The following is a 115,343-nucleotide window of genomic DNA, read 5'->3' as shown; positions in this document are numbered from 1 at the left end:
TACCGACTCGCCTCGGTCACCAAGCTCCTCAGCGCCTATGCCACCCTCGTCGCGGTCGAGGAGGGCGCCCTCGCCCTCGACCAGCCCGCGGGCCCGCCCGGGGCGACGGTCGCCCATCTGCTCGCCCACACGGCCGGGTACGACTTCTCGACGTCGACGCTCCGCGCGGAGCCCGGGGAGCGGCGCCTCTACTCGAACACCGGATTCGAGGTGCTCGCGGACCTGCTCGAATCGGAGACCGGCATCGGCTTCGATGCGTACGCGCACGAGGCGGTCTTCGCCCCGCTCGGGATGACGTCCACCACGATCGGCGGTTCCGCCGCCGCGGGCGGGGCGTCCTCGTGCACCGATCTGGCCCGGTTCGCGGCGGAGCTGCAGCGGCCGAGGTTGCTGGCCCCCGCGACGCTCGCCGCAGCGACCGGTGTGGCCTTCCCGGGCCTGCGGGGCGTCCTCCCCGGCTTCGGTCTGCAGCGCGAGAACGACTGGGGCCTGGGTCCGGAGATCCGCGGCACGAAGAGCCCGCACTGGACCGGCGCGCGCAACTCCCCCGAGACCTTCGGCCACTTCGGCCAGTCCGGCACCTTCCTCTGGGTCGACCCGCGGGCGGGCGCAGCGCTCGTCGCCCTCACCGACCGGCCGTTCGGTGAGTGGGCGGCAGAGGCCTGGCCACCCTTCAGCGACGCGGTCCTCGGAGCCCTCGCGGAACGCTGAGTCCCACGCCGGACACGGAAGAGGGCGGATGCCGTGCGGCATCCGCCCTCTTCGTCGCTGCTCGTCGGTCAGGAGACGAGCTCCGCGGGTGCGGCGGTGGTCGTGAGCGAGATCACGCCGTAGTCCCAGCCCTTGCGGCGGTAGACGACGCTCGGCTGGTCGGTGCGGGCGTCGATGAAGAGGAAGAAGTCGTGACCGACGAGTTCCATCCGGTCCACGGCGTCCTCGACGGTCATCCACTCGGGGTCGAACCGCTTGGTGCGGATGACCACGGGGGTGTAGTCCTCCTCGTCCTCGGCGCCGGTCATGATGGGCACCTCGCCGGTCGCGACGGCGCGGATGACGTCGACGGACGCGGGCTGCACGTCGATGCCCTGCAGCGTGCCGGTGCCCTTCTCGAGCTTGGCGCCGCGCGGGTGGTTGCGTGCGTCGACGCGCTTCTCCTTCGCGCGGCGGATCTGTTCGGCGAGCTTGGTGATCGCGAGATCGAGGGCGGCGAACTTGTCGCCGTCCACAGCCTCGGCGCGGACGACGGGTCCCTTGCCGGTGAGGGTGACCTCGACGGTCTCGTCCTCGCGGCCCCCGTTGTGGTAGGTGCGATGCGTCACCTTGATGTCGAGCCGCTGGGCTCGAGGGGCAAGGTGCTCGATGCGGGCGGACTTCTCCTCGACGACTGTGCGGAAACGATCGCTGACGCTCACGCCCACACCGACGATGTTGATCTCCATCCCTGACCTCCTTGTTCCGGTCCACCCGGTCAAGGGCGGACCTCGGTTCGCCTTGTGTCCCCCCACCGTAGTGCCGGTCCCCGCTCGTGTCACGACCCGATCACGATGAATCCCCTGAGCCCGCCCGCCGGGGCGTGGCCGCGACCGTGACGGCGCCGACCACCGGGATCCCGGCCGCACGGAGGGCACGCGCCGCCTCCTCGAGGGTCGCTCCCGTGGTCACGACGTCGTCGACGAGGACGACGCGCATATCCCCCAGGAGACGATGCGCCCGAGGACGGACGGCGAGCGCGCCGGCGAGGTTCGCGGCGCGCTGCTCCTTCGCGAGAGAACGCTGATCGGCGGTGCGCCGCGCGACACGCAGGAGCCGGTGCGGCCGCCATCCCGCGCGCCGACAGAGCAGCTCGACGGGCGCGTACCCGCGGCGGCGGAGCGATGCCGGGCTCGCCGGCACCGGGACGGGGACGGCGTCGACATCGAGGGGCCACGCCGCCGCCAGCGCAGCGGCCAGCGGCCGGGCCAGCGAGGTGCGCCCGCCCTCCTTGAACGAACGGATGACGCGGGCCGGCACCCCCTCGAAGACGAGACCGCTCCGGACCTCGAGACCGCTCGGCAGGCGGCGGACGATCGGCGTCGGGCTCAACAGGCGCCGGCACGCGCCGCAGAGGTCGCGATCCGGATCGTCGCATCCGGCGCAGGCGACCGGGAAGACGACGGCGAGCGCGTCGGCGACGGCGCGGCGCACGGCGACGACGGGAGCGGCGGGAGGCGGCATCCGCTCAGCCTGCCGCTCCGGCACGCCCGCCCACCCGCGGGCGGCGCAGAACGAGGAGGTCCTCCCCACCGCGGCGGGTGGGGAGGAGGACTCACCCGGGGAGACCCTGCTGGACGGCGAGGGCCGACACGTCGGAGGCGATCACCTGCCAGGAGCCGCGCTGCACGTAGAGGCTGCCGTCGGAGGTCAGCAGCCGAGCGCTGCCGCTCTGGTTGCCGGCGGCGATCGCGAGGACGTCATCGGGCGCGCGCACTTCCGTGCCCTGCCCGCCGATCGTCTGCTCGCGGACGACGCGCTGATCGCCGTCGACGAAGACGAGGGCGATCGTCGCGCCGTCGACCCACGCGAGGTCGACACCGCGACCGGCGAGGTTCGCCACGAGCAGCGGCTGGCCGAGCGACACCGGCGCCCCGTTCTCATCCCGGACGATGCCGGCCACCCAGACGGCCGACCGGCCTCCGCTGCGCACGAGCGCGGCGATCCGGGCACCGTCGCGGGAGACCCGCATCGCGCTCACCTCGCTTGCGCCCACCCAGCCGGACGGGATGGTCTGCGCGGTGCCGTCGGGACCGTACGCGACGACCTCCTCGGGCTGGTCCCGGGGCACCGTCCAGATGTAGCCCTCGGTGTCGATCGACGGCTTCGTCATGCCCGGGCGGGTGTCGAGCTCGGTGTACTCGCCGTTCGCGGGCACGCGGAGGATCGCGCCGGAGCCCGTCCGGACCGCCGCCGTCCGGCGTGCGGCATCCGTCTCGACGGCCCGGGCGTCGAGACTCTGCAACGCCTCCCCGAAGCCGGCGACCTCGTCGAGGTCGTTGCCCGAGAGGAACCCGAACCTGCCGTCCTGGAGGACGAGCGGGCGCGCGTCGACCGCGGTCGAGCGGGTCGGGACGGCGGTCACGTCCAACGGTTCGTCCCCGACGAGCAGCTGCACGTCGAGGATGCCGGCGCCCGCCAGGCTCGCGCCGAGCTGGGTCTTCATGCGCGCGATCGTCTCGCGGCCGAGGTCGCGGATCGCCGGGTCGAACGAGATGCGCGCAACCCCCGCCTCGACGGGCACCGACGGCTGCGCGAGACCCACCTCGCCCGTGAACGCAGTGCGCACGGACTCGGCCAGCCACGGGCTCGGCGTGCCCGATACGAGCGCGGCGGTGATCCGCGTGGCGGGGTTGGTCGACGGGAACCAACGGACGTCGGGGATCACCGTGTCCCACCCCCGGTCGAAGTAGGCGAGATCGTAGCTCTGGAAGACCGAGGCGAAGCGGTTGGCGTCGAGGACGATGCCGTCGGGTGCCTGGGAGATGCGCCACTGCCCGTCCTCCTGGGCGAGGGAGAAGGCGAACGGGATGCGGCCCTGCTCGGCCGGCTCGTACGATCCGGTGGCGTCGACGTTGGCGACCGGGTCGACCGTGAAGACGATCTCGTTCTCGGCGGGCGAGGAGATCGAGCTCTCCCCCGGACGATAGACGGTGACGTTCGCCTGCGGCTGCCACTGCTGACGGAACTGGGTCGTGAGGAACTCCTGCGCGACCTCCCAGTTGCCGCGGGGGCCGGAACCGGCCGCGATGAACCCCTCGACGATCTGCTGCGGCGTGGCATCCTTCACCGGACCGTCCGGCACGAACGCGAAGTCGGGCGGACCCTCGACCTCGTCGATCGCCTTGCCGACGTGGACGGGACCCCCGAGGGGCAGCCCGGCGCAGGCCGAGAGGACGAGGGCGACGACCACCAGGACGGCGGCACCGAGCGGACGACGGACGGTCACGGGTTCTCCTCCCGGGGCGGCAGGGAGATGGGCTGGGTGAGGCCGAGGTCGCCGAGGGCGGCGTCGTCCCGGGGATCGAGTTCGATGGGCGACGGGCCCGAGAGGTGCTCTCCCGCCTGCCGCGGCAGGGTGAGGACGAAATGGCTGCCGCCGCCCAGCTCGGACCAGACCTCGAGCGTGCCGCCGTGCAGTCGCGCGTCGCCGAGGGCGATCGAGAGTCCGAGACCCGTCCCGCCGATCGTGCGTCGACGCGACGGGTCGGCGCGCCAGAACCGGTCGAAGACCCGCTCGGCGTCGGCCTCGCTCATCCCGAGACCGAAGTCGCGGACGCCGAGGGCCACGGCGCGCTGGTCGCTGTCGACGGTCACGATGATCGGCCGGCCCTCGCCGTGCTCGATCGCGTTGCCGAGGAGGTTCCGGACGATACGGCGGATGCGGCGCGGGTCCATGTCGACGGGCGAGTAGCCTCCGGGGGCGACCAGTCGCACGTCGCTGCCGTGCTGCTCGGCGAGCTGCGCCATCGACTCGATGACGTCCTCCGCCAGGTGTGCGAGGCTCGTCGGTTCGAGTTCGAGCTGCACCGAGCCGGCGTCGTAGCGGCTGATCTCCAGGAGGTCGGCGAGGAGCACCTCGAACCGCTGCACCTGCGCGTGCAGGAGCTCTGCGGCACGCGCGGTCGACGCGTCGAACTCGTCGCGCTGATCGTTGATCATGTCGGCCGCGAGTCGGATGGTCGTCAGGGGCGTCCGCAGTTCGTGCGAGACGTCCGACACGAACCGCTGCTGGACGAGCGAGAGCTCGGCGAGCTCCTTGATCTGCCCCTCGATGCTGTCGGCCATCGCGTTGAACGACCGACCCAGGGTCGCGAACTCGTCCTCGCCGCGCACCGGCAGTCGGACGCCCAGGTCCCCCGCCGCGAGCTTCGCGCTCGTCTCGGCGGCCTGGGCGATCGGGACGGTCACCGAACGCAGCACGAAGAGCGAGATCCCGCCGATGAGGACGAGCAGGGCGACACCGACGACCCACAGCGTCACCTGGACGAACTGCAGGGTCTGCGCCTCGGACCCGAGGTCGTAGGCGAAGTACACCTCGTAGGCGCCCGCTTCGGGCAGCACCAGCTGCTGACCGACGATGATCCCGGGCGTCTCGCCCCCGTCGGCCTCGGGCAGCCCGATCGACTGCCACCACTGGCGGTCGCCGGTGAGGCGGACGCTCTCGCGCAGCTCCGGGGAGATCATCGACTCCTCGAGACCGCCGGCCTCGAAGTTCTGCGGTGCGATCGCCGACGGCTCGTCGTCGATGCGGAAGACCGCGAGCATCGTCGTCCCGGCCTGGCGCGACAGGATCTCGCGCCGGACCTCGTCCATCAGCACCTGCAGGGCGACCTCGTCGCTGTCGACGACCGCCGCGTCGAACGTGCTCTGCGCCGCCTGCGTCGCGCGCTGCGCGGCATCCTGCACCTGTTCGGCGCGCGACTCGTAGAGGTCGGTGAGGATCGCGAGCGACATCCAGACGAGCGCGACGAGGATCGTCAGCGCCGTGAGGGTGAGGGTCACCGACAGGGTGCGGAAGCGCAGCGAGCGGCGCCAGGCGTACTGCACGCGGCGCTGCCAGGACCGCCAGTCGCGCCACGGCGGGACCACGGTGTGCGTGCCGGTGCGGGCGGTCACCGACACGGCGGGGTGCTCCCGGTGGTCACACCGCGGCGCCGGCGCGGTAGCCCACGCCGCGCACGGTGGTCACGATCTGCGGGTTGTCGGGGTCGCGCTCGACCTTCGCCCGCAGGCGCTGGACGTGCACGTTCACGAGGCGCGTGTCGGCCTTGTAGTGATAACCCCAGACCTGCTCGAGCAGCATCTCGCGGGTGAAGACCTGCTGCGGCTTTGACGCGAGCGCGACGAGGAGCTCGAACTCGAGCGGCGTGAGGGCGATGGGCGATTCCCCGCGGCGCACCTCGTGGGCCGCGACGTCGACGGTGAGGTCCCCGATGCGCAGACTCTCGGAGCGCGCCTCGGCCGTGGGGCGCAGCCGCGTCTTGATCCGCGCGACGAGCTCCTTCGGGTTGAAGGGCTTGACGATGTAGTCGTCGGCGCCGGATTCGAGCCCACGGACGACGTCGGCGGTGTCGGTGCGGGCCGTCAGCATGATGATCGGGACGCCGGACTCGGCGCGCACCCGCGTGCACACCTCGATCCCGTCCATCCCCGGCAGCATGAGGTCGAGGAGGATCAGATCCGGACGCTCGTCCCGCCACGCGTCGACCGCGGCGCCGCCGTCGGCGCAGAAGGCGACGTCGAAGCCTTCGGTGCGCAGCACGATGCCGATCATCTCTGCGAGAGCGGTGTCGTCGTCGACAACCAGGATGCGCGATGTCATAGGGCCGATGTCGTCCTTCGGGGTCAGCGGATGCCGGTGCTCCGCCCACGGGTGAGTCCACAGTAACCGAACCGTGACCTGCCCGGCGGGACGACGCACGGCCCGCCCCCGGAGGGACGGGCCGTGCGGGTGACTGGCGGAGGTCAGGCGTGGAGGTCGAACCGGTCGAGCTCGGTGACCTTCGTCCACGCGGCGACGAAATCGCGGACGAACTTCTCCGCGGCGTCGTCCGAGGCGTAGACCTCGGCGAGCGCGCGCAGTTCGGAGTTCGCGCTGAAGACGAGGTCGACGCGGGTGCCGACACCGATCTCGGAACCGTCCGCGGCCGTGCCGCGGAACGCGTGCGATCCGGGGTCGAGCGGCTTCCACGTGGCGCCGAGGTCGAGCAGGTTCACGAACACGTCGTTCGTGAGGACGCCGGGCCGGTCGGTGAATACGCCGTGCGACGAGCCGTCCCAGTTCGCCCCCAGGGCGCGGAGGCCGCCGACGAGGACGGTCGTCTCGGGCGCGCTCAGGGTCAGCAGGTTCGCCTTGTCGATGAGGTGGTGCTCGGCGGGCAGGAACGCGTTCGGTCCGTAGTAGTTGCGGAACCCGTCGGCCGCCGGCTCGAGGTAGCCGAACGACAGTTCGTCGGTCTGCTCCTGCGACGCGTCGGTGCGACCGGGGTGGAACGGCACGGTGACCTCGACCCCGGCATCCTTCGCGGCCCTCTCGACGCCGGCGTTGCCCGCCAGCACGATGAGGTCGGCGAGCGAGACCTTCGTGCCGTCCGTCCGCTCGGCGTCGAAGGCGGCCTTGACGCCCTCGAGGGCGGCGAGGACCGTCTGCAGCTGGGCGGGGTTGTTGACCTCCCAGTCCTTCTGCGGAGCGAGACGGATGCGGGCACCGTTCACGCCGCCGCGCTTGTCGCTGCCGCGGAAGGTGGATGCCGCGGCCCACGTCGTCGAGACGAGCTGCGACACCGTCAGGCCGGTCGCGAGGATGCGCTGCTTGAGGTCGGCCGCGGCGGCCTCGTCGACCAGCGGGTGGTCCACCGAGGGCACGGGGTCCTGCCAGATGAGCTCCTCCTGCGGCACCTCGGGTCCGAGGTAGCGGGCCACGGGGCCCATGTCGCGGTGGGTCAGCTTGAACCAGGCGCGGGCGAACGCGTCGCCGAACGCGACCGGGTCGTCCTTGAAGCGGCGCGAGATCGCGTCGTACACCGGATCGGTACGCAGCGCCAGGTCGCTCGTGAGCATGCGGGGCTCGCGGCGGCCGTCGGAGTGCGCGAGCGGGACCATGTCGGCGCCGGCACCGTTCTTCGGGCGCCACTGGTGACCGCCGCCGGGGCTGCGCATGAGCTCCCACTCGTAGGCGTAGAGGATATGGAAGAACTCGTTGTCCCACCGGGTCGGGTGGTAGGTCCACGTGACCTCGAGGCCCGACGTGATGGTGTCGTCGCCCTTCCCGGTGCCGTGGTTGTTCTTCCAGCCGAGGCCCTGCTGCTCGATGCCGGCGGCCTCGGGGTTCGCCTCGACGTTCGTGTCGGGCGCGGCGCCGTGGGTCTTGCCGAAGGTGTGACCACCGGCGATGAGCGCGACGGTCTCCTCGTCGTCCATCCCCATCCGCCCGAAGGTCTCACGGATGTCGCGGGCCGACTTCAGCGGGTCGGGCTCGCCGTTCGGGCCCTCGGGGTTGACGTAGATGAGACCCATCTGGACCGCCGCGAGCGGCTTCTCGAGGTTGCGGTCGCCGCTGTAGCGCTCGTCGGCGAGCCACGTCGTCTCGGGTCCCCAGTACACGTCGTCGTCCGGCTCCCACACGTCGGGGCGGCCGCCGCCGAAGCCGAACGTCTCGAAGCCCATGGTCTCGAGCGCGACGTTGCCGGCGAGGATCATGAGGTCGCCCCACGACAGCGACTGGCCGTACTTCTTCTTGACGGGCCAGAGGAGTCGGCGGGCCTTGTCGAGGTTCACGTTGTCGGGCCAGCTGTTCAGCGGCGCGAAACGCTGCTGGCCGGTGCCGCCGCCGCCGCGACCGTCGGTCGCGCGGTAGGTGCCGGCGGAGTGCCACGCCATGCGGATCATGAGCGGTCCGTAGTTGCCGAAGTCGGCGGGCCACCAGTCCTGCGAGGTGGTGAGCACCTCGGCGATGTCCGCCTTCACGGCGGCCAGGTCGAGGCTCTCGAACGCGGCCTTGTAGTCGAAGTCCTCGCCGACGGGGTTGCCGACGGCGGGGTTCTTCTTGAGGATGCGGAGGTTCAGCTGGTTCGGCCACCAGACCTGGTTCGCAGAACCCACGGTCGGGTGCGGCTGCGCGCCGTGGTTCTCGCGGTCGGCACCGGGCGCGCCGTGGAAGACGGGGCATCCGTCGGCCTCGTTGGAACGCGGACGGTCCTCGCCGTCGGCGCGCTCGTCGACGGGCGTGTCGATGGGGGTGACGGCCTGGTCGACGTCGGTGGCCTCGGCGCCGAGGGGTTCGGCCTGGGGGTCACGGTCGCTCATGGTGATCCTTCCGTTCGGGGTGTGGGAGAGGGGATGGTCAGGCGGCGGTCTCGGCGGCGCAGTCGGCGCAGAGACCCCAGTAGGTGACTTCGGCGGACGCGATGCGGAACCCGCGGTCGTCGGAGGGGTGCAGGCACGGAGCTGCGCCGACGGCGCAGTCCACGTCCTCCACGCGCCCGCATGACGTGCAGACGAGGTGGTGGTGGTTGTCGTCGACCCGGAGCTCGAAGAGCATCGGCTGCCCGGCCGGCTCGATGCGGCGGACGAGGGCCGCATCCGCGAAGTCGTGCAACGCGTTGTAGACCGACTGCCGGCTCGCCTTGGGGAGCTCGTCCGCCACGGCGGCGTAGAGCGCCTCCGCGCTGGCGTGCGGGTGGGCGGCGAGCGCGGCGAAGACGGCACGACGCGACTCCGTCACCCGCAGACCGGCGTCGCGGAGCGCGATGTCGGGGTTCGGGGCGGAATCGGTCATGCCCTCAGCTTAGTTCTTTTTTGATCAGATCAAAAGAGAACGGGGTCGGGCGTGTCGCGTGGTCAGTACCGGTAGTGATCGAGCTTGTAGGGTCCGTCGACGGGCACCCCGATATAGGCGGCCTGCTCGTCGGTGAGCTGCGTCAGCTGCACGCCCAGGGCCGGCAGGTGCAGCCGCGCCACCTTCTCGTCGAGCGCCTTCGGCAGGACGTAGACCCCCGTCGGGTACTCGTCGAGCTTCGTGTACAGCTCGATCTGGGCGAGCACCTGGTTGGTGAACGACGCGCTCATGACGAAAGACGGGTGCCCGGTCGCGTTGCCGAGGTTCAGCAGACGCCCCTCGGACAGGACCAGGATGCTGCGCCCGGTCGGCAGCCGGTACTCGTGCACCTGCGGCTTGATCTCGATCTTCTCGACACCGGGCAGCGACTCGAGCGCGGCCATGTCGATCTCGTCGTCGAAGTGACCGACGTTGCCGACGATGGCGAGGTGCTTGAGGGAAAGCAGGTGGTCGACGGTCACCACGCGGGTGTTGCCCGTCCCCGTGATGACGATGTCGACCTGGTCGGCGACGTCCTCGAGCCGGGCGACCTGGTAGCCGTCCATCGCGGCCTGCAGGGCGCAGATCGGGTCGACCTCGCTCACGATGACGCGCGCGCCCTGGCCGCGCAGCGCCTCGGCGGCCCCCTTGCCGACGTCGCCGTACCCGACGACGAACGCGACCTTGCCGCCAATCAGGACGTCGGTGGCCCGGTTGATGCCGTCGGGGAGCGAGTGACGGATGCCGTACTTGTTGTCGAACTTCGACTTCGTGACGGAGTCGTTGACGTTGATGCCGGGGAACAGGAGCTTGCCGGCGGCGTGGAGCTCGTAGAGGCGGTGCACGCCGGTCGTCGTCTCCTCCGTCACGCCGAGGAGACCGGCCGCGATGCGCGTGAAGCGCTGCGGGTCGCGTGCGAGCGAGCGCCGGAGCGTCTCGAGCACGATGCGGTACTCGGCGGAGTCGGTGGGGCCCGCCTCGGGCACGGCGCCCGCGGCTTCGAACTCGGCGCCCTTGTGGACGAGGAGCGTCGCGTCACCCCCGTCGTCGAGGATGAGGTTGGGGCCATCGAAGCCTTCCTCCGACCAGTCGAAGATGCGGTCGGCGAGCTCCCAGTACTGCTCGAGCGTTTCGCCCTTGAAGGCGAACACCGGCACCCCCGCGGGCTCGGCGACGGTGCCGGAGGGTCCCACGACGACGGCGGCGGCGGCCTCGTCCTGCGTCGAGAAGATGTTGCAGCTGGCCCAGCGGACCTGGGCGCCGAGGGCGACGAGGGTCTCGATGAGCACCGCGGTCTGGACGGTCATGTGCAGCGAACCGGCGATGCGCGCGCCGGCGAGGGGCTGCGAAGGACCGTACTCCTCACGCAGCGCCATGAGACCCGGCATCTCGTTCTCGGCGAGGCGGATCTGGTGACGGCCGGCATCGGCGAGCGAGAGGTCGGCGACGACGTGTTCGATGGTCTTCACGGGAGTGGGCACGCGCCCATTCTCCCACGCGGGCTCAGACGCGGAGGGTCTCGTGACGCACGACGACCCAGCCCTTAGGCACCGACATCCGAGTGGTGTGGATGGCGCACAGGTCGTGCGCATGCGGGTCGTTCCCGGCGCCGAGCGGACCGAGGACGGCCATCTGGTCGCCGTAGTCGTAGGTCAGGGTCGTCACGGCCTCGCGGGCGCAGCCCACCTTGGAGCAGAGTCTGTCGAGCATCGCGTCCACGCTATCCGGCGCCTCCCCCGCCACCGGGATGCCGCGCCGGGTTCAGCGGACGCCGCGCGCCGTCAGGGCGTCGCCCAGGTCGTCCGCGTGGCGCAGCGCCAGGACGAGGAACGGGACGACGAACACCCGGATGCCGCGGGCGCCGCGCGCGTGCTGCGCGCTGCGCACCTCGCGCGCGAGACGGGCCAGGGTGGGGACCGTCCCGAGCGCGACGACGAGCAGGAGGGCCGTGCGGGCGGCATCCACCCCCACGCGGTGCAGCGGTCGCAGCGCCCGCTCGACGACGTCGAGGAGGACCGCGACCGGCGTCGTCAGCGACAGCAGGCCCGCGAGGGCGACCGCGGCGACGATGCGGACCGTGCCGACGGCGGCGGCCTCGACACCCAGGAAGAAGCACGGGATGCCGAAAGCCACGAGGACGAGCCAGCGGAGCGCCCAGACCTGCCGCGCGAGCTCCCGCACCCCGACGCCCGGCACGGCGTAACACGCGACGCACAGCACGGGCGCCGCCACCGCGGCCGGCCAGACGGGAGGCAGCAGCGAGACGGCGAGGACGAGGATGAGCAGGAGCACGGTCTTGCGTCCGGCGGGCATCCGGTGCCACGGACCGTCGCCGGGGCGGTACAGCGTCAGCACCGCCACCTCGCGGTGTGCGCGGCGATCACGTCCGGCGCCTCCCCCACCTGGGCGATCCGTCCGTCGTCGACCCGCACCGCGACGTCGCATCGCGCGGCGAGCTCGAGGTCGTGCGTCACGACGACGAGACGGTGGCCGGTGTCGGCGAGCAGGTGACCCGCGACGAGGTGGGCGTTGCGACCGTCGAGGAACGCGGTCGGCTCGTCCGCCACGACGAGATCCGGCGTCCGCACGAACGCGCCGCACAGGGCGAGGAGCTGCTTCTGCCCGCCCGACAGCTCGAACGCGGGCCGGTCCGCGAGCGGGGTGAGCCCGAAACGCTCCAGCGCGGCGGCGACGCGGGCGTCGCGCTCCGCCCGCGGCAGGCGGTCCGCACGCAACGAGAAGGCGACGTCCTCGGCCACCGTCGGCATGATGATCTGGGCGTCGGGATTGCTGAAGACGACCGCCACGCGACGTCGGAGGGCCGCGGCATCCCTCACCGCGTCGAGCCCCAGCACCTCGACGCGGCCCCTCGTCGGACGGACGAGCCCGCCGATCAGCCGCGCGAGGGTCGACTTGCCGGACCCGTTGTCGCCGACGATCGCGACGGTCCGCGCATCCACGGCGAGGTCGATCCCCCGCAGAACGTCGGTGTCGGCCAGCCGCACCGACACGTCGGCGAGGCGGAGCGCGCTCGTCACCGGACCGGCGCCGCCTCACGCGGGGCGGCCGCGCGCGACGCCCACGTCCGTCGGAACGCGCGCGGATAGCCGCGCACGAGCGCGCCGACGACGACCGTCGCGATGACGGCCTTCGCGAGGTCGCCCGGGACGAACGCGAGGTTCGCGAGGAGGGCCTGGTCCACTCCGATGCGCATGACGAGGCTCTGGATCGGGATGCCGCACGCGTAGACCACGACCACGCCGCCGATCACGACGCCTGCGAGGGTCCGCCACCACACCGGCCGCCGGCCGCCCAGGTGCACGATGAGGCCGATCACGACGGCCCCGACGAGCCAGCCGATCAAGTACCCCGCGGTGGGGCCGACGAACACGCCCGCTCCGCCGCGGCCGCCCGCGAGCAGCGGCAGGCCGACGGCGACGAGCACGAGCAGCGTGCCGACCGAGACGGCGCCCACGACCGGTCCCAGGACGGCGCCGGCGAGCATGACGCCGAGGGTCTGCGCCGTGATCGGCACGCCGCCGAAGACGGAGAACGACCCGGGCAGCCCCAGGATCGCGATGACACCGGCGAAGACGGCGGCGCGGGCCAGGTCGGTCGTGTCGAGCCGCGGGGTGCGGGCGGGGTGGTCGTGGGTCATCTCATCCTCCTGAACAGCGTTCACGTGAACACCGTTCAGGTAGAGTAACGGCATGTCTCCGCGCGATCCAAACCCCCGCGGCGCCCGGCGGTCGAAGGACGACGTCGTCGACGCGGCCCTCGTCCTGCTCGACCGCGTCGGCCTGCCCGACCTGTCGATGCGCCGCCTCGGCGAGGAGCTCGGGGTGCAGCCCAGCGCGCTCTACTGGCACGTCGCGAGCAAGCAGGAACTGCTGGCGGCGGTGAGCGCCCGCATCCTCGCCCCGGTCGCGCTCCGGGACGGCGACCCCGACGATCTTGAGCGGGCCGCGGTCACGCTCGGGCGCCGCCTGCACGACCGCCTGCTCGCGCACCGCGACGGCGCGGAGGTCGTCTCGAGCTCGCTCGCCCTGGGACTGGTCGCCTCCCCGGTGCACGACGCCCTCCGCGCGATCGACCACTCCCCCGCGGCGGACGTCGTCGCCGACGCGGTCACCCACTACGTCGTGGGCGTCACCTTCCACGAGCAGCAGCGGCGAGCGGCGGATGCCTGGGGCACCGCGGCATCCACCGTCGCCCTCTCACCGGAGTCGGCCGCCGCACCGGCACCGGACGCCTTCGAGGCCGCGCTCGCGCTGATCGCCCGCGGCATCGCCCCCTGGCGCACGGACATCGGGCGAGCGCCCGACGCGGCGGCACCGGGCGCCTAGGATGGCGTCATGCGCTGCAAGGGGGACTCGTGAGGCGTCGCGCCCGTACGACCGCACGCCCCGACCGCCACGGCCGGCACGGACGCCTCGACCGCAGCCCGGTCGTCCGGCCGCCGCTGCCGGCCATCGAGACGCGCGCCGAGAAGTTCGACCTGACCGTCACGACGGCCGTCGAGTTCCTGCGCAGCGCCTGGCCCGAACTGCGTGAGGTCCGCTTCGACATCGGATGGATGCCGGACGCCGCCGACGACGACGGCATCCCGCGCTGGGCGGTGCAGTCCGAGCAGAAGCGGATCGTGCTGTTCCGTCTGCCCATCGAGCGCCTCGCGCGGCTGCACCGCAACGACGAGCTGCACCGGCGCATGATGATCGAGAGCTGCGTGTTCCGCGCGGCCGCGGAGTACCTCGACCGCGATCCCTGGGACCTCGGCCCCGACCGCTTCCGGTTCTGACCCGCGGTCCCCTCAGCGGGGCCTGACCTCGACGGGTGCGGCCGCCGCGTCGGCCGGCACGACCGCATAGCCCGCGATCGCGTCGGAGGCGGTGTAGGTCACGCTCGCCCGCAGCGTCCCGCCGGCAGGATCCAGGCGGTAGAGCTCCCCGGCGGCGAGGTCGACGGACACCGACCCGCCGGCGGGTACGCGGACCTCGCGCGGCTCGCCCGCCCCGGCGCCGTCCGCGAGCACCGCGGCGACCTCCTGCGGGCCCGGGTTCACGAGCGCGAGCTGCGGACGGGGGCCGTCCGCGACCGCGACCAGTGTGGGGACGCGGACGTCGTCGGCGGTGCCGTACCACGCGAAGTCCGACCCGGCATCCGCTCCCGTGGAGGTGTGCGCGGCGGCGACGACGGGAGCACCCGCCTGCACCTCGACGCGGTACCGCCCCTCGGGAAGCGTCTCGAGGTCGACCTCGATCGGTACCCCCGCGGTGAGGGCGAGGTCGGGGAACGATGCCGCCGTCATCGACCCGCCCACGGGAATGACGGTGATGGATGCCGTCGTGTCGTCGGACGGCGCCAGCAGACGGATCGTCGTGTCGGTGGGTTCGTCGCCGCCGCCCACCGCCGAGAACGCCGGGATCGTCTGCTGCATGCGCGGCAGTCCGGTGGTGCCGCCCTGGTCGACGCCGACGGGGACGAGCGTCCGGGTGAGCGTCGACTGGAGGGCGGCCTGCACCGGCGCCTGGCTCGCGGAGACGAGGACGACGGGGCTCGCCTCGTTCAGGGCGAGCGCCGCGAGGGGGACGATCCGCTGCTCCCCCGCGGGAACGAGGATGTTCGTGCCGGCCTCCGGGGCGGTGCGCCCCTCGGCGCCGAACACCGTGAGGTCGACCCGCGACGCGACGTCGCCGGGGTTGGCGATCACCACCAGGTCGGCGGCGCCGGTGAGACCGCTGCCGGCGGCGAGCCAGGTCTCCATGGCGGGCGGGGCGCACGTCGACGCGGCGAAGCCGGCGAGGTCGTCGGCGGCGACCCGGGCGGACTGCGCGGCGGCCAGGTCCGCGCGGACGCGGTCGACGGGCTCGGCGGAGAACGACGGGATCGGGTCGGCGCCCTCGATCGCCGAGGCGATCTCGCCGGGGACCGGTTCGGGCGACCCGGCGGCCGTGCCCGACACGATCCTCGCGCCCGCGGCGACCTTCAGGGCACCCGGGTCCTCGACGTCTCGCCCGACCGCGACGAGCGGACCGTCGCAGGAGAGGACGGAGGTCGCGGGCTCGGGTCGTGTCGTGATCGACAGCGTCGAGCGCTCGACGCCCTGCCACGGCGTCGTGATGACGAGGAACGCGCCGGCCACGACGGCGAGGCTCACGATCGCCCCGACCCCGCGGCGGACGGTCCGCGCCGCGATCACAGCCGGACCCCTTCGCCGATGATGCGCGGATGCCGGCGCCCGGCGCGCAGGCTGGCGCGGGTCGGGACGGCGAGCAGGAGCGCGACCACGATGACACCGAGCTGCAGGAGGGCGACGCGGATCGAATGCGGGCCCGAGGCGTCGTCCACGGTGCGCTCGGCGATCGTCCCGTCGACGCTCCACAGCGCCCCGCGCGCCGTCTCGCCGACGCTGACGAGGTCGGCTCGCTGATTGAGCAGGTTCTGCGCGCCGAGGCGGGCCGCGCGGGCGACGTCGCTCTCGCCCGGCGCCTCCTCGAGCAGCACGTACGCGATGCCGTGCCGGGCGAGGTCCACCACGACGTCACCCGTCGCGGTCGAGACCAGGTCGGCGGTCACGTGGGCGAGCTCGCGGTCACCGGCGGTGAGCGCGGGACGCGTGGACTGGACGGTCGTCTGACCGCCAAGGGTCTCGCTCGCCCCCCAGACGACGGCGGCCGAGTAGGCGGCATCCGCCTGCACCGTGAGGACCAGGGTCGCGGTCTGCTCGCCGTCGCGCTCCCCTTCGCTGCCCGCCGTCTGCACATACGCGGGGAGCGTGCTGGCGGGCCCGTCCGTGAGGGCCGCGTCGCCGCGGATCACCGCGGTCAGGGCCGGGACGGCGCCGATGGCGAGGAACGCGATGACGAGGGATGCCGCCACCGGCACGAGCGCGTCGACGCGGCGGAACCCGTCGAGCCCGGCGACGGCGGCGAGGAGCAGTCCCGCCCACGCGAGCGAGAGCGCGCTCCCTGGCCAGATCGCGACCGGTCCGGAGCTGCCGGCCGTCAGCGCGATGCCGGACGCCAGGACCGCGGTCGCGACGCCGAGGCCCGCCGCCACGAGCGCGAGCGAGGCGGGAAGAAGCCGGCCGAGGGCCGGGCCGAGCAGCGCCAGCACGAGCACGGGTGCGGTGAAGGCCGCGACCCACCATGCCCGGCCGTCCTCGCCGAGGAACTGCAGCCAGCCGGCGCCGTCGGTCGACGGGTAGCCGAAGGCGAAGAGGATCTTCGGCAGCAATCCGTCGGGGTTGCCGGCGACGGCAAGCGGGCGCCCGGGGTCGGCGAACACGGCCAACGGGTCGCCGATCGTCAGGTGGTACCAGACGAGGGGGAGGAAGACGGCGATAGAGGGGATCACGAGCCAGATGATGCGGCCTGCCCCGCGGCCCCGCCGCACGACGATCGCGAGGATGAGGGCGACGAGCCACAGCACACCGAGCGCGGGGGCGAGGGACGGCGCGCACGCGACGACGATGACGAGGAGGATCGAGGCGAGACCCGCGATGCTCCAGGAACGACGCGCCGCGGTCGCCGTGTAGACGAGCCACGGCAGCGCGAGATGGAGGATGACGGCCGCCGGCCGCCCCTCGATGAGCGCGACGAGGAAGGTCGGGGCGACCGCCCACGCGAACGCGGCCGTGCAGCGCAGCACCGAGCGCTCGGTCACGCGCGTGGCCGCAAACCAGCCGCCGAGGGCGGCCAGAGGCAGCGCGAGCACCCACAGGATCACGAGAGCGCGTGACGGCGCGAGCGGGGAGAGGGAGCCGATGAGCGCGACGACCGCGGCGAACGGATCAGCGGGCCCGACGGTGTCCCACCCGAGCGCCCGCGGCCCGTAGGCGGCGTCGGTCCAGAGCGCGACGACGCCGCTCCGCAGCGGCGCGAGCCCGCCGCCCCCGAGGACCGGCCAGGCCAGCAGAGCACTGAAGGAGAGGAGCGACGTGGCCAGGGCGCCCAGGACGACCCACGCCCCACCGCCGCTGAAGAACCGGAGCTCCTCGCGCGGCGCGGTGGCGGCATCCGCTTCGTCTTCGAGGCGTTCGCGCAGGTCCCGTCGACCGATGCGCAGCTGCGCGAGGGACAGCCACGACGTCGTGCGGGTCCGGCGGATCGTGCGGCGCGCCCGGATGACGGACGCGAGTCCGACCAGGACCGAGACGGATGCCGCCCACTCCGGACCGATCCTGCCCGGGTTCTTCGCGACGAGATGACCGAGGGTGCGCCACAGGGCCAGGGGCAGGAGCGACAGCCAGTGCAGGGGGACGACCGGGGCGGGGGCGTAGACGAGCCGGCGGTGCAGCTGCGCTTTGCGCACCGCGTAGAGCCGCCGGCCGCGCGCGCCCGCGGAGCGCCCCGTAGGCGTACCGGCCACACCGTCTCCCGCGACGGCGACGATCGCGGTCGGTGCGAGAGCGACGCGCCCGCCGGCCAATCGGGCGCGGATGCCGAGGTCGAGACCTTCGTCCGCGCCGGCAAGCCCCGGGTCGACGCCACCGAGCGCCTGCCACACCTGGGCCCGGACGAGGACGCCCCGGATGTCGGAGCCGAGGACGTCCTCGCCGGCGTCGTGCTGACCCTGGTCGAGTTCGCCGTCGGCGAGTCCGACGGTGCGGCCCGTCCGCGTCAGGGTGACGCCGAGCGAGACGATGCGGGTCGGATCGTCCCAGGAGACGAGCTTGGGTGCCGCGAGGGCGACGGACGGAGCGGTCTCGAGGGCACCGGCCAGCCGGGCGAGGGCATCGGGGGCGGGGGCGGTGTCCTGCGCGAGCAGCCACACCGCGTCGCCCGAGATGCGACGGCCGGCCAGTCGCAGCGCCTCCGCGAAGCCGGTGTTCCGGCCCGCGACGATCACCGCCTCCGCACCGGACTCGGAGGCGAGGCGGGTGAGGGTCTCGTCGGGTCCGCAGAGGACCACGGTGAGCACGTCGGCTCGCCGCGTCTGGGCGGCGAGCGCGCGCAGCGTGCGGCTCAGATGGAGATCCGTGGGGCCTCGTCCGTGGGGGCGGACGACGAGGATCGCGTGTACTCGGGCGGGCATGACCAGGTCAGCCTAGGTCGCGACCCGCCCGACTCGGGGAGCACGGACGGGGTGGCGCGGATCGTGTCAGGACGCGCGACGCTTGAGCTTGCGGCGCTCACGCTCGCTCAGTCCGCCCCAGATGCCGAAGCGCTCGTCGTTCTGGAGCGCGTACTCGAGGCATTCGCCGCGGACGTCGCACGACGTGCAGATTCGCTTGGCATCACGCGTCGAGCCACCCTTCTCGGGGAAGAACGCCTCGGGGTCGGTCTGTGCGCAGAGCGCATCGGCCTGCCACGCGAGCGCGGTGTCCTCGTCGGTCTCGACACGCCGGCGGACACCGGGCACCCCGAGGTTCACCGGGTCGACGAACCAATTCTCGGGAACGCCGGAACGGTAACCCGTCATCTTGCTCTCCCACCTGTAGACACTCGCCGCAGTGCGGCCGATGCCTAATTACACCCGTGTGATTCGCTCCGGTCAAGTCGCAAATCGTAAACCCTCAACCGGTGATTGAATCTTCTTGACGCTCCCGGCGTGTCGCCGCGTCAGGCGGGTCGGCCGGGCTGAGCCAGGTAGGCGACCCCGTCGCCGGACAGGGCGATCGACGTCTCGTCCTGGGCGTAGGCCGCCGTCCCCGGCGTGAGCGTCACCTCGCGCTCCGCGGTCCCGACGGTGACCTCCCCCGACACGACCAGGACGATCGCGGGACCACTGAGCGGCGCCTGCACCGGCGCGCCGGCGAGGACGTGACGCGTGAGCAGGAAGTCGGGGACGCCGGCGTCGAACACCTCGCCCTCACCCTCCGACACGGGTGTCAGCAGCGGCGCGGGTCCCGGTTCGGTGTCGACGATCCGCAGGAGCTCCGGGACGTCGATGTGCTTCGGGGTGAGACCGCCCCGCAGGACGTTGTCACTCGCGGCCATCAACTCGACGCCGAGACCGTCCTGGTAGGCGTGCAGCACACCCGCCGGAGCGAAGACGGCCTCCCCCGGGCGCAGGACGACGAGATTCATGAGGAGCGCGACGACGATGCCCGCGTCCCCGGGGAAGTCGCGAACGATCGCGCGGAGGACGTCGAGCTCCTGCGCGAAGCCGGGCACGGCCGCATCCGCCACGGCATCCGACACGTCGCGGACGACGTCCTCGGCGCGTCCGGTCAGCACCTCCTCGATCACCCCGCGCAGCGCGGCGGACGCGTCGGGCGCCGTCAGGGCGGAGCGGAGACGGTCGACCCCGGCGGCATCGCCCAGTCCGTCGAGGAGTCGGAGGGTGTCCGCGACGGGACGGAGACCGACGAGCGCGCGGAACGGATCGCTCAGCGCCACGATGACCTCGGGCTTGTGGTTGTCGTCGCGGTAGATGCGGTCGCCGGCGTCGCGCGGCACCCCGGCGGCCTCCTCGGCGGCGAAGCCCGCCTTCGCCTGTGCGAGGTCGGGGTGGGCCTGGATCGACAGCGACGACGAGGCGGCGAGGATCTTCAGGAGGAAAGGCAGCGGCGGCTCTCCGGCCGCCGCGCGCGCCTCGGGCAGGGACCGCCCGTCACCGAGGCGGGCGGGGCTGCCGGGGTGGTCACCGAACCACACCTCGGCCTCGGGGCCGCCGGTCGGCACCCGCCCCTGCAGGTCGGCGATCGCGGACGGGGATCCCCAGGCGTAGTCGCGGGGCTCGTTCGAGAGGGTCTCCAGCACGCGATCAGCCTAGGGCGTGCGGAGGAACGACCAGGCCCGCGCGATACCCTTCTGTCACCATGGCCGTCCATTCCTCGCACCCGGTCTCGGCGCCGCCGGCCGCCCCGCCGCGCGAACGGACGAGCCACATCCTCCTGCGGGGCTGGTGCATCCTCCTGCTCGTCATCACTTTGTCGGGGACGGCCCTCCCCCTCACCTTCGGCATCGAGGTCGCCGCGAGCATCGGCATCGTGAGCTTCCTCGTCTCTGTCGTGCTGTGGGTGACGATCCGCCCGCGCGTGCAGTGGCCCCGGCTGCCCTGGTACGCTCTCGCCTACCTCGCCTTCGCCGTCCTCTCCCTCCTCTGGTCGCACTGGCCGGACGCGACCCTCGCCACCGTCGCCCTCCTCATCGTGACGACGGTCGGCGCCCTGTTCGTGGGCGCCGTGCTCACCTGGCGCGAGATCGTGCGAGCCCTGGCATCCGCTCTGAAATGGATGCTGGCACTGTCGATCCTCTTCGAGCTCTGGGTCAGCCTCGTCTGGAACGGGCCGATCCTGCCGCACTTCGTCCGCCCCGACGGGCCCGTCGACGATCCGATCGTGCTGTGGTCGCGCGACAACCTGCTCGACGGCGGGCGGATCCAGGGTGTCTTCGGAAACGCCAACGCGCTCGCCTACGTCGCACTCCTCGCGATCGTCGTCTTCGCCATCCGGATCGCCTCGCGTGCGCCTCGGCGCCCGGTCCTGGGACTGTGGATCCTCCTCGCCCTGTACCTCTTCGTCCGGGCGGGGTCCGCGACCGCGACCGTGTCGGCCGTCGCCGTCGTCGTGGTGCTCATCACCGTGCTGGTGATGCGCACGACGACCCGGGCCGGCGAGCGCACCCGCTACTACCTCGTCTACGCGATCGTCGCCGTGGGCGGGCTGCTCGCGGTCTGGGCGCTGCGAGACCGCGTCTTCTCGGCGCTCGGGCGTTCGAGCGACCTCACCGGCCGCGAGTCGATCTGGGAGAAGGTCCTCGAGCGGGCGGTCGAGCACCCCGTGATCGGCTGGGGCTTCTCCACGCCCTGGATCCCGACCGAGCCGGCCTTCGACCGCTGGATCGTGGACCACGGTCAGACCGTCATGCAGGCGCACAACATGTGGGTGGACGTCTTCCTGCAGCTCGGCGCCGTCGGCGTCGTCCTCATCGCCGCCGCGTACGTCGCGTTCGTCTGGCGGTCGTGGTTCTTCGCCGTCGACCGCCCCCGGTGGGACCTCGTGGCGGACCGGCCGTACACCGCGGTGACGCTGCTCCCGACCCTCACGGGCGCGATCCTCCTCGTGCAGGGCCTCGCCGAGTCGACGCCGCTGCTGAACTGGGGATGGTTCCTGCTCATCCTCTTCGCGTTCAAGATCAAGCAGGCGCCGCTGGTCGGCCGCGGACCGTCCGAGGAGCGCCTCATCGGCGAACAGGGCGACAGGCCGACCGAGCGATGAGGACCGGCCTCGTCCGCGTCCTCGACGTCCTCCGCTCGAGCGAGTTCGCAGCCGCCTATACCAGCGCGACGATCGGCGCCCTGTTCGCCACGCACGCGCTCCGTCAGCTCATGGGTGACGCCGGGTTGGGGGCCGTCACGACGACCCTGTGCGTCATCGGCGCGGGAATGCTCGTCGCCCGCCGACGCGAGCTTCGTGTCGTCGAGATCATGCCGACGACGCTGGGCCTTCTCCTGATCTGGTTGCTCGCCTCGTTCTTCTGGGGACCGTCCGCATCGCAGACGTTCGCCGGCTGGCTGCAACTCGCCGTCCCGACCTTCCTCGCCGTCGTCGTCGCTCAACTGCGCGACACGCTGCAGACCGTCCGATCGACCGGGGACGTGCTCCGCTTCCTGCTCGCCGTATCGCTCGGGCTCGAGATCCTCAGCGGCATCCTCCTCGACGGACCGATCCGCTTTCTGGGCATCGGCGGCAACCTCGCCCTCGGCGGACCCATCCAAGGTATCTTCGGCACACGCACCGTGTTGGGCGTCGTCACGATGATCGCGCTCATCACCTTCCTCGTCGAGTGGCGGACCCGGTCGGTCGCACCGAGGATCTCCCTCTTCTCCGTGGTCCTCGCCGCCGTCCTCGCCGTCTTCACGGACTCCCCCATCGTCCTGGTGATGGCCGTCGTCACCGTGCTCTCGACGCTCATCCTCGCGCTCCTGCGGCGGGCGCCCGCGCGGGCACGGCCCGCCCTTCAGCGGGTGATCGGCGGAGCTGTCGTCCTCGGGCTCGTCCTCACCTACGTCTTCCGTCGCCCGCTCGTCTACTGGCTCAACGCGGAGCCGGACTTCCTCGTGCGATCGCGATTGTGGAACGCGGCAATCGACCTCTCCGAGAGCCGGCCGGTGCAGGGATGGGGATGGGTCGGCACGTGGCCCGACTATCTCTCGCCGTACTCCTACATCCGGCTGATCACAGGGCGCGACCATGGGTCCGCCCTCAACGCCTGGGTGGACATGCTCCTGCAGGCGGGCGGCGTCGGCGTCGCCCTCCTCGCCCTGCTGGCCGGCTTCGCACTCGCCCGCTCGTGGATGAGCGCGACCGAGCGACGCTCCACGGTCTACACCTGGACGCCGCTCGTGCTCATCATCCTCCTGGCCGACTCGGTCGTCACGAGCGCGTTGCTCGGCGGCTTCGGCTGGTTTCTTCTCGTCGTGTGCAGCGTCAGCGCGTCGAAGGTGCGCGGGTGGCGTCGGGACCTGTCCGAGCGCGTCGGGGGCTGAGGCGGGTTTCGGCGGCCCATCCGCGACATGCAAAGATAGTTGCCTATGGACAGGCCGATCTCATCCTTCGTGCCCGTACGCATCAAGCGCGTCGCGGTAAGGGCGAGGCAATCGCAGCAGGCCGCAGCCGCGGCATCCGTCCGTCGCGTCGTATGCCCCGATGGTCGCGCTCTGCAGATCATCGTTGACGTCCGACGTCCGCGAGTCCGTCCCGTCGTGCATGTCGCCCACCCCAGCATCGGCGATGTCACGCCGGTCGACTCCCACGGCACCACGCACCGCTTCCACATCCCGTTGCAGGAGGTCCTCGAGGATGCGACCTGGTCGCAGCTCGAGATAGGGGTCCGCCTCAATCGCAAGGATGTACGTGTTCCGCGGCCTGCGTCCTCCGCCGTCGGAGACGGCCCTGCGCGGAGCGACGGGCGGGACTGGGCCGCTGTCGAGGTCTCCGGGGGACGGGCCCGCCTCGTGCGCAGGAAACCCGCACCCGGGCCCATCGCCTTCGACGCTACCAGCACGGTCAGGGGCGTCTCCTTCTCGGTACCGGCGGACGTCATCGAGGTCATCCTCCGGGCCGCTGAGGGCGGGCACGAGGTCGCCGTCCCCGTCATTGATGGGGTAGCCGAACCGACGCTGGACGTGCTTCATCGTCGCGGCGAGGAGACAACGGTGGTCTGGCGCGTCCTCGCGCGCACAGGAGACGACGACCTCCCCGTTCGCGCGCCCGATGAGGACGTCTCGTCGCTCCAGAAGGCCTACAACTTCCCTATGCTCATCGCCCGCGATCCAGCCGACGGTCTCCTGTACTTCGCGAAACCCTACTTCGACAATCCCACCAAGGAATTCCGGGTTCGCACCGGCATCCGTGAGGAGACGCAACCCGCATGAGGATCGTGTACCTCCTCACGACGGCTGACGCGAGCGCCGGAACAGAGAACGCCGTCCTGACTCAGGCCAACGCCCTCGCCCCGTTCGCGGACGTCGAAGTCCTGTCAGTACATCGGACGGCTCGCCGTCCCCACTTCGCAGTCAGCCCACGGGTGCGTCTGCGTTACATCGCAGATCGTCCCGAGACCGCCACCCCCTCGAGGGTCATCCCCAAGTCATGGGACGATCAGTTCGACGCCGCCACGGATGACGCCGTCGCCGCCGCGCTGCAGCGCATCCGCGCAGACATCGTCGTGACGACGACGCCGGCTCTCGCGTACCTCGCGGCGCGCTATGTCCGGTCCGATGTCAAACTGGTCCACCAGGAGCACCGCGTCAGCTGGGCGCGCGGTGCCGGCTGGGAGCCCCTGCGCCTCGCGGCGCCACGACTAGACGCGATCGTCGCACTGACAGAGGTGAACGCGGCGTGGCTCAATGAGAAGCTCGCCGGGATCGCGACGCACGTCGCCGTCATCCCCAACGGCATGGATGTCGCCGGATCGCCCGTCAGCTCCCTCGATCAGCGCCTCATCGTCAGCGCGGGACGCATGGTGCCGGCCAAGCAGTTCGAACACGTCATCGAGGCATTCCATCGGGCGTCTGAGAACGTGCCGGATTGGCAGCTACGGATCTACGGCGACGGGCCGAGTCGAGTCAGGCTGCAGACGGTGATCCGCCGACTCGGGCTCGAAGCGCGCGTGTCCCTCCCGGGCGTCGTCCCCGACCTACCGACGCAGCTCGCCAAGGCGTCGGTGTTCGCTTTGGCGTCTCGCTCCGAGGCGCTCCCATTGGTCTTGCTGGAGGCGCAGGCTGCGGGCGTGCCGCTGGTCAGCTATGACACGCAGACCGGTCCCCGAGAGATCATCGAGGCAACGGGCGGCGGCATCCTCGTCCCACGCGGGAGCCGGAACGGCCTCGCTGCGGCCATGCAGACCCTGATGGCCGACGACGAGCTGCGCCGCCGCTACGGCGCGACGGCCCGCCAGGGCGTCCGTCAGTTCGATCTCGAGGAGGTCACCAAGAGATGGCGCAGCTTCTACGCCTCACTGTCCTCTCGGTCCCTCGAACCGACGACTCTCTCCGCGACTGACGACACAGAGCAGGACGGGGAGACCATGCCGGTCGCCCTTCCGCATCGCATCGAGGACAACCTGCTCCCTGAACTCACACGGCGCAACATCGCGTGGCGTCGCGTCCCGACCCGAGGCGCGGCGTGGAAAGTCGTGACGTCCCACTCGTCGGTCGACGACCTGCTCGCCGCTGTACGCGCGCAAGGGGAAGACCGAGCCTGGATCGTGGCGCGCATCGGAGGGCAGGCGGTGACCGACCCCTGGCCCGAGGCGGCGGAGGCGCCTCTCTTGGCGCGTCACGCCGACGAGCTCGTTCTGCAGCGGGAGGACGGCGCTCCGCTGGGTGTCGTGCAGATGTGGCACCGCAACGACGAGGGTCTCTATGAACGGCCGGCGCCCGACCGCGGGCCGGCCTGGGTTGACGAGGAGAGCTGGGAGGCGTGGACGCGTTCTGGAGCCGCTACGGTCTCGGGCGCACCCTACTGGGATGAGGTCACGTTCCCCATCGACCTTGTCTACACGTGGGTGGACGGTGATGATCCGGCCTGGCGGGCCAGACGTGCCCCTTTCATCGAGGACCGCTCAGATCAGTCCTCCGACGCGGTGCGCGACGCCCGGTTCCGCAACCGGAACGAGCTCTACTACTCCATCTCCTCCGTGAAGCGATACATGCCCTGGGTCAATCGCATTTACGTCGTGACGGACCGCCAGGTACCCGCCCGTGTGATGGCAGATTTCACCGACGTCATCATCGTGGACCACAGCGAGATCTTCCCCGACCCCTCCGTCCTGCCCGTCTTCAATTCGCATGCGATCGAAGCCACTCTGCACCGGATCCCGGGCCTTTCGGAGCATTACATCTACTTCAACGACGACATCCTCGTCGCACGCCCGCTCACGCCGGACCAGTTCTTCCTGAGCAACGGCGTCGCCAAATTCTTCCCGCACGGGGTGGAGATCAACTACGGCGGACACGACGACAAGCCCCACCTCCAGGCGGGGGCGAACAACCGCGCATTGTTGCTTCGGGATTTCGGGGTGGAGATCGTCCGAGGGATGATGCATACGCCGCACCCCCAGCGACGAAGCGTCGCCGAGGATCTCGAGCGCTCCTACCCGGAGGAATTCGCGCGCACACGCGCGAGCCGTTTCCGCAGCCCTACCGACATCTCCGTCGCGTCCTCCTTGGTGCCGTACTACGGCTACCTGACTGGTCGGCACATCCCGGGCTCGATCGGCTACCGCTATGCATCCCTGCGCGCGGACGCGCTCTCGAGCCGCTTGCAGCACATCCTCAACGACCCCCGGGTCGCCGTGGTGGCCCTGGCGGAGCCGATGAACGAAGACCGTCGCCATCGGGACGAGGATGCGATCCTGCTGAGCTTTTTGGAAGAACTCGTCCACCGCGGCAATCCGGCGCCGGCGGTGTCCCTGGCGACGACCACGCTCGAGGAGATCCCCGCGACCGCGGCGGTGGCTTCGCCGGCCGTGCCGGAGGTCGACATCCTGGAGGCACGAGAAGCCTCTACGAACGACGCGGTGTGAGGGGATGCCGCAGCGGAGCCGCCCGAGGTATCGGGTCAGCCGCGGCTGAGTGCGCGCACGATGCGCTCGCAGGCGCCGTCGTCCCAGAAGGCGTAGGTCCTCTGCGCACGAGCCCGATAGAGCTCGGTAGCCTCGCGGTCGGAGAACGCGGACACAAGCGCGTCCACGGCGGAATCGAGGGTCGTCGCGACGGCCCCGAATCCATCGCGCTCGAAGTCGAAATATCCCTCGTGCAAGGTGTGATTCGAACCGAAGATCGAGCCGGCATCGAACTGGAAGTAGACCACGGCGGTGTCGGCGTAGGCGGCGTCGAAGGCGACCGATGAATAGTCTGTGACGAAGACGCGACTCGATGTCAGCAACTGCTGCACGTTCTCGCGCGCGTAACTTGTCATGCGCACGTGTGGGGGTATCAGCTCCGCCGGGAAATGCGCCCCGATGTTCGGGTGCGGCAGGAAGACGATCTCCCCGCCCATGCTCTCCGCAGCTTCGCGCAGTCTTTCATCGCCGAGAAGAGCGGCGATCGCGGTGACATACTCCGACGTCGCGAAGTCGGGATGCGGCATGCGTGGCTCGCCGGGCCTGGCTGCGGGGAGGAAGAGCGAGTTGCGCCATGTAGGTGCGATGAGGATGCCGGACCGCTCGTCCCACGGCCGCTCGACGCTGAGCCGTCGCAGCTCGTCGTGTCGCGGCATCCCCGTCAGCACCACTTCCCGGGATGTGAAGGCGTAGGGGGTATCGTCTCCGGCGATCGCCGCATACTCGTCGTTCGTCGAAGTGACGAACAGGTCGAGCCTCTGGTTGTTGAGCCATATCGACAGATCGTTGTGAATGACCCCGTGCTGCAGAAAAGTGAAACGCCATCGCGGGTCGCGTGCGATGAGTCGGTCACCGCGGGGCCGGAACACGTCGACGCCTGCGTGCGATGACAGGTACTCGACGGCCGCGTGCAGCAGCAGCTGGTGTTCGACCGTGCCGTACGCGACCAGGCGGAAACCCTCCGCAGCCAGCCGGCGCCAGTCCGGCGAATCCTGGCGCAGGACGAACCAGGCGTTGATCTCGGGGCGATGGCGGCGCACCCAGCGGTAGAGGTGTTCGGCGTTGTCGCCGGCCAGATTGGCACGGTCCATGAACACCCACGCCTGTTGGTAGCGTCGCGTCGCCAGGGGCACGCGCGAGATCACGCGGACCGCCGAGGCCCGGCTGAGCCACGAGCGGCGGGCGGCGCGGAGACGTGCTCGGACACCGGGCGCCGACGTGATCGGGCCGCGGGGCCGAGGCGGCGCGGGCGGCCGGGTGTGTTCCTGACCCTGGAGGATGGCGACGGAGGGTTCGGACTCCACCCAGACGAGCCGCTCGCGAACCAGCGTCTGGGCGAAGAAGTCGACGGTCCTCGTCTTGGCTGCGACGATCGGGAGCGCGCGGCCCCGGCGGTCGCGGAAGTGTTCGCCTGGCGTCTCGCCCTCGAAGAAGTACCGGACGAGCGCGTGCCCCGTCCGCGCGTCGACGCGTGTCCACCGCGGCTCTTGCGGTCCGCTGACGCCCGCCCACCCTGCGAGCACCGCGCGCAGCTCGTCGCTGACGAATGACGCCGCATACTCCGCGGCGACCCCTGGACCCACGGCGCGCATGACGGCAACGGCATCCGCGACGACCTGAGCCTTCTGGTCGTCATCGAGCGCCGTGGCCTTGCGTGGTGTCGCACGCTCGTGTCGAAGGATGCCGGTGAGCTCGTGCACGGCCGCCCATCCGAGCCACTCCGCAACCGCGTCGGTGTCGACCAGCGCACGCACCGCCGCGACCCTGTGCAGATAACTGCGCGCCTCCGCGCGAAACCGGACGAACTCCTCGTCGGCGAGGGGTCGGACGCGTTCGATGAACTGCGCCTCCGCGAGAAGACCGACCAGGGGCGCATCGCTCGCCGAAGACGTTCTGGCGAGGAGGAGCGCATCATCCGATGCGGACACGGGCACCGGCATCCAGTCGACCTGGTCCACGACAGCTGACCTGCGGAGGAAGGCCGATGGAAGGTGCGTCTGCAGCGCGCTCGGCTCGTCCCGCAGGTCGACCGTGCGAGTACCGCCGGTGAAGCGGTACCGAGAGGGATGCGTATCGCGGAGCTCGCCGTACTCGTTCGCGCGGACGACGTTCAATCCGATGACCGGGAGTTCCTCCGACGCCGCGGCGATGAAGCTCGAGACCGCTGCCAGCGCGTCGGAACCGTAGCGGTCATCGACGCGCGGAAACGCGACCCACTCCGCGGTGGTCGCGGCGAGACCGGCCCTGCGGAGTTCACTCGTCGCCGCGTCTGCCGCCTCGACGACACAGCTGCGGGGATGCGCTGCGCACCAGGCATGCGCCGGACCGAGGTCGACGCCGGGCGCGGCAACGAAGACCACCTCGACCTCTAGGGAAGCCTCCGGGCGAGGCAGGGACGAGAGGAGCATTGAAGGCGACTCGCCCTCGCGAAGGACGACGATCAGCCCCAACCGCGGAACGCTGGCCTCAACCGAATCCCCTGAAGACGCCATGGTTCGATTCTAGTCAGGGCATGCGCCCGCCCTTCGGACCGGTCACGCCGGACTCGGAGGCCGAATCTCGTAGAATCTCGAGGATTCCCTTGTGAAAGCGGTGACTGCGCGTGCGCGAACGTCTTCGGGCCAGTCGGCTCCTCCGATGGCTCCGTGCCCTCCCCGTGGCTGTCCCCTACCGGATCCTCCGCCGAGTACTCAGACTCCGCCGTGACCGGTTCCTTTTCCTGTCCGACTCCCACCTCGGTTTCGAGGGGAACATGCGATTCGTCCGAGACGAGCTGCTGCTCCGGATGCCGGGGGCCGAGGTGGTCGGCGTCTTCAAACCCAGCCTCAACGCGCCCCGTCCCCTTCGGGATGTACTGAGACTCCCCTGGCTGCTCGCGACGAGCGGCACGATCGTCGTCGACGATTTCTATCCGATCATCTACCCCCTCCCGATCCGACGGGGTGCTCGTCTCGTGCAGATCTGGCACGCGGCCGGAGCGTTCAAGCAGGTCGGGCACAGCCGCGCAGGTCTGCCCGGAGGCCCGGTCCCCGGCAGCGACATCCACCGCAACTACACGCACGTACCGGTGAGCTCGGAATCGGTGCGAAAGGACTACGCCGAGGCTTTCGGCATCGATGTCGCACGTGTGCAGGCGCTCGGTGTTCCGCGGACGGATGTCTTCTTCGACACCGATTACGTCGAACGCACACGTCGTCGGGTGCGTTCCGAGCTCGGTGTCAGCGAGGACGAGCGTCTCGTCCTGTACGCCCCCACCTTCCGCGGGAACGGCCAGCTCAGCGCCCGCTCCGAAGGGAGCGCCGATTGGGGGGCGATCGCCGACAGCCTGGGAGCTGGATTCCGGGTCGCGGTCCGCCAGCACCCCTTCGCGGCCGCATCCGCGCCGCCTCTCCCCCCGCACGTCTTGGACGGCTCGACGGCCGACATGAATGATCTGCTCATGGCGACCGACGTGCTCGTCACCGACTACTCATCCTCTATCTTCGAGTTCGCCCTTCTCCGCCGGCCGATCGTCCTGTTCGTTCCCGATCTGACCGAATACGCCGGGTCGCGTTCGTTCTACCGTCCCTTCTCGGCCTACGCCACCGGACCCGTGGTCGAGGACCCGTCGGAACTCGTGGACGCTCTGCGCGATGCCACCGTCGACCCGGCCGCGCTGACCGCATTCTTGGAGGAGTTCTGCGGCGCGCTCGACGGCCGGTCGACGCAGAGGATCGTCGACCGGATGCTGCTGAGCGACTCCACGCGCGTTGACGTCGACGAGGAGACGGTAGCGCCGGGGTCCGTGGAGCCGACTCGAGTCGACGGGCTGATGGGCCTCCGTGTCCTGGCGGCGCATCTGACGAGAATCGCCCTGTCGGCTGTGTACGCGCCCCTGAAGCTCCTGCCCGTGCAGCGCAAGGTCGTCATGATCAGCCGCGAGCACCCGACCGTACCGGACGATTTCACCGACCTGGCCGCATCCCTCATCCGTCAGGACCCGGATGTGCGCGTGGTGATGCTCGTGCGGATGGTGCCCCCGGGGGTGATTCGCAAGATCCGCTACGCGGCACACCTGCTGCACCAGCTGTATCACGTGGCCACCGCACGCGTGGTCGTCGTCGACACCTACGCGATCGTGGCGAGCGTCCTCCGACACCGGGACGAGCTCACCGTCATACAGATGTGGCATGCCCTGGGAGCTTTCAAGAAGTTCGGCCTCAGCATTCTGGGGCGTGAGGAGGGTCGCGATCAGCGGCTCGCGCGGGCGATGCGCATGCATGCGGGGTATGACATCGTGCTCACCAGCGGAGAGGACTGCCGACCGGCGTTCGCCGAGGCCTTCGGTGCGCCTCTCGAACGCGTGCGTGTGGCACCCCTGCCGCGCGTCGACCGTCTTCGCGACCCGGAGGCCCGAGCCCGAACCCGCGAGCGGATCCTCGAGGCTCTCCCGCACCTGGCCGGTCGGCGGATCGCAGTCTTCGCGCCCACCTTCCGCCTCGACGGGACCGTGGCGGTCGACGTGCGAGCCCTGTCCGATGCGCTCGAAGCCGTCGGCATCCACACGGTCGTCAAGCTTCACCCCCTCATGCACGCGGACTTCGGTCCGGAGGTGGACACGGGCGGGGGTTTCTCGACGCAGGAGATGCTCGCGATCGCCGACCTCTTCATCACCGACTATTCCTCAGCGCTCTACGAAGCAGCCGTCCTCGACATCCCCACCTACTTCCTCGCGCCCGACCTCGAGACCTACCTCGAATCGCGCGATTTCTACCTCGACTACCGGCGAGACCTTCCCGGCCCGATCGTCCGCACGGTGGACGAACTGACAACTGCCGTCGCGGCAGACGCGGCCTCGACGGAGGATGCACGTCGCTTCGCCGACCGGTGGGTGCAGGCGCCCGTTCATTCAGCCGCAGGAGCCACTCCCTGCGCCGACGCCATCGCGACGATGGTCCTCGAGACGATGCGCTAACGACCTCGGCGACGCCGGTTGATCGTGCGAGCGAGCTGGCGTCGGGCCACTCGGAGCAGGCGGCGCAGACGGTGGACCGGACCAGCGTCTGGGCCGGTGATCGGCTTCCACACACGCACCTCACCCTCACGCGCAGGGATGGCCCACGACCCCGCACGGCGGCGACGGTCCCGGTCCGTGACCTCCGCAAGCTGCTCCCCTCGGCGCGCGCGTACGATGCGGCGGGCCCGCCCGTCGACCGTCACACTCCGAAGCGGGCTCGACGTCGTGATCCGGGCGACGGCGAGGACCGTCTGTCCGAAGTAGTCCGGGACGACGGTGTCGACAGCGGATGCGGGCAGGCGAGACCCTTCGCTGCAGGTGACCGCCACCGCCGAGCCGAGGCGCATCGGCGTCGAGGTGAGGATTTCCCCGCCCTCACTGACGGCGTAGGCGCCGACCCAGCGCGGCAGGTCGCGGCCCGCGAGCAGCTGCAGGAGGAGCCGACTCTCGAGCGGAAGAGCCGTCGCGTCGTAGCCGAAGAGACGGGACTCGCTGACGTGCACAGCGCATGCGCCCAGCGCGCGGAGGACGCGAGCACGGCCCTCCTCGTCGAGGACATCGGCGCGGCCATCGGGGGTCAATTGAACGGGAAGCAACCACTGGCACTCGTAGAGGAACATCGACTGCAGCCACTCCGGCACGCCGCTCTCGCCACACGAGCGCATGAGTGGCTCGTAACCCGCCTCGAATCGTTCGAAGTACGCTCGCTGATCGGTGCGGAAGGCGTCGACGGCGGAGTCGCGCGATGCGCGCCGGCGATAGATGTACGACGCGCCGGCGACGAGACCGAGCCGCGGGGAAGGCAGACCGAGCAGGTACTCGGCGACGAAAAGCGCATCCTCGGACGCGTGGAGCCCGGTTCGGAACCGGACCCCCGCACGCCGCAGGTCGCCGAGCCGGAAGAACGCCGACGCCACGTTGAGCTGGAAGAAATCAGGATGCGCGGAGAGAGGGACGACACGATCGCCGCCCGCGAAGCGGAAACTCAGTGCGTGGACGTCCTCGGGGGTGGGATTCGGTTCGCGGAGGCGGAGCAGACGGGCCGACGCGACATCGAGGCGGTGGGCATCGCGAACGAGGAACCGGGCGACGCTGGCGAAGTAATCGTCCGCCAGCACGTCATCCGAGTCGGGGAACGTGATCCACTCCCCCGCGGCCTCGTCCAACCCGCGGTTTCGCGCCGCACTGACCCCAGCGTTCTCCTGCCGGATGAGTCGAGCCGGGAACGGGGATGTCGGCAGCCAACGTTCCACCACGTCCCCCGAGGCGTCCGGCGAACCGTCGTCGATGAAGACGAGGTCGAGCTCGTAAGGGCCGAGTTGCTGCGCTCGGAGGGAGCCGAGCAGATCGGGCAGGTACGGCTCGACGCGATAGAGGGGGATGACGGCGGTGATCCTGACCGAGACCGACGACTCTCCCCCGCGCACTCGATCATTGTAGAACGGCCGTCCGCGCCGCTCCCGGCCGCGGGGACCAAGGGGCCGCCGGATAGGATGGACCGTCCCCACCGGAGGAGTCACATGACCGCTCAGAGCCGAACCGTCGCCGTCGTCCTGGCGGGCGGGATCGGGGTCCGCGTGGGCCTCGGCATCCCGAAGCAGCTCCTCAAGATCGCGGGCAAGGCGATCGTCGAGCACACTCTCGAAGCCCTCGAGGCCAGCGCGGACGTCGACGAGATCCTCGTCATGATGAACGCGGAGTCCATAGGTGAGCTGGATCACCTGATCTCCAGCGGCCGTTTCTCCAAGCTGAGCCGCATCCTTCCGGGCGGGGCGACCAGGAACGACACGACCAAGTTGGCGATCAGCGTCCTCGAGGGTGAGGACACCAAGGTTCTCTTCCACGACGCCGTCCGACCCTTCATCGACGCGCGCATCATCGGTGACTGCGTGAACGCCCTCGACACATACGACGCCGTCGACACCGCGATCCCCTCAGCCGACACCATCATCGAAGTCGATCGGTCCAGCTTGATCACCGGCATCCCGGATCGTTCGCGGCTGCGCCGCGGTCAGACCCCGCAAGCCTTCCGGCTCGGGACCATCCGACGCGCGTACCAGATCGCCGAGGGCGACCCCGAGTTCCGAGCCACCGACGACTGCGGAGTGGTGTTCACCTATCTCCCCGACGTCCCCATCTTCGTCGTCGACGGCACCCCCGAGAACATGAAGGTCACGGAGCCGATCGACGTGCACATCGCGGACAAGCTGTTCCAGTTGCAGTCCGCGAGCCTCTCCATGGAGCGTCTGGTGAAAGAGCTCCCCGACCTGTCCGGCGCGGGCATCGTGGTCTTCGGCGGGAGCTACGGCATCGGCGCGAGCATCGTCGACCTGGCCCGTGCACGTGGCGCGAACGTCATGGAGTTCAGCCGCACCTCAACGGGCACCGATGTGCGTTCCGCGTTCCAGGTCGGGGACGCGCTCACAGAGGCGGCTCAGACCCTCGGGCGTATCGACGCCGTCATCGTGACGGCCGGTGTCCTCCGGATCGGACCTCTCGTCGAGACGTCGCAGGAGGACCTCGAGCACACCATCGAAACCAACCTGCTCGCCCCGGCGGTGATCGCCCGAGAGGCCTATCCCCACCTCGCGCGCCACGGCGGGCAGGTCATCTTGTTCACGTCGAGCTCGTACACGCGCGGCCGATCGGGTTACGCGGCCTACTCGGCCACGAAGGCAGGCGTCGTCAACCTCACCCAGGCGCTTTCCGAGGAATGGGCCGACAACGGCGTCCGGATCAATTGCATCAACCCCCAGCGCACGGCGACGCCCATGCGCACCGCCGCGTTCGGTGACGAACCCGAAGGCTCCCTTCTCGATGCCGACGACGTGGCGAAGGTGACCCTCGGCATCCTCGGCTCAGACCTGACCGGTCAGATCGTGACCGTGCAGGTGTCTGAGATGAAGAACCTGCGCTGACCGGCGCCGCCGGCGTGCATCACGTCAGGTTCTGCCATCGATCGATCGGCGCTGCCATCGATCGCTCTGTGAGGGGTCTCCGCGTCCGAGACTCGACCATCGCGTCGAAGACCCGGCGTGAGTTCTGACCGTCGCGGACGGGGAAGGCCCGCCTCATCCGTTCGAGGAAGACCGCATCCACGGCGCCGGACAGAGCCTCCTCGACCGCCCGCGCGGCGTCATCGGCGGTCTCCACGATCGGACCGAAACCGTGGGTCTCGTACGTGAAGTAGGCCGGACGCTCGGTGTGCCCTGCGTAATACTCGTCCCGGTCGAACTGGAAGTAGACGACGGGGCGCTGGACGTACGCCATGTTGAAGGCGACTGAGGAGTAGTCGGTGACGAGTACGCGGGCGCGCGCGATCATCTCGCGGACGTCGACGTCGTCGTAGGAAACGATCTCCACGAAGTCGGGGACCTCGAAACGATCGAGGTAGACCCGCATGTTCGGGTGCGGCATGAAGACGACGCGCATGCCGCGCGTCGTCACGGCAGATCGCAGCGAGTCGCTCGTCAGAAGACCCTGCACCGCTCGTGCGTAGGTGGTGTCACCGAATTCCTGCACCCCTTCCCGATCCCGCGAGGACGACATCATCTTCCCGACCAGATAGTCACGCCACGTCGGCATGACGAGGACGATGTCGCGTTCGTCCTCGGAGACCGCGGCATCCTGCGCCAGTAGCGCATCGAAACGTGGCAGCCCTGTGAGCCGCACCTCTTTGGGACCGAACCGGAAGGGGGACGGGCCGGCGATGAAGTCGTACTCGTCCTCCGTGGAGGTGACGAACGTCGCGATGCGCTTGGTGTTCAGCCACCCCGAGATGTCGCCCTTGATGACGCCGTGCTGCAGGAAGGTGAAGTTCCACGGCCGACGCCCGAAACGCCGTGGGAGCGGGTCGGTGATGAAGCGGTCGGCGTGGCTCGACGCGACGTGCTCGGCAGCCATCATGAGCGCCGTGAACCGCGCCGAGCCGTATTCGACGAGTCGGAAGCCTTCTTTCTCGAGCCGACCCCAGTCCACGGATCCCCGCCGGAGGACGAACCACGAGTTGATCTCCGGGCGGTTCTGCTTGACCCACCGGTAGAGGATCTCCGCACTGTCATTCGCGTCGACGTCCCGGTCGATGAACACCCAGGCGCCTTCGAATTCTCGTCCCAGCCGTGGCGACATCGCTCCCCACGCGACGCCGACCCGGCGCAACGCAACGGAGATGGTGGGGCGTTCGCGCGCCAGCGCCTTCACCTCCCGAAGCATGAGCCCGCCGCGGCGACGCAACCGACGGAGCCCGCGCAGGGTCGCTTGGGGCTCCGCTCGCGACTCCGCCGACGCCGTCCTCGCCGCCAGGACGTCCCCGTCGATCCCGGCGGACCGCCCCGCGTTGGCTCGCAGATGGATGCTGGCCGGCTCACCGCCGAGTTCGACCGTGAGTGCGGACTCCACGGGGAGCCACAGGTAGCGCTGCCAGACGATGCGCCTGCCGAGGTATTCGAGACCGACCTCGGCTGTGTATCGGGGCTCGATGACTCGGTCGCCCGCATGGACGACCTCCGAGGGGCGATCACCCCGGTAGCGGTACACGAGCGAGACGAGCCCACGCTTGGGATCGATGCTCCCGAAATGCATATCGCTGTGTCCGGTGCCGCGCTTCACGAGGACCAACGCTTCCGTCATCCAGCTGGGAACGGGCATGATGGTCCACTCCATGAGGGTGTCCTCATCGATGTGCGCCAGCCATAAGGGCAGTAACTCCTCCACCTCGTCATGCATCGCCGCAGGGAATTGCGTGCGACGGACAGTCGGTGTCTGAGAGCTGCGGAAGAGCCAGAGCAGGTCGTACACCATGAGGTTCTGCGCCCAGCGCGGAAGCCTCCCCTGGGCGGCGTCGACGACGTCGAGGTATCCGTAGCGAATGGTGTCGGTGTACTTGCGCGGATCCGCGACGTTCGCCTGGACGGTCGACGACGCATCGGCACGCTGGCGGTAGTGGTACTCGCTCGACCTCACGAGTCCGACCAGCGGGGCATCGAACTGCAGCAGGTAGCGCGAGACGAGGTTGCCGTCCTCGAAACGCAGGCGCAGACGCTCGCGGAATCGGATCCCATGAGCGAGCAGCACCTCGCGACGGAGGAAGCCGGTCGTCACGTGAGCCTGGATGACGGTCGGCTCCTGCGAGAGGTCGACCAGTCGAGTGCCCTCCGCGAACCGCCAGGTGAGGGCGTGCGTGTCTCGAAGCGCGTCCGCCTCCCGCGCTTCGAACCAAAGGATCATGCGCGCGCTGAACATGGCAGCATCCGCCGCGCCGGGCTCCGACATCTGCGCCAGCACGTCGGCGAAGTAGTTGGGTGTCAGAACGTCGTCCGGGTCGGGGAAGGTCACCCATACCCCGGTCGCGTGCTCGAGACCGACATTGCGCGCAGAAGCCTGCCCGCCGTTCTCCTTGTAGACGTAGGAGACGTTGGGATGCTGCGCCGCAAACGCCTGCGCCAACTCTCCCGTCTCGTCGGTGGAGCCGTCGTCCACCAGGATGACCTCGAGGCTCTCGAAGCCGCACGTCTGGCGCAAGAGGGACTCGAAGTAGTCGTCGAGGTACCGTGCCACGTTGTACATGGGCGAGACGACTGAGATGGTACGCCCGGTGCGGGAAACGTCGCGATGTGAGGTCATAGCAATTCTTTCGCGGTCGCCCAGATGTCGGGAGCGAGAGTTCGGGAGAATGTCGCGCTCAGGTGGCCGCGATCGAAGTAGACGATGACGCCGCCGACGACGGACTGGCAGACGTCGGCCGAGCAGATGCGGTCGGTGAGGTCGAGGAGACGGACGTTCGGGTCGTCCGACCGCAGCGCCGCAGCGTCGGCCAGGGGGTCGACCACCTCGCGCCGACGAGTCCCGTCGCACGCGGCGAGATCATCGCCGGCCTCCTCCACGCACTGCGGCACGTTCGCGAGGTCTGTGGCGTACGGCGTGTCGCGTAGGACGAGGGTGGGTACCCCGGCATCCGACCATCGATCCAGGACACGACCGTAGGCCTCCTGAGCCACGGTGGCGTTGTCGGCACGGTCGTAGCCTTCGATCGGCTGATACGTGCGATCCGAGATCACGACGAGGTCGTATCCGCCGTTGGCGATATCGGCGATGGAGCGCCGGTTCCACGCCAGGCAATTACTGGATGCCGGCTCGGAGCCGAGGTCGATCTTCACATCCACGGTGTAGCACACGCTGATGAGATACGTCGTGATGCGCCACCCGCGTTCCGCGGCGATCTCCTGCAGAGCGGGGAGCCAGTGCCCCGCGTGCGAGTTGCCTATCAGTGCTACCCGCGTCGCATCGGGAGCATCGGATCCGTACTCGCACGTTCGCGTTTCCGAATAGTCGGCGAGGGTCCAGCAGTCGTCCTCATAGGGGTCGGGGCGATCAGCGGCGGCGAAACCCGGCGATGTCAGCAACTCGGCCCCGTGTGGATCACACGACTCGGTATCGATGAGTGCCCTCGCCCCGAAGCACGGCGCCGAGCCGTCGACCAATGCATCGATCCGCGCCTGCTCGTCCGCCACCGCCCGCGCTTGAGCGTGGACCGTCGCGCCCGCCGCGAGCACGAAGACCAGCATCCCGACTCCCGCGAAGACGAACGATCGCCGGAGGGGCCGTCCCAAAGGCCGAGTCCCGCGGAACCGGTCCTCCACCCAGCGCTTGGTCGCCCACGAGAGAGCGACGACACCGGCGAGGACCACGATCTTCTGCCATCCCCGAACCTCCCGATCGAGGACGACAGGGAGCAGAATAAGCGCAGGCCAGTGCCACAGGTAGATGCTGTAGGACAGGTCACCGACCAGCTGCACCGGTCGCCACTCCATGAGGACGGACGGAGACAGGCGGTCCCGCTCCACGGCGGCAACGAGCACCAGGGCGGTCGACAGCACCGGCAGCAAGGCGACGCTCCCGGGGAACGGCAGCGATTCCGAAAAGATGAAAGCCGCACCCGCTATCCCGGCGATACCCAGGTAGGCCAGAACGGTGCGGAGCCCGCGACGTCCCGCCAGGACGTGCTGGAGCGCCGGGAAAAGGCACGCAGCGAGAGCGCCGACGCCCAGCTCCCAGATCCGCGTCCAGGTGACGAAGTACGCCGAGCCCGGGTCGGTTGCGGTGAGGACCACGGACGCCGAGAACGAGATCACCGACACCAGCACGACAGCGACCCCGATACCGCCCCGCAGGGAACGGAGACGACGTCGAGCGACCGCGAGCGAGACGATCATCACCAGGACGGGCCAGAAGAGGTAGAACTGCTCCTCGACCGACAGCGACCAGAAGTGCTGGACCGGGGATGCCGCATTGTCCGCTGCGAGGTAATCAACAGCCTCGCCCGCGAGGAACCAGTTCTGCACGTAGAGCGCAGATGCGGCGATCTCTTCGGCGGTCTGCGTCCGAACAGTCTCCGGCGCGAGCAGGAGGACGAGCACGAAAGTGGTTCCGAGCACCAGGAAGGATGCGGGTAGCAGCCGACGGATCCGGCGTCCCCAGAACGCGGCCAGGTCACGGCCCGACCGGGGCGGCCTGTCGATGAGATGAGCTGTGATCAGGAAGCCGGAGATGACGAAGAAGACGTCGACCCCCACGAAGCCTCCAGGGAGCAGATCGGGGAAGAAGTGATAGACGACCACGACGCCGACGGCGATCGCTCGTAACGCCTGGATGTCCGCGCGCGGAGCGCGAACCTCATGATCGGCGGGTCGCCGATGGGCGGGCAACGAGAGGGGGCCGCTCATCTTCGAGCTGACGTCTCGGTGGATTCTCCGAACCGCCGGAGGCATGTCGAACTGCACGTCAGGATTCGAGGACCTCGAGTGCTTCCGCGATGGGCCCGTCGAACACGACATCGCCCTTGCTCAGCACGATTCCTCGGGTGCAGAGCTCCTTGACCTGGCCCTTGCTGTGGCTGACGACCATCATCGTCACGCCACGGGCCGCGAGTTCCTTCAGCTTCGCGTTGCACTTGGCGCGGAAAGGGGCATCGCCGACGGAGAGCACTTCGTCCACGAGAAGCACATCGAGCTCCACGTGGATGGCGACACTGAACGCCAGCCGCATGAACATGCCGGACGAGTAATGTTTGACCTCTTGATCGATGAAGTCGCCGATCTCGCTGAATGCGACGATCTCATCGAACCGTTCCTTGGTCTCCTTCTCACTCATCCCGAGAATGGCGGCGTTGAGGAAGACGTTCTCCCGCCCGGTGAGATCGGGGTGGAACCCGGCTCCGACCTCGATGAGACCCGCGACCTTCCCGCGGGTGAGGACACGCCCCGAGTCCGGCTCGAGAACTCCCGAGACGAGCTTGAGCGTCGTGGACTTCCCCGACCCGTTGAGGCCCATCACAGCGACGGACTCCCCTTCGCCGATCGAGAACGACACGTCTTTCAATGCATGGAACTGTCGAGCCCTCACCGGCTGTCGTCGCGCCGCAGCGATGAAGGCATCCTTCATCGATCGCGTGCTGCGCTTGCTGAACCATTTCGACACGTGGTCGACGATGATGCGGGGCTGGGTCTCTGCGGAAATCGACATCACAGGTCCTGTGCGAAGCTGCGCTCGAAGCGCCGGAAGACGAACTGGCCGATGACCAGGGAGAGGACGATGACCCCGATGGCAGCGACGAAGTGCCACTCGAACTGAGGCGGCCAATCGAGGTTGACGGGGCGAGGCCGCGCGTCATTGACAACGGGGAGCGAACCCCAGAAGGCGTGGTGGTACAACTCGACGCCCACCGCGAGCGGGTTGGCCATATAGAGGTCGAACAGCCACGGCACCGCGTGGTCGGTCGTCACTTTCCGAACCATCTCCCACGTGTAGAGGATGGGAACGGACCACGTCGCGATCGTCCGGATGATGTCGACGATGTTGCTTGCATCGCGGAAACGAACGTTCACGGCGGAGAAGAACAACCCGATGCCCACGACAAATGTGACGACGAGAAGGATGCCGAGGAGTGCCAGGCCGATCGATGCGAACGACGGCAGCCACCCGAAGAGGAGGCTCACGACGACCAGGACGGCCAGCTGTGGAAGGAAGTGGGTGAAGGTCCCGATGATGGCGGCGAGGGGAAACAGCTCCCTCGGCAGATAGATCTTTCGAACGAGCGCCTTGTTGCTGACGATGGAGCTCGTCGCGGCAGAGATCGTGTCGTTGAAGAGGTTGACCAGCACGAGACCGCTGAAAAGGTAGAGCGGGAAGGCGGGGACCTGGTTGTGCAGGCCGAGGATCTGCCCCACGACGAGGTAGTAGACGAGGAACTGCACAGTCGGCCGGACGTAAGACCAGAACCACCCGAGAACGGAGTTGCGGTAACGCAGGGACGTGCTCTTGCCGATGAGCAGGCGCAGCAGATAGTGGTAGCGGAAGACATCCAGAAGACCGCGGCCGCGGCCGGGCGTCTCGAAGGCGCTGTAATCGATCTGTGTCACAAGGTTCCTAGCGGGTCGGGATCCAGACCGGGTGATCAGCACCGGGCAGGCCGGATCGAGTCTAATGGACCCCTACCTCTGGAAATCCTCGGCGCGCGGTCAACGGAGGTAGGCTCCGTGCACCCAACCGGTGCGTGAACCCGCCTTGACCTGCCGCCACTCCCCCTTCGTCGAGACGATCGTCACCGTCGTCCCCTTCGCCAGGGTCGTGATGATGCCCCCCGTTGTCGACGGTGCGGACCGGAGGTTCAGCGCAGCCGTGGTGACCTTCGTGGCGGGCTTCGGGGCCGGTGCGACCAACGCCGACGACAACACCCACCCCGTCGAGCTCCCCGACCTGACCGCACGCCACGACCCATCGGAGTCCACCACCGTGACCTCCGACCCCGCAGCCAACGTCATCACCGCAGCACTGTTACCCGTCAACGCCGCCCGAGCAACAACCTTCGACTTCACCTGCATCTTCGACGTCACCGGCAACGACGGCTTCGACGACGACAACCGCGACGAATCCACCCACCCCGACACCGACCCCGCCGTGACCTTCGTCCACGCACCCTGCGTAGCCACCGCCGACACCGACGCCCCCGTCACCAACGTCGACACCAACTGCGACCCACCCGCAGACGACCGCACATGCACCGCCCGCGTCACGAACATCGCCTTCGGGGAAACCATTTCGAGGTAGTCGCTGTGGGCCCAGTATGTGGAACCGCTGACGGTGAGCCGCCACCATGCGCCGTACGTGCCCGTTCGCGCGAAGGTCTGCCCATCGGTGATCGATCGCTTGCCGGTCTCGCAGCTGGTCGTCGGAGCCTTGCGCGCGTTCAACGACTCGGTCACGACCACCGCCTCGCCCGACGCCTTCGTGATGCTCGACTCCGCAGGAAGCTTGCAGGCGTCCGAGCCGGCGGCGGGCGAGCCGACCGGCATCCGCAGCGCGGACTTCGCGACCCACAAGGTGCCCGACCCGTTCGCGATCTGCACCCATGAGCCGTAGGTGCCCTTGACCGTCACGGCGGTCGACGTCGCCAGCGCCTTGGTCCCCGACGTGCAGGATGCGACGGGCGCCTTCCGCGCCGTCGTCGCCGTCGTGACGGTCGCCGTTCCCGAAGCCGACACGACGTCGGCCGTCGCAGGGACGGTGCAGGCGGCGACCGTCGCCGGCGCGCCGGTGGCGTTCGGGACCGCGCTGGGAGCGAACCACTGCACGTAGTAGTTGTAGAAGTTCCGGTTGCCGTAGCTGGAGCACCCGTCGCCCTGTGCGTAGCCCGCCGCGAGCGCCGCGATGTTCGGACGGTACGGCGTGTAGATGTAGAGATTCGCGGTCGCCTGGTTCTTGATGAAGACCTTCGACGTCCCGCACGCGCTGTCCGGGTGCCACTTGACCGTGTTGACCTGATTCGCGCGGTAGCCGTACTTCGTGGGGTTCTTCTTGTAGACCTGCTGCTGGCGCGCGCCGAGGTAGACCTGGTTGACGAACCCCGCGGACGCCGCGCTGCACGGCGCCGTGTCGGGGCAGTTCATGCCCATCGAGGCGCGGTAGCTCCAGTCGCTCGGCTTGGTCGAGGTCACGAGTCCCTGTTCCTTCTGGAGCATGACCAGGATCACCTTCGGACTGATCCCGCACGCCTTGCCGACCGTGACGATGATCTCGGACGCGCGCACCTTCTTCTTACCGGTGATGGCGTTGCAATAGGAGTCCTTCGCCTTCGCGGGGAGGTCAGCGGTGAAGTTCCGCAGGCACGTCGGCCCGGTCGTCGCCTTGCACGAGGGCACGCGGGCCTCGAGGAACGTCTGCGCCTGCGCCGCCGTCATCGAGTTTCCGTTGAAGAATTCGGCGTCGCTGATGATGTAGCCGCCGTCCGTGATGGACGACGGGAGCTCAGCGGCGCGGGCAGCGGATGTCGGCGCGACGGCCATCAGGACCGAGATCGAGAGCAGCGCCGCGAGCACCATCGCCATGCTCCGCAGGGACCGTCGGGGCACGGAAGATGTGAGGCGCATGTGAACAGTGTTACTGAAGTCACGTTCCGTTACCAGTCGTGGCTGGATATCACTTGTGCGACACGCCGATTTCCCGGCGTTCGGACGACCTCAGAGTTCGGCGTGGAGCTGCCAGACGCGCTCCGCCGCTCCCGCCCAACTGAACGCTCGCCCGCGATCGGCGGCAAGGACGGCGAGGCGCTCCACCGCGGAGGTCGATGAGAGTGTCGCGGCGAGCTCGTCCCCCAGCGACCCGGCGTCGCCCGGCGCGAAGGTCGCTCCGTCCAGCAGGAGTTCGCGGTGCGTCGCGCTGTCGGCTGCCACGATGGGGACCCCCAGTCGGAGCGCATCCAGCGTCCGCCAAGGGAAGGCCGTGCTGTCCGACGGCACGAGGAAAGCGACGGCGCCGGCTAGGACCGCGGCGCGATCGGGCGCCTCGAGATGGCCGCGCACGTGCACCCGTCGCTCGGGCAGGCCCGCCGCGGCGGCGAGCTCGGCGATCGCGGGTTCCTGGCCGTCGGGCGCGTCGATCACGACGACGGCCGTGTCCCGTCCGGAGGTCACGACGGCCTCGAAACCGGTGCGCAGACGGCCGGATGCCGCCAACGACCCCGAGAGCAGGACGTACCCCTCGGGCAGGCCGAGGTCGCGCCGACGTCCGATCTCGTCACTGGGGACGCGGAGGGCGCTCTCGGGGGCTCCTGCGATCACCCGGATCCGGTCCCCGAGGGGCGCCAGCTCGGCGACCCGGTGGGCGAGCTCATGCGTCGGCACCACGACGGCGTCGGCGTGCCGGACGGCCCGGCGCAGCATGGCGCGGGCCCAGGCGGCATCCGTCCGCGACACCTCGTCGGGGTGGTCCCACGGACGGACGTCCCACAGGGTCACGACGGTCTGGTCGTGGTCGTGGACGCGGTCGTGGCGCACGAGCGGCGCCGCGAGCGTCGCCGAGTGGATGAGGCCGTCGCCGGCGCCCGCGCGGAGTCCGCGTCGCCACAGGGCCGCGGCGGCGGCGGAGCCGACCGGGAGGCGATCGGCGGCCGCCACGCCCTGCGCTGCCAGGGTGTCGTCCCGCGCGTCGCCGGGGATGATCGCGCGCACCTCGCACCCGCTGGGCGCCGTCGCCACGAGCGCGGCGGCCAGCTCCCGAGAGGCGGTGGCGAGGTCGGGCCCGGTCCCGGGAGCGGACGGGTCGAACACGAACCGCAGCGTGGTCGTCATCGGAACTCCCCCTGTGCGCTCACGGCGCGGTCGTCGGTGTCGGCGTCGGCGGGTGCAGGAGCGCCTGGACCTCGCCGCGGATCTTCGCCCAGTCCTCGGCGGTGGGGTCCTCCGGATCGATGCCGACCCCCTTCGGCGTCAGCTCGAGGTCCTGGACCTTCTGGTCCTTCGCCTTCACGCCGAGATCGACGAGGAAGGGGAGCAGGGAGTCCGGGATGTCGGTCTGCACGAGGTTCTTGCCCGCCGCCACGACCTCACTGAAGCGGGTCGCGACCGTCGACGGGGTCGCCTGGGCGAGGATCGCGGTCTGGAGCTCCCGCTGGCGCCGCATCCGGTCCCAGTCGCTGGTCGTGTACCGCGACCGCGCGTACCACTGGGCGGTGTCGCCGTCCATGACCTGGGTGCCCTTCTCGATCCATCCGGTCGCCCATTCCTCCGCGGGCTGACCCTCGAAGCGCGGGCCGGGGCCTTCGGGGAGGCGTTCCTTGACCGTGATCTTGACGCCACCGAGGGCGTCGACGAGGTCGGCGAACCCGTGCATGTCGATGAAGACGTGGTACGGGATCTCGATGCCGAGGATCCCCTCCGCGGCGTCCTTCGTCGCTTCGACGGCCGGTGTCGAATTCTGCGCGGCGGCATCGGGGTAGAGGCTCGCCCCGCGATCCTCGCGGCACACCTCGACGGCGTTCATGAGCTGGTTGATGCCCGACGACCACCCGCACGTCGACGAGGTGTGGCCCTCGAACCCGTCGGGGTACAGGTCGCGCATCGGCCCGTCCGAGAAGGGGACGTGACGGAGGTCGCGCGGGATGCCGAAGATCGTCACCGCGCCGGAGTCCGCGTTCACCGACACCACCGAGATGCTGTCGAAGCGCATGGAGTCGCGTCCCTGCCCGCTGTCGGCACCGAGCAGGAGGAAGTTGTAGTAGCCGTCCGACGGGGGCACGCTCGGGCCGGAGGCGAAGATCGACAGCCCGGAGCGCAGCGGCGCGACGACCGACTGGGCCGTGTACGCGGCCGCCGAGGCGGGGGCGAGCGCGAGGACCAGCGCGACGATCGACACGGCGGCGCGGGTTCGTCCGGGCACACGCCGCAGGCGGGCGAGCCGGAGCGTGTCGATCGTCAGCACGACCCACAGCGCGGCGTACGCCCAGAGCAGCACCTGCGCGAGGGTCAGCGTCCACCACGATGCGACGAGGGTCGTCAGCATCGAGCGCCACATCAGCGCCAGGAGCACCGTCGTGAAGAGAAACACCCACATGACGATCGTCGAGATGAGACCGACGCGGCCCAGGCGTCGACCACCCGCGAGGATCTGCGCGGACCCGGGAAGGAGGAAGTTGGATGCCACGAGCCACCACGCACGCCGCGACATCACACCGGGGGCCGAGGCGTCGGGGTTGCGGAGCGGGCGCTCCTCGACGAGAGCACGGCCGGACGACGAGGTCGCCCGCGGCGGGCTCAGGACGCTCACGGGAGCTCCCCCACCGGGCGGCGGCTCACAGGGAGTCCTTCAGGCGGCGGTTCTTCTCCTCGACCTGCACTTCGAGGTCGGCGGCGTAGTCGGCGACGCGGTCGGCGACCTCGGGATCGGCCGAGCCGAGCAGGCGCACGGCGAGCAGGCCCGCGTTCTTCGCCCCGTTGATCGACACCGTCGCGACGGGGATGCCGGCGGGCATCTGCACGATGCTGAGGAGGGAGTCGAGGCCGTCGAGGGTGGACAGCTGCACCGGGACGCCAATGACCGGGAGCGTCGTGACCGAGGCGAGCATGCCCGGCAGGTGCGCCGCGCCGCCGGCACCGGCGATGATCGCGCGCAGGCCGCGCCCACGCGCCTCGCGGCCGTAGCGCAGCAGCTTGTCGGGCGTGCGGTGGGCGGACACCACCTCGACCTCGTGAGGGATGCCGAAGTCGGTCAGCGCCTGCGACGCGTCGGACATCACACGCCAGTCCGAATCGGATCCCATCACGACGCCGATGAGCGGAGCGGTCGATGAGTGCAGGGGGCTGTTCACCCGATCAAGGCTAGGCGCGCGAGCCTGGAGAACTCCGGAACGGCACGGGTCAATCGAGGAAGAACGCCGCCGCCGCGCGGGCTTCGTAGACGACCGTGTCGAGGTCGTCCCCGGCCACGTTGACGTGCCCGACCTTGCGCCCGGGGCGCGGGTCCTTCCCGTACGTGTGGACCTTCGCCGAGGGGTGCGCGGCGAGCGCGTCGGGGAGCCGCTCACCGAGGGTTCCCTCGGCCGGGCCGCCGAGGATGTTGACCATCACGGCGTGCGGTGCGCGCATCGCGGTGTCGCCCAGCGGCAGGTCGAGGACGGCTCGCAGGTGCTGCTCGAACTGGCTCGTGATCGAGCCGTCCTGGGTCCAGTGCCCGCTGTTGTGCGGACGCATGGCGAGCTCGTTCACGAGGAGCCGCTCGTCGCCGGTCTGGAACAGTTCGACGGCGAGCATGCCCGTCACCCCCAGGCCCGTGGCGATCGCCTCGCCGATCTCGGCGGCGACGTCCGCGAGGCGGCCGGCGGAGTGCGGTGCCGGCGCGATCGCCTCGGCGCACACGCCGCCCTGCTGCACCGTCTCGACGACCGGGTAGACCAGGAGTTCGCCCGAGGGACGGCGGGCGACCTGCTGGGCGAGCTCGCGGGTGAAGGGGACGAGTTCCTCGGCGAGCAGTGCCGCTCCGTCCGCCAGGCCGTCGAGCCAGTCGGCGGCCTCGGCGGCGGAGGAGACGACGCGCACACCCTTGCCGTCGTATCCGCCGCGCGGCGTCTTCACGACGGCGCGGCCGCCGTGGTCGGCGATGAAGGCGTCGAGGGCCGCGGCATCCGTCACGGCAGCCCAGTCGGGCTGCGGCAGCCCGAGCTCGGCGAGCTTCGTGCGCATGTCGATCTTGTCCTGCGCGTAGGCGAGCGCGTCGGGACCGGGGTGCACGGCGACACCGGCGTCCACGAGGCCGCGCAGCACGTCCTGCGGGACGTGCTCGTGGTCGAAGGTGAGGACGTCGACGCCCTTCGCGAATGCGAGGACGGTGTCGAGGTCGCGGTAGTCGCCGACCGCGGTCGCCGCGAGACCGGCGGACATCCCGGGCTCCTCCGCGAGGACCCGGACGCCGAGTCCCAGTTCCACAGCGGGCGCGATCATCATCCGCGCGAGCTGACCGCCTCCGACGATTCCGACCTGCAGTGCCATGCGTCTCCTCCCGACCCCGACATTCTCGCCCATCCGGGCGGGCGCCCGCAGACGCTCAGTCGTCCGTCGCGATGACCGGGACGCTGTGCGAGTCGCGGTGGGCGAGGATCTGGCTGACTTCGACCTGGTCCGACAGCGTCTCGTGCACGAGACGGACCGAGGGGACATCGACGAGCCGCACCGGTTCGTCGACCCCGTTGGCGAGGATCAGGGTGCCGCTCCCCCACAGCCGCTGCACCGGACCCCGCCGTTCGGAGATGGTGTAGCCGCGGGCGTGCGGGATGTCGACGCGGCGACGCTGGACGAGACCCGTCCGCTCGATGACGCGCCGCGTGGTCACGGTGTAGGTGTGCGACAACCACCGCAGATAGGGCACGGCTGCGAGCAGCAGCACCACGAGCCCGGCGGCGGCCCACAGCATCCAGTCCTCCCACGGCGACGGGAGGTTGCCGCTGACGTAGCCCGTCGCCCCCGCCACGGCGATGAGCACGATCGCAGGCCACAGCAGTCGGCGTCCGTGCCGGCGGAAGCGCGCGATCACGAGCTCGGGTGCGGCGGCACCCGGAGCGGGCGTCCGCGGACGACCCGGATACGCGGTCGGCTGGCTCACGGGACCATCATGGCGCGACGACGGATGCCGGGTGCGCCGACGCGCCCACCGTCACCGGACGTGCACGACGTCACCGGCGGACACGACGTGCGCGACGCCCGCGGCGTCGACCACCAGCCGCCCCTCATCGTCGATGCCGGTCGCCCTGCCGATGAGGGAGGAACCGTCGGGCAAAGAGACGGAGACGTCGCTGCCGACAGTCGTGCACGCGTCGCGGACCGCCTTCGCCGCAAGGCCCGCGGCGGTGCCGCCCACGGCCAGATCGGCGATCCCGTCGCGGAGTCTCGTGAGGTAGTCCGCGAGCAGCTGATCCTCGTCGGCGGTGCGGCCGAGCGCCGCGAACGAGGTGGCGGTCGGCACCGGCAGTTGCGCGGCGGTCATCCGGGTGTTGACGCCCGCTCCCACCACGACGGCGTGCGGATCGCCGGGCATGACCTCGGCGAGGATGCCGCAGATCTTGAGGCCCCCGTCGAGGACATCGTTCGGCCACTTCAGTCCGACCTCGCGGTCCTCCAGCTGCGCCCGGACGGCCGCGGTCATCGCCGCGCCCGCGATGAGGGGGATCCACCCCCGCTGCGCGACAGGGACCGCCTCGACCCGCAGCAGGACCGACACCGCGAGCGCGGAATCCGGCGGCGTGACCCACGTGCGGTCGAGGCGACCGCGGCCGGCCGTCTGGTCGCGGGTCACGACAGCGGAGAGGTGCGGATGGCCCTCGGGGTCGTCGAAGGCGTCCTTCAGGAGCTTCTTGTTGGTCGAGTCGACGCTCGGGGCGACGTGGAGGCGGGGGCTGACCGCGGCGGCGCGGGGATAACCGTTCTCGGGGATCGACATGCCGCCACCCTAGACGCGGCCGCGTAGGGCGCCGGGCGGCTTGACAGCCGACATCCTGAGGGATGCCACAGCGGATCCGCTCGGCGATTGTCGCCGGTATCCAACGCCGCCCGGACCGCGCTCGCTAGGGTGGAACGCGTGACCGATCAGCCCGACCTCTTCACGACCGCCGGCAAGATCGCCGACCTCCGTGCCCGCTACGAAGAAGCCGTCGTCTCCGCCGAGGAGACCGCCCGCGCCAAGCAGGGCGCGAAGGGGAAGCTCACCGCCCGCCAGCGGATCGAACTGCTCGTCGACCCGGGCTCCTTCGTCGAACTCGACGAGTACGTCCGGCACCGGACGACCGCCTTCGGCATGGACCGCTCCCGCCCGTACGGCGATTCGGTCGTCACGGGGACCGGCACGATCCACGGCCGCACGGTCGCGGTGTACTCGCAGGACTTCACGACCTTCGGCGGATCGCTCGGCGAGGTGGCCGGCGAGAAGATCATCAAGGTCATGGAGTTGGCGCTGCGCAGCGGCATCCCGATCATCGGCATCCTCGACTCCGGCGGCGCGCGCATCCAGGAGGGTGTGGTCGCGCTCGGCAAGTACGGCGAGATCTTCCGCCTGAACACGGCGGCCTCGGGCGTCATCCCGCAGATCTCGCTCATCATGGGACCCGCCGCCGGCGGCGCGGTCTACTCCCCCGCCCTCACCGACTTCGTGATCATGGTCGACAAGACGAGCCAGATGTTCGTCACCGGCCCCGATGTCATCAAGACCGTCACCGGCGAAGACGTCGGCATGGAGGAGCTCGGCGGCGCGCACACCCACAACACCCGCTCGGGTGTCGCGCACTACCTCGCCGAGGACGAGGACGACGCGATCGACTACGCGCGCACCCTCATCAGCTTCCTGCCCGACAACAACATGTCGGATGCCCCGGGCTACGAGTCCGGCTTCGAGTTCGAGACGACCGACTCCGATCGCGTCCTCAACACGGTCATCCCGGACTCCCCCAACCAGCCCTACGACATCCACGAGGTCATCTCGCACATCGTCGACGCGGGCGACTTCCTCGAGGTGCAGCCGCTGTTCGCGCCGAACATCGTCATCGGCTTCGGTCGCATCGAGGGGCGGACGGTCGGCATCATCGCGAACCAGCCGTCGCAGATGGCGGGGACGCTCAACATCGACGCGGGCGAGAAGGCAAGCCGGTTCGTGCGGTTCTGCGACGCGTTCTCGATCCCGATCCTCACCCTCGTCGACGTCCCCGGCTACCTCCCCGGCACCGACCAGGAGTGGACCGGCGTCATCCGTCGCGGCGCGAAGCTGCTCTACGCCTACGCCGAGGCGACCGTCCCGCTCGTCACCGTCATCCTCCGCAAGGCTTACGGCGGCGCGTACATCGTGATGGGCTCCAAGCAGCTCGGCGCCGACATCAACCTCGCGTGGCCGACCGCCGAGATCGCCGTCATGGGCGGTCAGGGTGCGGTCAACATCCTGTACCGCGGCGAGATCAAACGCGCCGAGGAGGCCGGCGAGGACGTCGCCGCCGTGCGGACCCGCCTCGCCAACGAGTACACGTACAACGTCGCCTCCCCCTTCCTCGCCGCCGAGCGCGGTGAGCTCGACGGGATCATCGAGCCGGCGCAGACCCGCGTCGCCGTCGCGAAGGCGCTGCGCGCCCTCCGCGGCAAGCGGGCGAGCCAGCCGGCCAAGAAGCACGGGAACATCCCGCTGTGAGCGAGTCGGACGACGCCCGCCCGGATGCGGCGCACCTCCACGTGCGGCGCGGTTCGGCGACTCCCGAGGAGATCGCCGCGGTGATCGCCGTCGTCAGCGAGTCGCTCGCGCAGGAGGCGAGCACCGCGGTCGCGGACGAGCCGACCGTGTCGGCGTGGCGGATCTCGGCCCGCGGCGTCGGGAACGATCTGCGTCGCGACGTGCCGTGGGGCCGGTGGGCGGGCTGACGCCCGATTTGTCCCCCAAAGTACCTACAGACACGCTTTTCGCGATCAGAGAGACTAATAGCGCTGGAACGCTTCTGCGTTCTGTCGATCCGTATCCCTCAGAGCGCGGATCGGCATGTGCGGGTCGGTTTTCGGGTAACCACTCGCATGGCGAGGGGCGGGCGGCTTCGCCGCCCCTCGCCTCTTCTTTTCGGCGCGTCCTCCCGGCGCGGTGCCGTCAGGACGTCGGGCGATCAACCACCGGGCGCGGATGCGCGATCTCGTGCCAGAGGTCGACGACCTCGTCGCCGTCCGGGTCGTCGCGTCGGCGGGACCGGCCCACGACCGTGACCGCGACGCGAGGGTGCGGCGACGTGCGGATGTAGATCCGCTCCGACGAGGCGCCGCGGAGGGCGTCGGCGAGCTCGGCTCGGATGCGGTCGAGCGCGGCCGGGCCGGCGGCATCCAATCCCCCCTCATCGAGGACGGTGACGGTGCTGCCGCGCAGCCGCGCCTCCTGCAGCCGCGCACGCACGGCCTCGTCGAGCAGGCGCGGCCCGCGCAGCTCGTCACGCAGGGATCCCTCCGCCAGCCGCGCCCGCTCGCGCTCGTCAGGCTCGAGGTCGCCGTCGGACTCGATCGTGCGGATGAGGATGGGGCCGGCGACGGCGAGTGCCTGCTGCACGCGGACGCGACGCTCTCGGCGACGGCCCTCCTGGCTCGCGAGCCACTCGAAGGAGCGGCGCTGGATGCCGGTGAGTTCCGCCGTGTCGACGGCCGCCCGGTCGACCAGACGCGTCAGGAGCTGCGCGGCGACGACCCAGACGGCGGCGCCGACGAGTCCGAGGGCGAGGGAATCGAAGATGCCGATCCAGAACGACGACGACACCCCGAGCAGGACCACACCGATCCACGCCACGAGCGGTCGGCGCCGGACGACGACGATCGTCAGGAGCGCCCCGATGCCGCCGAGGCTCCACGTGGCGAAGGTCGCGCGACGGAGGTCCTCGCCGACCGCCGCCCAGGTCGCGAACGGCACGGCGACCGCTGTGCCGAGGACCAGCAGGCACAGCCACAGCGGCAGCGAGGCACCGCGCGGAAGGCCGTCCGCGTCCGCCGCGACCGGAGCCGTCGCCGTCGGAGCCGACCGCGGCGTGAAGCCCCAGAACACGCAGAGCCAGGTGGTGACGAGGTACAGCGACAGGGCGGCGATGAACAGCGCCGGCTGCGCCACAGGCGCGGTCCACACGAGTCCGCCGACGGCAAGGTAGGCGGTGAAGACGACCGCGACGATCGAGAGTCCCGTCTGGACGCGCACGTTCATCGCGGGTACTCCCAGCGCAGTTCGGCCACGGTGCCCCGGCGCGAGCTGCGCACGAGCGCCTGCCCGCCCACCGCCGCGGTGCGGGCGACGATCGAGCCGCTGATGCCCAGGCGGTCCTCGGGGACGGCTTGGACGTCGAAGCCCATGCCCGCGTCGACGACCCGGACGATGACCCGACGGTCGTCGGCGCTCACGTCGACGTGCAGTCCGACCGCGTCGGCGTGTTCGACGGCGTTGACGATCGCCTGATCGGCAGCGAGGACGAGGGCGCGTGCGACCCGTCCCGGAAGCCGCGCAGCCCGCGGATCGACGGTGACGCGCAGGTCGAGGTCGAGATCGTGTTCCGCGGCCGCCCGGCGCAACCCGTCGACGATGAACGCCGGGTCGACCGGCTCGTCCGGGCCCTCCTCGGCTTCCCGGTCGGCGTTGGCGAGGCGGGTGAGCGCGTCACGTGCCATGCCCACGGCGAGATCGCGCTCGCGCGGCGTCGAGGCGCGCTCGGCAGCGATGAGCGCGGCGAGCACGCTGTCGTGCATGAGGGCGGCGACCGAGATCCGCTCCTGCTCCACCGCGTCGGCGGCGGCCGCCGCCGCGTACGAACGGACCGCCTCCTCGCGGGTGCGATCGAGGCGCTCGGCGAGCAGGCGCAGCATCCACCCGATCATGATCATGACGACGGCGAGGATGATCGCGTAGACCACCTGACGCGAGACGAGGATGACGCTCGCGCCGTCGACCCCGATCTGGATCAGTCGGACGACCCCGTAGAGGACCGGGACGAGGCCGCACCACACGTACTGCAACCACAGCGGGAAGACGAGGGCGGTCGCCACCGTCGCGACGTTGAGGAGGTACCAGATCCAGGGCCCCTCCGCCGCGCCGCCCTCCCGACCCGCGGTCGCGAGCGGCCAGACGACGAGGACGAGCGGGAACACGATCGCGAAGACGGCGGCGGGTGCCCGGTAGAAGCGTCCGGCGACGCCAGCGGCGATCATGAGCGCCAGCGGGCCGAAGGTGACGACGCTGAGCACGAGGTTCCACGTCGGCGTCTCCTGCGTGGAACCGATCGCGTGGAACACGGACTGGAAGCCCAGGATGGCGCATCCCACCGAGACGACGAGCGCGAGGATCCGCTCCACCCTCTCGCGGGAGAAGAAGGTCGAGTCGGGCGGGATCGTCAGCGTTCCCGCCGGTGCGACCTCAGCTGGCACCGGGTTCCTCCGCGACCAGGCCGTCCTCCATCGCGCGCCGCAGCAGATCCACCTTGGTGGGGGCGGGCCGACCGACCTCCACGTACTTCACGCGGACGCGGGTGATGTTCTCCTTCGCCGTCGAGTAGGCCACCCCGAGTCGCTCGGCGACCGTCTTGAGGGGCAGACCGGCGGCGTACAGACGCAGCACGTCGCGCTCGCGCGAGGAGAGCTGCGCGTCGGCGAAGGCCCGGTCGCCGTCGACGGCGGACGCCCACTCCACGTTGTCGAGCGCATGACCGCGGGCGACCGTGTCGATCGCCGCGATGACGTCGTCGATGCGCGACGCCTTGCTCACCACGCCCGCAGCCCCCGCGACCAGGGCCTCACGGACGGCGGCCGGGCGATCGGCCACGCTGTGGATGATGACCGGCGAGCCGTCGTGGACGAGGCGGGTCACGTTCTCGGTCACGGTGGCCCCGTCCCCGAGCATGAGGTCGAGGACGACGACGTCCGCGGGGTTCTCCTGCGTGAGCGTCCGCCAATCGAGGTAGGCGGCCACGCTCTCCCCCGAGAAGACGACGCGCAGGTGGTCCGTGCGGCTGCACGCGGCCTCGAGGCCGAGACGCACGGATTCGTGGTCGTCGATCAAGGCGACGCGGATCATGCGCTCACCCTAGCCGTCACCGCGTCAACACGGCGATCGCCTCGACGTGGTGCGAGTGCGGGAAGAGGTCGAAGGCCCGCACCGCGGGCGTCGTGTATCCGTGCGCGGCGAAGGTGCCGAGGTCGCGGGCGAGGGCGACGGGGTCGCACGCGACGTAGACGATGCGCGCCGGTGAGAGGTCGACGAGCTGCTCGACGACGTCGCGTCCGGCGCCGGCGCGGGGCGGGTCGAGGACCACGGTGCCGAGCGCGAGCCGGGCGCGCTGCGCGGGGGTGGCCGTCTGGACGAGGTTTCCGAGCCACCGGTCGACCCGGCCGGTCTCCGCACGGGCTCCGATCCACGCGGCGAGGTTCTCCCCCGCGTGCTCGGTCGCGCGGGCGTCGGACTCCACCGAGGTGATCCGGGTGGCGGGACCGCCGACACCGGCGACGGATGCGGCGAGCAGCCCGACCCCGCCGTAGAGATCGAGGTGCCATCCGTCGGGGTCGACGGCATCCGCGACGGCGTCGGCGACCGCGTCGTGCAGGGTGCCGGCGGCGAGGCGGTGGACCTGCCAGAAGCCGCCCGCATCGACGCGGAACTCCCGGTCGCCGACGGTCTCGACCACGACCTCCCGGGCCGCGGGGTCGACCGGCGCCGGGCGCCGGGAACGGCCGGGCTCGGCACGCGGGATGACGCGCACGCGTCCGTCGGCGGGCTGCACGAGGTCGAGGCGGCCGGCGGAGCCGCCGCGCCGACGGCTCGCCGCGCGGGCGATGCCCGCGGTCGCGAGGGGCAGGTCGTCGACGGGGATGACGCGGTGGCTGCGGGCCGCGAACGGGCCGATGCGTCCCTCGTCGTCGACGTGCAGGCTGACCCGGGTGCGCCATCCTGTGCCGTCGGCGGATTCCTCGACGAGACGGTCGCCGCGCATCTGCGGGAGGGGCGGCTCGATCGTGACGGGAGCGGTGGACCCGGCGAAGCGGGACAGCGCGTCGCGGAGGACGTCGGCCTTCAGTTCGCGCTGATGGGCGAGGGCGATATGACCGAAGTCCGCGCCGCCGGGCCGGGCGTCGGGAGGTGTGCTCACGTCGGCGGGCGCCCACACGTGCGGACGGCGGTGGGGCGAGGCATCCAACACCTCCACGGTGTCGCCCCGCCAGAATGACGCCTTGCGCGTGTCGGTGAGGGCGACGCGCACCCGCTCGCCGGGGATCGCATCCGAGACGAACACGACCCGGTTCTCGTGCCGGGCGACGAACACACCGCCGTGCGCGACGGCGGTGATCTCGAGGTCGAGGACGTCTCCCGGTTGCATGGTTCGATGCTGTCACACTGGGTCGCCGCGGACCGTCATCGACTCCCGCTCGCGCGGCTAGCGTGGTCGGTATGCGCGTGTGCCTCGCCTCCACCTCCCCCGCCCGTCTGATGCTGCTGCGCCAGGTCGGCATCGAGCCGACCACCCGCTCACCGCAGGTCGACGAGGAGGCCGTGATCGCGGCGGTCGAGGCGGCGCAGGCCCGCACCCTGCCGCCGGAGGAACACGTGCTCCTCCTCGCCCGACGCAAGGCGGCCGACGTCGCGGCGACCGTCGCCATGGAAGGTTTCGAGGGCCTCGTCGTCGGCGGTGACTCGATGTTCGAGCTCGACGGCGAGATCCTCGGCAAGCCCTACACGCCCGAGGCGGCGCGCGCCCGGTGGCAGTCCATGCGGGGCCGCACCGGCGTGCTCCACTCGGGGCACAGCGTGTTCCTCGTCCGCCCGGGCGCTGACCCCGTTGAGGCCCATGCGGTGGCCGCCGCGTCCGTGACCTTCGCGGCGGATGTGACGGATGCCGAGATCGACGCGTACGTGGCGACCGGTGAACCTCTGCTCGTGGCCGGCGCCTTCACCGTCGACAGCCTCGGCGGCGCGTTCATCGAGCGGGTCGAGGGCGACCCGTCGACGGTGGTCGGGATGTCGTTGTCGACCCTGCGCCGACTCGTCCGTGAGCTCGGGGTCGAGTGGACGACGCTGTGGAACTCCGCAGGCGGCGGTGACGCGGCATCCGCTTAGTGGGATCCGCGACACGAAACCCCGATGATCTTGTGCGAGTGATCCAAAGGAGCGGCCTCACTCGTGGGTAGGCTCGAAGCCATGCCTGAGAGCGTGACCACCGGAATCTCGAAAGTGCTGATCGCCAACCGAGGCGAGATCGCGGTGCGCATCATCCGCGCCGCACGCGACTCGGGGAAGTCGTCGGTGGCGGTCTACGCCGACCAGGACCGCGATGCGATGCACGCGCGGCTGGCTGATGAGGCGTACGGCCTCGGCGGCTCTACGAGCGCCGACACCTACCTCTCCATCGAGAAGATCCTCTCGGTCGCGCGCCGCTCGGGCGCCGACGCCGTCCACCCGGGCTACGGCTTCCTCGCCGAGAACGCCGACTTCGCCCGCGCGGTGATCGGCGCGGGGCTCGTCTGGATCGGCCCCTCCCCCGAGGCCATCGAGGCGCTCGGAGACAAGGTCACCGCCCGCCACGTCGCCGAGAAGGTCGGCGCACCGCTCGCCCCGGGCACGCCGGGGCCGGTCGAGGGCGCCGACGAGGTCGTCGCCTTCGCGCGCGAGTTCGGCCTGCCCATCGCGATCAAGGCCGCGTACGGCGGCGGCGGACGCGGCCTCAAGGTCGCGCGCGAGTTCGACGAGGTCGCGGAGCTCTTCGAATCGGCGACCCGCGAGGCGATCGCGGCGTTCGGCCGCGGCGAGTGCTTCGTCGAGAAGTACCTCGACAAGCCGCGCCACGTCGAAACGCAGTGCCTCGCGGATGCCGCGGGCAACGTCGTCGTGGTCTCGACCCGCGACTGCTCGCTGCAGCGCCGGCACCAGAAGCTCGTTGAAGAGGCTCCCGCGCCGTTCCTCACCGCCGAGCAGAACGAGACCTTGTACTCCGCGTCGAAGGCCATCCTCAAGGAGGTCGGCTACATCGGGGCCGGCACGTGCGAGTTCCTCATCGGCGCCGACGGGACGATCTCGTTCCTCGAGGTGAACACCCGTCTGCAGGTCGAGCACCCGGTCTCGGAGGAGGTCACCGGCATCGACCTCGTCCGCGAGCAGTTCCGCATCGCCGAGGGCGGCACGCTCGACTACGCCGACCCCGAGCCGGTCGGCCACTCGTTCGAGTTCCGCATCAACGGCGAGGACCCGGGCCGCGGCTTCCTGCCCGCCCCCGGCGACATCCACGTGTTCAAGACCTTCGGCGGACCGGGCGTGCGCCTGGACTCCGGTGTCACCGCCGGCGACAGCGTCTCGGGCGCCTTCGACTCGCTCCTGGGCAAGCTCATCGTCACGGGACGCACGCGCGAAGAGGCCCTCGAGCGGTCGCGCCGCGCCCTCGACGAGTTCGAGGTGGCCGGGATGCCGACGGTGCTGCCCTTCCACCGGAAGGTCGTCCGCGACCCCGCCTTCACGGCCGAGGACGGCGTGTTCGGCGTCTTCACCCGCTGGATCGAGACCGAGTTCCACAACGACATCCCCGCGTGGGACGGCGAGGCGGGTCCCGCCGCCGAACCCGAGGGCCGCCACACCGTCGTCGTGGAGGTGTCGGGCAAGCGCCTCGAGGTGAGCCTGCCGGACCGCCTGACCCACGCACCCGCCGCCGTCGGACGCCCCGTCGCCGTGCCCCCGTCGCGTCGTTCGCACGCCGCGGGCACCGTCTCGGGCGCGAGCGGCGACGCCGTCGCGTCGCCCATGCAGGCCACGGTCGTCAAGATCGCCGTCGAGGAGGGGCAGCAGGTCGTCAAGGGCGACCTCGTCGTCGTCCTCGAGGCGATGAAGATGGAGCAGCCCATCCAGGCGCACAAGGACGGCGTGGTCGGCGCGATCAACGCGCAGCCCGGCACGACCGTGTCGGCGGGGCATCAGCTGCTCACGATCTCCTGACTCCACGGGGTGTCGCCGCGCCACCTATGGTGTGGGGATGGAGACGACACGTCCGATCGCCGCCGCGGTAGCTATTCCCCTGCTTCTGCTGGGGGGCTGCGCCCAAGACCCGGGTGTCGACCTTTCTGCAGCGAGGCAGTGGGCCGACGAGGTGAGCGCTGCCGCGTCGGATGGTCCCGGGTTCGCGGGAGCCGCCGCGAGTGAAGTCGGCACGGAGGAGTCGGAGTCCGGGGTGATGCTGCTGGAACTCCAACCAGGGACCGTGCTCACCCGCGTCGATGCCCGCTGCTATGGAGGAGACGTCGAAACGATCTCCACGGTGGTGACGATCACCCTGGATACCGAAGACGGCGTCGATGACACCATCGAGCGAGAGATTCCCTGTGACGAGGAGGCGCACGCTGTCGACCTGCGGCCGACAGCCGCCGACAGCCTCATGATCGAGGGGGTCGCCAGCGCTCCGACCTACCTGCACGCAACGGCGATCATCGAGCTGCGCGTGGAGCAATGACCTCAGGCCGTCCGGCTAGAGACCGATAGCCCTCGGATTCGAGCCGACACGCCACCCGCCTGCCGACGCGTCCCAGCCGAACGACCCTGTCCAGTGCGTCGCCGCTCCGAATCGCGAGCCGGTACTCAGTGCGACATGCACGCCGTCACGGGCGAATCCGACGATGTCGGCACGCCCGTCGCCGTTCGCGTCGACGGCGACTCTCGGCATCCACCCCTGCGTCCACTCGCGGGAGCCGAAATCATCGGTCCAGGCCGTGGACGGGCCGAAGGAGGATCCGCGGTTCAACGCGACGAATGTTCTCGACGTCCCGAAAGCGACGACGTCCGGACGCCCGTCGCCGTCGACGTCGGCGAAGGTCCGGGAATGCACTCTCCCACGCCACGAGCCCGCCGACGCAGAGCTGCCGTACGAACCGGACCACCGCGTGGTCGCCGCGAAGCCGGATCCGGTCCCCCGAGCGACCTGGACGCCGTTGGCGCCGAACCCCACGATGTCCGCCCGCCCGTCGCCGTCGATGTCGAAGACGTATCTCGGATGGTTCACGACGGTCCAGCCCTGCGACACCGCGAAATCCGAGACCCACGGTTGCATCGGTGCGAAGCCGCTGCCGGTGTTGCGGGCGACGTAGACGCCGCGAGCGCCGAAGCCGACGAGGTCGCCACGACCATCGCCCGTGACGTCCGCGACGAAGCGCGGGTGCGCGGACGCCCGCCATCCGCCCGACCCACCGTCCGAGCCCATTTGTCGCGACCACAGCTGCGCCGACGCGAAGGCTGAGCCGGTATTCCGAGCGACGTACACCCCCGCACCACCGAAGCCGATGACGTCCGGACGGCCGTCGCCGGTCACGTCGGCGACGACCCGCTGATGCACACCGACGCGCCATCCCTTGTCCGACCCGAAGTCCGAGCTCCACTTGCGGGCCGTGGCGAACGAGCTGCCTCCACTGCCCGCCGAAACCGAGACTCCGGAGGCACCGAAGCCCAGGACATCAGGGCGACCGTCACCGGTGACGTCGAGCACCATGCGCGGATGCGAACTGCGTTGCCAGCCCTTCGAGGTGCCGAAGTTCGAAAGGGCGAGACGATTGGAGCCGAACGTGCGGCCGTTGTTGAAAGCGGTGTAGACGCCGGCGCCGCCGAATCCGACGATGTCGGGCAGGCCGTTGCTGTTGAGGTCGGTATCCCACGTCGTGGCTTCGCTGTAGTCGTCGATCCCGTCGCCGTCGGTGTCGGGCAGGGCCGACCCGCCGGTCGGGCCGACCCGGCTGGACGCCGTCAAGCAGCAGGTCACCCGGCGCGCCGTCAGCACGACGTCACCCTGGAGGTTCCGCCAGACGCCGTTGTAGGCACCGCTCGAGTCACGCAGCGTGTAGTTGTCGAATTGGATGCCGCTGACCGAGACGTACTTGCGCTTGCCGCTCGGCACGTCCAGCGCGGCATTGAGGATGGACAGGTGCACGTGCGCACTGTCGCCCGGTGTGCCGCCGCACGGCAGCGTCTGACCGGCGGTGCCGATCGTCGTCCCGGCCTCCACCCACTGGCCGACGAGCGAGGACTTGGCATTGGTCAGGTGGTAGTACTCCGACATCCAGCCGCCGCCGTGGTCGACGCCCAGGAACCACCCGGTGCTGCATCGGACCCGGTAGACCGTTCCAGCCGCGACGGTGCGCACCGCACGGTCCTTGGACGACAGCGGCGAGAAGTCGATCGCGCCGCGGTTGATGCCGTCGCTGTCGGAGTGGGATCCGCTCGCGCCCCACCGGATCCCGGGGGCGAAGGGCAGGCGGAACACGGGCTGCGGTCCGTACTGCGGAACCGTGAGACGCAGGGGTGCGACGGGGATCGACGAGTCCGGCGGCAGTTCACGCGTGAGCGGCAAAGTGGGGCCGTCGTTCTCGTGGTCCTCTTCCGGGGTCGCCTCGGGTGACGGTGATGGTGATGTCCCGGGGGTCGATTCCGGGCTCGCCGACGCGGTGGGGTCTGGCGTGGGATCGGCGGACAGATCCGGTGTCGGTGTCGGCGGATCCGGTGTCGGTGTCGGCGGATCGGGTGTCGGTGTCGGTGTCGGCGGATCCGGTGTCGGCGCCGGGGACTCGTCCGGTGCGGGGGGCTGGCTCGGGTCGGCGCCGGATACGCCAACCTGCGACGAGGTCGTCGCCGACGGCTCGAACAGCGTGCCCGCCGACATCGGCACAGAAGCCAGAACGACCGATCCTGCGACGGCGATGGTCAAGATGGTTCTGGCTGGTGCGCGCATAGATCTCTCCGGGTTTCCCCAGATCAGCTAGCCCTCCCCAGGACCCTCCCACTCTACGCGCCCGTCGGCTCTCGCCAGGGGGCTTGACGCCGGCGCGGCGTCCCGGATACCCGGGTCAGCTGTAGGTGTCTTCGTCCCGGGCGACCTGGTGCATCGCGCGGGTCGCGTCGGTGATGCTGCCCGCGAGCGACGGGAACACCGCGAACACGCGGGAGAGCTGGTCGACCGTGAGGCGCCGCTCGACGGCGATGGCGATCGGGTAGATCAGCTCGGAGGCGCGCGGGGCGACGATGACGCCGCCGATGACGGTGCCCGATCCCTCGCGGGCGATGATCTTCACGAACCCGTCCTTGACGCCCATCATCTTCGCGCGCGCGTTGGCGGCCAGCGGGAGCTTGTGGACCGTGCCGTTGACCGCGCCGGACTCGATGTCGCGCTCCTGGCGTCCGACGGTGGCGATCTCGGGCGCCGTGAAGATGTTCGCCGTGACGCGGTGCTTCTCGAGCGGGATGACGGTGTCGCCGAGCGCGTGGAAGACGGCCATGCGTCCCTGCATGGCGGCAACCGAGGCGAGCGGGAGGAACGTCGTGCAGTCGCCCGCGGCGTAGATGTTCGGCACCGACGTGCGCGCGACGCGGTTGACCTGGATGTGACCCGAGCCGGTGAGCTGGACCCCCGCATCCTCCAGTCCGATGCCGGCGGTATTCGGGATGGATCCGACGGCCATGAGGCAGTGGCTGCCCTCGACGGTGCGACCGTCGGACAGCGTCGCGACCACGCCGTCCTTCGTGCGCTCCACCTTCTCGGCGCGGGACTTCGACAGCACCTCCATGCCGCCGCGGGTGAAGACCTTCTCGATGACGGCCGCCGCGTCGGAGTCCTCACCGGGGAGGACCTGGTCGCGGCTCGAGATCAGCGTCACCTTCGACCCGAGGTTCATGTAGGCGCCGGCGAACTCCGCGCCCGTGACGCCGGACCCCACGACGATCAGGTGCTCGGGCAGCGACGACATGTTGTAGAGCTGCGTCCAGGTCAGGATGCGCTCCCCGTCGGGCTTCGCGCTGTCGAGCTCGCGCGGCGAGGCGCCCACCGAGACCACGAGCGTGTCGGCCTCGATCCGGTCGAAGTCGGTGCCGCCGGGGCCGGTCGAGACGACGACGGCGTGCGTCCCGTCGAGGCGGCCGTGGCCGGAGATGATGCGGACCCCGGCATCCACCAGCTGCGCGCGCTGGTCGTCGGACTGCTGACGCGCCAGGGACAGGAGCCGCTTGTTGACCGCCCCGAGGTTGATGGCGATCTCGGGCTTGAGCGGCTTGCCGCTGTCGCCCCGGGCGAACAGCTGCACCCCGAGATCGGAGGCGCCGCGGATGGCGACGGCGGCGTCGGCGGTGGCGATGAGGGTCTTGGAGGGGACGACGTCCGTGATGACCGCGGATCCCCCGATGCCTGCGCGCTCGACGAGCGTCACCTCGGCGCCCAGCTGGGCCGCTGCGAGAGCCGCCTCGTATCCGCCGGGGCCGCCGCCGATGATCGCGACGCTCTGGGTGGTCTCGAAGCTCACAGACATGCGCACCATTCTTCCAGCCCGCGGGGTCCCCGTGCGCCGCGACGAGATGCGCGCCGTGTGGCCGAGCCGTCCCCGGGTTCCTAGAGTGGGAGCATGCACGAGGACACCCACCCGCTCGACGACCCCACGGCCGACCCGTTCGAGGTCGCACGGACCGCCGCCGACGACATCGCCCGCCTCACCGGCGTCGACCACCACGACGTCGCCCTGACGCTCGGGAGCGGCTGGGGCAAGGCCGCCGAGCTGATCGGCGAGACCACAGCGACCCTGGCCGCGACCGAGGTCACCGGGTTCAGCAAGCCCGCCCTCGAAGGGCACGTCGGATCGATCCGCAGCATCCTCACCCCGGACGGCAAGCGCGTTCTCGTGATCGGCGCGCGCACGCACTACTACGAGGGGCACGGCGTGCGTCGCGTCGTGCACAGTGTGCGCACGGCCGCCGCGACCGGCGCGAAGACGATGGTCCTCACCAACGGCGCGGGCGGCATCAAGACGTCGTGGACGCCGGGGCAGCCCGTGCTCATCAGCGACCACATCAACCTGACGGCCGACTCCCCCCTCGAGGGCGCGACCTTCATCGACCTCACCGACCTCTACTCGCGGCGCTTGCGCGACCTCGCCCGCACCGTCGACCCGTCGCTCGACGAAGGCGTGTACTGCCAGTTCCGCGGACCGCACTACGAGACGCCCGCCGAGGTGCAGATGGCGAAGACGATCGGCGGGCACATCGTCGGCATGTCGACGGCCCTCGAGGCGATCGCCGCACGCCAGGCGGGCATGGAGATCCTGGGCTTCTCGCTCATCACGAACCTCGCCGCCGGCATCCAGACCACCCCGCTGAGCCACCAGGAGGTCATCGAGGCGGGCCGCGAGGCCGAGCCGGTCATCTCCGACCTGCTCGCCCGCGTGATCGGCGTCCTGTGAGCGAGGGCATCCTCGACGTCGCCCGCGGGTGGCTCGCGCAGGACCCCGACCCGCAGACGAGCGACGAGCTGCGGGCGCTGATCGAGCGAGCCGAGGCCGCTGACGCGGCGGCGCTCGACGACCTGCACGACCGGTTCGACACGCGGCTGGCCTTCGGGACTGCGGGGCTGCGCGGGGCCCTGGGCGCCGGGTCGAACCGCATGAACCGCGTCCTGGTCGGACAGGCGGCCGCCGGGTTCGCCGCGTACCTGCACGAGCGCGCGGGCGACGAGACCCCGTCGGTCGTGATCGGCTACGACGGGCGCCGGAACTCGGACGTCTTCGCCCGGGACAGCGCCGAGATCTTCGCGGGCGCGGGGCTGCGCGCGATCCTCCTCCCCCGCCTCCTGCCGACCCCCGTGCTCGCCTTCGCCGTCCGCCACCTCGGTGTGTCCGCGGGAGTGATGGTCACGGCGTCGCACAACCCGCCCGACGACAACGGGTACAAGGTGTACCTCGGTGGCGAGGACGACGGCGCTCAGATCGTCTCGCCGGCGGATGCCGAGATCGCGGCGCACATCGACGAGGTCGCCGCCCGGGCGGACCTCGGCGCGATCCCCCGCTCCGCGGACTACGAGACCGCCGGCGAGGACGTCGTGGACGCCTACGTGCGCGCGACCGCGCTCGTCGCCCCCGCCCCTGCCGGTGCGGCCGGTCTGAACTGGGTCTACACCGCGATGCACGGCGTGGGCCACGAGACCCTCTCGCGCATCCTCGCGATCGCGGGGTACCCCGCGCCGACGGTGGTCGCCGATCAGATCGAGCCCGACGGGCGGTTCCCGACGGTCGCCTTCCCCAACCCGGAAGAGCCCGGCGCGATGGACCTCTCGTTCGAGGCGGCCCGCGCCGCCGGCGCGGAGCTGATCCTCGCCAACGATCCCGACGCCGACCGGCTCGCCGTCGCGATCCCGGATGCCGCAGCCCCCGGCGGCTGGCGTCGGCTCACCGGCAACGAGGTCGGGCTGCTCCTCGGCTGGCGCGCCGCGCGCACCGCGACCGCGGGCACCCTCGCGTGCTCGATCGTCTCGTCGCCCGGCCTGCAGGCGATCGCCGAGCACTACGGCCTCGACTTCGCCGCCACGCTGACCGGCTTCAAATGGATCTCGCGTGCCCCCGGGCTCGTCTACGGGTTCGAAGAGGCGCTCGGCTACCTCGTGAACCCCGACACCGTGCGCGACAAGGACGGCATCTCGGCCGCCGTCGCCGTGCTGGGCCTCGTCGCCGAGGCACGCGAGGAGGGCCGGACGCTCGGCGACCTGCTCGACGAGTCGGCCGCGACCTTCGGGCACTTCGCGAGCGGGCAGGTGTCCCTCCGCGTCGACGACGTGTCGGTGATCGGCCGCATCATGTGCGCGCTGCGCGCGGCGCCCCCGGCATCCGTCGGTACGGTCGCCGTCGAGCGCATCGAGGACCTGCTCACCGCTCCCGAGGGCTCGCCGCGCGGCGACGTGCTGCGGGTGTGGCTGACCGACGGATCGCGCGTCATCGTGCGCCCGAGCGGGACCGAACCGAAGCTCAAGGCCTACCTCGACGTCCGCGGCGACTCGGCGGAGGATGCGGCGGCCCGGCTGGCGGCGGTGGACGCCGGCGTCCGGGAGATCCTCGCCGCGGCGCAGGCGTGACGGCGATTCCGCTCACGGAGCCGGTCGTCCTGAGCCGGGGTCGTGTGCAGCTGGTCCCGCTCGACGCCGCGCACGCCGACGACCTCGCGGCGGCCCGCGAGGGCCTCGAGTACGCGTGGTACACCGCCATCCCGGCATCCGTCCCCGACGAGATCAGCTGGCGGCGTGCCGAGCACGCAGCCGGGCGGATGAACCCGTTCGCGGTCCTCGTCGACGGCACCCCGAGCGGGATGACGACCTTCTGCGGCATCGACCAGGTCAACCGCCGGGTCGAGATCGGCTACACGTGGCTGTCGCCGAGCGTGCAGCGGACCGAGGTCAACACGACCGCGAAGCTGCTGCTGCTGGGGCACGCGTTCGAGGCGTGCGAGGCGATCGCGGTGGAGTTCCGCACGTCGTGGCACAACCGGCAGTCGCAGGCCGCGATCGAACGGCTCGGCGCGCGCCGAGACGGCGTCCTGCGCAACCACCGCATCGGCCCCGGCGGCACGCTGCGCGACACCGTCGTGTACTCGATCCTCCCCCACGAGTGGCCCGGGGTGAAGATGGGGCTCGAGGCGCGCCTGGCCCGCTGATCAGCCGTCGACGACGGCGACGAGCTCGTCGAGGAACGCGGCGAACGTCGTACCGCGGCGCAGGATCCGCTGCACGCTGTCGCGTTCGCTGAACACCTCGACGAGCTGCTCGAACACCGTCTGGAAGGCTTCGCGGTCGGACTCGGAGAACGCGACCATCGTCACGACCTGCACCCGTCCGTCGCCCCAACGGATCGACGGGTCGGCCAGGCCCACGGCGATCGCGGTGCGGGTCGCGGTCATCCCGATGGCGTGCGGGACGGCGAGCGCATCGGTGAAAGCCGTCGAGGAGATGCGCTCCCGCTCGAGCGTGCGGGTGACGTAGTCCTCGGTGATGACGCCCTGGGCCGCCAGTAGTCCGCCGAGCCCGCGGATCACGGTCTCCTCGTCCGCATCGGCGGGCAGGCGGGGCACGAAGGCCTCGGCGGAGAAGTACCGCTCGAGCTCCGCGCGCAGGCCCGCCAGGCGTCGCGCGCGGCGGGCGCGGGCCGCCGCGCCCTGGACTCGCTCGACGTCGGGTTCGGTGAGGAAGGGCTGCACCCGGACGATGCGGTCGGACGGCGCGGGCGGATCGATCGTCGTGAGGACGAGATCCGTGTCGAGCCCCGCCCAGTCGGGGTCGACGCGCGTCTCGACGGCGACGACCTCGATCTCGCGACCGAGCGCGCGGTCGATGCTCGCCCGCAGGAGTTCGTGCATCTCGTAGTACCCCGGGCACACGAGCGTGGCCGTCAGCAGGCGACCCGACTGGCGGGACCGCTCGAGCCGGCCGCCGACGTGCATCGCGATGTAGGCGATCTCGTCCTCGTACAGAGGCGCGCCGACGACGTCGCGCAGCTGCTCGGCGATGAAGACGGCGACCTCGAAGATCATCGGGTAGCTGGACTTGAGCGAACGGGTGAGGGCGTTCCGCGACCAGGCCTGGTCCTGCGCGCGCTGACGCAGATTCTGGACGTGGAGGGCGAGGCGCAGGATGAAGTCGTCGTGATCGATGTCGACGAGGAACTCGGATGCCGCCTGCGCGACGATCCCGCGCACGGCGGTCTCGACGTCCGCATCGAGCCGGCCCCGGATGACGGTGTCGGGTTCGGCCGCGCCCGGCGCCACGACGCGGGTCTGCACGAGCGCGGCGAGGTGGTCGCGGTCACCGTCGCCCAGGCGGACGCCGAGGTGCGCGACGGCGAGGCGATCGAGCAGGTCGGCGATCCGCGCACGCGCGGGCGCGTCGTCGACCGGAGGGCCGTCGAGTCCGCGTCCGCGCCCCACCCGGTCGGCGGCGATCGCGATGTGCATCATGACGTCGCCGATGCCGAACTCGTTGACGAGGTATCCCAGGTCGCCGAGGCCCGCGACCAGGTCGTCCTTGAACGCCCCGAGCGCGGATGTCTCGGCGGTGCTCTCGCCGAGGGCGCGCCGCAGGGCGCGCAGGTCGAAGGCGCCCTGCTCCATCTCGTCGTGCGCCAGTTGGCTGAGCAGGCGCCGCTGGGCCATCTCCGTCCCCACCAACCGCACGCGCTCAGCGGAGCGCTCGAGGGTCAGCTGCGTGCCGCTCAGCAGCGCGCGCACGCGTCCGAGATCGGCTTCGAGGGTGGCGTCGCTCACGTGGAAGCGCTGCGCCGCGGCGTACACGTCGATGCCGTCCGGCGCATCGAGGATGTCGCGAACGAGCCGGTGCAACCGGTCGCGAGGAGTCTCCTCGGATGCCGGCTGCAGCGCCCCCGCCGCTCCGGCACCCGCGCGGTAGCCGGACGGACCTGACTCGACGGCGTCGCCGCCGGGCACCCGCGCGTTGAGGGCGGCCACGTACGAACGGATGCTGCGGGGCGTCACCCCGACGAGGTCGGCGAGCTCGCCGGCGGTACGCCACCCGGCATCCCTCGCCAGGAGCGCCATGACGCGATCCTGCCTCGTCCGACTCACGGGTCCAGTCAACCATCCGCCGGACCACCGGGGTTTCCTCCCCCGCGGAAGAAGGCCTGGTTGTCGCTTCCTGGGAGTCGGATGAGAATTGCGGGGAGACAAGGAGGCGGATCGATGAAGATCCTCGTCGTCTGCGGCGCCGGCGCGTCGAGCACGTTCGTCGCCCAGCGTCTGCGGCAGGCCGCACAGCGCGAAGGCAGGGAACTGCTCGTCCACGCGGGTGTCCCCGGCATGGTCGCCACCGGGACGGATGCCGGCGACGTGGTGCTCGTGGGTCCGCATCTTGCCTCCGCCCTCCCCGACATCGAGCGGGATGCCGCCACCCGACAGGCGCGTGTCGTTCTGCTCCCGGAGGACGTCTTCGACGATCGTGACGGAACCCGCACGCTCGCCCTCGTCACCACCGCGACCGCCGCCGACCGCATCGAAAGGACCCCGCGATGAGCGCACCGGCCAGCCGGACGGTGAGGATCGGTTCCTCCCACGGCCTGCACGCCCGCCCCGCGAAGCTCTTCGCGCAGGCGGCGAAGGATGCCGGCATCCCGGTCACCATCTCGAAGGGGGCCGGCGGCGCGGTCAACGCGGCGAGCATCCTGAGCGTCATCTCGCTCGGCGCGGAGAGCGGCGACTACGTCACGCTCACCGCGGACGGGCCGGGCGCGGAGGACGTCCTCGACACCCTGACCGAACTTCTGACCACCGACCACGACGCCTGAGGGACACATGACTGAGCTTCGAGGAGTAGGAATCGGCCTGGGCGTGAGCCACGGCCCCGTCGCACGGATGGCCGAGCCGCTGCCCGCGCCGAAGGATGAGAAGAGCACGCTCAGCGCCGAGGATGAGAAGGCCCGCGTCGCCGCGGCGATCGAGGCGGTCGCCCGCGAGCTCGAGCTGCGCGGCGCCAGCGCCGGCGGAGCCGCGCAGGAGGTGCTCGAGGCGCAGGCCATGATGGCCGAGGACCCCGCCCTCGAGGACGAGGTCGCCACCCGTCTCGCCGCCGGCGCGACCGGCGAGTTCGCCGTCTTCGACGCGTTCGCCTCGTTCCGTGACTCCCTCGCCGCCATGGGCGGCTACCTCGGCGAGCGCGCCGCGGACCTCGACGACGTCGCGCAGCGGGTCATCGCCCACCTGCGCGGGGTGCCGGCACCGGGCGTGCCCGACCCCGGGCATCCGTTCATCCTGGTCGCCAAAGACCTGGCGCCCGCCGACACCGCACTCCTCGACCTCGAGAAGGTCCTCGCGCTCGTGACGACCGAAGGCGGCCCGACCTCGCACACGGCGATCCTCGCGCGCGAGAAGTCGATCGTCGCCGTCGTCGGCGTGCACAGCGCCTCGGGTCTGACCGAGGGCGAGACCGTCATCGTGGACGCCGCCGCCGGCATCGTCACCACCCAGCCGACGGACGACGAGATCGCGCAGGCCGAGCGCCGCGAGGCCGACCGTGCAGCCGCCGCGGACGCACCGATCACGCCCGGCGCGCTGGCGGACGGCACGGCCGTGCCGCTGCTCGCGAACCTCGGCAAGCCCGCCGACGCCGCCAAGGCCGTCGAGCTGGGCGCAGAGGGTGTCGGGCTCTTCCGCACCGAGTTCCTCTTCCTCAGCTCGTCGCAGGCTCCCACCGTCGAGGAGCAGACGAAGGCGTACACCGAGCTGCTGCAGGCGTTCCCCGGCAAGAAGGTCGTCGTCCGCGCCCTCGATGCCGGCGCCGACAAGCCGCTCGCTTTCCTGAACGACGCGCACGAGGAGAACCCGGCCCTCGGCCTCCGCGGTCTCCGCGCGCTGCGCGCGAGCGAGGACATCCTGCGCGAGCAGCTGACCGCTCTCGCGAACGCGGATGCCGCCACCGACGCCGATCTGTGGGTCATGGCTCCCATGGTCTCGACCGTCGAGGAGACGGAGTACTTCGTCACCCTCGCGAAGGAGTACGGCATCAAGACGGCCGGCGTCATGGTCGAGGTCCCCTCGTCGGCCCTCCTCGCCGACCGGGTGCTCGCCCACGCCGACTTCGCCTCGATCGGCACCAACGACCTCACCCAGTACACGCTCGCGGCCGACCGCCTGCTCGGTTCGGTCGCCTCGTTCCAGGACCCGTGGCATCCCGCCGTCCTGCAGCTGGTGAAGCTCACCGGCGACGGCGGCCGTGCCCACGGCAAGCCGGTCGGCATCTGCGGCGAGGCCGCAGCCGACCCGCTGCTCGCAGTCGTCCTCGTCGGCCTTGGCGCCACCACCCTGTCCATGGCCCCGACGGCGCTCGCGGACGTGCGCGCCACCCTTCTGCACCACAGCCTCGACGACGCGAAGCGCATCGCCGAAGCAGCCCTCGCCGCATCCGATGCGGCATCCGCCCGAGCCGCGGCCCAGGAAGCCGCAGCACAGCACACCGCCGCATGACCCGCGGCACACCAAAGGAGAACCAGCAATGACAACGACGTCTCCGGCACAGCCCCGGGGAGGAGCTCGCGTCGCCGTCCAGCGATTCGGGACCTTCCTCTCCGGCATGATCATGCCGAACATCCCCGCACTCATCGCGTGGGGCATCATCACCGCCTTCTTCATCCCCGTCGGATGGACTCCGAACGCCGACCTGGCGACCATCGTCGACCCGTTCATCCACTACCTGTTGCCGCTGATCATCGCCTACACCGGCGGATACATGATCTACAAGCAGCGTGGTGGTGTGGTGGGCGCCATCGCGACCATGGGTGCGATCGCCGGCTCCGACCTCATCGTCAAGAACTTCAACGATGCGCTCCTCGCAGCCAACCCGGATGCCTCCACCCTCGGCCAGGTCCACATGTTCATCGGCGCGATGATCCTCGGACCGCTGGCCGCATGGACCATGAAGAAGCTCGACGCCCTCTGGGAGGGCAAGGTCCGTGCGGGCTTCGAGATGCTCGTGAACATGTTCTCCGCCGGTATCTGGGGCTTTGTGATGGCGGTCGTCGGGTTCTACCCGATCGCCTGGCTCGTGAACGGCATCATGACCGTGCTCTCGAGCGCGGTCAACTTCCTCGTCGACTCGAACCTGCTGCCGTTGACGAGCATCCTCATCGAGCCTGCGAAGGTGTTCTTCCTCAACAACGCCATCAACCACGGCGTCCTCACGCCGCTGGGCATCGCACAGGCCGACGAGTCGGGGAAGTCGATCCTCTTCCTGCTCGAGGCGAACCCCGGCCCCGGACTCGGACTTCTGCTGGCGTTCACCTTCTTCGGGATCGGTGCGGCGCGCGCGTCCGCCCCGGGCGCCGCCGTCATCCAGTTCTTCGGCGGTATTCACGAGGTCTACTTCCCCTACGCGCTCATGAAGCCGACCCTCATCCTCGCGCTCATCGCGGGTGGCATGACCGGTGTCACCACCAACATGCTGTTCGGAGCCGGCCTGCGTGCACCGGCGGCACCGGGAAGCATCATCGCCGTGCTGCTCCAGACGGCGAACGACAGCTACGTAGGCGTGATTCTCTCGGTGATCCTGTCTGCGACGGTCACCTTCGTCGTCGCTGCGATCATTCTGCGGGCCTCCCGCAAGCGTGATCTCGCCGCCGCCGAACTCGGCACGGACTCCTTCTCCGCGGCGGTTTCTCGGACCGAGGCGAACAAGGGCAAGTCGTCCGAGGCCCTGTCGGGGCTGCGCGGTTCGGCGAACGCACCGGCAGCGACGAACGACGCCGCGGTCGCGGCATCCGCTGCCACCGGCACGGCCGTCGCCGACCGCGAGATCTCGAACATCGTGTTCGCGTGCGACGCCGGCATGGGGTCGTCCGCGATGGGTGCGAGCGTCCTGCGCAACAAGTTCAAGAAGGCGGGCGTCGAGGGCGTCACGGTCACCAACAAGGCGATCGCCAACCTCGACCCGTCCGCCGACCTGGTCATCACCCAGGCGCAGTTGACCGATCGTGCCCGCGGGGTCACCCCCGGCTCCGTGCACGTCTCGGTCGACAACTTCATGAACTCGCCGAAGTACGACGAGGTTGTGGAAATGGTGCGCCGCCAGCGCGGCGACGCCTGATGCGGTCCGCTGCGGGGTCGGAGACAATGGTCCCGGCCCCGCAGCGCTTTTTTCCCACACACAGTCCCCAGAAGGAGAAAGTCATGGCTCGCGACGTCCTCACCCTCGGTCAGATCCGCATCCACTCCGGCTCCGTCAGCCAAGAGCAGGCGATGAAGGAGGCGGCCGACATCCTCGAGGCCGCCGGCGCCGTCACCGGCGCCTACTTCGACGCCATGCAGCAGCGCGAGGTCGCAGTGTCGACCTACATGGGCAACGAACTCGCCATCCCCCACGGAACGAACGAGACCAAGGAGGCGATCCTCGACTCCGCACTGTCCTTCGTCCGCTACGACGGAGGCGTCGACTGGGGCGGCGAACACGTGTCGTTCGTCGTCGGCATCGCCGGCAAGGGCGACGAGCACCTCGAGATCTTGTCGCAGATCGCCCTCCTGTTCTCCGAGGACGAGGAGGTCGCGAAGCTCAAGGCCGCGCAGACGCCCGAGGAGCTGTACCAGCTGCTCGCGACGGTGAACAACGCATGAAAGCCGTCCACTTCGGCGCCGGCAACATCGGCCGCGGCTTCGTCGGACTGCTCCTGCACGAGGGCGGGTACGACCTCGTCTTCTCCGACGTCGCCCCCACCCTCGTCGAGACCATCAACGCGGCATCCGCCTACACCGTCCACGAGGTCGGACCGGGCGGCGGCGACAAGACGGTCACCGGTTTCCGCGCCCTCGACAGCCGGGCCGACCCCGACGCGGTCGCCGACGAGATCGCGACGGCGGACGTCGTGACGACGGCGGTCGGGCCCAACATCCTGCCCTTCGTCGCGCCGCACATCCTCGAAGGGCTCGCCCGTCGAGCGGCGGACGCGAAGCCCCTACAGGTCATGGCGTGCGAGAACGCGATCGGCGCGACCGACACCCTCCGCGCCGAGATCGAGAAGCTCGCCGGCGATGCCTGGGGCGACCTCCAGGCCCGCGCGGTCTTCGCGAACACCGCGGTCGACCGCATCGTCCCGGGCCAGCCCGAGGGCGCCGGCGTCGATGTCACCGTCGAGCCGTTCTTCGAGTGGGCGATCGAGCGCGGTCCCTTCGGCGACGACCTGCCGAACATCCCCGGCGCGCACTTCGTCGACGACCTCGCGCCCTACATCGAGCGGAAGCTCTTCACGGTCAACACCGGCCACGCTGCGACCGCCTACTTCGGGTACGTCGCCGGGATCACACGCATCTCGGACGCCCTCGCCGACCCCGGCATCCGCACCAAGGTCGAGCGGGCCCTCGAGGAGACGTCCGCCTTCCTGTCGGCCGCCCACGGCCTCGATGCCGGCGAACTGGCCGACTACCGCGCGACCATTCTCGACCGGTTCTCGAACGAGGCGCTCCCCGACACCGTCCAGCGCGTCGGCCGGCAGCCGCTGCGCAAGCTCTCGCGCCACGAACGTTTCATCGGACCGGCAGCTGCTGCCGCCGAGCGCGGACTCCCGGTGGACGGTCTCGTCGCCGCGATCGCCGCCGCTCTGCGCTTCGAGGACGCCGCGGATCCGCAAGCGGTCGAGTTGCAGGAGCGCATCCGGACCGAGGATGCCGCGGCCTTCACCACCTCCGTCACGGGCCTCGACGCGGAGCATCCGCTCTTCGCGCGCGTGCACGAGCAGGTCGCGCAGCGGCAGACCGAGCTCGGCGTCTACCGCGCGTGAGCGCGGCGAAGCGGCCCCGGTCGCGCGCACGGCGCGTCATCACGATCGTCGCGCTGTCGCTGGCGGGGCTGCTCGTCGCCGGCGTCGTGGGCATCGTGGTCTGGAGCCAGGTCGGGGTGATGGATGCCGAGGCGGCCCCGCTCGCATCGGTGCGCGAGGACGACCGGATCGTCGTCTCCGACACCGGCGGGAACGTCGTGATGTCGCCCGCGTCCGGTGGGAGCACGGTCGGCCTCGTCTTCATCCCGGGAGCGAAGGTCCAGGCCGAGGCCTACGAGGCGAAGCTGTCGGGGCTCGTCGCCGAGGAGGGGATGACGGTCGTCATCACCCGCCCCTGGCTGAACCTCGCGTTCTTCGACCCGCGGCCGTTGTCGGACTTCACGTCCGCCGCACCGGGTGTCGAGGCCTGGCTCGTGGGCGGCCACTCCCTGGGCGGCGTGCGCGCGTGCCAGCTCGCACCGGATGCCGACGGGCTCGTCCTCTTCGGCTCGTACTGCGCGAACGACCTGTCGGATACCGGCCTGCCGGTGCTGAGCATCTCCGGCGCGGAGGACGGCCTGTCGACGCCCGAGAAGATCCAGGACGCCCACGGGATGCTGCCCGCCGACGCCGCGTTCGTGGAGATCGCGGGAGCCGCGCACGCCTCCTTCGGGGACTACGGCCCCCAGGCCGGTGACGGCACCCCCGCGATCGACGACGCCGACATGACGGCCGAGATCACGGCATCCGTCGCGGAGATCCTCCCCCGCCTCTGAGCGCCGCCGAGGTCCCACTCCGGCCGGGTAGCCGCACGCCATTCCCGGCCGGAGTGGGACCTCGCTCGTCATGGCGCCCAGCCGGTCTCTCGCAGCGCGGCGGCGACCATACGGATGGCGGGCTGTCCGTCACCCCGCAGATGGTGACGGAGGATGCGGACGAGGTGCCACCCCTGCGCGCGGATGTCGTGCCAGCGGTCGGCGTCGCGCTCGAACTGCGCCCGGTCCTCGGCGTGCTGACGTCCGTCGTACTCGACCGCGACCCTCCAGCTCTCGTAGGCCATGTCCAGCCGGGCGACGAACCGGCCGTCCGATGCGCGGAGGACGAGGTTGAGGCTCGGCTCGGGAAGCCCGGCGGCGCAGAGGACGAGCCGCAGCCGCGTCTCGGTCGGCGACTCGGCCCCCACCCGTACGTCGGCGAGCGCCGCCGTCAGAACGTTCTGCCCGCGCCCCGGCCTCCGCGCGACCTCTGCTGCGAGGTCATCGAGCGTGAGCAGCCCCGACCGTCCTACGAGGAAGTCGCCCGCGACGACAAGATCCTCGTGGGTCCACCACGACGCGACGTGCCGCCAGGCGCTCGCCGGCGATTCGACCCGCAAGCCGCCGACGGTGCGCACGTCCGACGCGCCCGGCCCGAGCCGGTGCCCCACGACGCCCGACACGCGCGGCTCCCGATCCGGGCGGTGTGCGGCGACGTGGAGGCGCTGCGATGCCCGGTCGGACGGAAGCGGGACGCCGTGCAGAGCGAGCGCCGTGCTGTGGCTGAAGAACTGCCACGGCCGCATCCGTTCCGCGAACTGGCGAGCTCGGGACTCGATCGAGTCGAGATCGCGGCCCACGGGCACGCGGACACCCGGATACGGGATCGCGAGGTCCCCTGCATCCAGCCGCCCCGCGGACTCGCCGGCATCCCGGGCGTCGCGGACGCTGAACGCGCGGTCGCTGAGGTGATCGGGAAGGGGTCGGGGTCTGCGCATCCCCGCAGGGTGCCGCCTCGCCGAACCCCGTCAGCACCGCTCTCCGCAGCCCGCGGACAAGTGCCGCTCGGCTCCCCCTGGGGAGGAAGGACGAGGTCCCGATCAGGCCGGGTATGAGGGCGCCATACCCGGCCCGATCGGGACCTCGAGAGCCGTCAGGCCGAGAAGCCCTCACCGATGAGCTCGATGAGTTCCTCGCGCTCCTCGATCGTGAGGAAGGCGGCCGCGGCCGCGTTCAGCTGGAACGCCTCGAGGTCCTCGAGCGTGTACTCGAACGCGTCGGCGAGCAGCGAGAGTTCGCGCGTGAGCGACGTGCGGCTCATCGTGCGGTTGTCGACGTTCACCGTGACGGCGAACCCGAGCTGGTAGAGCAGGTCGAAGGGGTGGTCTTCGAGCTGCGTCCCCCACGCGGCGATCGCGCCGGTCTGCAGGTTCGACGACGGCGAGAGCTCCAGCGGGATCTCGCGGTCGCGCACCCAGCGGGCGAGGTCGCCGAAGCGCACCTGCACCTCCTCGCCCTTCTGCTCGACGACGTCGAGGTCCTCGGCGATGCGCACGCCGTGTCCGAGGCGCAGGGCGCGGCCGTCGATGAGGGCCGAGCGGATCGAGTCCAGACCTGCTGCCTCACCCGCGTGGACCGTGGCCGGGAAGAAGGCGGATGCCAGGTAGTCGAACGCCGGGCGCAGGTTCGACGGCGGGAACCCGGCCTCGGGACCGGCGATGTCGAACCCGACCGCGCCACGCCCGCGGTGGCGGACGGCGAGCTCGGCGATCTCGAGCGACCGGTCGGTGTGGCGCATCGCGCTGATGAGCTGGCCGACCCGGATGTCGCGGCCCGACGCCTCGACGGCGTCCTCACCCTCTTCGATGCCCTCCTGCACGGCCTCCACGACCTCGTCGAGGCTCAGACCGCCCTGCAGGTGCTGCTCGGGAGCCCAGCGGACCTCGCCGTAGATCACGCCGTCGGCGGCGAGATCCTCGACGAACTCCTTCGCGACACGGCGCAGGCCGTCGCGGGTCTGCATCACGGCGATCGTGAGATCGAAGGTCTTCAGGTACTCGACGAGCGAGCCGCTGTCGGACTGGTCCTCGAACCAATCGGCGAGGTCGTCGGCGGCCGCCTCGGGAACCTCGACGCCGACCTCGTCGGCGATCTCGATGATCGTCTGCGGGCGCAGCGCGCCGTCGAGGTGGTCGTGCAGCGAGACCTTGGGGAGCGAGCGGATCGAGACGCCCTCGAGCTTCGCGTCGCCGTGCTGGTCGATGGCCATGGGTGCAGTCCTGTCGTGAGGGGGTCAGGCGGTGATGCGCTCGAGGACGAGCGGAGTGGATGCCGGTGCCTCGGCACCGATCTCCCAGGCGCCCTCGAGCGCCTCGGTGGCCCGCGCGAAGCGGTTCTCATCGTCGGCCAGCAGGGTGAACAGCGGCTGTCCGGCCGTCACGGCGTCGCCCGGCTTCACGTGCAGGTCGATGCCAGCGGCGTGGATGACGGGGTCCTGCGCACGTGCCCGGCCCGCCCCGAGGCGCCACGCGGCGATCCCGAACGGCAGGGCCTCGAGCCGCGTGATCACGCCGGACTCGGTCGCGGTGACGGTGTGCGTCTCGCGCGCGGACGGGAGCGCGGCATCCGGGTCGCCGTCCTGCGCTCGGATCATGCGGCGCCAGGAATCCATGGCGCGTCCGTCCTTCAGAGCAGCCTCGACGTCGGCATCGGGCTGACCGGCGAGGGCGAGCATCTCGCGGGCGAGGGCCACGGTGAGTTCGACGATGTCGGCGGGGCCGCCGCCGGCGAGCACCTCGACCGATTCGCGGACCTCGTTCGCGTTGCCGATGGCGAGGCCGAGCGGCGTGTTCATGTCGGTCAGGAGGGCCGTCGTGGCGACACCCGAGTCGGTGCCGAGCGCGACCATCGTGCGGGCGAGCTCGCGCGCCTTGTCGACGTCCTGCATGAACGCGCCGGAGCCGAACTTCACGTCCAGGACGAGCGAGTCGGTGCCCTCGGCGATCTTCTTGGACATGATGCTCGAGGCGATGAGCGGGATCGCCTCGACCGTCCCCGTGACGTCGCGCAGCGCGTACAGGCGCTTGTCGGCGGGGGCGAGCCCCGATCCGGCCGCGCAGATGACGGCGCCGACGCCCTGCATCTGCGCGATCATCTCGTCGTTGCTGAGGGCTGCTCGCCAGCCGGGGATGGCCTCGAGCTTGTCGAGCGTACCGCCGGTGTGGCCGAGGCCGCGGCCCGAGAGCTGCGGCACCGCGACACCGAACGAGGCGACGAGGGGGGCCAGCGGCAGGGTGATCTTGTCGCCGACACCGCCGGTGGAGTGCTTGTCGACGGTCGGCTTGCCGAGACCGGCGAAGCTCATCCGCTCACCGGAGGCGATCATCGCGTCGGTCATCACGCGGATCTCGTCGCGGCTCATGCCGTTCAGCAGCACCGACATGGCGAAGGCAGCCATCTGCGAGTCCGCGACGTATTCGCGCGTGTACGCGTCGATCATCCAGCGCAGGGCGTCCTCGGGGACCGCTCCCCCGTCGCGCTTGATGCGGATGACGTCGACGGCGTCGAACGCCTCGACCCCGCTCATCGGGCGGCCTCCAGATCGCGCGGACCGAAGGCGTCGGGCAGGACCTCGTCGATCGTGCGGATTCCCGACACGGTCTCGAGCAGCATCCCGGGGATCGCGAACTCGTTGAGCAGCTGTCGGCACCGTCCGCACGGCATGATCGTCTCGCCGTCGTTGTTGACGCAGACGAACGCCACGAGCTCGCCGCCGCCGGTCATGTGCAGGTTCCCGACCAGGCCGCACTCGGCGCACAGGCCGACGCCGTACGACGCGTTCTCGACGTTGCAGCCGGTCACGATCCGTCCGTCGCTCACGAGCGCCGCAGCGCCCACGCGGTAACGGGAGTACGGCGCGTACGCCTTCTCCATGGCCTCGACGGCTGCCGAACGCAGCTCGTCCCAATCGATGTCGGTCACGACTCTTCCTTCGTAGTTCTGGCGGATGCCGCGGCTCGCGGCATCCCGGTCAGCCCTTGATGTAGGGCTTGCCCGACGCGGCAGGTGCCCGCGACTTGCCGACGACACCGGCCACAACGAAGATCGTCACGACGTAGGGCACCATCAGCATGAATTCGCTGGGCACGGGCGCGCCGATCACGCTGAGCGTGTTCTGCAGGTTCGACGCGAAGCCGAACAGCAGCGCGGCGAGGGTGGCGCGGATGGGGTTCCACTGGCCGAAGATGACGGCGGCGAGCGCGATGAAGCCGGCGCCGGCGGTCATCTCCTTGTTGAAGGCGATGCCGTTGCCGATCGTGAAGACCGTGCCGCCGAGGCCCGCGATCGCGCCGGCGAGCAGCACGTTCCAGAACCGGGTCGCGTTGACCTTGATGCCGACCGTGTCGGCGGCCTGCGGGTGCTCGCCGACGGCACGCAGTCGCAGTCCCCACCGGGTGCGGAACATGCCGAAGAACACCGCGGCGACGACGATGTACATGACGTACACGATGATCGTCTGGCGGAACAGCACCGGTCCGAGGACGGGGATGTCGCTCAGCAGCGGGATCGGGATGCGGTCGAATCGCGGCGGCTGGTTGAGCGTCGCCGCATTGGGCTGGAGCACCTGCGAGAACAGGAAGCTCGTCAGGCCCGTGACGAGGACGTTGAGCACGACACCGACGATCACCTGGTCGACGAGGTAGCGGATCGCGAACACGGCGAGGATCGCCGCCACGAGCACACCGGCGACCATCGCCGCCACGAGACCCAACAGGGGCTGGCCGGTGACGGTGCTGACGACGGCTGCCGTGAAGGCGCCCGCGAGCAGCTGACCCTCGATCGCGATGTTGACGACGCCCACCCGCTCGCCGATGACGCCGCCGAGCGCGCCGTAGATGAGCGGCACTGCGAGGGTGAGGGAGCCCGCCAGCAGACCCACGACGGGGATCGCGGCGCCGGCTGCGGCCCAGGTCAGGAACCCCACGACCACGAGGAGGACGTACGCGACTGTGACCCACAGCGGCGAGCGTCCCGAACTGCGGACGAGGTACGCCGACCCGGCGGTGAGCAGGACCAGCAGCACCAGGATGCCGATGGTCGTCGCGCCGACCGGGACCACCAGATCGGCCAGCTTGATCACGTCGGTCTGGGTCGACAGGCGGAAGGTGCTCTCACCGCCGCGGGCGGCGACGAGCACGAGCAGCGCGTAGAGGACCGTGAACACCGCGAGGGCGATCGGAGCCTTCCAGCTGCGGATGATGGTGGTCTCGGGCAGCACGTCGGCCGTCGAGGTCTGAACCACGGGGGCGCTCACGCGGCCACCTCCTGCGACTTGTCGGACTGCGCCTTGAGCTCCTTGCGGCGCGCCTTCTCGGCGCGGCGCCGGTCGCGCTCGGGCGAGGGCAGGCCGAAGATCGTGCGGACGAGCGGCGGCGCCGCGATGAAGAGGACGATGAGCGCCTGGACGACGGTCACGATCTCGATCGGCACCTGCTCGGCGGCCTGCATCGAGAATCCGCCCGCCTTGAAGGCGCCGAAGAGGATGCCGGCGGCGAACGTGCCCCACGGGGTCGACCGTCCGAGCAGGGCGACGGTGATGGCGTCGAAGCCGATGCCCGCGTCGATGTCGGACGAGAAGCCCGTCGTCACGGTGCCGAGCACCTGATTCACGCCGGCGAGGCCCACGAGACCACCGGCGAGGAGCATGCCGTAGACGTACATGCGCGGCACGCTGATGCCCGCGACGCGCGCGGCGGCGGGGTTCTCCCCCACGGCCCGGAACTGGAAGCCGAGGCTCGAGCGGTTGAGGATCCACCAGACGACGACCGTGGCGATGATGACGAGGATGAACCCGAGGTGCAGATTGAACTGCGGCCCGAGGAGGTCCGGCAGGATCGCCGTCTCCTTCATCGCGGGCGTCTTCGGGTTGCTGGAGCCCGGTGCCTGCAGCAGGCCCGGCGTGCGCAGCATCCACGACACGAGGTAGAACGCGACGTAGTTGAGCATGATCGTGACGATCACCTCGTGGGCACCGGTGCGGGCCTTGAGGAACCCGGCGATGCCCGCCCAGAGCGAGCCCGCCATGATGCCGGCCAGCAGCGCCACCAGCATGTGGATGACGGGCGGCAGATCCAGGCCGAACGCGACCCACCCGGCGGCGGCCGACGCCATCAGCATCTGACCGCGACCGCCGATGTTGAACATGCCGATCCGGAACGCGAGCGCGACGCCGAGGCCGGCCGCGATGAGCGGCGTGGCGAAGGTGAGCGTCTCGGTGAGCGGACGGATCGCGCGGGCGAAGGTCGGCGCACCGAAGTTGAAGATCGAGCCCTGGAAGAGGGCGCCGTACGCTCCCGACACCGCCTGCCAGATGGCGACGAACGTGTCACCCGGGCGGGCGAAGAAGTAGCCGGATGCCGCCTGGACGCCGTCGTCGGTCGCCGCGATCATGATGCCGCCGGCGATGAGGGCGAGGACGACGGCCAGGACCGAGATGATCGCGCTGCCCTGCGTGATCTGCAGGAGCATCGTGTGCCACTTGGACGGCTGAGGCGCGTCGGTGCGCGCGGGTTCGGTGGCGACGCTCACGCCGCGACCCCCTCTCCGGGGGCGCTCTCGCCCGCCATCATGAGGCCGAGGACCTCACGTTCCGTGTCTCCCGGGACGATCCCGACGATGCGTCCGCGGTACATGACCATGATGCGGTCGGCGAGGGCGGTGACCTCATCGAGCTCGGTCGAGACGACGATGACCGGCACCCCGGCATCCCGCGTGTCGACGATCCGCTTGTGGATGAATTCGATCGACCCGACGTCGACACCGCGGGTGGGCTGGGCGGCGACGAAGAGCGACAGGTCGCGGCTGAGCTCGCGGGCGAGGACGACCTTCTGCTGGTTGCCGCCCGAGAGACGGCCGACCGGGGTGTGGATGCCGGGCGCCCGCACGTCGAACTCGGCGAACTTCTCCTGCGCGAACGCCTCGAGCACTCCGCGCTGGACGGCGCCGCCGCGGACGAACGGCTCGCCGTCGGCCCGGTCGAGCATGAGGTTCTCGGCGATCGTGAACGCACCCACGAGGCCGTCCTCAGTGCGGTCCTCGGGGACAAAACCGACGCCCTCGTCGAGGATGCGGCGGACGCTGCGTCCGACGAGCTCCGTGCCGTTGAGGGAGATCGAGCCGCGCGTCTGCGGCTGGAGGCCGAGGAGCGCCTCGGTGAGCTCGGTCTGACCGTTGCCCTGCACGCCGGCGATGGCGAGGACCTCACCACCGCGGACGGTGAAGCTGACGTCGCTGACGACGACGTGGCCGAACGGATCGACGACCGTGAGGTTCTCGACGACGAGAGCGGCGTCGTTGAGCTTCGGCGCCTCCTTCTGCACGGTCAGCTCGACGGCGCGGCCGACCATCAACGAGGCGAGCTCGGCGTTGGACGCGGTCGGGGAGGCCTCGCCGACGACCTTGCCCAGGCGGATGACCGTGATGCGGTCCGCGACCTCGCGGACCTCGCGGAGCTTGTGGGTGATGAAGACGATCGAGGTGCCGGCATCCTTCAGCTGACGCATGATCGCGATGAGCTCATCGGTCTCCTGCGGCGTGAGGACGGCGGTCGGCTCGTCGAAGACGAGGACGCGCGCGTCGCGGGACAGCGCCTTGATGATCTCGACGCGCTGCTGCACGCCGACGGGCAGGTCTTCGACGAGAGCGTCGGGATCGACGTCGAACCCGAATCGTGCGGAGATCTCGCGGACCTTCTCGCGCGCAGCGGCCAGGTCGAGGAACCCACCTGCCTTGGTGGACTCGTGGCCGAGCATGACGTTCTCGGCGACGGTGAAGACGGGGATGAGCATGAAGTGCTGGTGCACCATGCCGATGCCGGCGTGCATCGCATCGCCGGGGCCGGTGAAGTTCTGCACCTGGTCGTCGAGGAGGATCGCCCCCTCGTCGGCCTGGTACAGGCCGTAGAGGACGTTCATCAGCGTCGACTTGCCGGCGCCGTTCTCACCGAGGAGACAGTGGATCTCACCGGGCTGGACGACGAGGTCGATGTGGTCGTTGGCGACGAGTGATCCGAACCGCTTGGTGATACCGCGGAGCTCGAGCTTCATAGAGCCGATCCTAAGAGAGGGGCGCGCAGAGCGCACCGGACGCAAAGAACGTGGGGGGCCGGAATTCCGGCCCCCCACGTCCGAAGGGGATTACTGGGCGAGGTAGGAGTCGACCGTGATCGACCCGTCCACGATGCCCGCCTTGATCGTGTCGAGCTCACCCTGCAGGTCGGACGAGACCTTCGACTCGAAGTCGTGGAACGGCGCGAGGCCGACACCGTCGTTCTCGAGCGTTCCGATGAACGGGGCGGCGTCGAACTCGCCCTTGCCCGCGGCGGTGACGGCGTCCTCGACACCGACGTCGATCAGCTTGCGGATCGAGGTCAGCAGCAGCTCGGCGACGCTCGGGTCGGTCTCGTAGACGTCCGCGTCGACACCGATGAGGGCGATGTCGCGGCCGGAGTCACGGACGACGGATGCCGCGGACTGGTAGATCGGGCCGCCGACGGGCAGCAGCACGTCCACGCCCTGGTCGACGAGACCCTGGGCGGCGTTGATGGCGTCCTGGTTGGCGGTGAAGCCACCGGTGAAGACACCGTCCTTGCCGTCCCAGCCGAGAACCTCGACGTTCTCGCCCTTCTGCTCGTTCCAGTACTCGACGCCCTGACGGAAGCCGTCCATGAAGACCGTGACGGTCGGGTAGGGCTGGCCGCCGAAGGTGCCGACCTTGTCGGCCTCCGAGTACGACGCGGCGGCGTAGCCGGCGAGGAAGGCAGCCTGCGAGGTGTCGAACAGCAGCGGCTTGATGTTCGGGGCGTCGGTCTTGCCGTCGAAGTCGTTGTCCACCGGGTCGTCGATCGAGACGTACTCGATGTCGGGGTTGGCCTTCGCGGACTCGCCCGCGGCGGATGCCAGGGCGAAGCCGACCGTGATGATCATGGTGCAGTTCTGGTCGACCAGGTTCTGCAGGTTGGGGGCGAAGTCGGTCTCGCTGTCGGACTGGACCGTGATCGGCTTGACGCCGAGCGCCTCGGAGGCCTTCTGCAGGCCCTCGAAACCGAGCTGGTTGAACGACTTGTCGTCGAAGCCGCCGAAGTCGGACACCATGCAGGGCAGGAAGCCGTCGACGGCTCCGCCGGGCTCAGCGCCGGCGCTGCCGGAGGGGGTGGCTTCGGGTGCGGTCCCACATCCGGCGAGGGCGACGAGAAGGCCCGCTGCGGCGGAGATGCCGACGAGCTTCTTGGGGGTCGAGAGAGTCAATGCAGCCTCCACATTGAAGGCGCCGCGGACTTCGCGGCGGCTCAACTGAAGTTACCTACTGTGACGCCGAGGACGCAGCGTGATCAGGCCGTACGCCGGAATGGTTACAAAGCCGCAATCATCCCGTCACGGGAGCGGCATCCTGCACAATTGCGAACCCCGGATGACGCCGATCAGAGGACGTCACCGCGACCGGTGACCTTCAGGGCGTCGACGACGCTCTTGACGCGCTGGGCGTGCTCGGCGGTGGTGACGAGCAACGCGTCGTCGGTGTCGACGACGACGATGTCCTTCACGCCGATGATGCTGATGACCCGGCTCGTCTGCGACACCACGATGCCGCTGGCCCGGTCCGACAGCACGCGTGCGTTCTGGCCGAGGATGGCCAGGTCGGTGCGGCCGCCGGAGTTGAGCTTCGCGAGACTCGCGAAGTCGCCGACGTCGTCCCAGTCGAAGTGGCCCGGCACGACGGCGAGCCGGCCCTTCTCGGCGGCGGGCTCGGCGACGACGTAGTCGATGGCGATCTTCTCGAGCGTGGGCCAGATCCGGTCGACGGCGGGCCCGCGTCGGTCGCGGTCGTCCCAGGCCTCCGCCAGCTCGATGAGCCCGGCGTGCAGGGCGGGGTTGTTGGCCTCGATCTCGGCGAGCAGCACGTCGGCGCGGGAGATGAACATGCCCGCGTTCCAGAGGTAGGAGCGGTCGGCGACGTAGGTCTTGGCGGTCTCGAGGTCGGGCTTCTCGACGAACCGCTCGACCAGCGAGGCATCCCGGGCGCCGTCGACGATCAACTCGCCGCCCCTCTTGATGTAGCCGAAGCCCACGGCGGGCTCGGAGGGCTGGATGCCGATCGTGCAGATGTACCCCTCGCGGGCGACTTCGACGGCGTCGCGCACCGCGAACTCGAAGACGCGGGATCCGCGGATGACGTGGTCGGCCGCGAAGGAGCCGATGACGACGTCGGGATGCCGGCGGTGCAGGATCGCCGCTGCGAGACCGATCGCCGCGGCCGAGTCCCGCGGCTCGGACTCGAGGATGACGTTCTTGTCGGGGATGCCCGGCAGTTGCGCCTCGACCGCGGCACGGTGGGCGCGCCCGGTGACGACGGCGATGCGGTCGGGACCGGCGAGGGGCTCGAGCCGATTCCAGGTGTCGCGCAGCAACGAATGCCCCGAGCCGGTGAGGTCGTGGAGGAACTTCGGCGCATCCGCCCGTGAGAGCGGCCACAGCCGCGAACCGACGCCTCCGGCGGGGATCACGGCGTAGAAGTCCTCGATGTGTTCGGCCATGCTCCGAACCCTACCGGCCGCTCGTGACGCGCCCGTTCCGGACGCATGACGACGACGGTCGGCCGAGGCCGCGCCCGTGACCAATATGTTCTAAGGCTCCCCTTCCTCGCCCGGCACCTTCAGGGCCGCTTAGGATGGACGCTGCGCCCGCTTGCGACGATGGGCGACATTCCCTCGGGATGCCGTGACCTCGCCGCGCAGCGCGACCCATCTCACCCAAGGGAGGACGACCGTGTCTGCACCAGCACGCGTCACGCCGTCGGTAGCTGAGACCACGTCCAAGACCCCGCGCGGCACGCTGTACCGCGGCAACGAGGGCATGTGGTCGTGGGTGCTGCACCGCATCACCGGCATCGCCATCTTCTTCTTCCTGCTCGTGCATGTGCTCGACACGGCCCTCATCCGGGTCTCCCCCGACGCATACAACGCAGTCATCGGCACGTACAAGAACCCGATCATGGGTCTCGGCGAGGTCGCGCTGGTCGCCGCCATCGTGTACCACGCGTTCAACGGGCTCCGCATCATCGCGGTCGACCTGTGGCCGTGGGCCACGCGCCACCAGCGTCAGCTGTGGTGGGGCGTCCTCGCCGTCTGGGCCGTCACGCTCGTCGGGTTCTCCGCCCGCCACCTTCCGAACGTCTTCTCGCACATGGGAGGCGAGCACTGATGACCGCCGACACCCTCGTCGCGCCCCGCACCCCGCAGGGCAAGGCCGCCGTCCGCAAGAAGGGACCGAACCTCGAGAAGTGGGGCTGGGTCTTCATGCGCGTCTCGGGCGTGCTGCTGATCGTGCTCATCTTCGGCCACCTCTTCGTCAACCTGATGGTCGGCGACGGCATCTCGGCGCTCGACTTCGCCTTCGTGGCGGGCAAGTTCGCGAACCCGTTCTGGCAGGTCTGGGACGTGCTGATGCTGTGGCTCGCGTTCATCCACGGCACCAACGGCATGCGAACGATCGTCAACGACTACGTCACCAACGCGAAGGTGCGGAAGGTGCTCGTCACCAGCCTGTGGGTCGTCGCCGGATTCATGATCCTGCTCGGCACCCTCGTCGTCTTCACCTTCGACCCCTGCATCCCGAACCTCGACGGCAGCATCGTCGCCGAGGTCTGCAAGGCACAGGGCTGAGCCGGTACGACCGGCCCGCATACGGATAGAACAGAGGCAATCGTCACGTGAGCACTCAGACCGCGGACTCCGTCGTCAAGGACGGCGTCCACTACCACCAGTTCGATGTCGTCATCGTCGGCGCCGGCGGCGCGGGCATGCGCGCCGCGATCGAGGCGGGTCCCGGGGCCAAGACCGCCGTCATCACGAAGCTCTACCCAACGCGCAGCCACACCGGCGCGGCGCAGGGCGGCATGGCTGCGGCGCTGGCGAACGTCGAAGAGGACTCGTGGGAGTGGCACACCTTCGACACCGTCAAGGGCGGCGACTACCTCGTCGACCAGGACGCGGCCGAGATCCTCGCGAAGGAAGCCATCGACGCGGTCATCGATCTCGAGAACATGGGCCTGCCCTTCAACCGCACGCCCGACGGCAAGATCGACCAGCGCCGGTTCGGCGGCCACACCGCCGAGCACGGCAAGAACCCGGTCCGCCGCGCCTGCTACGCCGCCGACCGCACCGGCCACATGATCCTGCAGACGCTGTTCCAGAACTGCGTCAAGCTGGGCATCAACTTCTTCAACGAGTTCTACGCGCTCGACCTGATCACGGTGAAGGATGCCGTGGGTCGCACCGGCATCGCGGGTGTCGTCGCCTACGAGCTCGCCACCGGCGACCTGCACGTCTTCCACGCGAAGGCCGTCATCTTCGCCACCGGCGGCTTCGGCAAGATCTTCAAGACCACCTCGAACGCGCACACCCTGACCGGTGACGGCGTCGGCATCGTGTGGCGCAAGGGCCTGCCGCTCGAGGACATCGAGTTCTTCCAGTTCCACCCGACAGGTCTGGCGGGCCTCGGCATCCTCCTCACCGAGGGTGCCCGCGGCGAGGGCGCGATCCTCCGCAACGCCTCGGGTGAGCGCTTCATGGAGCGCTACGCCCCCACCATCAAGGACCTCGCCCCCCGCGACATCGTCGCGCGGTGCATGGTCAAGGAGGTCCTCGAGGGCCGTGGCGCCGGCCCGAACAAGGACTACGTCTACCTGGACTGCACCCACCTCGGCGCAGAGGTCCTCGAGACCAAGCTCCCCGACATCACCGAGTTCGCCCGCACCTACCTGGGTGTCGACCCGGTCGTCGAGCCTGTGCCGGTCATGCCGACCGCGCACTACGCGATGGGCGGCATCCCGACCAACACCAAGGGCGAGGTCCTCGCCGACAACGACACCGTCGTCCCCGGCCTCTACGCCGCCGGCGAGTGCGCGTGCGTGTCGGTGCACGGCGCGAACCGCCTCGGCACGAACTCGCTGCTCGACATCAACGTGTTCGGCAAGCGCTCCGGTCAGAACGCGGTCGAGTACGTGAAGACGGCCGAGTTCATGCCCCTCCCCGAGGACCCCGCGAAGGAGGTCCGCGAGATGATCGAGGGCCTGCGGAACAACACCGGCACCGAGCGCATCTCCACCCTCCGCAAGAAGCTGCAGGAGGAGATGGACGCCAACGCCCAGGTGTTCCGCACCGAGGAGACGCTCACCAACGTCATGGGCACGATCAACGACCTGCGCGAGCGGTACAAGAACGTCCACGTCGACGACAAGGGCAAGCGGTACAACACCGACCTGCTCGAGGCCGTCGAGCTGGGCTTCCTGCTCGACATCGCCGAGATCGTCGCCTACGCCGCCCGCAACCGGCGTGAGAGCCGCGGCGGTCACATGCGCGAGGACTACCCCGACCGCGACGACGAGAAGTACATGCAGCACACGATGGCCTACCTCACGGGCGACCCGCACTCCGCGAACCCCGAGGACCACATCCGCCTGGACTGGAAGCCGGTCGTGTTCACCAAGAACGAGCAGGGCGAGTACAACTACCCGCCGATGGAGAGGAAGTACTGATGACCATCGTCGATTCCGACGCTCCGACCGGCACGCAGGAGTCCACCGACTCCGGCATCCAGTCGTACCTGGTCACCTTCATCATCCGGCGCTTCGACCCCGAAGTGGATGCGGAGCCCCGCTGGGTGGACTACGACGTCGAGATGTATCCGACCGACCGTGTGCTCGACGCGCTGCACCGCATCAAGTGGGACGTCGACGGCACGCTCAGCTTCCGCCGCTCGTGCGCCCACGGCATCTGCGGCTCGGACGCCATGCGCATCAACGGCCGCAACCGCCTCGCCTGCAAGACGCTGATCAAGGACCTCGACATCTCGAAGCCGATCTACGTCGAGGCGATCAAGGGACTGCCGCTCGAGAAGGACCTCATCGTCGACATGGACCCGTTCTTCGAGTCCTTCCGCGACGTGCAGCCCTTCCTGCAGGCGAACACCGCGCCCGAGCCGGGCAAGGAGCGCATCCAGTCCATCAAGGACCGCGCCGTCTACGACGACACCACCAAGTGCATCCTCTGCGCCGCGTGCACCTCGTCGTGCCCCGTGTTCTGGACCGACGGTCAGTACTTCGGCCCCGCCGCGATCGTCAACGCGCACCGCTTCATCTTCGACTCGCGCGACGACGCGGGCGACGTGCGCCTCGACATCCTCAACGACAAGGAGGGCGTGTGGCGCTGCCGCACGACCTTCAACTGCACCGAGGCGTGCCCCCGCGGCATCGAGATCACGAAGGCCATCGCCGAGGTCAAGCAGGCGGTCCTGCGCGGCTGACCGCCCGATACCCTCGAGGCGTGACCTCGGACGACACGACGCCTCCCCTGCGCGAGCGGTGGGAGGCGTCTCGTCTGCGCGAACGCCTCGACCAGCCGATCGAGCGCGCGACCCAGCTCACACGGGCGACCGTCGCGTCGTTCCCGGTGCGGGTGTGGCGTCACTTCCTGCGTCGGAACGGGTTCCTGCTGGCGGCATCCATCAGCTACCAGTCCCTGTTCGCACTGTTCGCGACCCTGTACTCGGCGTTCGCCGTGGTCGGCCTGTGGCTCGGCGGGTCGCAGGCGGCCATCGACGGCCTCATCCGGGTCGTCAACTCCTACATCCCGGGCTTCATCGGTGAGAACGGACCGGTCGACCCCGACGACGTCGCCGCCATCGCCCGCGACAGCGGCAGCCTGCTCGCCGTCACCGGAACGATCGCCCTCGGCGTCGCCGTCTGGACCGCCATCGGCTTCGTCACCTTCACCCGCCGCGCGGTCCGCGACATCTTCGGGTTGCCGTTCGACGCCCGCAGCTTCGTGCTGCTGAAACTCGGCGACCTCGTCGCGGCGATCCTGTTCGGCGCCGCCCTCGTCCTCGGCGCCGGCCTGGGGCTGGTCGCCGGCGGTGTCCTGACACAGGCGTTGCGGTGGCTCGAGGTCGACGTGCCCTCATCGGCCGCCGAACTCGCCAGCCGGATCGGGTCGGTCGTCGTCAGCGTCGCGCTGAACTCCGCCGCCCTCACGCTGCTGATCCGCTTCCTCACCGGGACCTCGCTGCCGTGGCGCTCCATCATCCCCGGCGCGACCGCGGGCGGCGCGGCGCTCGCGCTCCTGCAGCTGGGCTTCGGCTTCCTCGCCGCCTACTCCCCCACCAATCCCCTGCTCGCCACCTTCTCTGTCGTCGTCGGTCTGCTGCTGTGGCTGCGTCTGGCGGGGATCGTGATGCTCGTCGCGGCATCCTGGATCGGCGTCGCGGCTCGGGATGCCGACATCCCCCTCGCGCCCCTGACCGCCGAGCAGCAGCGCGCCGCCGAGCGCGAGGCGCTGCGGGTCGTCGCGGAGGCGGGCGTGCGCGAGGCGCGGTCGGCGCTCGCCCGCGCACGGTGGTGGGAGCGCCCCGGCGCGCGCCGGGACCTCCGCCGCGCCGAGGACCTGCTCGCGCAGACCCGCGGCACGTCCGGTGTCGGCGGCCCCGCTTAGGCTGAAAGGCGTGCCTCGAACCGTCCGCATCGCCTCCGTCAACGTCAACGGCATCCGCGCCGCCGCCCGGAAGGGCATGCACGGCTGGCTCGAAACGGCGGGGGTCGACATCCTCACGCTGCAGGAGGTGCGGGCCGAGGCATCCGATCTCGCCGCCGCCCTGCCCGGCTGGCACGTCGTGAACGACGAAGCCCTCGCGAAGGGGCGTGCCGGCGTCGCCATCGCCGCCCGCGAGCCGCTGGACGTCTGGCGCATCGAGCTGGGCGACGACACGCTCGACTCGAAGGGACGCTGGGTCGAGGCGGACGTCGAGGTCGAGGGCGAGACCCTCACGGTCGTCAGCGCCTACGTCTTCACCGGCGAGGCCGGCACCGAGAAGCAGGACGCCAAGTACGCGTTCCTCGACGCGATGGAAGAGCGGATGCCGCACCTCGGCGACCTCGCGCTCATCACCGGCGACCTCAACGTCGGCCACCGTGAGCTCGACATCCGCAACTGGAAGGGCAACGTCAAGAAGGCCGGGTTCCTGCCCCGCGAGCGGGCGTACTTCGACCGGTTCACCGCACCCGCGGGCGAGACCGTCACCACCGTGGACGGCGAGAGCGGTCGCGGCCTCGGCTGGGTCGACGTCGGGCGCTCGTTCGCCGGAGAGATCGACGGGCCGTACACGTGGTGGTCGAACCGCGGCAAGGCGTTCGACAACGACACCGGCTGGCGCATCGACTACCACCTCGCGACCGCCGAACTCGCGACCCGCGCGACCGATTACCACGTCGTCCGGGCGCCCTCCTGGGACACGCGCTGGAGCGACCACGCGCCCGTCGTGGCCGACTACACGCTCGGCGGCTGAAGCCGGCGGCGAGGGGCGCGGCATCCGTTCGCGCCTAGGATCGTAGGGTGAGCAAACCCCGCCTGTACTCCGGAATGCAGCCCTCCGCCGACTCCCTCCAGATCGGCAACTACATCGGGGCGCTCATGCAGTGGCGGGACCTGCAGGAGTCCTACGACGCGTTCTTCTCCGTGGTCGACCTGCACGCCCTCACCCAACCGAACGACCCCGCCGAGCTGCGGGAGAAGACCCGGCGCACCGCGGCGCAGTACATCGCCGCGGGCATCGAGCCGTCGAAGTCGACGCTGTACGTGCAGTCGCACGTGCGTGCGCACGCCGAGCTCGCCTGGGTGCTGTCGACCGTGACCGGCTTCGGCGAGGCGAACCGGATGACCCAGTTCAAGGACAAGTCGGCCCGCTACGGCACCGACGCCACGAACGTCGGCCTGTTCACCTATCCGATCCTCATGGCGGCCGACATCCTGCTGTACCAGACCGACATCGTGCCCGTCGGCGACGACCAGAAGCAGCACGTCGAGCTGACCCGCACGTTGGCGGAGCGCTTCAACGGCCGCTACGGCGAGGCGTTCCGCGTGCCGATGCCGGTGATCCAGAAGGACACCGCCCGCATCTACGACCTGCAGAACCCGACGTCCAAGATGTCGAAGTCCGCCGAATCGGATGCCGGTGTGCTCTGGCTGCTGGACGACCCGTCGAAGTCGGCGAAGAAGGTCATGCGCGCCGTCACGGACTCGGAGGGTGTCGTCCGGTACGACCGCGAGGCCAAGCCCGGGGTGTCGAACCTGCTCGTGATCTACGCCGCCCTGACGGGGCGGCAGATCCCCTCGATCGAGGACGAGTACGCCGGCCGCGGCTACGGCGACTTCAAGAAGGGGCTCGCCGAGGTCGTCGTGTCGGAGTTCGGTCCCGTGCGCGAGCGGGCGCTCGAACTGCTCGACGACCCGGCCGAGCTCGACCGGGTGCTCGCCGCCAACGCGGCGCGCGCCGACGAGGTCGCCGACCGCACCCTGAACGACGTGTACGACAAGCTCGGGCTGCTGCGACGTGTCTGAGGAACCGAGGCTCAGCCCCGCGCCGGAGCTCGTCGCCGCGATCGACGCGGCGGCCGGCCCGTCCATGGCCGCGCCCGACGACCGCGCCGCGCAGGAACGCCTGTGGCGGGCGGTGTTCGCGCTCGAGAAGTGGATCTTCATCGCCCGCGGCACCGACGAGGAGCCCACGCCGTTCGCCGCCTCGACCGAGCAGGGTCCGGCGATCTTCGCCTTCTCGACGCCGGAGCGTGCACAGGCCGCTGCGGCGGGCTTCGGCATCCCGCCCGAGGAGACCGGCAGGCTGCTGGCCGTGCCGTTGCCGGATGCCGCCGGATGGGTCGCCTCCTACGCCGAGGCCGGCGTCGCCTCGATGGTGTTCGACGCCCCCGCGATCGGCGCCATGGCCCCGCTGGCGAACCTGGCCGCGATGGCGGTCTGGATCCAGCAGCACCCCGAGGGCTGACGAGGGCGCTCTGCCTCGACGAGCGTTCCGTATTCAGTCTCGTCGGCGCGCACTGCTGTGTCCTTCCGCCGATCGGCGGCGGCGGGTGGCCCCACCCAGCCGCCGGGACTGAATTCGGAACGCCGGGCGTCCCCCGCCTGCGAGGCTGTCAGGAGGTCGGCCGACGGCTCGATCCCAGCACGCCTCGCAGTGCGGCGATCACGAGGTCGGGACGGTAGAGGATCTCGTCCGCGGTGAGCCGCAGCACGCTGTATCCGAGCGCAGCAAGCTGTCGGTCGCGCCGCAGGTCCGTGCGTCGCTGCTCCCACGAGGCATGGAACTCACGGCTGTCGCATTCGACGATCAACCAACCGTCGACGAGCAGGTCCACTCGACCGACTCCTGCGATCGTCACCTGGGGCTCGACGGAGTGGCCGAGGCTTCGCACCATGAGACGAACGAGCGTCTCTGTGCCCGATTCGGCCCGACCGTCGAGCAGCGGTCGCAGATAAAGGAACCTCTGGGGCAACGCGGCGAAGACATCACCGACGTCGGCAGCGCAGATGAGGCGGAGATGAAGCGCACTGTCGAGTGTTGCTACGGCGTGACGAGGGCTCTGGCATCGGACGGCGCTGAGCAGCGCGTCCCGCACATGCACGGCGCCGGATGCCGGTGGCTCGACGAATCGCCGCCAATGCAGGACCACGCTGCGCCGTTCAGGCGATTCGAGCCGCCGACTGCTGACCCCCCGCATCCGGCTGTCGCCCCGTTCCATGTGCACGTGGACCTGAGAGCTGTCGAAGACGAACACCCCGAGGGCTGCCAGCAAGGACGTGCATCCCAGCCGTCCACCGACGCGCGCGGCAACACGCAGAGCCACGGGCGCTTCGCCGGCGACGTAATGACCCCTCCGAGTCCGGATGAGCCGGCCGCTCGCGAGCGCGACGCGGATGTCCCGGGCGGACAGCCCCGCGGCTCGCAGATCGGCAGTCGTCCACACGTCGAACACCCCGCCACTGTCCGGCATCCTTCTCCGGAGCGGGACGAGACGGTGGCGCGGTGTGGACGGCGAGCGGACTCGACGGGCCGGGGAGGAAAGGTTGGCGGCGGCGCGTTCCGTACTCAGTCCCAGCGGCGACCGAAGACGCGAGTTGTGCCGCATCGTCGGCGTCCGGTGAAGAGTCGCGCTGCCTGCGGACTGAATACGGAACCGGGTCAGTCCGTGCGCGGGACGCTGGACGCAGGAATCCGGAGATCGGCACGTGCGTGGATAGGGTCAAAGGATGGAACCGATGACCCTGCGGACCGCACGGCTCGAGCTGTCGGTGCCGACCGACGCCGACGTCGACGCGATCACCGCCGCGGCGCAGGACCCGGAGGTGCCGCGGTGGACGACGCTCCCTGCGCCGTACGAGCGTCGCCACGCCGAGGAGTTCATCGCCAAGGCGGCCGCCTGGTGGGACGCGGAGAGCGAGCTCACCTGGGGCATCCGCCTCGAGGGCCGCTGGATCGGCATGATCGGGCTGCACCGGTTCGAGAAGCAGGGGTCCGCCGAGATCGGGTTCTGGATGGATGCCGCGGCCCGCGGCCACGGCTATCTCACCGAAGCGGCGACCGCCGTCATCGACGCGGGCTTCGCCGAACCGCTCCGACTCGCGCGCATCCAGTGGCGCGCGATCGTCGGCAACGTCCCGTCGGCGCGGGTCGCGCAGAAGCTCGGCTTCCGGTACGAGGGCCTCCTCCGGCAGGCGCTGAACGACCCCCGCGGACGCCACGACGCCTGGATCGCGGGGCTCCTGCCGACCGACGACCGCACCCCCGTGCCCTGGCCCGTCATCTGACAACCCCCTCTCCGCCGTCAGACCCGGGTGGCAGGATGACCGCATGCCTGAGATGCCCGAGGTGCAGGGACTGGTCGACTTCCTCCGCGAGCGCGCGACGGGACTGACCGTCACGAAGGTGTCGGTCGCGAACATCGCCGCCCTGAAGACGTACGACCCCCCGATCGACGCGATGACGGGCGCGACGGTGACGGGTGCGCAGCGGCACGGCAAGTTCGTGGACCTCGAGACGGATGCCGGTGCCCACCTCGTCTTCCATCTCGCCAAGGCGGGCTGGTTGCGGTGGTACGACCAGCTGCCGGCCACGGTCATCCGGCCGGGTAAGACCCCGATCGCGCTGCGGGTGGGTTTCGACGACGGCTCCGGGTTCGACCTGACGGAGGCCGGCACCAAGAAGTCGCTCGCGTACTACGCCGCGCGTTCCCCCGCCGACGTCCCGGGGATCGCACGCCTCGGTCCCGATCCGCTCGACGACGGGTTCACCCGCGACACGCTCGCGGAGCTCCTCGCCGGACGCCGGACGCAGATCAAGGGCGTCCTGCGCGACCAGTCGATCATCGCCGGCATCGGCAACGCGTACTCCGACGAGATCCTGCACGCGGCGAAGATGTCACCCTACGCCCTGGCCGCAACGCTGACGGATGCCGAGATCGATCGGCTCTACGCGGCGATGCAGCAGACGCTCGCCGAGGCGGTGGCCGCGGCATCCGGCAAACCGCCCGCCGACCTCAAGGACGCCAAGCGGCGCGGGATGGCCGTCCACGGCCGTCGCGGCGAGGCGTGCCCGGTATGCGGCGACGAGGTGCGGTCGGTCTTCTTCGCCGACAACAGCCTCGAGTACTGCCCGACGTGCCAGACGGGCGGCAAGATCCTCGCCGACCGCCGGCTGTCGCGGCTGCTGAAGTAGCTCAGACCGTCCCGGCGAGCACGCGCGCGTCGTCGTCGACCCATCCCATGGACTTCTCGACGGCCTTCGCCCACAGGCGGCAGCGGCGGTCCCGCTCGTCGGGATCCATCTGCGGCTCGAACCGGCGGTCCTCCTGCCAGTAGCCGCGCAGGGCGTCCTTTCCCGACCAGACGCCGACGGCGAGACCCGCGGCGTACGCGGCGCCGAGGGCCGTCGTCTCGACGACCTTCGGGCGGACGACGGGGATGCCCAGGATGTCGGCCTGGAACTGCATGAGCAGGTCGTTGCGCGTCATCCCGCCGTCGACGCGCAGCTCCTCGAGATCGCGACCGGTGTCGGAGACGACGGCGGCGATGACGTCGCGCGTCTGGAACGCGGTGGCCTCGAGAGCGGCCCGCGCGATGTGCGCCTTCGTGACGTAGCGGGTGAGACCGACGAGCGCGCCACGGGCGTCGGGGCGCCAGTACGGCGCGAACAGGCCCGAGAAGGCGGGCACGAAGTAGGCGCCGCCGTTGTCCTCGACGGTGCGGGCGAGCCGCTCGACCTCGGTCGACTCGGAGATGATCCCGAGGTTGTCGCGCAGCCATTGCACGAGCGAACCTGTGACGGCGATCGAGCCCTCGAGCGCGTAGTGCGGCGGCTCGTCCCCGAGGCGGTAGGCGACCGTGGTGATGAGGCCGGCATCCGAGCGCACCAGCTCGGTACCGGTGCCCACGAGCAGGAAGTTGCCGGTGCCGTAGGTGTTCTTGGACTGCCCGGCGTCGAAGGCGGCCTGACCGAAGGTCGCCGCCTGCTGGTCGCCGAGGATGCCGGCGATGCGGATGCCGCGGGCGACGCGCGGTTGCACGACCTCGCCGTAGACCTCGGACGACGAGCGGATCTCGGGCAGCATCTCGCGAGGGATGTCCCACACCTGCAGCATCTCGTCCGACCAGTCGAGCGTGGTCAGGTCCATGAGCAGGGTGCGGCTCGCATTGGTGACGTCGGTGATGTGGATGCCGCCGTCGCTGCCGCCCGTGAGGTTCCAGACGACCCAGGTGTCGGGCGTCCCGAAGAGCAGGTCGCCGCGGAGTGCCGCGTCGCGCGCCCCGTCGACGTGGTCGAGGATCCACGCGATCTTCGACGCCGAGAAGTACGACGCGAGCGGGAGTCCGGTCACCTCGGCGAAGGCGTCGACCCCGCGCGCCTCGATGAGGCGGTCGATCGCGGGCTGCGTGCGGGTGTCCTGCCACACGAGGGCGTTGTGGATCGGCCGGCCGGTGCGACGGTCCCAGACGATCGCCGTCTCGCGCTGGTTGGTGACGCCGATCGCGGCGACGTCGGCGGCCGACAGGCCCACCTGCCCGAGCGCGTTGGCGAGCACCCATTCGGTGTTCGTCCAGATCTCGACCGGGTCGTGCTCGACCCTGCCGGCACGGGGGAAGATCTGCTCGTGCTCCCGCTGCGCGGTCGCGACGAGGGTGCCCTCCCCGTCGAACACGATCGCTCGTGTCGAGGTCGTTCCCTGGTCGATGGCGATCACGTGATCGGTCACGTCTCGTCTCCTCTTCGAGTGCTCATCGCCGGTGCGGCGACGGGGATGCCGGCGTCAGACGGCGACGGGATCGGCGGCGTGCACCGCGGCGAGCGCCCGATCGATCTCGGCGCCGCGCGTCGCGGCATCCCAGCCCATCACATCCGCGACGGCGTCGGCCACCTCTTCGACGACCTCGGGGGTCGCCTCGCCGCGGAAGGCGATGTTGGTGCGGCGCAGCAGGATGTCCTCGAGGTGCACGATCGATTCGGTGCGCGCGATGTGGCGGAACTCGCCCGAGCTGAAGCGTGGCAGCGAGCTCAGGGGTGCGTCCTGCGCGTCCTGCCGGAGCGAGGCGGCCACGGCGAGGGCGTGCGTGCCGTAGCGGTGCAGGAGACGGGTGCCGCGCTCGGCACCGAAGTCCGACAGGTGGTGGTGCACCCAGGCGTCGCGCTCGGCGTCGGTGCGAGGGAAGCCGACGGCGCCGCCGATGGGCAGCCCCTTCGTCGAGCGGACCCGCGTGCGTCCGATCCGGGACATCAGTTCGTCGGCCAGGCGTGCGGCGACGGCGCGGAAGGTCGTCCACTTGCCGCCGACGAGGCTGAGCACCGGCACGCCGTCGGAACCCGGCAGCGTCGCCTCCTCGATGCGGTAGTCGCGCGACACGAAACCTGCGGCCATGTCGCCGTGACCGGGGAGCGGGCGGACGCCCGAGTAGCGGAACACGATCTGAGACCGGTCGACCGGGATCGACGGGAAGACGTGACCGATGAGGTCGAGGAAGTAGTCGACCTCCTCCTCCGTGCAGACGGCGGGCTCGGACATGTCGTGCTCGAGGTCGGTCGTGCCGACGAGGACCCGACCGTTGAGCGGGTAGATGAGCACGATGCGACCGTCGGAGTGCTCGAAGAAGATCTCCCGACCGCCGGTGGCCTGCATCAGCTCGGGGTGGTCGAGGACGATGTGCGAGCCCTTGGTGCCGCCCATGTACCGGGTCGCGCCACCGAGCGCCTCGTTGGCGAGGTCGGTCCACGGGCCGGCCGCGTTGAGGACGACGGATGCCGCGAACGGGAACTCCTCGCCGGTGACCTCGTCGCGGAGGACGACCTTGCCGCCGCCCACGCCGACCGCGGAGGTGTAGTTGGCGGCGCGGGCGCGGCTGCCGCCGAGCGCGACGCCGTCACGGACGAGGTCGAGTCCGAGGCGCTCGGGCTCGCGGAGGGAGGCATCCCAGTAAGTCGCCGTGTACTTCACGTCGGCGTTCAGGTCGGGGAGCTCCCGCAGCGAGCGGCGCCGACCGCGGAAGGTGTGCCGCGGCACGCGGCCTCCGCCGCGCGAGAACGAGTCGTAGATGATGAGGCCGACCTTGATCAGGAGGGCGCCGCGCTCGGTGGAGGCGGTCTTGCGGTGGAGCACCATGCGCAGCGGCGCGGAGAGCAGACCCGAGAACGTCGAGAAGATCGGCACGGTGGTCCGCAGCGGACGCACGTAGTGGGCCGCCGTCGTCAGCAGGTCGTTGCGCTCGGTGACCGCTTCGTGGACGAGGCGGAGCTCGCCGTTCTCGAGGTAGCGGATGCCGCCGTGGATCATGTGGCTCGAGGCCGCCGACGCACCGGAGAGGAAATCGCTGCGCTCGACGAGAGCCACGTCGACGCCCTGCAGCGCCAGGTCGCGGAAGGTCGCGACGCCGTTGATGCCGCCGCCGATGATGAGCACGTCCGCCTGCGGCCGCTCGCGCAGCGCCGTCGTCGCCTGTCGGGTCTCGGTGTCCACGTCACACTCCCACTTCTGCCGGGCTCTCGCCCCGCTCGCCTCAGACCGCTTCCGAAGAAGCCGATGGGACCATGATGACAGCGGTGGACGGGATTGCAGTCCGGTTGCACATACGTGCACACTGTCATCCGTGGACGAGACCCTGGACCCCGACGACATCCGACGCGCGCTCACCGCCGCGCACCTCTACTACGTCCAGGACCGCACGATGGAGGCCATCGCCCGGGAACTCGGCACCTCGCGCTCCACCGTCTCGCGCCTGCTGTCACGCGCCCGCGCAACGGGAATCGTCGACATCCGCATCCGCTCCCCCTTCGCCGCCCCGCAGCTGCTGGAACAGGAGCTCGCCGACCGCTACGGCATCACCGCCCACGTCGTCCCGGTCCCCGACGACGCGAGCGAGGTGGAGCGGCTGGAGCGGGTCGCGACCGCCGCGGCGCACCTGCTCGGCGACCTCATCGAAGCGGATGCGACGGTCGGCGTCGCGTGGGGATCCACCACCGCCGCGGTCAGCCGCCGCCTCGTCCCCAAGGCCATGCACGGCACGACCTTCGTGCAGCTGAACGGTTCCGGGAACACCCGCACCACGGGCCTGCTGTACGCGAGCGACATCCTGAGCCGCTTCGCCGTCGCCTACGGCGGAAGTGCGCAGCAGTTCCCGGTGCCCGCGTTCTTCGACGATCCGCGCACGAAGCAGGCCATGTGGCGCGAGCGCAGCACCACCCGCATCCTGGCCATGCAGGCGGCGATGGACCTCGTCGTCTTCAGCGTCGGAGCGGCGGATTCGCGCGTCCCCAGCCACGTGTACTCCGGCGGCTACCTCGAACCCGAGGAGCTCGCGGCGCTCGACCGCGAGGGCGTGGTGGGCGACGTCGCCACCGTCTTCTACCGCCTCGACGGGTCGACCCGCGGGATCGAGTTGAACGACCGGGCGACCGGGCCCCGCTTCGAGGTGCTGCGTCGCGTGCCGAGCCGGGTGTGCATCGTGTCGGGCGTCGACAAACGCGACAGCCTCCGGGGTGCGCTCGCGGCACGGCTGGTCACCGAGCTCGTCGTCGACGAGGCCACCGCCCGCGCGTTGACCGGATGATCGTCCGCGTCAAGAGATGACGGGGAATGAATCCGCGTCATTCCGGTTGACTACACTTCGAGAGCAAGAAACGTGCTCCGGGGTCGGTGGGAATCCGAACCGGCGGTGATAGTCCGCGAGCGGGACCCGAGGTCCTGCTGATCCGGTGGAAATCCGGAACCGACGGTGATGCGACGCGAGTCGCTAGTCCGGATGGGAGGCAGCACGGGCGCCCGCAGTGACCCTGCGGGGCCGCCTGACGCGCCCGCGCCCCGGAACACCCCATCGTGAGGATCCGGATGAGTGCCACCGACGCAGAGCGCGCCGCGCTCCGCCACGCTTTCGCGCTCGCTCAGCGTGGACCGCGGGGGGTCAACCCGCAGGTCGGCGCGGTCATCCTCTCCCCCGCGGGTGAGGTGCTCGCCGAGGGCTGGCATCACGGCGCGGGGACGCCGCACGCCGAGATCGACGCCCTCTCGAAGCTCGGACCGGATGCCGCGCGCGGCGCGACGGCCGTCGTGACCCTCGAGCCGTGCAACCACACCGGGCGCACCGGCCCCTGCGCGGTCGCGCTCCTCGAGGCAGGCGTCGCCCGTGTCGTGTACGCCGTCGACGACCCGGGCGAGGTGTCCTCCGGGGGCTCCGCGCGCCTCCGGGACGCCGGCGTCGAGGTCGAGGGCGGCGTGCTGCGCGACGAGGGCGAGGAGCTCATCGCGTCGTGGCTGACCGTGCAGCGTCTGAAGCGGCCTCACGTGACCCTGAAGTGGGCGCAGTCGCTCGACGGGCGGGCCGCGGCATCCGACGGCACCAGCCAGTGGATCACGGGACCCGAGGCCCGCGCCGACGTGCACCGCCGACGCTCGCTGGCGGACGCGATCGTGGTGGGGACGGGAACCGTCCTCGCGGACGATCCCGCGCTGACCGCGCGGCGCGAGGACGGCGGACTCTACGAAGACCAGCCCCGACCCGTCGTGGTCGGCGTCCGCGCCGTGCCGCAGGAGGCGCGGGTGCGCAAGCACCCGCGCCCGTTCATGCAGGACGAGGGCGAGGACCTGCGGGACCTGCTGGACCGCCTCCGCGAGCTCGGCGCCCAACGTGTGTTCATCGAGGGCGGCCCGACCCTGGCGGCATCCTTCCTGCGCCAGGGGCTCATCGACGAGCTCCTCGTCTACATCGCACCGACGCTGATCGGCGGCGACCGCCTCGCGGTCGGCGACATCGGCGTCGCGACCATCTCCCAGCAGCGACGCCTCGACATCACAGGCGTCGACCGACTCGGCGACGACATCCTCGTCACCCTCACCCCCCAGGAGGCCTGATGTTCACCGGCATCATCGAAGAACAGGGCGTCATCACGGCGATCGAGCCCTCCGGCGACGGCGTGCGACTCACCGTGCGCGCGCCCCTCGCCGTCTCGGACGCGCAGCGCGGCGACTCGATCTCGATCAGCGGCGTCTGCCTGACGGTCACCGACCAGACCTCCGAGGGGTTCACGGCCGACGTCATGAAGCAGACGCTCGACATGTCGACGCTCGGCACCCTCGGGGTCGACTCCCGAGTGAACGTCGAGCGTGCCCTCGCCGCGCACACGCGCCTCGGCGGGCACATCGTGCAGGGACACGTCGACGGCACGGGCGAGGTCCTCGAGGTCCGTCCCGGCGAGCAGTGGCGCGTCATCCGCGTCTCGCTGCCGGCCGACCTCGCCCCGCTCGTCGTCGACAAGGGGTCCATCACGGTCCAGGGCGTCTCGCTCACCGTCTCGGACGTGTCCGAGCCCGACGCCGCGTCGCACTGGTTCGAGATCTCCCTCATCCCCGAGACGCTCGAGGTGACCACCCTCGGCACGCTCGCCCCCGGCGACCGCGTCAACCTCGAAACCGACATCCTGGCGCGGCACGTGCAGCGCCTGCTCCGATTCGCCTCACCCGACGGCATCCCGTCCGCAGAAGAAGGAGGCTCCCGATGAGCCTTTCGTCCATCCCCGACGCCCTGGAAGCCCTCAAGGAAGGCCGACCGATCCTGGTCGCCGACGATGAGAGCCGCGAGAACGAGGGCGACATCATCCTGTCCGCCGAGCTCGCCTCGCCGGAGTGGCTTGCGTGGACCATCCGGTGGTCCAGCGGGTTCCTGTGCGCCCCGATGCCGGCCGACTGGGCCGATCGCCTCGACCTGCCCCCCATGGTCGAGCAGAACCAGGATGCCCGGAGCACGGCGTACACCGTGAGCGTCGACGCCGCGGAGGGCGTCACGACCGGCATTAGCGCCTCGGACCGCGCCCGCACCGTCAACGTGCTGGCCGACCCGGACTCGGTGCCGTCCTCGCTCATCCGCCCGGGGCACGTGCTGCCGCTCCGCGCCGTCGACGGCGGCGTGCGCGAGCGCGCCGGCCACACCGAGGCCGCCGTCGAGCTCATGCAGCTCGCGGGCCTGCAGCCGGTCGCCGTGATCGGCGAGGTCGTCGCCGACGACGGCAGCATGATGCGGATGCCGGGGCTCCTCGAGATGGGCGAGCGCGAAGGCATCCCCGTCATCACGATCGAGCAGCTCATCGCGCACGTCAGCGCGGCCGACGGCGACGGCACCGCCGCCCACACCGACCACACCGCCAAGCGGCGCGTGAGCCTGCGCGCCGAGGCGACGGTCCCCACCTCGCACGGCCAGTTCCGGTTCCTCGCCTACAAGGACCGGATCACCGGCACCGACCACATCGCCGTCGTCTCGGGGGACCTCACCGAGGAGGCACCGCTCGTGCGCGTGCACTCCGAGTGCCTCACGGGTGAGGCGTTCGGCTCGCTCAAGTGCGAGTGCGGACCGCAGCTCGAGGCGGCGCTCGACGCGATCGAGCAGGACGGCGGCGTCGTCATCTACATGCGCGGCCACGAGGGCCGCGGCATCGGCCTCATCAACAAGCTGCGCGCGTACAGCCTGCAGGAGCGGGGGCTCGACACCGTCGACGCGAACCTCGCGCTCGGCCTGCCGGCCGACGCCCGCGACTACGCGGCGGCCGCCGGCATCCTGTCCGACCTCGGCGTGAAGCAGATCCGTCTGCTGACCAACAACACCGACAAGGTCGCGCAGCTGCGTGCCCTCGGTCTCACCATCGTCGACCAGGTGCCCCTGCTGGTCGGGGTCGGCGCGAACAACCACCAGTACCTGGCGACGAAGGCCGACCGCATGGGCCACATCATCGACGCCGACGAACTGCGCGAGGCCCTCGCGCACAGTGAGGAGCACACCGCATGAGCGGACACGGAGCACCCCGGGCCGAAGCGGTCGACGCGAGCGGCCTGTCCGTCGTCGTGATCGCCGGGCAGTGGCACGACACCATCACCGACGGCCTGATCGCGGGCGCGAAGCGCATCCTCGACGCCTCGGGCGCCACGTGGCGCCTCGTGCGCGTACCGGGCTCGTTCGAGCTGCCCGTCGCCGCCAAGGCCGCGCTCGACGCCGGCGCCGACGCGGCCGTCGCGCTGGGCGTCATCATCCGTGGCGGCACCCCGCACTTCGACTTCGTCTCGTCGGCCGCGACGGACGGACTCACCCGCGTCGCGCTCGACACCGGCAAGCCCGTCGGCTTCGGCGTGCTGACGCTGGACGACGAGCAGCAGGGCCTCGACCGCGCCGGCCTCGAAGGCTCGAAGGAGGACAAGGGCGCAGAAGCAGCGGATGCCGCCATCCGCACCGCGCTCGTCCTGCGGGACCTCCGCGGCTGACGCGCGACGCGTCACGCCTTCTCGATGCTGCGCGGGATCTCAACCTTCAGGTAGCCTGAGGGCATGGAGATCCTGCGCAGCATCGTCGTCCTCGTCCACCTCGTCGGTTTCGCGACTCTCTTCGGGGCCTGGGTGGTCGAACTCGTCGGACAGCGCCGCGTGACGCGCATCATGCATTGGGGTCTCGGCATCGCACTCGTCGCGGGCCTCGCGCTCTCGGCGCCGTGGGGTCTCGACCACGACCTGAACTACGCCAAGATCGGCATCAAGCTCGTCGTCCTCGTCCTCATCGGCGGCCTCCTCGGCGCCGGCGCGGGACGCCTGCGGAAGTCGGGGTCGGTGCCCACCGGGATCTTCTGGCCCATCGGCATCCTCACCCTCCTCAACGCCGGGCTCGCGGTCATCTGGCGCTGACCGGCCGATCCCGCTGGATGACGCGGGAGTAGGGTGGAGGTTTGGCGCCGGCGACTCCGTCGGCGCCTCGGTGATCCCAGAGCTGTGACGCCCTCGCATCACCCCTGCGAGGACGTCCGCCGCCGACGCGTCCCATGAGGACCCACCGCTTCGTTCCGAAGGTCCCCCGCATGTCATCCGCAGCACCCGCGGCATCCACCGCACCCGCCAATCCCCGCTCCCGCGTCATCACGGCGAGCCTCATCGGCACCACGATCGAGTTCTACGACTTCTACGTCTACGCGACCGCCGCCGTCCTCGTCTTCCCCATCCTGTTCTTCCCCGCCGGCAACGACACCACGAACCTGCTGCTCTCGTTCAGCATCTTCGGCGCCGCCATGGTCGCCCGCCCCGTCGGCGCCGTCATCTTCGGCCACTTCGGCGACAAGTTCGGACGCAAGGCGACCCTCGTCGGGTCGCTGCTCACGATGGGTGTCGCCACCTTCCTCATCGGCCTCCTGCCGACGTTCGACCAGGTCGGCGTGCTCGCGCCGATCCTGCTGCTCGTCCTCCGCCTCGCGCAGGGCTTCGCCCTCGGCGGCGAATGGTCGGGTGCGGCGCTCGTCGCGACCGAGAACGCCCCGAAGGGCAAGCGCGCCTGGTACGGCACGTTCCCGCAGCTCGGCGCGCCGATCGGCTTCATCATCGCCAACACGGTGTTCCTGGTGATCTACTTCCTGCTGCCGCACCCCGACGGCCCCGCGCAGCGCAGCGAGGAGTTCCTCGCCTGGGGCTGGCGCGTGCCGTTCCTGTTCTCGGCGGTCATGGTGATCGTCGGCCTCTACGTGCGTCTCAAACTCGTCGAGTCCGAGACGTTCGCCAAGGCCGAGAAGACGGGCGCGATCCGCAAGTTCCCCCTCGGCGAGGTCGTCCGTCGCCACTGGAAGCAGCTGATCCTCGGCACGTTCATCATGCTCGCCACGTACGTGCTCTTCTACCTGATGACGAGCTTCACCCTCGCCTACGGCACGAAGGCCACGACCGAGGGAGCGGCCGCCGCGGCAGAGGCTGCGGGCACGGCGTTCGACGCGGCCACTTACGTGCCGGGCCTCGGGTTCGGGTACACCGACTTCGTCATCATGCAGATCGTCGGTGTCGTCTTCTTCGGCGTCTTCACGCTGCTCTCAGGCCCCGTCGCCGACACGATCGGCCGTCGCCGCCTGCTGCTGTGGATCACGGGGGCGATCGCCCTCTTCGGTCTGCTCTTCAACGTCTTCCTCCTGCCCCAGCTCGACCCCAAGTTCAGCGGCGCCCTCGTGCAGGCCTTCCTGATCTTCGGGTTCATGCTCATGGGTGCGACGTTCGGTCCGATGGGTGCCCTGCTCCCCGAGCTGTTCCCGACGAACGTCCGGTACACCGGGTCGGCGATCTCGTACAACGTGTCGTCGATCCTCGGCGCCGCGCTCGCCCCGATCGTCGCGACCGCCCTCTGGGCCGCCGCCGGCGGATCGCCGTGGCTCGTCGGCGTCTACCTGTCGGGCTCGGCCGTCCTCACCTTCATCGCCCTGTGGCTGTCGAAGGAGACGAAGGACGTCGAGTACGAGACGAACATCGGACACGTCGACCTCGGCGCACGCTGACCCGACCCTGACGAGCGGATGCCGCGCCCCACCCCACCGGGAGGGTCGCGGCATCCGTCTGTCAAGAGCTCCCCTCCGGCCGGACGCAGGGCTATCGTCGGCCCCACAGGCACGTGAGGAGTGGACGATGGCCATCAAGAAGGTCACACAGGCATCGGTCGTCGAGTACGACGACACCGGCGGACCCGAGGTGCTCCACCTCGTCACCCGCCCGCTTCCGGAGCCCGGCCCGGGCGAGGTGACCGTCGAGGTCATGACGATGGGCCTCAACCACATCGACGGCTTCGTCCGCTCGGGCGCGGAGAAGGAATGGGACGACCCGTTCCCCCGCCGATCGGGCAGCTGCTTCGCCGGCACGGTCATCGCCGTCGGCCCCGACACGGCGGGCTTCCCTGTCGGCAGCGACGTCGTCGGTCACGTCCGCTCGGGAGCGCAGGCCACCCACCTCACGGTGTCGACCGACCGGCTCGTGCGCAAGCCCAAGAACGTCACGTTCGAGACCGCCGGCGGTCTGTACCTGGCCGGCACGACGGCCCTCGACATCCTCGACGAGCTGAAGGTGGGTGCCGGCGACACGGTGGTCGTCTCAGCCGCGGCGGGCGGTGTCGGCAGCGTCGAGGCGCAGATCGCGATGCACCGCGGTGCCCGCGTGATCGGGACGTGCGGCGACCGCAACTTCGACTACCTGCGTCAGCTCGGTGTGAAGCCCGTGCGCTACGGCGAGGGGATCGTCGACCGGATCCGCGCCCTCGCCCCCGACGGGGTCAGCGCGTACATCGACAACTTCGGGCAGGACGGACACGAGATCGCCGAAGCCCTCGGCGTCCCCGCGAGCAAGTTCCGCTCGAGCGCCGACCGTCGCGAGCGCGAGGTCGCCCTGCTGTCGGACGACCCCGAGGCCGTCGCACATGGCACCGACCAGCTGCGCAAGGTCGTCGAGCTCGCCGAGAAGCGGGCGGTCAACGTCCTCGTGTCGGGCTTCTACCCGCTCGCCGACGTCGCCGAAGCATACGACGACCTGCAGAAGCTGCACTCGCGCGGCAAGGTCGTGCTCGCGACGCATCCGGTCAACCCCCGCCGCATCCGCAAGGCGCGCGAGGTCATGGAATCGGGACGCTGACCCTCAGTCGAGGAACAGCGCGCGCAGGCGCTTCGTCGTGAAGACGAGTCCGACCGCGATCATCACGACGTAGTACAGGACGTGCCACAGCATGCCCGCCGACAGGATGCCGGTGGTCAGCCCGCGTATCAATTCGACGCCGTGCCAGAGCGGCAGCGCCATGACGATCGACTGCACCCACTCGGGGTAAACGGTGATCGGGTAGAACGTCGCCGAGAACAGGAACATGGGCAGCAGGACGAAGTTGATCCAGTCCATGTGCTGGAACGTCTTCATGTAGCTCGTGACGGCCATGCCGAGACTGGCGAAGCCGAACGCGATGAGGAGCACTGCCGGGATCGCGAGGATCGCCGTCCACGCCAGGTTCAGCCCGAGGATCTGCATGACGATCATGAACCCGGTCGCGTAGAGCAGACCGCGCAGGAGCGCGTAGAGGATCTCGCCGAGGGCCACGTCGAGCGGACCGAGCGAGGTCGCCAGCATGCCCTCGTAGAGCTTGCCGTAGTTGAGCTTGAAGAAGACGTTCCAGGTGGAGTCGTAGATCGCCCCGTTCATCGCCGAGACGGCGAGGAGGGCGGGAGCGATGAACGCGGCGTAGCTGACCGGGATGCCCTGCGATGTCTCGACGTCGCCGATGAGCGCCCCGAGCCCCAGCCCCATCGACGCGAGGTAGAACACCGGCTCGAAGAAGCCGGAGAGCACGACCGCCCAACTCGACGACCGGGCGGCGAGGAAGCCGCGCTGCACGACCGCGCCGGGGTTGCCCGCCCACAGCGCCCGCACTCCGCCGCGACGCACGGTGACCTCGACCGTCGCGGCGCTCACTTCGCGAGCCTCTCGACGAAGACCTTGCGGCCCCACAGGTAGCCGACGCCCGCGAGCACGACGAGGTACGCGAGGTGGACGGCGACCATCACCGGCGGCACGGCGGCACCGTACGTCGCCAGTCGGCCGAGCTCGGCGCCGTGCCAGAGCGGCGAGACCCATCCGATCCACTGCAGCCAGGCCGGCAGGGCCTCGAGCGGGTAGAAGGTGCCCGAGAACAGGAACATCGGCATGAAGATGAACCGCTGCACGAGCGCGAACTGCCCCTTGTCGTCTTCGATCGACCCCGCGTACGCCATGAGCGGGATGCCGAAGGCGAGCCCCGCGAGCAGCCCCGCCGGGATCGCGAGCCAGCCGGTTTCGGGATGGGGCACGGTCGTCCACCCGATGCCGAGGGCGCCCAGAAGCCAGATGAAGAGGTAGTACGCCGCGACCGCGAACGCCATGCGGGCGGCGGCGCCGATGACCACGCCGTTCGCGATCTGCGGGCTCGACAGGGCGGACGCATTGAACCCGAAGAAGTAGCGCCGCCACTTGAACCCGGCCATGACGGGGTAGGTCATCTCCTCGGAGGCGACCGAGATCGCCGCAGTGACGAGGAGAGCAGGGGCGACGAACACGAGGTAGTCCACCTGCACGCCGCGGTCGTCGATGGGCGCCTGGATGAGGGCGGCGAGACCCGCCGCGAGACCCAGCAGATACAGCACCGGCTGCCCGAGGGCGCCGACGACGATCGTCCACCCGTACGCGCGCATCGCGCGGACCATGTGCTCGGTCACGTACCAGCTGCCGTGCCGGCGCGGCTTGCGGCCCCACTCCAGGGCCTCGGCGCGCAACTCGTCGAGCGTCGGCTGCACCGACGCGGTCGTCCCGCTCATTCGATCAGCGACCGTCCGGTGAGACGGAGGAAGACGTCCTCGAGACTCGAGCGCCGCACGAGGCTCGTGAGGGGCTGCAGGCCCGCCGCGGTGACGCGCTCGAGCGCCGCCTCGCCGTCGTGCGCGTACACGAGGATGCGGTCGGGCAGCACCTCGATGCGATCGCCGACCCCCTGCAGCTGCGCCGCGACCTGCTCATTGCGGTCGGACCCGAAGCGCACCTCGAGCACTTCGCGGCTGGAGTGCTCGCGGATGAGGGAGGCCGGGCTCCCCTCGGCCATGATGCGCCCCTTGTCGACGACGATGAGCCGGTCGCAGAGCTGTTCGGCTTCGTCCATGTAGTGCGTCGTGAGGACGAGGGTCGTCCCGCGTTCCTTGAGGCGGAACAAGCGGTCCCAAAGGACGTGCCGCGCCTGCGGGTCGAGACCGGTCGTCGGTTCGTCGAGGAGCAGGATGCGGGGGTCGTTGATGAGTCCGCGGGCGATCGTGAGGCGGCGCTTCATGCCGCCGGAGAGCTGGTCGACCTTGTTCTTCGCCTTGTCCTCGAGCTGCGCGAAGGCGAGCAGCTCGTCGGCCTTCTCAGCGCACACCCTGCCGGGGAGCCCGAAGTACCGGCCGTAGATGTAGAGGTTCTCGCGGGCGTTGAGCTCACCGTCGAGGTTGTCCTGCTGCGGGACCACGCCGAGACGGGACCGGATCTCGGGTCCGTACCGGTCGGGATCGAGCCCGAGGATCGAGAGATCGCCGCTCGTGCGGGTCGAGACGGCGCCGATCATCTTCATCGTCGTCGACTTGCCCGCGCCGTTGGGGCCGAGGAGTCCGAACGACTCGCCCGGCGCGACCTCGAACGACAGGCCGTCGACGGCGACGAAGTCGGGCTTGCCCTTGGTCTTGTAGGCCTTCACGAGGTTCTCGGCGCGGATCACGGCTTCTGGCACCGCACCACCCTACCGACGGCACCGGACATCCCCTCAGCCGCGAGGGGGAAGATAGAGGGATGTCCACGCCCCGCCGCGGTCTGCGTCGCCCCTCGAAGGACGACGGCCCCCGCGCCAGCCTCCGCCAGCTCCTCCCGTTCCTGCTCGAGCACAAGGGCGTCCTCGTCGTCGTCGGCGTCCTGAGCGTGCTCGAGGCGGTCGCCACCCTCGTGCAGCCGCTCCTCGTCGGCGACGTCATCGGGCGCGTGCAGGCCGGCCAGGCCCTCGGCATCCTCGTCTGGGTCCTCGTGGGCCTCGTGGTCGTCTCGTCCCTCATCGGGGGGTTCCAGCACTACCTCCTGCAGCGCACGGGCACCGCGGTCGTCTACTCGAGCCGGCGACGCCTGATCGCGAAGCTCCTGCATCTGCCGGTCCAGGAGTACGACGCGCGGCGTACCGGCGACCTCGTCTCGCGCGTCGGCACCGACACGACCCTGCTCTACGCCGTCCTCACGCAAGGCTTCGCGGACTCGATCGGCAACGCGCTCATCTTCGTCGGCGCGATCGTCGCGATGCTCGTGATCGACCCGGTGCTGCTGCTGCTCATCGTGGTCGTGATCGGCGCCTCGGCCGCCGTCGTCGGCGTCCTGAGCGGCCGCATCCGGCGGGCGACGTCCGTTCAGCAGGAGAAGGTCGGCGCCCTCGCCTCGGGTGTGGAACGCGCGATCGGCTCGATCCGCACGATCCGGGCATCCGGCGCCGAATCCCGCGAGCAGGCGGCCATCTCGGCCACCGCGAGCGAGGCGTACGACGCCGGCGTGTCGGTCGCGAAGGCGTCGGCGGTCGTCGTCCCCGTGGCGGGCATCGCGCTGCAGGTGTCGCTCCTCGTGGTCCTCGGCGTGGGTGGCTTCCGCGTCGCGTCGGGCGCGATCGAGATCGCCCAGCTGGTCGTGTTCGTCATGTTCCTCTTCTTCCTCGTCCAGCCGCTCGCCTCGTTCTTCGGGGCCATCACGTCGGTGAACCAGGCCCTCGGCGCGCTCGGCCGCATCCAGGAGGTCCTCGACCTGCCGGACGAATCGGCAGAGGATGCCGCGATCGCCGCATCCGCCGTCGCCCCCTCCCCCGACGAGACGGCCGCGATCGAGTTCCGCGACGTGCACTTCTCCTACCCCGAGGCGGTCGTCCGCGCCCGCCGGAGCGCGCAGGACGAGGCGCTGAAGACCCTCGCGGACGCGCGCGCACCCCTGCCCGAGGACGCCGAGCCGGAGCCAGAGGCCACGGTGCTGCGGGGCGTCTCGTTCCGGGTGCCGCGCGGGTCCCGCGTCGCCCTCGTCGGCCCGTCCGGCGCCGGGAAGTCGACGACCCTCGCCCTCATCGAGCGGTTCTACGACCCGACGGCCGGCGCCGTGCTCATCGACGGGGTCGACGCCCGCGCGCTCGACCGGCTCTCGCTGCGCGCCCGCCTCGGCTACGTCGAGCAGGACGCCCCGACCCTCGCCGGCACGATCGTCGACAACCTGCGCCTCGCCTCCCCCGACGCCTCCGACGCGGACTGCGAACGGGTCCTGGCCGCCGTCAACCTCACCGACGTGCTCGAGCGGTCGCCGCTACGCCTGCAGGCACCCGTCGGCGAGGCGGGCGTCATGCTCTCGGGCGGCGAGCGCCAGCGCCTCGCGATCGCGCGGGCGCTGCTGGCCGCTCCCCCGATCCTGCTGCTCGACGAGTCCACGTCGTCGCTCGACGGACTCAACGAGCAGCGGATGCGGGAGGCGATCGACGCCGTCGCGGCCGGCCGCACGCTCGTCGTGATCGCCCACCGCCTCTCGACCGTCGTCGACAGCGACCTCATCGTGGTCCTCGACCACGGCCGCGTCGTCGGCCAGGGCACGCACGACGAGCTCATCCGCGACGTGCCGCTCTACCGCGACCTGGCCGCCCGCCAGCTGCTCGTCTGACCCGAACGCACCGCGAGCCGACGCCCGAAACGTCGCAGATGGTCGCCTCCCGAGCGGGAGAGCGACCATCTGCGACGTCTCGGCGAGCGCGTCAGGCGGACTGCTGGGTGCGCTGCAGGCGGTAGCGGAGGGCGGCGAGCTCGGCGTACAGGGCCGCGGGGACCTTGCCGCCGAAGGTGCGGTAGAACTCCTCGGTGAGGTCGGCTTCGGCGAGCCAGGATGCCGGGTCAACCGCGAACAGCTCGTCGAGATCCGCCTGCGGCACCTCGATGCCCGCGAGGTTGAGATCCTCGGTGCGCGGCAGACGTCCGACGGGGCTGTCGACGGCGCCGACGGACCCGTCGATCCGGCGGATGATCCAGTCGATGACGCGGGCGTTGTGGCCGAAGCCGGGCCACAGGAAGCGTCCGTCGGATCCCTTGCGGAACCAATTGACCTGGAAGATGCGCGGGGCGCGGTCGAAGCGCAGCTGCTGCCCGACCTTCAGCCAGTGGGCGAAGTAGTCGGCCATGTTGTAGCCGCAGAACGGCAGCATGGCGAACGGGTCGCGGCGCAGCTCGCCGACGAGTCCCTCGGCGGCCGCGGTGCGCTCGGACGAGATGTTCGAGCCCATGAACACGCCGTGGGTCCAGTCGGTCGCCTCGACCACGAGCGGCACGTTGGTCGCGCGGCGCCCGCCGAAGAGGATCGCGTCGAGCGGCACACCCTCGGGGGCGTCCCAGTCCTCGGCGATCTGGGGGCACTGGCCGGCGCTGACGGTGAAGCGCGAGTTCGGGTGGGCGGCGGGACGACCGGATGCCGGGGTCCAGGGCTTGCCCTCCCAGTCGGTGAGCTCGGCGGGCGCCTCGTCGGTGAGACCCTCCCACCAGACGTCGCCGTCGGGGCGCAGCGCGACGTTCGTGAAGATCGTGTTGCCCCAGAGCGTGTCGACCGCCGTCACGTTGGTGGACTCGCCGGTGCCGGGCGCGACGCCGAAGAAGCCCGCCTCGGGGTTGATCGCCCAGAGGCGCCCGTCCTCGCCCGGGCGCAGCCACGCGATGTCGTCGCCGAGGGTCTCGACGCGCCAGCCCGGGATTGTCGGGCGGAGCATGGCGAGGTTCGTCTTGCCGCAGGCCGAGGGGAACGCGGCCGCGACGTGGTAGGCCTTGCCGGCCGGGTCGATGACGCGGATGAGCAGCATGTGCTCGGCGAGCCACCCCTCGTCCCGCCCGATGACCGACGCGATGCGCAGGGCGAAGCACTTCTTCGCGAGGATCGCGTTGCCGCCGTAGCCCGACCCGAAGGACCACACCTCGAGCGTCTCGGGGAAGTGCACGATGTACTTCTCGTCGTTGCAGGGCCAGGCGGCGTCCTGCTCACCGGGCGCGAGCGGAGCGCCGACGGAGTGCACCGTCTTCACCCAGGGCTTGCCGTCGGCGATCTGCTGCAGCACGTCGGCGCCGACGCGCGTCATGATGCCGATGGAGGTGACGGCGTAGGCGCTGTCGGTCACCTGGACGCCGATGTGCGAGAGCGGGCCGCCGACGGCGCCCATCGAGAACGGCACGACGTACATCGTGCGACCGCGCATGCTGCCTTCGAACAGCGGGGTGATGGTCGCGCGGATCTCGTCGGGCGCGATCCAGTTGTTGGTGGGCCCGGCATCCTCTTCACGCTCCGACGCGATGAAGGTGCGCGCCTCGGTGCGAGCGACGTCGCTCGGGTGCGAGCGAGCGAGGTACGAACCGGGCCGCCACTCGGGGTTGAGCTTGATGAGCTTGCCCTCGTCGACCTGCTGGCGCAGGAGCGCCTCGTTCTCGGCGGCGGAGCCGTCGACCCAGTGGATGCGGGCGGGCTGCGTGAGGGCGGCGATCTCGTCGACCCAGGCGTGCAGGGCCGCCATGCCCTCACCCGTGACGGTGGGGCGGATGCCGGTGGGCGCCGCCGCGGCTGCGTGCGCAGCGGGCGTGGACGCGGTGCGGGTGGGGCGGGTGAACAGGTCTGCGATGGCCATTCGGCGCTCCTCGGTCGGGGTGGTCGTGGTTCCACTGTGCCGGGTCGATCGCGGCGCTTTCCGGGATTCTCGACGTAAAGAATCCGTAATCTTTCGCTAAGCTCAAGATCATGGCGACGCCCCTCCAGCTCTCGACCCTCGGCCACCGCATCCGTCATCAGCGCCAAGCCCACGGGCACACGCTCGACGAGCTCGGGGCGATCGTCGGCATCGCCGGCAGCCAGCTGAGCCTGATCGAGAACGGCAAGCGCGAACCGAAACTGTCGGTCCTGCAGGCGATCGCGACGGCGACCGGGACCGATGTCACCGACCTACTCTCGAACGAGCCGCCCAACCGGCGCGCGGCGCTCGAGCTCGAACTCGAGCGCGCGCAGCAGAGCCCGGTCTTCCGCCGCCTGGGCGTGGCGCCCGTCAAGGTCACCAAGACGATGACGGACGAGACGATCGAGGGGATCCTCGCACTCCACCGCGAACTCGATCGCCGGGAACGCGAGTCGATCGCGACCCCGGAGGAGGCGCGTCGCGCCAACACGGAACTGCGGCTGCGGATGCGGGAGCAGAACAACTACCTGCCCGACATCGAGAAGCTCGCCGAGAAGAAGCTGAAGGCGGCCGGCCACACGACCGGTGCGCTCACCCACCGCACCGTCAGCATCATGGCGGAGCAGCTGGGCTTCGAGCTGATCTACGCGAACGATCTCCCCCACTCCGCTCGCTCGGTCACCGACCTGGAGAACGGCCGGATCTATCTGCCCCCGGCATCCATCCCCGGCGGACACGGCCTGCGCTCGATGGCCCTGCAGGCGATGGCGCACCGCCTGCTCGGGCACGCCCCGCCGACGGACTACGCCGACTTCCTGCAGCAGCGCCTCGAGATCAACTACTACGCCGCGTGCTGCCTCATGCCCGAGACGGCATCCGTCGCGTTCCTGTCGCAGGCGAAGAAGGACCGGAACCTGGCCGTCGAGGATTTCCGCGACGCATTCGGCGTCACGCACGAGGCGGCCGGGATGCGACTGACGAACCTCCTGACGCAGCACCTCGACATCCCGCTGCACTTCCTGCGCGTCGACGGGGCGGGTGCCATCAACCGCGTCTACGAGAACGACGGACTCCCGCTGCCCATGGACGTCACCGGCTCGGTCGAGGGTCAGGTCGTCTGCCGGAAGTTCGCGGCGCGCTCGGCGTTCGCCGAGCAGAACCGCACGACCGAGCACTACCAGTACACCGACACCCCCGGCGGCACCTTCTGGTGCTCGAGTCAGACGGGAACGACCGCCGAGGGCGAGTTCTCGATCACCGTCGGCGTTCCCTTCGACGACGCCCGCTGGTTCCGGGGGCGCGAGACGCAGAAGCGCGCCACGTCGACGTGCCCCGACGAGGCCTGCTGCCGACGGCCGGACGCCGACCTCACCGAACGCTGGCAGGGCAAGGCGTGGCCGAGCGCCCGCGTGCATATGCAGATGTTCTCGCCGCTGCCGCGCGGGATGTTCCCGGGAGTCGACGATGGCGAGGTCTACGCGTTCCTCGACCGACACGCGTGAGCGTCGTGTTGATCGCCGCCGCGGGACGGGTGTACGCTCGCGCGAGTGAGGTTCGCCTAACCTAAGTCGCGATCGATCCGCGGCGGGTCCGCGGACGGGCTGCGACGGGGCAGCGGGCACCGGCCTCACTTCCGCACACCCGAAGAGATCCCCGTGCTCGCCACCTTCCTCATGGGCCTCCGCGAAGGCCTCGAAGCCGCGCTCGTCGTCGGCATCCTCGTCGCCTACCTCGCCCGCATCGGGCGGCGCGATGTGCTCCCCCGCCTCTGGGCGGGTGTCGGGCTGGCAATCGTGCTCGCCCTGGGGATCGGCGCCGTCCTGACGTTCGGCGCCTACGCGCTCACCTTCGAGGCGCAGGAACTCATCGGGGGCGTCCTCTCGCTGCTGGCCGTCGCGATGGTCACCTGGATGATCTTCTGGATGCAGCGCACCGCGCGCACCCTGAAGTCGCACCTCGAGGGCGGCCTCGACCGCGCCCTCGCGATGAGCGGGTTCTGGGGCATCGTCGCGATCGGCTTCGTCTCCGTCGCCCGGGAGGGGATCGAGACGACGCTCCTGCTGTGGTCGATGGTGCAGTCCTTCGGCGACGCGCCGTCCGCTCTCCTCGGCGCGCTCCTGGGCCTGGCCGTCGCCGTAATCCTCGGCTGGCTGCTCGCCCGCGGCATGGTGCGGTTGGACCTCCGCCGCTTCTTCGCGTGGACGGGAGGGTTCCTCGTGATCGTCGCGGGCGGCGTCCTCGCCTACGCCGTCCACGACCTGCAGGAGGCAGGCGCCCTCCCGGGCCCCTTCTCCGCCGCCGCCACGATCGACCCCGTGACGGGTGCCGTCGGCGTCGGGTGGGCCGGCTTCCCGTTCGGCTGGGCGTTCGACGCGACCGGCCAGATCCCGCCCGACAGCACCCTCGCGGCGATCCTGCAGGCCACGGTCGGCTTCATGCCCCAGATGTCGTGGCTCCAGGTCGTCGCCTGGACCGTCTACCTCGGTGTCGTCGGCACGTTCTTCGTCCGCGGCCTCCGCCGTCGCCCGCACGCCCGCCCCGCGGCATCCACCCCGGCCGTCGCGCCCCGACCCGCATCCCAAGGAGCATCATGATCCGCCCCCGTCGCGCCCCGGCGTCCCTCGCCGTCGCCCTCGCCGCCGTCGCCGCCGTCGCCCTGTCGGGGTGCGTCGCGAAGACGGAGGTCGCAAGCGGTGACGCGCTCACGGTCACCTCGACCGACAGCTCGTGCGAGGTGTCCGCGACCGCCGCGAAGAGCGGGGCGCTGACCTTCGCCGTCTCGAACACGAGCTCGCAGGTGAGCGAGTTCTACCTGCTCGCCGAGGACGGCCTGCGCATCGTCGGCGAGGTCGAGAACATCGCCCCCGGCGCCGAGCGCACCCTCACCGTCGTCGCCCAGCCGGGCCGGTACAAGACCCTCTGCAAGCCCGGGATGGTCGGCGAGGGCGTCGGGCGGGCGGACTTCACCGTCACGGGCGACGCGGTCGCCGTCACCGGCGTCGACGCCGAGCAGAAGCAGAAGGCCGTCGACCTGTACGCGGCCTTCGTCAAGGACCAGGTCGAGCAGCTCGTCCCCGCGGTCGACACGTTCGCGACGGCGTACGAGTCCGGTCAGGACGACCAGGCGCGGGAGCAGTTCCCGACCGTCCGCGCGTTCTACGAGCGCATCGAGCCGGTCGCCGAGTCGCTCGGCGACCTCGACCCGCGCATCGACTATCGCGAGGTCGACGCCGTCGCGGAGGGACTCGACTGGACCGGTTTCCACCGCATCGAGAAGGACCTCTGGGTGCCGAAGAAGGACGCCCTGAACGCCGACGGCGAGACCCCCGCCTGGCAGGACTGGTCCCCCTCGACGCCCGCGCAGCGCGCCGCCTTCGGCGACCGGCTGATCGCCGACGTGGGCGAACTGAACGACTACG

Annotated in this window: 99 protein-coding genes and 1 riboswitch (2 of these 100 cut by a window edge); of the genes, 47 read left to right on the top strand and 52 right to left on the bottom strand. The window is 70.4% G+C overall.

Annotated features, from left to right (window positions below):
* Positions 1 to 711, top strand: the 3' portion of a protein-coding gene (locus AYL44_RS01015) for a serine hydrolase domain-containing protein (RefSeq protein WP_064001412.1). It extends 120 nt beyond the left edge of the window; the window shows 711 of its 831 coding nt (coding positions 121-831); the start codon falls outside the window, past its left edge; it ends in the stop codon at positions 709 to 711.
* 68 nt (positions 712 to 779) lie between these two features.
* On the opposite strand, the gene hpf is transcribed toward AYL44_RS01015, so the two are convergent.
* The 12 genes from hpf to AYL44_RS00955 form a co-directional block, all read right to left on the bottom strand.
* The gene (gene hpf, locus AYL44_RS01010; RefSeq protein WP_064001411.1) at positions 780 to 1,439 is read right to left on the bottom strand and encodes a ribosome hibernation-promoting factor, HPF/YfiA family; all 660 of its coding nucleotides are present in this window, start codon (positions 1,437 to 1,439) and stop codon (positions 780 to 782) included.
* Between the two features lie 100 nt (positions 1,440 to 1,539).
* Positions 1,540 to 2,214, bottom strand: a complete 675-nt coding sequence (locus AYL44_RS01005) for a ComF family protein (RefSeq protein WP_064001410.1) — start codon at positions 2,212 to 2,214, stop codon at positions 1,540 to 1,542.
* 91 nt (positions 2,215 to 2,305) lie between these two features.
* Positions 2,306 to 3,979, bottom strand: coding sequence for an LpqB family beta-propeller domain-containing protein (locus AYL44_RS01000; protein WP_064001409.1), 1,674 nt, complete (start codon positions 3,977 to 3,979; stop codon positions 2,306 to 2,308).
* The gene (gene mtrB, locus AYL44_RS00995) at positions 3,976 to 5,655 is read right to left on the bottom strand and encodes an MtrAB system histidine kinase MtrB (RefSeq protein ID WP_064001408.1); all 1,680 of its coding nucleotides are present in this window, start codon (positions 5,653 to 5,655) and stop codon (positions 3,976 to 3,978) included. Before mtrB ends, AYL44_RS01000 begins: the two co-directional genes overlap by 4 nt.
* Positions 5,656 to 5,674: 19 nt before the next feature.
* Positions 5,675 to 6,355 carry an MtrAB system response regulator MtrA gene (gene mtrA / locus AYL44_RS00990; protein WP_064001407.1) on the bottom strand — a complete coding sequence of 227 codons (681 nt, stop codon included), beginning with the start codon at positions 6,353 to 6,355 and terminating at the stop codon, positions 5,675 to 5,677.
* Between the two features lie 143 nt (positions 6,356 to 6,498).
* Positions 6,499 to 8,838, bottom strand: coding sequence for a catalase/peroxidase HPI (katG, locus tag AYL44_RS00985; protein ID WP_064001406.1), 2,340 nt, complete (start codon positions 8,836 to 8,838; stop codon positions 6,499 to 6,501).
* 37 nt (positions 8,839 to 8,875) lie between these two features.
* Complete coding sequence (locus AYL44_RS00980) at positions 8,876 to 9,310, bottom strand: Fur family transcriptional regulator (protein ID WP_064001405.1); 435 nt, start codon at positions 9,308 to 9,310, stop codon at positions 8,876 to 8,878.
* A gap of 62 nt (positions 9,311 to 9,372) precedes the next feature.
* Positions 9,373 to 10,830 (bottom strand): adenosylhomocysteinase, encoded by a 1,458-nt coding sequence (gene ahcY, locus AYL44_RS00975; RefSeq protein WP_064001404.1) that lies wholly within the window; start codon positions 10,828 to 10,830, stop codon positions 9,373 to 9,375.
* A gap of 22 nt (positions 10,831 to 10,852) precedes the next feature.
* Positions 10,853 to 11,059: a DUF3499 family protein gene (locus tag AYL44_RS00970; protein WP_064002410.1), complete on the bottom strand. Its 207-nt coding sequence runs from the start codon at positions 11,057 to 11,059 to the stop codon at positions 10,853 to 10,855.
* Positions 11,060 to 11,110: 51 nt separating this feature from the next.
* Positions 11,111 to 11,704, bottom strand: a complete 594-nt coding sequence (locus tag AYL44_RS00965; protein ID WP_064002409.1) for an energy-coupling factor transporter transmembrane component T family protein — start codon at positions 11,702 to 11,704, stop codon at positions 11,111 to 11,113.
* The gene (locus AYL44_RS00960; RefSeq protein ID WP_064001403.1) at positions 11,698 to 12,387 is read right to left on the bottom strand and encodes an energy-coupling factor ABC transporter ATP-binding protein; all 690 of its coding nucleotides are present in this window, start codon (positions 12,385 to 12,387) and stop codon (positions 11,698 to 11,700) included. The genes AYL44_RS00965 and AYL44_RS00960 overlap by 7 nt, the downstream gene beginning before the upstream one ends.
* Entirely contained in the window at positions 12,384 to 13,007 is a 624-nt protein-coding gene (locus AYL44_RS00955; protein ID WP_064001402.1) for a biotin transporter BioY, read from the bottom strand. Before AYL44_RS00955 ends, AYL44_RS00960 begins: the two co-directional genes overlap by 4 nt.
* A gap of 52 nt (positions 13,008 to 13,059) precedes the next feature.
* Here AYL44_RS00955 and AYL44_RS00950 point away from each other — a divergent pair, with 52 nt between their 5' ends.
* Both AYL44_RS00950 and AYL44_RS00945 read left to right on the top strand, forming a co-directional pair.
* Complete coding sequence (locus AYL44_RS00950) at positions 13,060 to 13,695, top strand: TetR/AcrR family transcriptional regulator (RefSeq protein WP_064001401.1); 636 nt, start codon at positions 13,060 to 13,062, stop codon at positions 13,693 to 13,695.
* A 29-nt stretch (positions 13,696 to 13,724) separates the two neighbouring features.
* Positions 13,725 to 14,147, top strand: coding sequence for a metallopeptidase family protein (locus AYL44_RS00945; protein WP_064001400.1), 423 nt, complete (start codon positions 13,725 to 13,727; stop codon positions 14,145 to 14,147).
* 12 nt (positions 14,148 to 14,159) lie between these two features.
* On the opposite strand, the gene AYL44_RS00940 is transcribed toward AYL44_RS00945, so the two are convergent.
* The 4 genes from AYL44_RS00940 to manA form a co-directional block, all read right to left on the bottom strand.
* A complete protein-coding gene (locus tag AYL44_RS00940) occupies positions 14,160 to 15,548 on the bottom strand; it encodes a DUF5719 family protein (protein ID WP_064001399.1) in 1,389 nt (462 codons plus the stop codon).
* On the bottom strand, positions 15,545 to 18,385 hold the full coding sequence (locus tag AYL44_RS00935) for a glycosyltransferase (RefSeq protein WP_064001398.1): 2,841 nt from the start codon (positions 18,383 to 18,385) through the stop codon (positions 15,545 to 15,547). The genes AYL44_RS00940 and AYL44_RS00935 overlap by 4 nt, the downstream gene beginning before the upstream one ends.
* Before the next feature lie 66 nt (positions 18,386 to 18,451).
* Complete coding sequence (locus AYL44_RS00930) at positions 18,452 to 18,772, bottom strand: WhiB family transcriptional regulator (RefSeq protein ID WP_082886057.1); 321 nt, start codon at positions 18,770 to 18,772, stop codon at positions 18,452 to 18,454.
* 140 nt (positions 18,773 to 18,912) lie between these two features.
* On the bottom strand, positions 18,913 to 20,055 hold the full coding sequence (gene manA / locus AYL44_RS00925; protein ID WP_064001397.1) for a mannose-6-phosphate isomerase, class I: 1,143 nt from the start codon (positions 20,053 to 20,055) through the stop codon (positions 18,913 to 18,915).
* Between the two features lie 59 nt (positions 20,056 to 20,114).
* Here manA and AYL44_RS00920 point away from each other — a divergent pair, with 59 nt between their 5' ends.
* From AYL44_RS00920 to AYL44_RS00905, 4 genes are all read left to right on the top strand, one after another.
* Positions 20,115 to 21,515: an O-antigen ligase family protein gene (locus AYL44_RS00920; protein ID WP_064001396.1), complete on the top strand. Its 1,401-nt coding sequence runs from the start codon at positions 20,115 to 20,117 to the stop codon at positions 21,513 to 21,515.
* Positions 21,512 to 22,786 carry an O-antigen ligase family protein gene (locus AYL44_RS00915; RefSeq protein WP_064001395.1) on the top strand — a complete coding sequence of 425 codons (1,275 nt, stop codon included), beginning with the start codon at positions 21,512 to 21,514 and terminating at the stop codon, positions 22,784 to 22,786. Before AYL44_RS00920 ends, AYL44_RS00915 begins: the two co-directional genes overlap by 4 nt.
* A 468-nt stretch (positions 22,787 to 23,254) precedes the next feature.
* Positions 23,255 to 23,674 carry a hypothetical protein gene (locus AYL44_RS14500; protein WP_157532554.1) on the top strand — a complete coding sequence of 140 codons (420 nt, stop codon included), beginning with the start codon at positions 23,255 to 23,257 and terminating at the stop codon, positions 23,672 to 23,674.
* On the top strand, positions 23,671 to 26,328 hold the full coding sequence (locus AYL44_RS00905) for a stealth conserved region 3 domain-containing protein (RefSeq protein ID WP_064001393.1): 2,658 nt from the start codon (positions 23,671 to 23,673) through the stop codon (positions 26,326 to 26,328). The genes AYL44_RS14500 and AYL44_RS00905 overlap by 4 nt, the downstream gene beginning before the upstream one ends.
* Positions 26,329 to 26,363: 35 nt before the next feature.
* On the opposite strand, the gene AYL44_RS00900 is transcribed toward AYL44_RS00905, so the two are convergent.
* Complete coding sequence (locus tag AYL44_RS00900) at positions 26,364 to 28,727, bottom strand: CDP-glycerol glycerophosphotransferase family protein (RefSeq protein WP_064001392.1); 2,364 nt, start codon at positions 28,725 to 28,727, stop codon at positions 26,364 to 26,366.
* Positions 28,728 to 28,969: 242 nt separating this feature from the next.
* Between AYL44_RS00900 and AYL44_RS00895 the strand changes: the two genes are divergently transcribed.
* Positions 28,970 to 31,321, top strand: a complete 2,352-nt coding sequence (locus tag AYL44_RS00895) for a CDP-glycerol glycerophosphotransferase family protein (protein ID WP_231872689.1) — start codon at positions 28,970 to 28,972, stop codon at positions 31,319 to 31,321.
* Here the strand turns inward: AYL44_RS00895 and AYL44_RS00890 are convergent.
* Positions 31,318 to 32,790, bottom strand: a complete 1,473-nt coding sequence (locus tag AYL44_RS00890) for a glycosyltransferase family 2 protein (RefSeq protein ID WP_064001390.1) — start codon at positions 32,788 to 32,790, stop codon at positions 31,318 to 31,320. The two genes, AYL44_RS00895 and AYL44_RS00890, sit on opposite strands and share 4 nt — an antisense overlap.
* Positions 32,791 to 32,883: 93 nt before the next feature.
* On the opposite strand from AYL44_RS00890, the gene AYL44_RS00885 reads away from it, so the two are divergent.
* Positions 32,884 to 34,281, top strand: coding sequence for a bifunctional cytidylyltransferase/SDR family oxidoreductase (locus AYL44_RS00885; protein WP_064001389.1), 1,398 nt, complete (start codon positions 32,884 to 32,886; stop codon positions 34,279 to 34,281).
* A gap of 19 nt (positions 34,282 to 34,300) precedes the next feature.
* Here AYL44_RS00885 and AYL44_RS00880 read toward each other — a convergent pair whose 3' ends face one another.
* The 11 genes from AYL44_RS00880 to AYL44_RS00830 form a co-directional block, all read right to left on the bottom strand.
* On the bottom strand, positions 34,301 to 36,985 hold the full coding sequence (locus tag AYL44_RS00880) for a bifunctional glycosyltransferase/CDP-glycerol:glycerophosphate glycerophosphotransferase (protein WP_082886054.1): 2,685 nt from the start codon (positions 36,983 to 36,985) through the stop codon (positions 34,301 to 34,303).
* Positions 36,982 to 39,084 (bottom strand): acyltransferase family protein, encoded by a 2,103-nt coding sequence (locus AYL44_RS00875; protein ID WP_197471556.1) that lies wholly within the window; start codon positions 39,082 to 39,084, stop codon positions 36,982 to 36,984. Before AYL44_RS00875 ends, AYL44_RS00880 begins: the two co-directional genes overlap by 4 nt.
* Before the next feature lie 58 nt (positions 39,085 to 39,142).
* On the bottom strand, positions 39,143 to 39,883 hold the full coding sequence (locus tag AYL44_RS00870; protein WP_064001387.1) for an ABC transporter ATP-binding protein: 741 nt from the start codon (positions 39,881 to 39,883) through the stop codon (positions 39,143 to 39,145).
* A complete protein-coding gene (locus AYL44_RS00865) occupies positions 39,883 to 40,779 on the bottom strand; it encodes an ABC transporter permease (protein ID WP_064001386.1) in 897 nt (298 codons plus the stop codon). The genes AYL44_RS00870 and AYL44_RS00865 overlap by 1 nt, the downstream gene beginning before the upstream one ends.
* A 99-nt stretch (positions 40,780 to 40,878) precedes the next feature.
* On the bottom strand, positions 40,879 to 42,786 hold the full coding sequence (locus AYL44_RS00860) for an SH3 domain-containing protein (protein ID WP_082886051.1): 1,908 nt from the start codon (positions 42,784 to 42,786) through the stop codon (positions 40,879 to 40,881).
* Positions 42,787 to 42,876: 90 nt separating this feature from the next.
* The gene (locus AYL44_RS00855) at positions 42,877 to 43,986 is read right to left on the bottom strand and encodes a glycosyltransferase (protein ID WP_064001384.1); all 1,110 of its coding nucleotides are present in this window, start codon (positions 43,984 to 43,986) and stop codon (positions 42,877 to 42,879) included.
* A gap of 19 nt (positions 43,987 to 44,005) precedes the next feature.
* A complete protein-coding gene (locus AYL44_RS00850) occupies positions 44,006 to 45,460 on the bottom strand; it encodes an LCP family protein (protein WP_064001383.1) in 1,455 nt (484 codons plus the stop codon).
* 25 nt (positions 45,461 to 45,485) lie between these two features.
* On the bottom strand, positions 45,486 to 45,953 hold the full coding sequence (purE, locus tag AYL44_RS00845; RefSeq protein ID WP_064002406.1) for a 5-(carboxyamino)imidazole ribonucleotide mutase: 468 nt from the start codon (positions 45,951 to 45,953) through the stop codon (positions 45,486 to 45,488).
* A gap of 97 nt (positions 45,954 to 46,050) precedes the next feature.
* Entirely contained in the window at positions 46,051 to 47,178 is a 1,128-nt protein-coding gene (locus AYL44_RS00840; protein WP_064001382.1) for a 5-(carboxyamino)imidazole ribonucleotide synthase, read from the bottom strand.
* Between the two features lie 55 nt (positions 47,179 to 47,233).
* The gene (locus AYL44_RS00835; RefSeq protein ID WP_064001381.1) at positions 47,234 to 47,788 is read right to left on the bottom strand and encodes a PH domain-containing protein; all 555 of its coding nucleotides are present in this window, start codon (positions 47,786 to 47,788) and stop codon (positions 47,234 to 47,236) included.
* A 51-nt stretch (positions 47,789 to 47,839) separates the two neighbouring features.
* Complete coding sequence (locus AYL44_RS00830) at positions 47,840 to 48,622, bottom strand: biotin--[acetyl-CoA-carboxylase] ligase (protein WP_064001380.1); 783 nt, start codon at positions 48,620 to 48,622, stop codon at positions 47,840 to 47,842.
* Positions 48,623 to 48,760: 138 nt separating this feature from the next.
* On the opposite strand from AYL44_RS00830, the gene AYL44_RS00825 reads away from it, so the two are divergent.
* On the top strand, positions 48,761 to 50,350 hold the full coding sequence (locus AYL44_RS00825; protein WP_374209393.1) for an acyl-CoA carboxylase subunit beta: 1,590 nt from the start codon (positions 48,761 to 48,763) through the stop codon (positions 50,348 to 50,350).
* Positions 50,347 to 50,577 (top strand): acyl-CoA carboxylase subunit epsilon, encoded by a 231-nt coding sequence (locus tag AYL44_RS00820; protein ID WP_064001378.1) that lies wholly within the window; start codon positions 50,347 to 50,349, stop codon positions 50,575 to 50,577. Before AYL44_RS00825 ends, AYL44_RS00820 begins: the two co-directional genes overlap by 4 nt.
* Before the next feature lie 217 nt (positions 50,578 to 50,794).
* Here AYL44_RS00820 and AYL44_RS00815 read toward each other — a convergent pair whose 3' ends face one another.
* From AYL44_RS00815 to AYL44_RS00800, 4 genes are read right to left on the bottom strand one after another with little or no spacing between them, the layout of a single operon-like run.
* Positions 50,795 to 51,880: a hypothetical protein gene (locus tag AYL44_RS00815; RefSeq protein ID WP_064001377.1), complete on the bottom strand. Its 1,086-nt coding sequence runs from the start codon at positions 51,878 to 51,880 to the stop codon at positions 50,795 to 50,797.
* Positions 51,877 to 53,091, bottom strand: coding sequence for a sensor histidine kinase (locus tag AYL44_RS00810; protein ID WP_064001376.1), 1,215 nt, complete (start codon positions 53,089 to 53,091; stop codon positions 51,877 to 51,879). Before AYL44_RS00810 ends, AYL44_RS00815 begins: the two co-directional genes overlap by 4 nt.
* The gene (locus tag AYL44_RS00805) at positions 53,081 to 53,737 is read right to left on the bottom strand and encodes a response regulator transcription factor (protein WP_064001375.1); all 657 of its coding nucleotides are present in this window, start codon (positions 53,735 to 53,737) and stop codon (positions 53,081 to 53,083) included. Before AYL44_RS00805 ends, AYL44_RS00810 begins: the two co-directional genes overlap by 11 nt.
* Positions 53,738 to 53,753: 16 nt before the next feature.
* Complete coding sequence (locus AYL44_RS00800) at positions 53,754 to 55,034, bottom strand: class I SAM-dependent RNA methyltransferase (protein ID WP_064001374.1); 1,281 nt, start codon at positions 55,032 to 55,034, stop codon at positions 53,754 to 53,756.
* Between the two features lie 71 nt (positions 55,035 to 55,105).
* Here AYL44_RS00800 and AYL44_RS00795 point away from each other — a divergent pair, with 71 nt between their 5' ends.
* The 3 genes from AYL44_RS00795 (at position 55,106) to AYL44_RS00785 (ending at position 58,145) form a co-directional block, all read left to right on the top strand.
* Positions 55,106 to 55,771 carry a Maf family protein gene (locus AYL44_RS00795; RefSeq protein WP_064001373.1) on the top strand — a complete coding sequence of 222 codons (666 nt, stop codon included), beginning with the start codon at positions 55,106 to 55,108 and terminating at the stop codon, positions 55,769 to 55,771.
* 81 nt (positions 55,772 to 55,852) lie between these two features.
* Positions 55,853 to 57,634, top strand: coding sequence for an acetyl/propionyl/methylcrotonyl-CoA carboxylase subunit alpha (locus AYL44_RS00790; protein ID WP_064001372.1), 1,782 nt, complete (start codon positions 55,853 to 55,855; stop codon positions 57,632 to 57,634).
* 37 nt (positions 57,635 to 57,671) lie between these two features.
* Positions 57,672 to 58,145, top strand: a complete 474-nt coding sequence (locus AYL44_RS00785) for a hypothetical protein (RefSeq protein ID WP_157532552.1) — start codon at positions 57,672 to 57,674, stop codon at positions 58,143 to 58,145.
* A gap of 15 nt (positions 58,146 to 58,160) precedes the next feature.
* Here the strand turns inward: AYL44_RS00785 and AYL44_RS00780 are convergent, their stop codons facing one another.
* Positions 58,161 to 60,029, bottom strand: a complete 1,869-nt coding sequence (locus tag AYL44_RS00780) for an FG-GAP-like repeat-containing protein (RefSeq protein WP_064001370.1) — start codon at positions 60,027 to 60,029, stop codon at positions 58,161 to 58,163.
* On the opposite strand from AYL44_RS00780, the gene AYL44_RS14625 reads away from it, so the two are divergent.
* Positions 60,019 to 60,438, top strand: a complete 420-nt coding sequence (locus AYL44_RS14625) for a hypothetical protein (protein ID WP_197471555.1) — start codon at positions 60,019 to 60,021, stop codon at positions 60,436 to 60,438. The genes AYL44_RS00780 and AYL44_RS14625 overlap by 11 nt on opposite strands.
* Before the next feature lie 84 nt (positions 60,439 to 60,522).
* Here AYL44_RS14625 and AYL44_RS00770 read toward each other — a convergent pair whose 3' ends face one another.
* Positions 60,523 to 61,983, bottom strand: a complete 1,461-nt coding sequence (locus AYL44_RS00770; RefSeq protein ID WP_082886049.1) for an NAD(P)H-quinone dehydrogenase — start codon at positions 61,981 to 61,983, stop codon at positions 60,523 to 60,525.
* Positions 61,984 to 62,067: 84 nt separating this feature from the next.
* On the opposite strand from AYL44_RS00770, the gene AYL44_RS00765 reads away from it, so the two are divergent.
* Genes AYL44_RS00765 through AYL44_RS00755 form a run of 3 tightly spaced genes read left to right on the top strand, consistent with a single transcriptional unit; the run spans position 62,068 to position 65,134 of the window.
* Positions 62,068 to 62,898 carry a purine-nucleoside phosphorylase gene (locus tag AYL44_RS00765; protein WP_064001368.1) on the top strand — a complete coding sequence of 277 codons (831 nt, stop codon included), beginning with the start codon at positions 62,068 to 62,070 and terminating at the stop codon, positions 62,896 to 62,898.
* Positions 62,895 to 64,559, top strand: coding sequence for a phospho-sugar mutase (locus AYL44_RS00760; protein WP_064001367.1), 1,665 nt, complete (start codon positions 62,895 to 62,897; stop codon positions 64,557 to 64,559). The genes AYL44_RS00765 and AYL44_RS00760 overlap by 4 nt, the downstream gene beginning before the upstream one ends.
* 5 nt (positions 64,560 to 64,564) lie before the next feature.
* Positions 64,565 to 65,134: a GNAT family N-acetyltransferase gene (locus AYL44_RS00755; protein WP_064002404.1), complete on the top strand. Its 570-nt coding sequence runs from the start codon at positions 64,565 to 64,567 to the stop codon at positions 65,132 to 65,134.
* Here AYL44_RS00755 and AYL44_RS00750 read toward each other — a convergent pair whose 3' ends face one another.
* Positions 65,135 to 67,027: a BglG family transcription antiterminator gene (locus tag AYL44_RS00750; protein ID WP_064001366.1), complete on the bottom strand. Its 1,893-nt coding sequence runs from the start codon at positions 67,025 to 67,027 to the stop codon at positions 65,135 to 65,137.
* A 141-nt stretch (positions 67,028 to 67,168) separates the two neighbouring features.
* On the opposite strand from AYL44_RS00750, the gene AYL44_RS00745 reads away from it, so the two are divergent.
* The 7 genes from AYL44_RS00745 (at position 67,169) to AYL44_RS00715 (ending at position 73,499) form a co-directional block, all read left to right on the top strand.
* On the top strand, positions 67,169 to 67,498 hold the full coding sequence (locus AYL44_RS00745; RefSeq protein WP_064001365.1) for a PTS sugar transporter subunit IIB: 330 nt from the start codon (positions 67,169 to 67,171) through the stop codon (positions 67,496 to 67,498).
* The gene (locus AYL44_RS00740; RefSeq protein ID WP_064001364.1) at positions 67,495 to 67,770 is read left to right on the top strand and encodes an HPr family phosphocarrier protein; all 276 of its coding nucleotides are present in this window, start codon (positions 67,495 to 67,497) and stop codon (positions 67,768 to 67,770) included. The genes AYL44_RS00745 and AYL44_RS00740 overlap by 4 nt, the downstream gene beginning before the upstream one ends.
* Before the next feature lie 7 nt (positions 67,771 to 67,777).
* Entirely contained in the window at positions 67,778 to 69,445 is a 1,668-nt protein-coding gene (gene ptsP / locus AYL44_RS00735) for a phosphoenolpyruvate--protein phosphotransferase (protein ID WP_082886048.1), read from the top strand.
* A 28-nt stretch (positions 69,446 to 69,473) separates the two neighbouring features.
* A complete protein-coding gene (locus AYL44_RS00730) occupies positions 69,474 to 71,060 on the top strand; it encodes a PTS mannitol transporter subunit IICB (protein ID WP_064001362.1) in 1,587 nt (528 codons plus the stop codon).
* Between the two features lie 83 nt (positions 71,061 to 71,143).
* Positions 71,144 to 71,584, top strand: a complete 441-nt coding sequence (locus tag AYL44_RS00725) for a PTS sugar transporter subunit IIA (protein ID WP_064001361.1) — start codon at positions 71,144 to 71,146, stop codon at positions 71,582 to 71,584.
* Entirely contained in the window at positions 71,581 to 72,744 is a 1,164-nt protein-coding gene (locus AYL44_RS00720; protein WP_064001360.1) for a mannitol-1-phosphate 5-dehydrogenase, read from the top strand. The genes AYL44_RS00725 and AYL44_RS00720 overlap by 4 nt, the downstream gene beginning before the upstream one ends.
* The gene (locus tag AYL44_RS00715; RefSeq protein ID WP_064001359.1) at positions 72,741 to 73,499 is read left to right on the top strand and encodes an alpha/beta hydrolase; all 759 of its coding nucleotides are present in this window, start codon (positions 72,741 to 72,743) and stop codon (positions 73,497 to 73,499) included. The genes AYL44_RS00720 and AYL44_RS00715 overlap by 4 nt, the downstream gene beginning before the upstream one ends.
* 68 nt (positions 73,500 to 73,567) lie before the next feature.
* Here AYL44_RS00715 and AYL44_RS00710 read toward each other — a convergent pair whose 3' ends face one another.
* The 9 genes from AYL44_RS00710 to AYL44_RS00670 form a co-directional block, all read right to left on the bottom strand.
* A complete protein-coding gene (locus AYL44_RS00710) occupies positions 73,568 to 74,476 on the bottom strand; it encodes a DUF559 domain-containing protein (RefSeq protein ID WP_064001358.1) in 909 nt (302 codons plus the stop codon).
* A 155-nt stretch (positions 74,477 to 74,631) separates the two neighbouring features.
* Positions 74,632 to 75,747 (bottom strand): adenosine deaminase, encoded by a 1,116-nt coding sequence (locus AYL44_RS00705; RefSeq protein ID WP_064001357.1) that lies wholly within the window; start codon positions 75,745 to 75,747, stop codon positions 74,632 to 74,634.
* 24 nt (positions 75,748 to 75,771) lie between these two features.
* Positions 75,772 to 77,064, bottom strand: a complete 1,293-nt coding sequence (locus AYL44_RS00700) for a thymidine phosphorylase (protein WP_064001356.1) — start codon at positions 77,062 to 77,064, stop codon at positions 75,772 to 75,774.
* On the bottom strand, positions 77,061 to 77,459 hold the full coding sequence (locus AYL44_RS00695; protein ID WP_018188778.1) for a cytidine deaminase: 399 nt from the start codon (positions 77,457 to 77,459) through the stop codon (positions 77,061 to 77,063). Before AYL44_RS00695 ends, AYL44_RS00700 begins: the two co-directional genes overlap by 4 nt.
* Positions 77,460 to 77,508: 49 nt before the next feature.
* On the bottom strand, positions 77,509 to 78,792 hold the full coding sequence (locus AYL44_RS00690) for an ABC transporter permease (protein ID WP_082886047.1): 1,284 nt from the start codon (positions 78,790 to 78,792) through the stop codon (positions 77,509 to 77,511).
* Complete coding sequence (locus tag AYL44_RS00685; RefSeq protein ID WP_064002402.1) at positions 78,789 to 80,006, bottom strand: ABC transporter permease; 1,218 nt, start codon at positions 80,004 to 80,006, stop codon at positions 78,789 to 78,791. The genes AYL44_RS00690 and AYL44_RS00685 overlap by 4 nt, the downstream gene beginning before the upstream one ends.
* Positions 80,007 to 80,062: 56 nt before the next feature.
* Positions 80,063 to 81,583 (bottom strand): ABC transporter ATP-binding protein, encoded by a 1,521-nt coding sequence (locus AYL44_RS00680; protein ID WP_064001355.1) that lies wholly within the window; start codon positions 81,581 to 81,583, stop codon positions 80,063 to 80,065.
* Between the two features lie 90 nt (positions 81,584 to 81,673).
* On the bottom strand, positions 81,674 to 82,783 hold the full coding sequence (locus AYL44_RS00675; protein WP_064001354.1) for a BMP family lipoprotein: 1,110 nt from the start codon (positions 82,781 to 82,783) through the stop codon (positions 81,674 to 81,676).
* Between the two features lie 173 nt (positions 82,784 to 82,956).
* A complete protein-coding gene (locus tag AYL44_RS00670; RefSeq protein ID WP_064001353.1) occupies positions 82,957 to 84,069 on the bottom strand; it encodes a mannose-1-phosphate guanylyltransferase in 1,113 nt (370 codons plus the stop codon).
* Between the two features lie 232 nt (positions 84,070 to 84,301).
* Between AYL44_RS00670 and sdhC the strand changes: the two genes are divergently transcribed.
* From sdhC to AYL44_RS00630, 8 genes are read left to right on the top strand one after another with little or no spacing between them, the layout of a single operon-like run.
* Positions 84,302 to 84,736 carry a succinate dehydrogenase, cytochrome b556 subunit gene (sdhC, locus tag AYL44_RS00665; RefSeq protein ID WP_082886046.1) on the top strand — a complete coding sequence of 145 codons (435 nt, stop codon included), beginning with the start codon at positions 84,302 to 84,304 and terminating at the stop codon, positions 84,734 to 84,736.
* Complete coding sequence (sdhD, locus tag AYL44_RS00660; RefSeq protein WP_064001351.1) at positions 84,736 to 85,197, top strand: succinate dehydrogenase, hydrophobic membrane anchor protein; 462 nt, start codon at positions 84,736 to 84,738, stop codon at positions 85,195 to 85,197. The genes sdhC and sdhD overlap by 1 nt, the downstream gene beginning before the upstream one ends.
* 47 nt (positions 85,198 to 85,244) lie before the next feature.
* Positions 85,245 to 87,071 (top strand): succinate dehydrogenase flavoprotein subunit, encoded by a 1,827-nt coding sequence (gene sdhA, locus AYL44_RS00655; protein ID WP_064001350.1) that lies wholly within the window; start codon positions 85,245 to 85,247, stop codon positions 87,069 to 87,071.
* Positions 87,071 to 87,838, top strand: a complete 768-nt coding sequence (locus tag AYL44_RS00650) for a succinate dehydrogenase iron-sulfur subunit (protein WP_064001349.1) — start codon at positions 87,071 to 87,073, stop codon at positions 87,836 to 87,838. The genes sdhA and AYL44_RS00650 overlap by 1 nt, the downstream gene beginning before the upstream one ends.
* Positions 87,839 to 87,858: 20 nt before the next feature.
* Positions 87,859 to 89,022: a YihY/virulence factor BrkB family protein gene (locus AYL44_RS00645; RefSeq protein WP_064001348.1), complete on the top strand. Its 1,164-nt coding sequence runs from the start codon at positions 87,859 to 87,861 to the stop codon at positions 89,020 to 89,022.
* 10 nt (positions 89,023 to 89,032) lie between these two features.
* A complete protein-coding gene (locus tag AYL44_RS00640) occupies positions 89,033 to 89,872 on the top strand; it encodes an exodeoxyribonuclease III (protein ID WP_197471554.1) in 840 nt (279 codons plus the stop codon).
* Between the two features lie 47 nt (positions 89,873 to 89,919).
* Positions 89,920 to 90,924 (top strand): tryptophan--tRNA ligase, encoded by a 1,005-nt coding sequence (gene trpS / locus AYL44_RS00635; protein WP_082886045.1) that lies wholly within the window; start codon positions 89,920 to 89,922, stop codon positions 90,922 to 90,924.
* A complete protein-coding gene (locus tag AYL44_RS00630; RefSeq protein ID WP_064001345.1) occupies positions 90,917 to 91,366 on the top strand; it encodes a hypothetical protein in 450 nt (149 codons plus the stop codon). The genes trpS and AYL44_RS00630 overlap by 8 nt, the downstream gene beginning before the upstream one ends.
* 148 nt (positions 91,367 to 91,514) lie before the next feature.
* On the opposite strand, the gene AYL44_RS00625 is transcribed toward AYL44_RS00630, so the two are convergent.
* Positions 91,515 to 92,354: a type IV toxin-antitoxin system AbiEi family antitoxin domain-containing protein gene (locus AYL44_RS00625; protein ID WP_231872687.1), complete on the bottom strand. Its 840-nt coding sequence runs from the start codon at positions 92,352 to 92,354 to the stop codon at positions 91,515 to 91,517.
* Between the two features lie 274 nt (positions 92,355 to 92,628).
* Here AYL44_RS00625 and AYL44_RS00620 point away from each other — a divergent pair, with 274 nt between their 5' ends.
* Together AYL44_RS00620 and AYL44_RS00615 are read left to right on the top strand one after the other, a co-directional pair.
* Positions 92,629 to 93,186: a GNAT family N-acetyltransferase gene (locus tag AYL44_RS00620; RefSeq protein WP_064001343.1), complete on the top strand. Its 558-nt coding sequence runs from the start codon at positions 92,629 to 92,631 to the stop codon at positions 93,184 to 93,186.
* Positions 93,187 to 93,229: 43 nt separating this feature from the next.
* The gene (locus AYL44_RS00615; protein ID WP_064001342.1) at positions 93,230 to 94,093 is read left to right on the top strand and encodes an Fpg/Nei family DNA glycosylase; all 864 of its coding nucleotides are present in this window, start codon (positions 93,230 to 93,232) and stop codon (positions 94,091 to 94,093) included.
* Position 94,094: 1 nt separating this feature from the next.
* On the opposite strand, the gene glpK is transcribed toward AYL44_RS00615, so the two are convergent.
* Positions 94,095 to 95,627 carry a glycerol kinase GlpK gene (gene glpK, locus AYL44_RS00610; protein ID WP_064001341.1) on the bottom strand — a complete coding sequence of 511 codons (1,533 nt, stop codon included), beginning with the start codon at positions 95,625 to 95,627 and terminating at the stop codon, positions 94,095 to 94,097.
* A gap of 54 nt (positions 95,628 to 95,681) precedes the next feature.
* Positions 95,682 to 97,379, bottom strand: a complete 1,698-nt coding sequence (locus tag AYL44_RS00605) for a glycerol-3-phosphate dehydrogenase/oxidase (RefSeq protein WP_064001340.1) — start codon at positions 97,377 to 97,379, stop codon at positions 95,682 to 95,684.
* Positions 97,380 to 97,509: 130 nt separating this feature from the next.
* On the opposite strand from AYL44_RS00605, the gene AYL44_RS00600 reads away from it, so the two are divergent.
* The 8 genes from AYL44_RS00600 to AYL44_RS00565 all read left to right on the top strand — a co-directional run bounded on the left by AYL44_RS00600 (position 97,510) and on the right by AYL44_RS00565 (position 105,314).
* Complete coding sequence (locus AYL44_RS00600) at positions 97,510 to 98,469, top strand: sugar-binding transcriptional regulator (RefSeq protein WP_064001339.1); 960 nt, start codon at positions 97,510 to 97,512, stop codon at positions 98,467 to 98,469.
* Between the two features lie 68 nt (positions 98,470 to 98,537).
* Positions 98,538 to 98,679: riboswitch (FMN riboswitch) on the top strand.
* Between the two features lie 68 nt (positions 98,680 to 98,747).
* Complete coding sequence (gene ribD, locus AYL44_RS00595; RefSeq protein ID WP_064001338.1) at positions 98,748 to 99,767, top strand: bifunctional diaminohydroxyphosphoribosylaminopyrimidine deaminase/5-amino-6-(5-phosphoribosylamino)uracil reductase RibD; 1,020 nt, start codon at positions 98,748 to 98,750, stop codon at positions 99,765 to 99,767.
* Entirely contained in the window at positions 99,767 to 100,414 is a 648-nt protein-coding gene (locus AYL44_RS00590) for a riboflavin synthase (protein WP_064001337.1), read from the top strand. Before ribD ends, AYL44_RS00590 begins: the two co-directional genes overlap by 1 nt.
* Positions 100,411 to 101,691, top strand: coding sequence for a bifunctional 3,4-dihydroxy-2-butanone-4-phosphate synthase/GTP cyclohydrolase II (locus AYL44_RS00585; RefSeq protein WP_064001336.1), 1,281 nt, complete (start codon positions 100,411 to 100,413; stop codon positions 101,689 to 101,691). The genes AYL44_RS00590 and AYL44_RS00585 overlap by 4 nt, the downstream gene beginning before the upstream one ends.
* Complete coding sequence (ribH, locus tag AYL44_RS00580; protein ID WP_064001335.1) at positions 101,688 to 102,161, top strand: 6,7-dimethyl-8-ribityllumazine synthase; 474 nt, start codon at positions 101,688 to 101,690, stop codon at positions 102,159 to 102,161. The genes AYL44_RS00585 and ribH overlap by 4 nt, the downstream gene beginning before the upstream one ends.
* A 63-nt stretch (positions 102,162 to 102,224) precedes the next feature.
* On the top strand, positions 102,225 to 102,575 hold the full coding sequence (locus AYL44_RS00575; RefSeq protein ID WP_064001334.1) for a hypothetical protein: 351 nt from the start codon (positions 102,225 to 102,227) through the stop codon (positions 102,573 to 102,575).
* A gap of 170 nt (positions 102,576 to 102,745) precedes the next feature.
* Complete coding sequence (locus AYL44_RS00570) at positions 102,746 to 104,194, top strand: MFS transporter (protein WP_064001333.1); 1,449 nt, start codon at positions 102,746 to 102,748, stop codon at positions 104,192 to 104,194.
* Positions 104,195 to 104,321: 127 nt separating this feature from the next.
* Positions 104,322 to 105,314, top strand: coding sequence for an NADP-dependent oxidoreductase (locus AYL44_RS00565; RefSeq protein WP_064001332.1), 993 nt, complete (start codon positions 104,322 to 104,324; stop codon positions 105,312 to 105,314).
* Between the two features lie 3 nt (positions 105,315 to 105,317).
* Here the strand turns inward: AYL44_RS00565 and AYL44_RS00560 are convergent, their stop codons facing one another.
* The 3 genes from AYL44_RS00560 to AYL44_RS00550 are packed head-to-tail and all read right to left on the bottom strand — an operon-like array spanning position 105,318 to position 107,955.
* Positions 105,318 to 106,139 carry an ABC transporter permease gene (locus AYL44_RS00560; RefSeq protein ID WP_064001331.1) on the bottom strand — a complete coding sequence of 274 codons (822 nt, stop codon included), beginning with the start codon at positions 106,137 to 106,139 and terminating at the stop codon, positions 105,318 to 105,320.
* Positions 106,136 to 107,017 (bottom strand): ABC transporter permease, encoded by an 882-nt coding sequence (locus AYL44_RS00555; RefSeq protein WP_064001330.1) that lies wholly within the window; start codon positions 107,015 to 107,017, stop codon positions 106,136 to 106,138. The genes AYL44_RS00560 and AYL44_RS00555 overlap by 4 nt, the downstream gene beginning before the upstream one ends.
* Entirely contained in the window at positions 107,014 to 107,955 is a 942-nt protein-coding gene (locus AYL44_RS00550; protein ID WP_064001329.1) for an ABC transporter ATP-binding protein, read from the bottom strand. Before AYL44_RS00550 ends, AYL44_RS00555 begins: the two co-directional genes overlap by 4 nt.
* A 59-nt stretch (positions 107,956 to 108,014) precedes the next feature.
* On the opposite strand from AYL44_RS00550, the gene AYL44_RS00545 reads away from it, so the two are divergent.
* Positions 108,015 to 109,889 carry an ABC transporter ATP-binding protein gene (locus AYL44_RS00545; RefSeq protein ID WP_064001328.1) on the top strand — a complete coding sequence of 625 codons (1,875 nt, stop codon included), beginning with the start codon at positions 108,015 to 108,017 and terminating at the stop codon, positions 109,887 to 109,889.
* Positions 109,890 to 109,980: 91 nt separating this feature from the next.
* Here AYL44_RS00545 and AYL44_RS00540 read toward each other — a convergent pair whose 3' ends face one another.
* Entirely contained in the window at positions 109,981 to 111,882 is a 1,902-nt protein-coding gene (locus AYL44_RS00540) for a phosphoenolpyruvate carboxykinase (GTP) (protein WP_064001327.1), read from the bottom strand.
* 110 nt (positions 111,883 to 111,992) lie between these two features.
* Here AYL44_RS00540 and AYL44_RS00535 point away from each other — a divergent pair, with 110 nt between their 5' ends.
* The 3 genes from AYL44_RS00535 to efeO form a co-directional block, all read left to right on the top strand.
* Complete coding sequence (locus AYL44_RS00535; protein ID WP_064001326.1) at positions 111,993 to 113,426, top strand: helix-turn-helix transcriptional regulator; 1,434 nt, start codon at positions 111,993 to 111,995, stop codon at positions 113,424 to 113,426.
* 153 nt (positions 113,427 to 113,579) lie between these two features.
* Entirely contained in the window at positions 113,580 to 114,518 is a 939-nt protein-coding gene (efeU, locus tag AYL44_RS00530; protein WP_082886044.1) for an iron uptake transporter permease EfeU, read from the top strand.
* Positions 114,515 to 115,343: the 5' portion of an iron uptake system protein EfeO gene (gene efeO / locus AYL44_RS00525; protein ID WP_064001325.1), read on the top strand. The gene runs 410 nt beyond the window's last position; only the first 829 of its 1,239 coding nucleotides appear in the window; the start codon lies at positions 114,515 to 114,517; the stop codon falls past the right edge of the window. Before efeU ends, efeO begins: the two co-directional genes overlap by 4 nt.

This window comes from Microbacterium oleivorans, assembly GCF_001644225.1.
Lineage (GTDB): Bacteria > Actinomycetota > Actinomycetes > Actinomycetales > Microbacteriaceae > Microbacterium > Microbacterium gawkjiense.
The sequence above is the reverse complement of the archived record's forward strand: the minus strand, read 5'-3'. Positions and strand labels throughout refer to the sequence as shown.

Bases quoted from the DNA above. Each gene is read 5' to 3' on its own strand.
- AYL44_RS00570 (WP_064001333.1), top strand. From the start codon at position 102,746: ATGTCATCCGCAGCACCCGCGGCATCCACCGCACCCGCCAATCCCCGC.
- AYL44_RS00650 (WP_064001349.1), top strand. From the start codon at position 87,071: ATGACCATCGTCGATTCCGACGCTCCGACCGGCACGCAGGAGTCCACC.
- AYL44_RS00540 (WP_064001327.1), bottom strand. From the start codon at position 111,882: ATGGCCATCGCAGACCTGTTCACCCGCCCCACCCGCACCGCGTCCACG.
- AYL44_RS00970 (WP_064002410.1), bottom strand. From the start codon at position 11,059: ATGCTCGACAGACTCTGCTCCAAGGTGGGCTGCGCCCGCGAGGCCGTG.
- hpf (WP_064001411.1), bottom strand. From the start codon at position 1,439: ATGGAGATCAACATCGTCGGTGTGGGCGTGAGCGTCAGCGATCGTTTC.
- AYL44_RS00670 (WP_064001353.1), bottom strand. From the start codon at position 84,069: ATGGCCGAACACATCGAGGACTTCTACGCCGTGATCCCCGCCGGAGGC.
- AYL44_RS00585 (WP_064001336.1), top strand. From the start codon at position 100,411: ATGAGCCTTTCGTCCATCCCCGACGCCCTGGAAGCCCTCAAGGAAGGC.
- AYL44_RS00795 (WP_064001373.1), top strand. From the start codon at position 55,106: ATGCGCGTGTGCCTCGCCTCCACCTCCCCCGCCCGTCTGATGCTGCTG.
- AYL44_RS00705 (WP_064001357.1), bottom strand. From the start codon at position 75,747: ATGGCCATCGACCAGCACGGCGACGCGAAGCTCGAGGGCGTCTCGATC.
- AYL44_RS00830 (WP_064001380.1), bottom strand. From the start codon at position 48,622: ATGTCGATCCCCGAGAACGGTTATCCCCGCGCCGCCGCGGTCAGCCCC.
- ptsP (WP_082886048.1), top strand. From the start codon at position 67,778: ATGACTGAGCTTCGAGGAGTAGGAATCGGCCTGGGCGTGAGCCACGGC.
- AYL44_RS00785 (WP_157532552.1), top strand. From the start codon at position 57,672: ATGGAGACGACACGTCCGATCGCCGCCGCGGTAGCTATTCCCCTGCTT.
- AYL44_RS00680 (WP_064001355.1), bottom strand. From the start codon at position 81,583: ATGAAGCTCGAGCTCCGCGGTATCACCAAGCGGTTCGGATCACTCGTC.
- AYL44_RS00620 (WP_064001343.1), top strand. From the start codon at position 92,629: ATGGAACCGATGACCCTGCGGACCGCACGGCTCGAGCTGTCGGTGCCG.
- AYL44_RS00535 (WP_064001326.1), top strand. From the start codon at position 111,993: ATGGCGACGCCCCTCCAGCTCTCGACCCTCGGCCACCGCATCCGTCAT.
- purE (WP_064002406.1), bottom strand. From the start codon at position 45,953: ATGGGATCCGATTCGGACTGGCGTGTGATGTCCGACGCGTCGCAGGCG.
- AYL44_RS00790 (WP_064001372.1), top strand. From the start codon at position 55,853: ATGCCTGAGAGCGTGACCACCGGAATCTCGAAAGTGCTGATCGCCAAC.
- AYL44_RS00815 (WP_064001377.1), bottom strand. From the start codon at position 51,880: ATGAACGTGCGCGTCCAGACGGGACTCTCGATCGTCGCGGTCGTCTTC.
- AYL44_RS00980 (WP_064001405.1), bottom strand. From the start codon at position 9,310: ATGACCGATTCCGCCCCGAACCCCGACATCGCGCTCCGCGACGCCGGT.
- ribH (WP_064001335.1), top strand. From the start codon at position 101,688: ATGAGCGGACACGGAGCACCCCGGGCCGAAGCGGTCGACGCGAGCGGC.
- AYL44_RS00740 (WP_064001364.1), top strand. From the start codon at position 67,495: ATGAGCGCACCGGCCAGCCGGACGGTGAGGATCGGTTCCTCCCACGGC.
- AYL44_RS00730 (WP_064001362.1), top strand. From the start codon at position 69,474: ATGACAACGACGTCTCCGGCACAGCCCCGGGGAGGAGCTCGCGTCGCC.
- AYL44_RS00725 (WP_064001361.1), top strand. From the start codon at position 71,144: ATGGCTCGCGACGTCCTCACCCTCGGTCAGATCCGCATCCACTCCGGC.
- AYL44_RS00720 (WP_064001360.1), top strand. From the start codon at position 71,581: ATGAAAGCCGTCCACTTCGGCGCCGGCAACATCGGCCGCGGCTTCGTC.
- AYL44_RS00930 (WP_082886057.1), bottom strand. From the start codon at position 18,772: ATGACGGGTTACCGTTCCGGCGTTCCCGAGAATTGGTTCGTCGACCCG.
- AYL44_RS00885 (WP_064001389.1), top strand. From the start codon at position 32,884: ATGACCGCTCAGAGCCGAACCGTCGCCGTCGTCCTGGCGGGCGGGATC.
- AYL44_RS00860 (WP_082886051.1), bottom strand. From the start codon at position 42,786: ATGCGCCTCACATCTTCCGTGCCCCGACGGTCCCTGCGGAGCATGGCG.
- AYL44_RS00870 (WP_064001387.1), bottom strand. From the start codon at position 39,883: ATGTCGATTTCCGCAGAGACCCAGCCCCGCATCATCGTCGACCACGTG.
- AYL44_RS00745 (WP_064001365.1), top strand. From the start codon at position 67,169: ATGAAGATCCTCGTCGTCTGCGGCGCCGGCGCGTCGAGCACGTTCGTC.
- AYL44_RS00875 (WP_197471556.1), bottom strand. From the start codon at position 39,084: ATGAGCGGCCCCCTCTCGTTGCCCGCCCATCGGCGACCCGCCGATCAT.
- AYL44_RS00685 (WP_064002402.1), bottom strand. From the start codon at position 80,006: ATGCTCCTGCAGATCACGCAGGGCAGCGCGATCATCTCGGTCCTGGCC.
- AYL44_RS00575 (WP_064001334.1), top strand. From the start codon at position 102,225: ATGGAGATCCTGCGCAGCATCGTCGTCCTCGTCCACCTCGTCGGTTTC.
- AYL44_RS01005 (WP_064001410.1), bottom strand. From the start codon at position 2,214: ATGCCGCCTCCCGCCGCTCCCGTCGTCGCCGTGCGCCGCGCCGTCGCC.
- AYL44_RS00615 (WP_064001342.1), top strand. From the start codon at position 93,230: ATGCCTGAGATGCCCGAGGTGCAGGGACTGGTCGACTTCCTCCGCGAG.
- AYL44_RS00905 (WP_064001393.1), top strand. From the start codon at position 23,671: ATGAGGATCGTGTACCTCCTCACGACGGCTGACGCGAGCGCCGGAACA.
- AYL44_RS00840 (WP_064001382.1), bottom strand. From the start codon at position 47,178: ATGGCACTGCAGGTCGGAATCGTCGGAGGCGGTCAGCTCGCGCGGATG.
- AYL44_RS00880 (WP_082886054.1), bottom strand. From the start codon at position 36,985: ATGACCTCACATCGCGACGTTTCCCGCACCGGGCGTACCATCTCAGTC.
- AYL44_RS00915 (WP_064001395.1), top strand. From the start codon at position 21,512: ATGAGGACCGGCCTCGTCCGCGTCCTCGACGTCCTCCGCTCGAGCGAG.
- AYL44_RS00590 (WP_064001337.1), top strand. From the start codon at position 99,767: ATGTTCACCGGCATCATCGAAGAACAGGGCGTCATCACGGCGATCGAG.
- AYL44_RS00710 (WP_064001358.1), bottom strand. From the start codon at position 74,476: ATGCGCAGACCCCGACCCCTTCCCGATCACCTCAGCGACCGCGCGTTC.
- sdhD (WP_064001351.1), top strand. From the start codon at position 84,736: ATGACCGCCGACACCCTCGTCGCGCCCCGCACCCCGCAGGGCAAGGCC.
- AYL44_RS00920 (WP_064001396.1), top strand. From the start codon at position 20,115: ATGGCCGTCCATTCCTCGCACCCGGTCTCGGCGCCGCCGGCCGCCCCG.
- AYL44_RS00700 (WP_064001356.1), bottom strand. From the start codon at position 77,064: ATGAGCGGGGTCGAGGCGTTCGACGCCGTCGACGTCATCCGCATCAAG.
- AYL44_RS00950 (WP_064001401.1), top strand. From the start codon at position 13,060: ATGTCTCCGCGCGATCCAAACCCCCGCGGCGCCCGGCGGTCGAAGGAC.
- AYL44_RS00770 (WP_082886049.1), bottom strand. From the start codon at position 61,983: ATGGTGCGCATGTCTGTGAGCTTCGAGACCACCCAGAGCGTCGCGATC.
- AYL44_RS00935 (WP_064001398.1), bottom strand. From the start codon at position 18,385: ATGCCCGCCCGAGTACACGCGATCCTCGTCGTCCGCCCCCACGGACGA.
- AYL44_RS00800 (WP_064001374.1), bottom strand. From the start codon at position 55,034: ATGCAACCGGGAGACGTCCTCGACCTCGAGATCACCGCCGTCGCGCAC.
- AYL44_RS00750 (WP_064001366.1), bottom strand. From the start codon at position 67,027: ATGGCGCTCCTGGCGAGGGATGCCGGGTGGCGTACCGCCGGCGAGCTC.
- AYL44_RS00545 (WP_064001328.1), top strand. From the start codon at position 108,015: ATGTCCACGCCCCGCCGCGGTCTGCGTCGCCCCTCGAAGGACGACGGC.
- katG (WP_064001406.1), bottom strand. From the start codon at position 8,838: ATGAGCGACCGTGACCCCCAGGCCGAACCCCTCGGCGCCGAGGCCACC.
- AYL44_RS00565 (WP_064001332.1), top strand. From the start codon at position 104,322: ATGGCCATCAAGAAGGTCACACAGGCATCGGTCGTCGAGTACGACGAC.
- AYL44_RS00805 (WP_064001375.1), bottom strand. From the start codon at position 53,737: ATGATCCGCGTCGCCTTGATCGACGACCACGAATCCGTGCGTCTCGGC.
- AYL44_RS00955 (WP_064001402.1), bottom strand. From the start codon at position 13,007: ATGACCCACGACCACCCCGCCCGCACCCCGCGGCTCGACACGACCGAC.
- ribD (WP_064001338.1), top strand. From the start codon at position 98,748: ATGAGTGCCACCGACGCAGAGCGCGCCGCGCTCCGCCACGCTTTCGCG.
- mtrA (WP_064001407.1), bottom strand. From the start codon at position 6,355: ATGACATCGCGCATCCTGGTTGTCGACGACGACACCGCTCTCGCAGAG.
- AYL44_RS00555 (WP_064001330.1), bottom strand. From the start codon at position 107,017: ATGAGCGGGACGACCGCGTCGGTGCAGCCGACGCTCGACGAGTTGCGC.
- AYL44_RS00855 (WP_064001384.1), bottom strand. From the start codon at position 43,986: ATGACGACCACGCTGCGGTTCGTGTTCGACCCGTCCGCTCCCGGGACC.
- AYL44_RS00765 (WP_064001368.1), top strand. From the start codon at position 62,068: ATGCACGAGGACACCCACCCGCTCGACGACCCCACGGCCGACCCGTTC.